Raw genomic sequence first — 115,343 nt, forward strand, 5'->3', positions numbered from 1 at the left:
CCGGTGGCGAACAGGTCGACGCCGAACGAGTCGCGCAAGAACCGCGTGACGAAGCCCTGGAAGCCGACCGTGGCCAGGAACGCGAACGCCAGCGGCACACCGCCGAACTGCGCGAGCACGCCCGCACCCGCCACCACCACGCGGCGCAGCGACCCCTCCTGCTTCCCGACCGCCACGGCCCACGACAGCAGGGCGCCGAACGCCGCGCCGAGCAGGGCGGTGATCGCGGACAGCTCCACGCTGCGCAGGAACGCCTGGAGGTACACGCCCCGGGTCAGGTCGACCAGGTTGTCCAGCGTGAACGCCCCGTCCGAGTCCTGGAACGACCCGGCGAGCACCAGCACCGTCGGGTACACCAGGAACGTGCCGACGTAGGCCAGGAACGGCACCACGACCAGCCAGGCGAGGAAGGACTTCGAGGACGGCCCGCGGTCGATCCCCCGCCGGCGCGGGGAGGCCCGCCGACCTCCCCCGGCCGCGGTCGTGACGGGTGCGACCACCGGTCAGCCCACCGCCCCTGCCCACGTGGTGGACAGCACCTGCTTGGCCTTGTCCGACTGCTCCTGGGTCAGGAACACCTGCTCGCCGGAGGTCTTGGGCAGCTTCGCCGCCGCGTCCGCGTCGACCGTGCCGGCCTTGGTCATCGCGTCCATCCGCACCGGCCGCGACAGGCCCTTGAGGAAGAGGTTCTGGCCCTTGTCGGAGTACAGGAACTCCTGCCACAGGCGGGCGGCGGCCGGGTGCGGCGCGTCCTTGTTGACCGCCTGGTTGTAGTACGCGCCGACCTGCGCGCCCGACGGGACGACGACCTTCCAGTCGGCCTTGCCCGCGAGCTTCGCGGTCTGCGCGGCGTTGGTGTAGTCCCAGTCGATCACGACCGGGGTCTGGCCGGACTCGATGGTCGCGGGCGACGGGTCGACCGGCAGGAAGTTGCCGGCGGCCTTCAGCTGCTTGAAGAACTCCACGCCGGGTGCGATGTCGTCGGCCGAGCCGCCGTTGCCCAGCGACGCCATGACCACGCCGGAGAACGCGGCGCCGGCCTGCGTCGGGTCGCCGTTGAGCGCCACCTTGCCCTGGTACTCGGGCTTGAGCAGGTCCTTGACCGAGGTCGGCGCGGGCACCTTGGCGGCGTCGTAGCCGATGGACATGAAGCCGCCGTAGTCGCCGTAGTAGAGCCCGGAAGGCTCCTTCAGCTCGTCGGGGATGTCCGCCCACGTCCGCACCTGGTAGGGCGCGAACACGTCGGTGTTCGCCAACGCCACGTTCAGGCCGAGGTCGAACACGTCGGGCGCGCGGTCGCCGCCCTTGAGCTGCTTGGCGGCGTTGATCTCGTCCTGGCTGGACGCGTCGGGCTGCGCGGAGTCGACCTCGATGCCGTACTCCGCCTCGAACGCCGAGATCATCTCGCCGTAGTTGGCCCAGTCGGGCGGCAGCGCGATGACGTTGAGCCTGCCCTCCTCCTTGGCGGCCTCGACGAGCTTGTCGAACCCGCCGAAGTCGGCGGCCGACTTCGCGGTGGCCGCGGGGGTGCCGCTCGCGGCGCCGTCCTTGGGCGGTGGCGTGCCGCAGGCGGCGACCAGTGCCAGCGCGGTGACGCCGACGCCTACCGACCGCAGGACTCGGGTGTGGTTCACGTCGAACCTTCCTCGGGTGATGAGGGGTTTATTCGCGGACGACCAAAACGTTCGGCCCAGCGGAGGATTCGGGACGCCGAGCGCGCTTGTCAAGCGCAGTGGAAGGACTGAGACCTGTTCGACCGGGTGGGCGAATTCCGGGTGGTCCGGGGGTGTCCGAAGGGTTAACGGTCACACCGGTCGGATCGGCCCGGATCAGCCCATGCGCTGGGCCGCCCGGCGGACGCGGCAACGTCAACAGTCACCGCTCGAATCGCCCCGGTGGGCCGTTGGAAGGACTCCCGCTCGGAAAGGGATGAATCGCCGGCCCGATTTCTGCCGAATTGTCTACTCACGTTCCCGGGGCCCGGTAACGCGTTCCGACGGGTCTTCGACACCCGGTTGTCACGTGACGGAAATGCCCGAACACCTGCGAACCCCCACCAAGAAGGGCAGATCCATGCGTCACCGAAGAAGGTCCTTGACGTCGGCAGCGGTCGGCGCCCTGCTGCTCCCCCTCCTCGTCGGCGTGCCGTCGGCCGTCGCCGCGCCCGTCCCCGGCGAGGACGTGCTCTACACGTTGGACGCGCACTTCGACCAGGGCGTGCTCCAGGACGTCAACCACGACGCCCCCAACAACGACCAGCTCCAGCTCAACCGCCAGACAGTGTTCTTCCCCTACGTCAACGTCGCCGCCTCCGCGCGCGGCACGATGGTCCGCATCGACGTGAACACCGGCGACATCGTCGGCGAGTGGCTGTCCGCGCCGGACGGCCAGGGCCGCAACCCGTCCCGCACCACCGTGGACAAGTTCGGCAACACGTGGCTGTCGAACCGGAACGAGGCGTCCGGCGGCCGGGGCTCGGTCACGCGCGTCGGCGTCATCCGCGGCGGCACCCGGTCGAACGCGGACGGCACGGCCAACCCGAACGGCGACTACCTGAAGGGCCCGTTCGGCTACAACACCTGCCTGGACCGCGACGGTGACGGCCTGATCGCCACCTCGCGCGGCCTGGGCGACATCCGACCGTGGAGCAACGCGGGCGGCGCCGACGCCAACGGCGGCGTCACCACCGCGGCCGACGAGTGCCTGATCACCTACAGCCGCGTCGCGGGCACCAACACCCGCACGGTCGCCGTGGACGCGAACAACAACCTGTGGACCGGCGGCTCCAACACCCAGCACCAGCTGATCTCCGGCGTGGACGGCTCGGTGCTGACGGCACCGTTCAGCCTGGGCTGCGGCGGCTACGGCGGCCTGGTGGACAAGGCGGGCACGCTGTGGTCCGCACGGTACGGCACCAATCTGCTGCGCTACGAGCCCGGCTCCGGCGCGGGCGCCTGCCTGGACACCTCGCACGGCGACTACGGCCTCGGCATGGACCCGGTGACCGGCGAGATCTGGCACACCCAGGTCAACTCCGGCAACACGGTCAAGATGGACCCGGCCGGCACCGTCCTCGGCACCTTCCCGCACGGCCACCCGCGCGCGCAGGGCGTCGCGGTCGACACCGAGGGCAACGTCTGGGTCGCCCACGCGCTCGACAACGGCACGAACACCGTCGGCCACCTGCGCACCGACGGCACGTTCGTCGGCAACGTGGTCCTGCCCGGCGGCAACGGCCCCACCGGTGTCGCGGTCGACACCAACGGCAAGGTGTGGGTCACCAACATCAACTCCAACAACGCCCAGCGCATCGACCCCGACGCGGGGCCGGTCGGCGGCGGCGGGTTCCCCGTCGGCGCGGTCGACCTGACCGTGGACCTCGGCGCCGGCGCCGGGCCGTACAACTACAGCGACATGACCGGGTCCGTGCTCGGCGAGATCACCGCGCCGGTCGGCACGTGGTCGGTGGTGCAGGACGGCGGCGTCGCCGGGCAGACCTGGGGCACGGTCACCTGGAACACCGAGGCGCAGGGCAGCGTCCCGCCGGGCACCTCGATCACAGTCGAGGCGCGCACGTCCGACACCGAGGCCGGTCTGGCCGGCGAGACGTTCACGCCGGTGTCCAACGGGGTGGAGTTCGCCCGGGTCGGCCGGTACGTCGAGGTGCGGGCGACGTTGACGGCGAGCCCGGCCGGCGACAGCCCGGTGCTGTCGGACCTGCGGATCAAGACCTCGGAGCGGACCGGCGTGTTCTCCTGCCAGGCGACCGCGCTGAACCTCGCCGGGATCATCGTGGCGCGGGCCAACCCGCCGGACGTGCCGTGCGTGGACGACTACGAGAACGTGGCCAACGTCAACCTGTCCGCGGGCATCCTGACCGTGCGGGCGAACGCGTTGACCGCGAGCACCGACCAGACGCCGGACGACCTGCTGGCGCTGCCGCCGGCACCCGGTGACGGCGCGGTGTCCTCCGCCCGGGTCGACTACACCCGCATCTCCAGCCTGCTGGTGACCATCGAGGTGGGCGTCATCCAGGCGAACGCCTCGGTGACCTGCGACGCGAACCTCAACCCGCAGTTCGCCGGCTCGTCGCAGATCGCGAGCCTGCGGATCAACGGGGTCTCGGTGGCCGTCGGCAGCGCGCCGCTGACCATCCCGCTGGTGATCGGCTCGTTGCAGCTCAACAGCACGACGACCACGGCGACCAGCGTGGTGCAGCGGGCGTTCGCGCTCGACACCCTGCTGACCGACGTGGTGCTGGGCGAGGCGCGGGCCAACCTGGAGGCGTTGCCGGGCGAGCCCGGCGGCAGTCCCTGCCGGGTCTGAGCCGGTAACCCACTAGTAGCCGTACTATACGTAGTGCGGCTACTAGTGGGGGTTGGTCATGGGCAGGAAGCTGCTGGTCTGGTTGCACGTCGTGTCGTCCACGGGCTGGATGTTCATGGCGTTGGCCCTGTTCGTGGTGGTGAGCTACGCGCTGTCCGCACCCGACCGCGTGGGTGCGTTCGACGTGGCGGTGCTGCTGGACGTGGAGGTGCTCCAGTTCATGGCCACCACGTCGGCCTTCACCGGGCTCATGCTGTCCGGCCTCACCGCGTGGGGGTACTTCCGGCACTGGTGGGTGCTGGCGAAGTTCGCGATCACGTTCACCCAGCTCTACGTGGGCATCTTCGTGCTCAGCCCCAACCTGCACCCGGACGGCTCGCCCCTGCTCATCCGGGTCGGCTCGCTGCTGATGGCCTCGGCGCTGGCCTGCCAGGTGTGGCTGTCGGTGGCCAAGCCGTTCAAGCGGACCCCGTGGGCCGCGCCGACCAAGCCCAGGACCGCGCCGCCGTGGGCCTTCGCCCTGTGCCTGGCCGTGCCCGCGTTCGACTACGCGTTCGGCGAGTTCGTGCTGGGGCGGTCGGTACCGGTGCTGTCGATGCTGATCGTGGTCGTGCACCCCGTGGTCCGTGCCGCGCGCCCGAAGACGCGCGGCACGGTCCGCGTCTAGAGCCGGGGGTCGACCGGTTCGGACTCCAGCGCGAGCACGGCGAACACGCACTCGTGCACGCGCCACAGCGGCTCCTCGCGGGCGACCCGCTCCAAGGCTTCCAGGCCCAGCGCGTACTCGCGGATCGCGAGCGACCGCTTCGCGCCCAGACCGCGTTTGCGCAGGCGTTCCAGGTTCTCCGGCTCGGTGTAGTCCGGGCCGTAGATGATCCGCAGGTACTCGCGCCCGCGCACCTTCACGCCCGGCTGCACCAGGCCGCGGTCGCCGCGCACCAGGTTGGCCAGCGGCTTGACGACCATGCCCTCGCCACCGGCCGCGGTCAGCTCCTCCCACCAGCGGATGCCCGCGGCGACCTGGTCCTCGTCGGTCGTGTCGACCACCAGGTGCCTGGTTCGGGTGAACACCTCGCCCCGGAGTCGGCCGAGCACGTCCAGGTGCCACAGGTGGTCCCGGTCGTGGAACGTCCTGCCGCGTGCGGCCAACAGCTGGAACGGCGCGATGGAGACACCCGCCAGCCCGTCGGTCGGCCGGACGTACCGCTGGTAGGCGTCGCGGTAGCCGATGGCGTTCTCGCGCCTGCTCCGGGTGCGCCGCAGCAGGTCGGAGACGTCGACACCCCGTTCGGCGGTCCGCGCGAGAACGTCCACCGCCGTGCCGAGCGCGCCCGTGGCCGCCGCGCCGACCGAGGCGTACTGCTCCTTGATCAGCCCGGCCGCCTTGGCGTTCCACGGCAGCAGCTCGGTGTCCAGCAGCAGCCAGTCGGTGTCGAACTCGTCCCACAGACCGGCCCTGGTCACCTCCTCGCGCACCCGTGCCAGCAGTTCGTCGCCCAACGGTGGGTCGAAGAACGCCCGGCCGGTCCGCGTGTGGATCACACCTCCGTCGTCCTTGCGCACCAGGACCACGGCGCGCGACCCCATGTGCTTCTCCTCGCAGACCACCTCGCGCACGCCCGCGGCGCGGTACTCGGCGAACGCGTCCTCCGGGTGCTCCAGCACGTCCGGCCGCCGCGAGGTCGCCGTCGGCGCCATCGTCGGCGGCAGGTACAGCAGCGCGTGCGGGTCGATCGCGAAGCGGCTCATCACCTCCAACGCCGACGCGGCCTGCTCCGGGCGCACGCCGATCCGGCCGCGGTGGGCGGTCTCGACGAACCGGCGACCGGTGACGTCGGACAGCGCGAGCACGTCCGGCTCCCGCTCCGCCTCGGGCACGACGAGCGGGCGCACCGGCTCGTACCAGACCTCGTGCGCGTCGACCGACACGACCTCGCGCTCGGGGTAGCGCAACGCGGTCAGCTTGCCGCCGAACACCACACCGGTGTCCAGGCACATGGTGTTGTTGACCCACTCCGCCTCCGGCGTCGGCGTGTGCCCGTAGAGCACGGTCGCCTTGCCCCGGTACTCCGCCGCCCACGGGTAGCGCACCGGCAGGCCGTACTCGTCGGTCTCGCCGGTGGTGTCGCCGTAGAGCGCGAAGCTGCGCACGCGGGACGACGCGCGGCCGTGGTAGCGCTCCGGCAGGCCCGCGTGCGCGATCACCAGGTCGCCGCCCGCGAGCACGTAGTGGGCGATCAGGCCGTCGCAGAACCGCACCACGCGCTCGCGGAACTCCTCCGGCTCGGCCGCGAGCTGCGCCAGCGACTCGGCGAGACCGTGCTTGACCTGCACGTTGCGCCCGCGCAGCGCCCGCACCAGCTTCTGCTCGTGGTTGCCGCACACGGCGAACGCGTGCCCGGCCTCGACCATGCCCATGACCAGCCGCAGCACACCGGGCGTGTCCGGGCCGCGGTCGACCAGGTCGCCGACGAACGCCGCCCGCCGACCCGCCGGCGGCACGGCGTCCACCGGTCGGCCCTCGTCGTCGCGCACCAGCGCGTAGCCGAGCTTGACGAGCAGGTCCTCCAGCTCCTCGCGGCAGCCGTGCACGTCACCGATCACGTCGAACGGCCCGTTCTCGTGGCGCAGGTCGTTGAGCAGCGGTTCCGGCACGACGACCGCTTCGTCCACCTCGGCCTGCGCGCGCAGCACGTGCACCCGCTTGAAGCCCTCCTTGCCCAGGAACTTCAGCGACTTGCGCAGCGCGGTCCGGTGCCGCCGCACGACGTGCGCGCCGAAGTCGCGGTCCGGGCGGGAGGCGTTGCGGGCGAGGCAGACCTCCTCCGGGGTGTCCAGCACGATCGCCACCGGCAGCACGTTGTGCTCGCGGGCCAGCTCGACGAGCTGCGCGCGGTCGGACCGCTGCACGTTCGTCGCGTCGATGACGGTCGTGCGGCCGGCGTCCAGGCGCTTGCCCGCCACGAAGTGCAGCACCTCGAACGCGGCGGCGGAGGCCGACTGGTCGTTCTCGTCGTCGGCGACCAGGCCGCGGAAGTAGTCGCTGGACAGCACCTGCGTGGGCCGGAAGTGCTTGCGCGCGAACGTGGACTTGCCCGAGCCGGACGCGCCGACCAGCACCACCAGGCACAGGTCCGGGATCTTGAGCTCCATCAGTTGTCGTCCCCCAGGGAGAAGGCCGCGAGCTGGGTCGGCGCGCCGCGCTCGGCGTCCACCGGTCCGATCGGCAGGTGGCGGACGGTGTAGCCGCGCCGATGCGCGACGCCGGCCGCCCACTGCTCGAACTCGGCCCGGGTCCACTCGAAGCGGTGGTCCGAGTGCCGGTGCCTGCCTTCCGGCAGGGTGTCGAACAGCGGGTTGTACTCGACGTTCGGCGTGGTGACCAGGACCGTGCGCGGGCGGGCGACGACGAACACCGAGTGCTCCAACGCGGGCAGGCGGTCCGGGTCGAGGTGTTCGACCACCTCCATCAGCACGGCCGCGTCGTAGCCCTTCAGCTCCGGGTCGGCGTAGGTCAGCGACGACTGGCGCAACGTCAGCCGGGCGCGCTGCCGGTCCGACATCTGGTCCACGTTGAGCTTGCGCGCGGCGGTGGCCAGGGCGCGCGCGGACACGTCGACCCCCTGAACGCGGGTGAACCCGGGGTTCTCCAGCAGCGCCCGCAACAACGCTCCGCCGCCGCAGCCCAGGTCGAGGACGCTGCGCGCGCCGGCCTGCCCGAGCTGGTCCAGGATCGCCTCGCGGCGCTGCGCGGCCAGCGACACCTTCGGCTCGGCCAGCGCGTTGTCCAGCTGCTCCGGCTCGACCTCCTCCACCTCGGCCAGGCGCGACAGCGCGGACTGCACCAGCGGGCGGCGGCGCATCAGGTAGCGGGTGGTGATCAGCTCGCGGTCCGGGTGCGCCCCGAGCCACCCCTCCCCCGCGCGCAGCAGCTTGTCCACCTCGTCCTCGGAGACCCAGTAGTGCTTGTCGCCGTCGAGGACGGGCAGCAGCACGTAGAGGTGCTTCAAGGCCTCGGCCAGGGTGAGGGTGCCGGTGAGCGTCACGTCGGCGTACCGCGAGTCGTCGCCGTCACCGAGCGGGAGGGGTGCGATGTGCGCGGTCCAGCCCAGTGGCGTGAAGAGCTGCTCCACCAGGCGGTGCGGCAGCACGGGGATGCGCACGGTGAGCGGGATCGGCGTGGCGGCCACGTCCGCGTGGCTCTTGCTACGGCCGTTCATGGCCGTGCGGAACACCGAGCCGAGCGCGACGGTGAGCAGCGAACCCGCGACGTAAGGGCGGTCGTTGACGTACTGGGTGAGCGTGCTCCCCGGCCCGCGCACCAGGGCGATCGGGTCGACCTCCAGCAGGAGCGCGACCGTGCACTCCTCTTCGTCCGCGCGCGGGTAGAACACGTGCGCGGTCCCCGAGGAGGTGGTGAACGACTGCGCCCGGTCGGGATGTTTGTGCAGCAGGTGGCTGAGGTCGGTGGCCGGGCGGTGGGTCGTGGTCAGGGTGAGCAGCACGCGGTCCAGTGTGGACGAGTGGTGCCACCGCCCGCCGCCGAATTACCGCGGACGTTCACAGTGAAAGCGGGGTCGGGTCGACGGTGCTAGCTTCGGGTCGGGCCGCCCAGTCCGGAAAGGCACAAGTGTGAAACGTCTGGTTCCCCTCGTCATCGGCGGGCTCGTCGCGGCCACCATGGCGCCGACGGCCTCCGCCGACACGTCGAACTCGACCGGGGTGGCGGTGACGGTGGCGCGGTTCGCCACGCCCGACACCGCGACCAAGGCCTACACCTACGACACGGCGTTGATCGCGCCCGGCGCGTCGGTGATGGTCGTGGCCACCCCCGTGCGGCACGGCACGAAAACCCTGCTCAGCGTGTACGGCTTGATCCCGAACCGAACCTACGGCGCCCACGCCCACCAGCGGCCGTGCGGCGCGGCGCCCACCGACGCCGGCGCGCACCACCAGCACGTGGTGGACCCGGCCCAGCCGTCGGTGGACCCGGCCTACGCCAACCCGGAGAACGAGATCTGGCTCGACTTCACCACCGACGACCGCGGCCGCGCCGTCGTCGGCACCGTCGTGCCGTGGCGGTTCGCCGACCGCCGGGCGGGATCGGTCGTGGTCCACGCCCAGCGCACGGCCACCGAGCCGGGCAAGGCGGGCACCGCCGGTCCCAGGGTCGGATGCGCGACGGTGAGGTTCTGACCCGCGGCGCTTGACGGGAGGCCGGCCCGGTGGGAGCCGGGGGCCGGCCTCCCGTTGTTGCGGAACCGGCAACAAGGTTTGCCGATCCGCGCCACGCCCCCGCATGGTGGGTCGTGGAGGTGGTCGTGATGACCTTTCAGCTGGATGACGGCTATGACGTGGTGGTGGTCGGCGGTGGCGCCGCCGGGTTGAACGGGGCGCTGATGCTGGCGCGGGCACGGCGGTCGGTCGTGGTGGTCGATGCGGGCACCCCGCGCAACGCGCCCGCCGACGGCGTGCACGGGCTGCTGGCCCGGGACGGGATGCCGCCGGCCGAGTTGCTCGCGCGCGGTCGGGCGGAGGTCCGCAGCTACGGCGGTCACGTGGTGACCGGCGAGGTCGACGCCGTGACGCGGTCGGACGACGGGTTCGTGGTCGGGCTGGCCGACGGCCGCACGGTCCGGGCCAGACGACTGCTGGTGACCACGGGCCTGGTCGACGAGCTGCCCGACGTGGCCGGCCTGCGGGACCGATGGGGCCGCGACGTGGTGCACTGCCCGTACTGCCACGGCTGGGAGGTCCGCGACCAGGCGATCGGCGTGCTGGCGAGCGGGCCGACGGCGGTGCACCAGGCGCTGCTGTTCCGGCAGCTGAGCGCCGACGTCACGTTCTTCTCCCACACCGCGCCGCCGACCGCCGAGCAGGCCGAGCAGCTGGCCGCACGCGGTGTCGACGTCGTGGAGGGCGAGGTCGCGGCACTGGAAATCGTCGACGACCGCATCGTCGGCGTCCGGCTCGCCGACGGACGCTCGGTGGCCCGCGAAGCGGTGGCCGTCGCGTCGCGCATGGTGGCGCGCGCCGGTTTCCTGGCCGCGCTGGGACTCCGGCCCGTCCCGCACCCGTCGGGGTTGGGCGAGCACATCCCGTCCGACCCGACGGGCCAGACCGACGTGCCGGGGGTCTGGGTCGCGGGCAACGTCACCGACCTGGCCGCGCAGGTCGGCGCCTCCGCCGCGGCGGGTGCGACCGCCGGGGCCCGGATCAACGCCGACCTGATCGCCGAGGAGACCCGCGAGGCGGTCGCCGCCCACCGCGGCCCGTTCTCCGCCGAGTCGGAGGCCCGGGTCGCCGAGCTGGTCGCGGGCGGGCGTCGCCACGGCCTGTGAACCGCCGGGAACACCCGTGCCCGCACCGGCCGCGATGCGCGGAGCCGGTGCGGGCACGGGGGCGACGGTCGGGGCGTCACGTCCCGCTCGGCGTCACCACCGGATCGGTCCGGGCCTGCACGCGGCGGGCCACCACGAAGCCGAAGATCATGGCGGTGATGAACATGACGAAGCCGTAGGTCACCGACGGCATCGCCATCTCGGTGTTGTCCAGCAGCGTCGGGCTCATCGCGATGGCGATCGACAGCGTCGCGTTGTGCAGGCCGATCTCGAACGCCGACGCGGTCGCCTCGCGCGGGCCGGCCTTGAACAGGCGCGGACCGAAGTACCCGATCGTCATGCTGATCAGGTTGAACAGCAGGACCACTACGATGATGTCGCCGAGGATGGCGAACACCTCCTCGCCGAGGCCGCTGATCACACCGGCGATCATCATGATCAGGACGACCACGGACAGGATCTTGACCGGGCGTTCCATCCGGACCGCGAACCGCGGGAACCGCGAGCGCAGGACCATGCCGATGGCGATCGGGACCAGGACCATCGCGAAGACCTGGACCACCTTGTCGAACTGGAGGCCGATCGAGCTGTCCGCGCCGAGGAAGCCCGCCACCGACAGGTTGACGATCAGCGGCAGGGTGAACATCGCCAGCACCGAGTTGACCGCGGTCAGCGAGATGTTGAGCGCCACGTCGCCCTTGAACAGGTGGCTGTACAGGCTGGCCGTGCTACCGCCCGGCGAGGCGGCGAGCAGCATCATGCCGATCGCCAGCTCCGGCGCCAGGCCGAACAGGACCACCAGGCCGAGGCAGATCGCGGGCAGCACCACCATCTGGCAGACCAGGCAGACCACCATCGCCCGCGGGTACCGCACCACCCGGCGGAAGTCCGCCGTGGTCAGCGTGAGACCCAGCCCGAGCATGATGACGGCCACGGTGATGGGAAAAAGGAGGAGGACCGTGGAGTTGTCCATGCCGCCCTGCCTTCCGCTCGGCGCCAGGTACGGGCAGTCTCACACCGGCGGTCGCCCCGCCTCTTCTCCACGGTTGCCGTTCCAGCACGTCACCACCGGGTCGCCCCGGGTAGTCAGGCCCGCCGCCACCCGGAGGGCGACCGGCGTCCGAAACCCCGTCACGCGAACGCGTGCGCCGCTCGGGGTGAGCGGCGCACGCGCGATCAGGGCCTCGGGACCGGTCAGTCGTTGCCCGCCTCCAGGGCGGCGTGGTCGAGCAGTTCGTCGTCGGCCACCTTGCCGCGCGAGGCGATGACCTCGGCGCCGCCCTCGGGCATCGCGCCGATCAGCTCGGTCGGGGTCACCCGGGCCGCGCCGATCAACGTCGACTGGCTGCCGACCATGCCGAGCCCGGCGTACTGCTCCAGCTTGGCGCGCGAGTCGGCGATGTCGAGGTTGCGCATGGTGAGCTGGCCGATGCGGTCGACCGGCCCGAACGCCGAGTCCTCGGTCCGCTCCATGGACAGCTTGTCCGGGTGGTAGCTGAACGCGGGACCGGTGGTGTCGAGGATCGAGTAGTCGTCACCGCGCCGCAGGCGCAGCGTCACCTCGCCGGTGATCGCCATGCCGACCCAGCGCTGCAACGACTCGCGCACCATCAGCGCCTGCGGGTCCAGCCAGCGGCCCTCGTACAGCAACCGGCCGAGCTTGCGGCCCTCGTTGTGGTAGGCGGCGAGGGTGTCCTCGTTGTGGATGGCGTTGACCAGCCGCTCGTAGGCCGAGTGCAGCAGCGCCATGCCGGGCGCCTCGTAGATGCCGCGGCTCTTGGCCTCGATGACCCGGTTCTCGATCTGGTCGGACATGCCCATGCCGTGCCGGCCGCCGATGGCGTTGGCCTCCAGCACCAGGTCGACCGCGGAGGAGAACTCCTTGCCGTTGATCGTCACCGGTCGGCCCTGGTCGAAGCCGATCGTGACGTCCTCGGTGGCGATCTCGACCTCGGGGTCCCAGAACCGCACGCCCATGATCGGGTCGACGACCTCGATGCCCGCGTCGAGGTGTTCGAGCGCCTTGGCCTCGTGCGTCGCGCCCCAGATGTTCGCGTCGGTGGAGTACGCCTTCTCCGTGCTCGCCCGGTACGGCAGGCCGCGGGCGAGCAGCCACTCGGACATCTCCGTGCGGCCACCGAGCTCGCTCACGAACGCGGCGTCCAACCAGGGCTTGTAGATCCGCAACGACGGGTTGGCGAGCAGGCCGTAGCGGTAGAACCGCTCGATGTCGTTGCCCTTGTAGGTGGAGCCGTCGCCCCAGATCTGGACGTCGTCGTCGAGCATGGCGCGCACCAGCATGGTGCCCGTCACGGCCCGGCCCAGCGGCGTGGTGTTGAAGTAGGCGCGACCGCCGGACCGGATGTGGAACGCGCCGCAGGCCAGCGCCGCGAGCCCTTCCTCGACCAGGGCCGCCCGGCAGTCGACCAGTCGGGCGATCTCGGCGCCGTAGGTCGCGGCGCGGCCCGGCACCGATGCGATGTCGGGCTCGTCGTACTGACCGATGTCCGCGGTGTACGTGCACGGCACCGCGCCCTTCTCCCGCATCCAGGCGACCGCCACGGACGTATCGAGACCACCGGAGAACGCGATGCCGACGTGTTCGCCGGCGGGGAGGTAAGTGAGCACCTTGGACACGATGAGAAGTATGCACGACGCTGCATGACCATGCATAGCCGGGGGTCGAACACGCTTCACCTGCGGCTTTGCCGATGTGGCGGTCGGCGCGAGGCCAAGACGCGGCTGGAGCGGGGCCGAGAGGGCTGGGTGGGGCCGAGGTGCGGCTGGGGCTGGGGGCGCGGCGCGGCGGGGCGGGCGGGGCGCGGCTGGGGCGGGGCCGACCGAAGCCGACCCCGCCGTGCCGACTACGGGCGGGTGACGCCGTACCGGACGACGCCCTCCTCGGGCTCGCCACCCGACCGCGTGAACCCGGCCTTCTCCAGCACGCGGACGGAGGCGGGGTTCGACAGCTCCACATCGGCGCGGACCGCGCGCACGTCCGGTGACGTGAAGGCGAAGTCGGTCAGCGCGCGCGTGGCCTCGGAGGCGTAACCACGCCCCCGCCGGGACGCCACGACGCCGTACCCGATCTCCAGGACGCCGTCGTGGGGCGGCCAGAACAGGCCGATCGAGCCGACCACCAGGCCGCCGTCGCGTTCGACGATCAGCCGGTGGCCGTAACCGCCCAGCCAGGCGGAGTGCTCGGCGAACAGGCCGGCGATGAACTGATCACCCTCCGCCGGGAAGTCCTCGGCCCAGTGCGGCAGCCGTGCGCCGGCCACGACGGCGGCGACCTCGGCCGCGGTCCACGGCCGCAGCACGAGCCGGTCAGTGGTCAGGTCGGACAACGATGAAGACACTCGGAACTCCTGGTCGACGATGAGGACCCGGCCGCGCCCCCGACGGGCGCGAACCGGATGAGGGCATGCTGAGGACAGCTGCCGGCAGCCATATTCATCAACCCCCTTCCATCCCGTCACGAGTGCCCGGACCAGCTTTACCACCAGGCCGGCGTCCGGACCGTCAATCGCCCTTCACGTTGACGATCTGCCGCAACGTGTGGCGCACCTCGACCAGGTCGCCCGCGTCCCGCATCACGACGTCGATGTCCTTGTACGCCGCCGGGATCTCGTCGATGAACGCGTCGGTGTCGCGGTACTCGATGCCGACCATCGCCTTGCGCAGGTCCTCCCGGCCGAACGCCCGGCGCGCCGCCGAGCGCGAGTACTCACGGCCCGCGCCGTGGGGCGAGGAGTTCAGCGCGACCCGGTTGCCCTTGCCGACCACCACGTACGAGGCGGTGCCCATCGAGCCGGGGATGAGCCCGGCCCGGCCCTCCTCGGCGTTGATGGCGCCCTTGCGGGACAACCACACCTTCTTGCCGAAGTGGGTCTCCTGCTCCGTATAATTATGGTGACAGTTGACCACTTCCCGCCGGTCCACCTCGCGGCCGAGCCAGTCGGCCACGCAGCCGACCACGCGGTCCATCATCTCCTCGCGGTTGAGCCAGGCGAACTCCTGCGCCCAGCGCATCTCGCGGATGTAGTGCCAGAACTCGTCCTCGCCCTCCACCAGGTAGGCGAGGTCGGGGTCGGGCAGGCCGATCCACCGCCGCGCGCACTGCTCGTGGGCGATCCGGATGTGCTTCTGGGCGATCTTGTTGCCCACGCCGCGCGACCCGGAGTGCAGGAACAGCCACACCCGCCCGGTCTCGTCCAGCGTGACCTCGATGAAGTGGTTGCCGCTGCCGAGGGTGCCGAGCTGCAACTGCCAGTTGGCCGCGTACGCGCCGGGGTCGAAGCCGGCCTTCTCCGCGCGGTCGGCGAGCGCGTCGACCCGCTCGCGCGCCGTGTCGGTCAGCCGGGTGTTGTACTTGCCCGCGGACAGCGGCACGGCGTGCTCGATCGCCTCGCGCAGGGGGGCGAGCGGGCGGCCCCGGAAGTCGTCCTCGGTGAACTGGGTGCGCACGGCGATCATGCCGCAACCGATGTCGACACCGACCGCGGCCGGGATGATCGCGCCCAGGGTGGGGATGACGCTGCCCACCGTGGCGCCCTTCCCGAGGTGCGCGTCGGGCATGAGCGCCAGGTGCGGGTAGATGAACGGCATCCGCGAGGCCTTCGCGGCCTGTTCGCGCGTGCCCGGGTCCAGGATGGACGCCCAGTTCATCAGTCGCTTGCTGATCTGCTCCACGGTTCTCCTCTGCTCGACGCAGAAGTTATGCCCGATCGGGCGGCGCCGCGACCGAGATTCGCCCCGCGGCAGGCCTCGGGACGGCGAATTGTCGGTGGTCACGGGTAACTTGTCGGCCGTGAACGCGCGCGAACGCATCCAGGAACTCGCCGACCAGATCGTGGTGCTGCGTGACGCCTACTACCAGGGCTCGCCCCTGGTGGCGGACGCGGAGTACGACGCGATCGAGGACGAGTTGCGAGGGCTGATCGAGGCCAACCCGGAGTGGGCCCCGGACCCGAACCCCCTGGAGCAGGTGGGTGCGCCCGCGGTGCTGCACGCGCCGGTCCGGCACTCGCGGCCGATGCTGTCGCTGGAGAAGGCGACCAAGCCGGAGCAGGTGGCGGCGTTCTTCGACCGCTTCCCCGGCCAGCCGGTGGTGGTGATGCCGAAGCTGGACGGGCTGTCGCTGGCCCTGGTCTACGAGCAGGGGCGGCTGGCGCGGGCGGTCACCCGGGGCGACGGGACGACGGGTGACGACGTGACCACGCTGGTGCGCGCGCTGGTCGACGGCGTGCCGGAGCGGGTCGACGCGCCGGGCCGGGTGGAGGTGCGCGGCGAGGCGGTGATGCTGCGCTCCACGTTCGCCGCCTACAACACCGCGCACCCGGACAAGCCGCTGATCAACCCGCGCAACGCCGCCGCGGGCACGCTGCGGGCGAAGGACCCGGCCACGGTCGCCGAGCGGCGGCTGACGTTCTTCGCCTTCGACCTCGACACGTCCGAGGGCGGTGCGGCGGCGGACCTGGAGCACGGGCTGCGGGCGTTGGGGTTCGCCGTGGCCGACATGCGGCACTGCGACGACGCGGCCGCGGCGCAGGACGTGATCTCCGGGATCGAGGCCCGGCGCAACGAGCTGGACTACGACCTGGACGGCGCGGTGCTGCGGCTGGCGAACCGGGACGCCTTCGCCGCCGCGGGCACTCGTTCGAACTCGCCGCGCGGCGCGTTGGCGTTCAAGTTCGCCGCCGAGGAGAAGACCACGGTGCTGGCCGACGTCGTGTGGGACGTCGGCAAGACCGGCAAGATCGCCCCGGTCGCCCGGTTGGAGCCGGTGTTCGTGGGTGGCACGACGGTGACCCGCGCGACGCTGGCCAACCAGGAGGTCATCCGGGCGAAGGGCATCAGGATCGGCGACACCGTGCTGATCCGCCGTGCCGGCGACGTGATCCCGTTCGTCGCGGGCGTGCTCGACGCGGCCAAGCGCACGGGGGCGGAGCGGGAGATCGTGCCGCCGTCCGAGTGCCCGTCGTGCGGTCAGCCGTTGACCGAGCAGGGCAACAGCCGCGAGCTGTTCTGCACCAACGTGGCCTGCCCGGCGCAGACCGTGCGGCGGTTGATCCACTGGGCGTCGCGGGCGGCCGCGGACATCGACGCGGTCGGCCCGGTGTGGATCGAACGGCTCGCCGAGGCGGGCCTGCTCGAACACCCGTCGGACTTCTACACCCTGACCAAGGAGCGGCTGCTGGAGTTCGACCGCATCGGCGAGGTCTCGGCCGCGCGGATGATCGAGTCGATCGCGGCGAGCAGCCGGGTCGGGTTGCGGCGGGCGTTGATCGGGCTGGCGATCCCGATGGCGTCGGAGGGCACCGCCGCCCGGCTGTGCCGCGCGGGCTTCGGCTCGCTGGAAGAGGTGGCCGACGCGGGCGAGGAGCGCCTGGTGGCCGTGGAGGACATCGGGCCGAAGGTCGCCGCCTCGCTGATCGAGCACCTCGCCCGGCTGCGGCCCGAGCTGGCCCGGCTGCGGGAGCACGGCGTCTCCCTGGACGTGCGGGAGGAGGACCTGCCGCCCGTCATCGCGTCCGACGCGCCGCTGGCGGGCAAGACGGTGGTCGTCACCGGTGCGATCAGCGACCCGCGTTCCGGCGAGAAGGTGCCGCGGCCCACCTTCCAGCGGCTGTGCGAGAAGGCGGGGGCCACCACGGCGTCGTCCGTCTCGGCGAACACCGACCTGCTCATCACCGGGGCCGACGTCGGCGCGGGCAAGCTGACCAAAGCGGAAAAGCTGGGCGTCGAGGTGGTCGACCAGGGCGAGATCTGGCAGCAGCTGATCGCCGCCGGCATCGCCTAGCGGGCGACCGGCCCGTGCTTCCACGTGGACCGTGCCCGGCGCTCGACCCCTTTCGTCCACATTGGACTACGGGCCGACGTTCGGCACCCCGCGTGAGAAGCGCGGGGATGTCGCGCGCCGCGCGACGTCCGCCGGGTGTTGCAGGACGAGGGCAGCACCGGACTCGCCGGGAACCCCTGGCCGTTGGCGGAGCAGCCGGGAACGAACTCTGTCCCGCCGGCGGGACAGAGTTCGGACGACACCCGCGGCGCTGTCGAATACCGCACGGCGGGTGACGTCACCACCGCCGCGCGGCGACGATGTCGAGCGGCGTCGTTCCCCATTTCGACTACGACCGTAACGCTGAGTGTCGATTCGCCACTTTCCGTCACGCCCCGCTGGTCAAGGCCGGGTGGTCGCGGACCGACGACACCCTGGAGGTGGCAGAGGCCTCAACGTCGTCTACCGTACGAGGCGTGGACAAGACCGACGGTCAGGACTACACCGACCGCCTCGCGCGCCTGCAGAACCTGCCCTGGAAGCGTGTGCTCAACGTCCAGGCCCCGTACCGCTGGAACGTGCGGCGCCTGTTCGGTGATCGCGAGGTGCTGGACATCGGGTGCGGCATCGGCCGCAACCTCGGTCACCTCGCGCCCAAGGGCGTCGGCGTGGACCACAACCCCCACTCGGTGCAGATCTGCCGCGACATGGGGCTGACGGCGTTCACCACCGACGAGTTCTACGACACCGAGTACGCCAAGCCCGGCCGCTTCGGCGGCATGCTGGCGGCGCACCTGGTCGAGCACATGCCGCGCCCGCAAGCCGTGGAGATCCTGCGCGGCTACATCGACTTCCTCGCGCCCGGCGGCCTGCTGGTGCTCATCTGCCCGCAGGAGCGCGGCTACGCGTCGGACCCCACGCACGTGGCGTTCACCGACCTCGACGGCCTCGCCGACGTGACCTCCCAACTCGGGTTGGTCGAGCGCAAGCGCATGTCGTTCCCGTTCCCGCGGTCGGCGGGCAAGCTGTTCACGTACAACGAATTCGTGCACATCTCGGCGAAGCCCGCGGGCTGAGAGTCCCGCCGCATACCGCTTCCGGCGGTCGTACCCCTGAGGTAGTGTCCCCTTCGATCGGTCGAGTCGGGGGGCTTGTTCCATCTGGGGGATCGCGCTTCACGCTGTTGTCTTCGCGTGTCTCTTTCACGGACTGGCTGATCGACCGACGCCTGTAACTCACAGTGCAGGCTGAACTCAGCCTGCAGTCAGGAAAGAGGATCAATGCGTCGTTCCACAGCGCTGCTCGTCGCCACGGCGGCGACCGCGGCCGTGGTGACCGGCGCGGCACCGGCCACCGCCGAGCCCGCGTCCGCCCGCAACGGGGAGCAGGTCGCCCGCACCGAGGTGTCGACCGGGATCAGCCGTCCCGGCCGGCCCTTCGGCACCAAGACCACCGGGGAGAGCACCGCCCAGGCCGCGGAGTACCAGGGCACGCGGTTCATCCCGTCCGCCCCGCGCCGCATCCTGGACACCCGCTCCGGCCTCGGCCGCGGCGGGGTCACCACGCCCGTCGCCGGCGGCAGCAAGATCGAGGTCGGCGTCGACAACCTCCCGCCGTACGCCCTCGCGGTCGTGCTGAACGTGACCGGCACCTCGCCCACCGCCAACACCTACGTGTCGGTGTGGGAGGGCGGCGACATCCCCAGACCGGGTGTGTCCACCCTGAACCTGGTGCCCGGCGAGACCCGCGCCAACTCGGTCACCACCTACGTGTCGCTCGACGACACGATCAACCTGTACAACAACGCGGGTAGCACCCACCTGATCGCCGACGTCGCGGGCTACTACGTCCACGACAACCCGGGCGCCGGGTTCACCACGCCCGGCCGGTACTTCGCCACCGGTCCGACCCGCGTGTACGACTCCCGCAACACCGGCGGCGCGTTCTACGCCGGCGAGTCCCGCAGCATCGACTTCGCGTCGTCGGGCGTGCCGTCCGGCGCGACGGCGGTGTCGCTGAACGTCACCGGTGTCGACGCGACCGCCAACACCTACGTGACCGCGTGGCCGTCGGGCTCCACCCGGCCGACCGCGTCGAGCCTCAACGTCGTGCCCGGTGGCGCCACGCCGAACGGTGTGACCGTCTCGCTGAGCGCGGACCGCAAGGTCAGCCTGTACAACAACGCCGGCTTCCTCCACCTGATCGTGGACATCACCGGGTACTACCTGCCCACCGAGAGCGGTGGCGCGGACTTCTACCCGGTGACCCCCGGTCGTGCGTTCGACACCCGTGACGACCTCACGCCGATCGCGCCCGCCGGCAAGCTGACCCTGCTCTACCTGGACCCCGAGCTGGCCGTGAACAACAGCCTGCTGCTGAACCTGACGGGCACGGAGCCGACGGCGAACACCTACGTCACCCCGTTCCCGGCGGGCACGAGCAGGCCCAACACCTCGGCGCTGAACCTGGTCCCCGGCCAGACCTCGCCGAACATGGCCACCGTGCGCCTGGGCAGCGCGTACGACGAGATGGACAACGTGTACCGCCCCGCGCACGAGTTCTACAACAACGCGGGCTACACGCACCTGGTGATCGACGTGTTCGGCATCTTCGCCTGATCGACGTCTTCGCCTGATCGAACACAGCGGTACGACGTGCGAGGTCCCGGTTTCCGGGGCCTCGCACTTCCATCTGCACGTCGAGAACGAGGCCGGAGCCCGCCGGCTCAGTGGTGGTAGGCGTGGACGACGGCGTGGCCGCGTCCCCGGCCGATGAGCCACCTGTTCACCGGCACGGTGACGACGAAGGCGACCGCGAATGAGAAGGCGAGCGCGCCCCAGAACAGCACGCTTGCCAGGCCCGCCTCCATCGCACCGGGCACCACGAGCATCACACCGTTGTCGACGACCTCCATGACGATGATCGACACGGTGTCCGCCGCCAGCGCCACCTTCAGCGCCCGACGGAAACCCACACCCGCCCTGAGCACACCGCGCATGGTCAACGCGTAACCGAACACGAAAGCCAGCGCGACCGCCAACGCGATCGTGGCGAGAGCACCCCACCCCAGCGCCGTACCGATCACCATCCCCAGCACCTCACCGATCGCACAGCCGGTCAAGCAGTGCAGCGTCGCCGACGCGGCCGTGCTCCAACTGACGCCTGCGGCGTGAGCCTGGTGGGCCTCGTGGTCGTGGTGCTCGTGTTGCATGTCCGACTCCCGGATTCACATACCTGGTAGGGGTATGTTCGTCACCGTAGCATACCCCCTGGGGGTACACAAACCCCGTCGACCAGGTGAACGACCCCAGGCCTGTTCCCTGCCCGCGTATCGTCGGCTCCGAGCACGCGACGGAAGGGAACGCGCCATGCCGGGTTACTCCGACAGCCGCGAAGGCCACCTCAAGCGGTTGCGCCGCATCGAGGGTCAGGTGCGCGGGTTGCAGCGCATGGTCGAGAACGACGAGTACTGCATCGACGTGCTCACCCAGATCGCGGCGGCCACGAAGGCCCTCCAAGCCGTTTCCCTCGGGCTGCTCGACGAGCACCTCAAGCACTGCGTGGCCGAAGCCGTTCAGCAGGGCGGTGAGGTGGCGGACGAGAAGATCGCCGAGGCGAGCGCGGCCATCGGCCGACTCGTGCGCTCCTGAAGCCGGCGATCACCCCCTCCGGGCACACGCCGCCGAGGACACCGACTTCGACCGACGTGGTGCTGGCTTCGACCGACGTGGTGCCGGGCCGCGGTCAACCGGTGGACGGCCCCTCGGCCGACCGGCCGCGCCGGAACAGCAGGAAGCCGACCACAGCGGGAAGACCGACCGCCGCGCCCGCCAGCAGCCACTGGCCGACCGTCATCGTGCTCAGCGAGGCGCCCGTGACCGTGTAGACCAACGTCGCGGGGACCACGCCGACGGCGGTGCCGAGCGCGAACGCGCCGACGTGCAGGCTGCTGAGCCCGGCGACGTAGTTGACCAGGCCGAACGGCACGACGGGCAGCAACCGCAGGGCGATGACCGCCGGGAAGCCGCGGCGTTCGAGCATCCGGTCGACCCGCGCCACCCGGCCCCGAGCGGTCCACGGGCGGACCACGTCGCGGCCCAGCCGACGGGCGATGACGAAGCCGGCCAACGCGCCGACCGTCACACCGGCCACCACCGCGCAGGTGCCGACCAGCGGCCCGAACAGCACCCCGCCCGCGACGCTCAGCAGCGGCTTGGGCACCAGCGCCACCGACCCCGCCGCGGACACCACCACGAACACGAACGGGGCCGCCGCACCCGTGGCCTCCACCCAGCCGCGCAACTCGGCGACGTCGGGTGTGACGCCCGTGAGCACGCCGACGGCAAGCGCCGCCACGATCAGCACCAGTGAGACAAGGCGGACGACACCCACCCGCACGTGGTCCGCCAAACCCGCTCCCACCTCGATGCGCACCTTCCCGACCACAGTACTGCCGCCTCCGGTGACAACGCTCCGGACGGGCCCGGCGCCGGCGCGGTCACATCCGCGGAGTTCCGCTCGTCATGCTCGTGGACCGCCGACAACGGAGCCGCCGGACTCGTCAACACCGTCGACGGCGCCCTGTTCTCGATCATGAGCTTCACCGCGGTCGACGGGAAGGTCGTCGCCCTTGACGTCCTCTCCGATCCCGACCGGTTGGCCCGGCTCGACCTGACCGGTCCGAATCAGGGTGACGACGTTTTCCCGCATTCCCCGGAACAATCGTCGGAATTCACTCGAACGTGCGAGCTTCAGCGTGCCCACCTGCGCATTCGCCTTGATTCACCGAGTGCGCGAGGACGCGGCCGATCAATTCTCCTTGACACCCGCACCGGGGGGCCGTCAACCTCGACCACGGCGACGACCTGGGGAGTCGTGGCCGACCTTCGACGTGGCCAGAACGTGCACCCCGCCGAGACCGAGGACCTCCTCATGAGACACCCGGCGTGCGCGAGGCGGCGGTGTGCTCGGCGCGGGGCGGGACCGGTGTCACGACGCTGCGCTCCTTCGTGGCGCTGGCGGACGACGCGTCGCCGGAGCAGGTGCGGGCCGAGCTGCTCGCCAGTGCACACGCCACGCTGAGCTGGTACAAGGTCCCGGAGGACGTGGTCTTCGTGGCCGAGTTGCCCCGAACGCCGACCGGGAAGCTGCGACGACGTGACATCCGCGCGATGGCGGGGGTTGAGCCGGTGCAGCGCAGCGATGTCGACGGGAAGGCCGCCGCGGCGGTCCTGGTGACCATGGTGCTGTGGGCGTCGGCGTTCGTCGGCATCCGGTACGCGGGCGAGCACTTCGAGCCGGGGTCGCTCGCGCTGGGCCGGTTGCTGGTCGGCGCTGTCGCGGGGTGGTGGCGCAGAAGCCCGCGCTGCGGCACACGCGCTCTCCCACATGACCACCGGGGCGCTCGCGCCACGACGTACCTGGTGCCGGTGATCGTCGTGCTGATGTCGTGGGCGTTGCTGGACGAGGTGCCCGGTCCGTGGCGCTGGCGGGTGGCGTGCTGTGCCTGGTCGGCGTCGCGGTGTCGCGCGGCAGGTCCGGACCGGCCGTGGCGGCGGCGACGGGCGCGCGACGGTGACGACCGCCACCCGGTCGGGCGGGGTGAACCGGCCCACAGGGCACCGCTCGACGTGCGGTTCCGTCGGTCCCGCTCGGACACTGGAGGGGTGAGCACCCAGCCGCTGATCTCGCCGACCCGCATCTACGTGGAGCCCGCCGCCGCGGACCTGCCGCGCGGGCGCGAGGTGCTCGACCGGTTCCCCGACGCGCAGCGCGTCGAGGTCGACAGCCACTGGCGCATCCCCGAGCTGCACGGCGACGAGGGCAATGCCCGCCGTTGGGTGCGCATCAAGCAGGAGGCGTTGGTGCTGGGGGTGAAGAAGTCGCTCAGCGCCCGGCCCAACGGGCGATCGGCGCACTTCATCGCACCGTCGACGGCCAACGGGTGCGCGATGGCTTGCGCGTACTGCTACGTGCCGCGGCGCAAGGGCTACTCCAACCCGATCACGGTGTTCGCGAACATCGAGCAGATCACCGGCTACCTGGCCCGGCACGTCGCGCGGCAGGGGCCGATGACCGAGCCCGGCCAGGTGGACGACGCGTCGTGGGTGTACGACATCGGGGAGAACTCGGACTGCTCGGTGGACGCGCTGGTCAGCGACAACGTGCGCGACCTGGTGGAGCTGTTCCGCGACCTGCCCACCGCCAAGGCGTCGTTCGCGACCAAGCACGTCAACCGCGACCTGCTCGACTGGGACCCGCGAGGCCGCACGCGGGTGCGGTTCTCCCTGATGCCCGAGCGCACCGCGAAGCTGCTCGACATCCGCACCAGCCCGATCGCCGAACGGCTCGCCGCCCTGGACGACTTCCACGCCGCCGGGTACGAGGTGCACGTCAACCTCAGCCCGGTCGTCGTGCACGACGGGTGGCTGGACGACTGGCGCGAGCTGTTGCCGGCGCTGGGCGACGCGGTCCGGCCCGCCACCCGCGACCAGCTGGCCGCGGAGATCATCATGCTCACCCACAACCAGGCGTTGCACGAGGTGAACCTGCGCTGGCATCCCCGCGCCGAGGACGTCCTGTGGCGGCCCGACCTGCAGGAGGTGAAGCGCAGCGAGGGCGGCGGCGTCAACGTCCGCTACCGGCGTGGCCTCAAGCGCGGCCTGCTGGACGAGCTGCTGGACCTGATCACCCGGCACGCCCCGTACCTGCGCGTCCGCTACGCGTTCTGACGTCGACCGGAGGACCCGGTGCGCGTCGAAGTCCCGGTCGTGTCGAAGTCCCAGTCGTAGCGCGGCCGGCCCGCCGCGGCACGGCTCACGAACAGCTTCACCGCGACCCCGTCGCCTCGCGATGACGGCCGGTCAGCGAACCGGCCCCGCGCCTTCGGGCCAGGGACCGGTGTTGCACGGGAAGGTCTCGTCGGCCGTGGTGGACCCGGTGGGGTCGGTTACCGTCGCACCGATGGTGACCACCTCGCCGAGCACGCACTGGCCGAAGACGAACCCCAGGCCGTCCCAGGCGGGCACGTGGACGCCGTTGCGGGTCCAGGTGACGGTCATCGGCGAACCGCCGCTGCGGGCGGTGAAGCACGAGAACCTGCTGCCGTAGGTCTGGCAGACGACGTCGAGGGTGGGTGCGGCCACCGCCGGCGTGGGAGCGGCGACCATGGCGACGGCACCCGCCGCCACGACGAGCATCCGTGCCTTCACCGGTACCTCCCGGAATCGGATGACCACACAGTAGCCGACCGGAAGCGGAAGGTGAACGTTTGCGGAGGTGTGGTGGCCCGGAGCTCGACCAGGCACCCCCGGTGCACGTCATGCGGCGGAACCGGATCCACAACGCCGCTGGGTGGCGTCGAGTTCGACCGGCTCCGCCGCACTGCCCGGGCTGCCCTCCCCCTTGGCATCCGGACGCTTCCGCCGTTGCCGAGTCTCGCGACCGACCGTGTCATTGACCGCGGCCGCCGGCAGGTTGACCGCCCGCGACGCTCCCGGTGGCACGCGCCCGGTAATCACCGGGCGGCGCCCCGTAGGCGGCGCGGAACGTGCGGTTGAACATCCCCTGGCTGAAACGCGCCGCACCACGCTCCACCACCATGACGTGCACGACTTCGAGATCGGCGCGCCGGATCACCTTCTCGGACCGGAGCGAATTCGATGGGTGTCGAGACGGTGCTCGGAACGACATCCGGGGATTGACGGCCGCCATCGCGGATCGGGCCGGTCCCACCCCCCGGCCGGGACCGGCCCGATCGCGATGGCGGTCGGCGACCGGAATCGACGACTGCCTCGGCCGTATCGCCCGGAACCGCTTTGGCTCGACCGGTCCGGTATTTCGGCTCACGACCAGTGTGGCGCCATCGTGCGGAGTTCCACTATTGGCTCTTCCGCCATGCAGGAACCGCCACATCGACCGGCGCTGCCCTGGGCGTGCCACTTGGCGAACGCGACCGCGGCACCGACCCGTGACGCGACGCCGAGTTTCAGGATGATCCTGCCCACGTGTGCGCGCACGGTGCGTTCGCCGATACCCAGGTACTGTGCGATTTCCCGGTCGGTTTTGTCGCGCGCGATCACTTCGAGCACTTCGAGTTCTCTTTCACTGAGGGCGGAGAAGGGCCCTGTCGACCATTCCGGGCGCATGGTCGCCCTCAGCCGAAGCGCGTTGGCTCGGAACGGTCGTTGTCCCGACCGGCCACGCCGATCACGGCCGGCACCCCGGTGACGTCCTCGATGACCAGGCCACCGCGCGGCGTCGGGTGAGGGCGATGGCACCTGGTCCCGGTCTGCTGGTTGGCGCTCACGCACCACGACACGCCGACCACCGTGAACAGCACCGCCATCATCACCACGGCGAGGAGCCGCGCCCCGGCGGGCAGGGCGCCGATGGAGAGCGCCACGCCCGCGGTGGTCCCCGTCGCCACCAGGACGCACGCCATGGCCAGCACCGGCCGGGCCAGCCCGATCAGCAGGGGGGCGACGATGTCCCGGACGCTCGGCGTGCCGTCCGCTTGATCGTCCCGCACCGCCGCCACCGGGGGATCGGGTTCGGCCTCTTCCCGGTGCTCGACCGGCTCGGCCGGCTCGACGGGCTCGACCGTCGCCGCCGGGTCGTCGACCGGCACGGTCCCACCCTGCAGCTCGCACCACAGGACCACGACCTTCTCCACCTGGGGTTCGGGCAGCCCGCACGCGACGACGAACGCCCGAACCTGGTCCATCTTCGTGGGGAGCGACGAGTTCTTCTGGTCGTTGACGAACCGGTAGGCGGTGCTGCGGGGGATGCCGCCGCGGACGGCGACCTCGGCCGGGGTCAACCCGGACCGCACCTGGACCCGGCGCAGCAGGGAGATGAACTCCGCCGGGGTGCGAGCCTCCAACTCGTCGTCCCCCAACGGCACGGCGCGCGGTCGCTGTTTGTGCGCATCGGGTACGTACTGCGATATCGGCACGACGTTCGCCGGCCTCGCCCCGCCGCGTTCCGACGCGTCCAGCCGCTGCCACGCGCGGTGGAGGTGCTCGACCGTGGACCTGTCGGCCGCGCAGGCGTTCAGCACCTTCCGGTAGAAGGGCCACTCGCGGATCCGCTGCTGCACCCCGACGCGCACGACCTCGGTGGAACGGCCGACGTCCTGGGCCAGGTCCGGGATCGACAGGCCGGCTCGCCTGATCTCGCCCCGGACAGCGCCGAGGAACGCCGCCGGGGACGTCCGGTGCTCGCGATCCTGGAGTTTCGGCGAAGTCATAACGCCCACCCGCCGTGGTCGGACCGCCGACGCCCGCCGCGGTCCCCGGCCGTCGGCCGGACCTCCCAGTGACAGCACAAACCCATGAGTCGCCCTCCGGTGTGAGGGCGTCGTCGCATGCTCGATGGTCACCCGGTACAGACGACGACGCCGTGCAGCCGATCGTTCGTGTGGGCCGGTGATCCGACTCCCGCCGGCAGTTGGCCCTGCCGCACGGGATCCGCACGGATCTCCGGACCCACAAGGCTTACCACCGCCACCTCGCCGTTTCCACGGAACACGACGGGATAGCTGGTGAAGGCGTTCCCGCCCACCCCGCGGCGGCATCCGACGACCTGTCCCACCACGTCCCACCGCGTCCAGGTCCGGGCTCCGCGCCCCTCCCCCGCGTCGGGACGCCCACACCGGCACGACCACCGGCACGACCCGCGTTTGCGCAGATGACAGCGATCCCACGGCGTCCAACGGCTTGGTCCCACACCGTCACCGGCGGGTATGTTCGACGAGCACCAGCGGTTCTGGACGCACGCCGTGCAGCCGAGCGTCAGAGCCAGTCGACCTCCTGTTGGCCCAGGAGGTCGACCACAGCCGCCGACGCCGGCACTCCGCACCGCGCGGAGTGCCTCGTGACCGGATGACCCCGAGCGGGCTCAGCCGAGGGTGTTGCAGCGCGCCTGACCGAACTCCAGGTAGCCGCGCTGCACGCCGGAGCTGTCGACGCTGCCGTCGCAGTTGATGGCCCGGAAACCGTTGAACTCGGTGTGCTCCGGGTCGGCGTACCACTGGTACAGGCACGCGTAGCCGCTCTTGCACACCGGGATGGCCTGGGCCGAGGCCGGCGCGAGGGCGACGACGCCGAGTGCCGCCACGACGGCGACCAGCAGACGACGGATCACGGTGGACCTCCTTGCTCCGGGACCGGGCCTCGCATGCGCGGGCTCCGTTCAGGATGACAGCACGACCCGAAACCACAGCACCACCGATCGGCAGACGCTTCGGGGCCACCGGGGACCTCGGCCACCGTCGTGGGTCCGACGTCCACCGGCGCGACCGGTCACTCGGTCGAAGGGGCGGGGTCGGCACGCCTCGCCCGCACCGCGTTCACCGCGGCGAGCAGAACACCCAAACCGACCAGGACCAGGCCGCGCACCCAGACCGAGCCGTCGATCTGGGTGAACAGCAACAGGCACGAAGCCAGACCCAGCCACGGGATGAACGTGAACACCCGGAAGTGCTCCCCCTCGCCCTCCTCGCGGCGCAGGACCAGCACGGCTGCGTTGACCGCCACGAACACCACCAACAGCAGCAGCACCAACGTCTCGGCCAACGCGGCGACCTCGCCGGTCAACGCAAGAACCAGGGACACCGCGGACGTGGCCAGGATCGCCACCCACGGCGTCCGCCGACCCGGCAGCACGCGGGCCAGCGCCGAGGGCAGCAGACCGTCACGGGCCATGCCGTAGGCCAGCCGGGAGGACATGATGCCGGTGAGCAGCGCACCGTTGGCCACCGCGACCAGCGCGACGAGGCCGAACAACCCCTCCGGCACACCACCGGCCAGGCGCACCACCTCCAGCAGCGGACCGCTCGACCCCGCCAGCTGATCGGTCGGCACGGTGGCGGCGGCCACCACGCCGATCAGCACGTACACGACGCCGGCGGTGAGCAGCGCGCCGAACAACGCACGCGGGTAGGACCGACGCGGCTCCCTGACCTCCTCGGCCAGGTTCACCGACGTCTCGAACCCGACGAACGAGTAGTAGGCCAGCACCGCACCCGCCAGCGTCGCGCCGACGATCCCCTGCCCGCCGGTCCCGACCTCGGTGAGCCAGCCGAGGTCCGCGTCACCGCGCAGGATCACCCAGGTGCCCAGGCCGATGATCAGCACCAGGCCGCCCACCTCGATGAGCGTGGCCACGACGTTCGCGCCGAGCGACTCCTTGATGCCGCGGATGTTGAGCAGTGCCAACGCGGCCAGGAACACCACCACGACGGCGGCGGTCGGCAACGAGACCAGCGCACGCAAGTAGTCCCCGGCGAACGCGCGCGCCAACGCGCCCACCGACACGACACCCGCGGCGAGCATGCAGAACCCGATCAACGAACCGATCGCGGGGCCGAACGCCTTGGTGGCGTAGTGGGCCGACCCTCCCGCCCTCGGGTACTTCGTGGCCAACTCCGCGTAGGAGCCGGCGGTCAGCGCGGCGAGCACGAGTGCGGTCAGCAGGGGCAGCCACACCGCACCGCCGGACTCGCCGGCGACCGATCCGACCAGCACGTACACCCCCGCGCCGAGGATGTCGCCCAGGATGAAGAAGTACAGCAGGGGCGTGCTCACGACCCGGTTGAGCGAGAAGACCATGCCACCCGGTACCCCGTGCGACGCCCCTCGAAGCCCGGGCGCGCCATCGACTCGGGGTCACGAAGGCGCGACCACCTCAGGCACGTCCAGGACCGACGCACCGGGGTCGTGAATCACGCTTCGGATCGCCGGTTTTCCGCAATGGGAAATATCCGAAATGTTTCGTGCAATTCCGGCGCCGACTGCCTTCCCGCAGCTGCTTGACCGTTCAACCACCCGCCAGTAGCGTCGAAATTCGTCGAGCGAGCCATTCGGAAGGGAACCATGCGCCTGAAGAGCACTGCCCTCGCCGCTGCCGCGGGCGTCGGAGGCCACCGGAGAGCAGTTCCTGAAGGGGAATGCGCGTGAGAAAGCCGAAGGCACTGGTGGTCCGCGGCGGGTGGGAGGGCCACCGGCCGGTCGAGGCGACCGCGTTGTTCATCCCGTTCCTGGAACGCGGTGGCTACGCCGTGCGGGTCGAGGACTCGACCGAGGTGTACGCCGACGACGCCGAGATGGCCGACACCGACCTCGTCGTGCAGTGCGTGACGATGTCGCAGATCACCGCCCAGGAGGTGGCCGGGCTGCGTGCGGCGGTCGAGGCGGGCACCGGTCTCACCGGCTGGCACGGTGGCATCGTGGACTCGTTCCGCGCCTCGTCGGACTACCTGCACCTGGTGGGCGGCCAGTTCGCGACGCACCCCGGCAAGGAGCCGGGCGAGCGCACGGGCGGGCAGGAGGACAACTACCTGCCGCACACCGTGAACATCACCGCGCTCGGCCGTGAACACCCGATCACCGCGGGCATCGAGGACTTCGAGCTGGTCACCGAGCAGTACTGGGTGCTGCACGACGACCTGGTCGACGTGCTGGCCACCACGACCCACCCGGCCCCGGAGTGGCACCCGTGGCGCCGACCGGTCACCTCCCCGGCCGTCTGGACCCGGCAGTGGGGCGCCGGGCGGATCGTCGTGACGACCCCCGGCCACAGCCTGGACGTGCTGGAGCACCCCGACGTCCGCACCGTCATCGAGAGGGGAATGCTGTGGGCGACCCGCACCGCGTCGGCGTCGTAGGCCTCGGGGTCATCTCCCGCGCGTACCTGAACACGCTCGGCGCCCACCCCGCGGTGCGCATCACCGCGGTCGCCGACCTCGACGCCGCCCGGTCGGCCGCGGTCGCCGCCGAGCTCCCGGACGCCGCCGCGGTGCGCGTCGAGGACCTGCTCGACGGTACGGACGTCGACACCGTGCTCAACCTCACCACTCCCGCGGCCCACGCCGGGATCGCGCTGCGCGCCGTCGACGCCGGCAAGAACGTGTTCGGCGAGAAGCCCCTCGCCGTGACGTTCGAGGAGGGCCGGGCGATCGTCCACCGGGCCGCCGAGGCCGGTGTCCGCGTCGGCTGCGCCCCCGACACCGTTCTCGGCACGGGCACGCAGACCGCGCGCGCCGCGATCGACCGCGGCCTCATCGGGCGTCCGCTGTCCGCGTCGGCCGTGATGGTCACGCCGGGGCACGAGCGCTGGCACCCCAACCCCGACTTCTACTACGCCGAGGGCGGCGGTCCCCTGATGGACATGGGGCCCTACTACATCGCCGCGCTGGTCCACCTGCTCGGCCCGGTGCGCGCGGTGATCGGCATGGCGAGCCGGCTGCGCGACGAGCGCGTCATCGGTTCCGGCCCCAGGACGGGGCAGCGGATAGCGGTCGAGGTCGCGAGCCACGTCTCGGGCGTGCTCGAACACGCCAACGGCGCGCTCTCCACCATCACGACGAGCTTCGACGGCGTCACCACCACCACCGCGCCGATCGAGGTGCACGGCGAGACCGGCACCCTCGCGGTCCCGGACCCCAACCACTTCGACGGCACCACCCGCCTCTTCCCGCTGGGCGGGACCGAGTGGCGGGAACTGCCCCCGAGCGCGGGCTACGCCGGAGCCGGCCGCGGCATCGGCCTCCTCGACCTGATCACGGCCCGCGGACAACACCCACCGCGCGCGGGCGGCGAACTCGCGTTGCACGTGCTCGAAACCATGACCGCCGTGCTCCGCGCCGCGGACGAAGGACGGAGGATCGCCCTGACGACCACGGTCGACCGACCGGCGCCGGTTCCGCTCACCCCGGCGGAGGAGTGGTCCACCAAGCGCTGACGACGTCCGGGACTCGAGGTCGACGTGGATCACCCGTCCGGAGCGACCGCGCCGGTGCGGTCCACAAGAGACGGTCGGTCCGACGAGGGTCTCAGTGAATTCTGAGATCCGGTCGCTAGCGTCGGCCGAAGCGTTTCACGCCAGTTCAGGAGGGATTCGATGAGAGTGGTGTTCCGGATCGCCCGATCGGTGCTCACGCTGGTCCCGGTGCTCCTGCTGTCCCTGGTCGGCTCATCGGTCGTCGCGTCGGCGCAGGCGGCCTCGCAAACCCAGACGTGGCACCTGCGGGACTTCGGTGCCCCACACCGGATGTGCGTCCAGTACGGCCCCGAGGGGAGGACCCACCAGTCCTACTTCATCTTCGCGGTGACCGGGAATTGGGCCACCGACCTCGACTTCGGGATGCGCGACCTGCCTCCCGGCTGGACCGCCACGGAGAGCCGCATCCCGCCGGGCTCCAACCACCCCGACCCCGAAGACGGTGCGGTCAGGATCAACGGGTTCACGCTCGTGCAGGGGTCCGCGACGGTGCCGTTGGCGACGTACCGCGCGCAGATCCGGGTGTCGGACGGGACCGTGACCGAAACCCACCCGGCCGACATCGTCGTCACCACCGCGTCCTGGGTCGACTGCATGCAAGCGCGGCCGTGAACCCCGGCCGCCGGGCCGGGTAGCCGGATGTTGCCTGCGGCGATGTGGACGGTCCTCGGAGTGCGGCTGGTTGGCGGTGTCGTGCCGAGCGTGGCCAACGCGATGGTTGTCCGGTGGGGGGCTTCTCGACTCCGCGGAACGGGCGGCCGTCCTGGCGCCGGGGCCCGCGCCCGGTGCCGCTGTGGCGGCCCCGCAGGTCGTCCGGGCTGCGCGACGGCCTGTCAGGACAGCGCACCAGCAGTTCGGCGTCGATCGCCGCAGGAACGACCCGGCAGCGCGGCGCTCGTCTCGCTGTCCCGCCGGTTGCAACGTCGCCCCGTCGGTGAGCGTCCGCTCGATCGGACGTGAAAGGAGTTGTCGTGGAAGAGAAAACGGCTTTATCGAGGCGCACGTTCCTCGGGATGAGCGCGCTGGGCGCGCTCGGTCTCGCCGGGTGCGGGGGCGACCCCGCCGTGCCGCAGGTCGACGTCCAGGTGCCCCAGGCGTTGCTCGACCAGGCGGCCGCGCTCCGCGGCGGGTCGGTGGGGATGCTCTCGCAGAAGCTCTACTCGGAGGCCGCCAACCAGGCGCTGGACCGGTCGCTCCAGGCGTTCGCGCAGGCCACCGGCACCACGGTCCGCAACGACCTGGTCTCCGGCGACGCCGGTGACATGGTGGCGAAGATGGACACCGAGGTGAAGGCGGGCACCAGCCGCGACCTGGCGTTCATGAGCGACCGGCGGTTCGTCGGCCAGCTCCACAACCTCGGCGCCCTCACCGACGTCACCGACGTGGTCGAGGAGATGCGGGCGCTCTACGGGGAACCCGCGACAGAGGCGGCCAACTTCTGCGTGTTCGGCGGGCGCTGGTACGCGATCCCCTACCACTTCATCGCGACCGCGATGTACCTGCGCAAGGACTGGTACGAGGAGAAGGGCCTCCCGCTCAAGCCCCACTACACGTGGGAGGAGTTGCGCGACAACGCGTTGGAGATCTCCGACCCGGCCAGGCGGCGCTACGGCTGGGGTCTGACGGTGAACCGCTCCGGCGACGCCAACGGCTTCATCACGAACGTCATCAACTGCTACGGCGGTGCGATCGCGGACAACACCGGCACGAAGGTGGTGTTCAACTCGCCGGAGACCGTCGCCGCCGTCACGTTCATCGGCGACATCTACACGAACCCGAAGTACGCGCCGATGCTGCCGCCCGGGATCGGGAGCTGGACCGACTCCAGCAACAACGAGAACTGGCTGGCCCAGATCCTGGGGCTCACGCTCAACCAGTTCAGCGTCTACGCCGACTCGAAGACCAAGAACAACCCGGTCTACGCCAACACGCACCCGTTCAACGGCGCCACCGGACCGGCGATCGACCAGCCACTCGCGTTCGGCGAGTCCAACTCGTTCGTCGTGTTCAAGGGGGCGAAGAACCCCGACCTCGCCAAGCTGGTGGCGAAGTTCATGGTCGGCGGTACCGCGCTGCTCGGTGTCGCGAAGGGAGCACCGTGCCTGGTCAACCCCGCGTGGGACAAGGTGTGGGACTCCGACCCGTACTACACCAGCGGTGACCCGGCCTTCCCCGCGCTGCGGGAGCAGACCCGCACGCCGCTCCCGCTGACCACCAGGACCGGTTTCGCCTTCCCCCAGGCCCCGAGCCCCGGCGAGCAGGCCGCCACCGCCGCCTACCTGCTGACCGACATGATGCAGGCGGTCATCCAGGGCACCCGGCCGGCCGAGGCCGTCGCCTCGACCCACGCCCGGATCGTCCAGGTCTTCGAGCAGCAGGGCTACAAGCAGTGACGGTCCTGCGTCCGAAGGCGACGCGGCCGGCGCCGGCCAGTCCGGCGCCGGGCGCGTCGTCCTCGCTCACCTCGTCGCAGCGGTTGCTCGGGCGCGACTGGCGCCTCGCCGCCGTGTTCATCGGGCCGACGCTGTTGCTGGTCGCAGGCCTCATCCTGTTCCCGATCGTCAGCTCGGTCTTCACCAGTACCACGGAGCGCCACGGCGCGGAGACGGTGTTCGTCGGGCTGGACAACTACACCGCCCTCATCGACGACACCGTGTTCCACAAGGGCGTGCTCAACTCGTTCGTCTTCACCGCGTACGCCGAGATCTTCAAGGTGACCCTCGGTCTCATCGCGGCGTTGATGCTGCACCACATGCGCCGCGGCCGGACGATCATCGCCGGGGTGATCCTGCTGCCGTGGGTGGTGCCGACGGTCGTCACGGCCTTCACCTGGCGGTCCTTGTTCGACCCGATCTTCGGCAGCGTCAACGTCGTGCTCACCGACTCCGGGATCGGGCCCTTCCTCGCCGCGATCGGGCTCGTCGACAAGTGGCCCGCGGAGTGGCTGTCCGACCCCGCGCTCGCGATGCCGGCCGTCATCCTGGTCAACGTCTGGAAGGGCATCCCGTTCTTCACGGTGACGTTCCTCGCCGGGCTCAAGGCCATCGACGGCGGTCTCTACGAGGCGGCGATGGTGGACGGCGCCTCGCCGTGGCAACGGTTCGTGCACATCACGCTGCCGGGGCTGCGCAACATCATGATCGTGACGGTGTTGCTGTCGTCGATCTGGACGTTCAACAACTTCGACCTGATCTGGCTGATGACCCAGGGCGGACCAGGGGACGCCACCGCACCGTACGTGATGGTGGCCTACTCCAAGGCCATCCAGCAGTTGCAGCTGGGCGCGGGCGCCGCGGTCACGCTGGTGATGCTGCCGATCATCGCCATCCTCGTGGTGATCCTCGTGCGGATGATGCGGCGCAGCGACCTGCCGGGCGCGGGCGACATGGGGCGCAGGCGGCTGACCCCCGCCCAGCGCCGGGCGCTGCCGTGGGTGGTCGTCGCGGGCTCGACGCTCGTGCTGGTCTGGGCGTCACCGCACATCGTGTGGAAGGCCGCGCTCGTGCTCGGCGTGTTCGTGGTGCTCGCGGCCGCCGTCGGACGGGTCGTCTCCGCGCTCGCCGCGCGCGGCAACGGGGCGGCCGCACGCCTGGTCGGCGGCGCCGGCTCGGGGATCGCGCTCGTCGGCCTGCTGGGCTTCGTGCTCATCCCGCTCTACTGGATGACGATCACGGCCTTCAAGTCCGACGACCAGATCGTCGCGCGCACCGACGACCTCTGGCCGACGCCGTGGAGCACCGAGCAGTTCACCAACCTGTTCACGGGCAGGGCGTTCGGCACCTGGTACGTCAACACGATCCTGGTGTCGGTGGCGTCCACCGTGATCGCCCTGGTCTGCGCGGCGCTGGCCGGCTACGCGCTGGCGCGGCTGAAGTTCCGGGGTTCGGAGAGCTTCACGGTCACGATCCTGCTCACCTACGTGATGCCGGGCGCGCTGCTGTTCATCCCGCTGTACCAGATGATGAGCGGGATCGGGCTCAACGACTCGTTGTGGTCGCTCGTGCTCGCCTACCCCACGTTCACGCTGCCGTTCGCGACGTGGCTGCTCGTCGGCTACTTCAAGTCGATCCCGGCCGACCTCGAGGAGGCTGCGCTGGTCGACGGCTGCACGCGGTTCGGTGCGTTCATCCGGATCGTGCTGCCGCTGGCCAAGCCGGGCCTGCTCGCGGTCGCGCTGTTCACGCTCACCAACGCGTGGAACGAGTTCCTGTTCGCCTTCGTGTTCATCACCAACGACGACTACAAGACGCTGCCCGTCGGCATGCAGTCGATGATCTTCGGTGACGTCGTGCCGCAGGGGCAGCTGGCCGCGGCCTCGCTGCTGATCAGCATCCCGGTCGCGGTCATGTACGGGTTCGGGCAGCGGTTCCTGACCGAGGGTCTCACCGCCGGGGCAGTGAAGGGGTGAGGGTGCGCGGCAGCCGGTGTGGGTCGAACGAGCCGGGACAGGGCGCGGACGGTGTTCTTCCGGCAGGGGTCGCGCTACAGTGCGATTGACAATCATTTCCGTTACGAGCACTCCCTGGGGGGATCTCCGTGGCGACATCACCGGACACGAACGCCACCGCGCGCCGCGCGGTGGTGGACCTGGTCTTCGGCTCCATGGCCTCGCAGGTCGTCGCCGCGTACGTCAAGCTCGGCATCCCGAACGTCATCGGCGGCCAGGACCTCTCCGCCGATGACGTGGCCGCCGCGTGCGGGACGCAGGCACGGGCCACCCGCCGGCTGCTGCGCGCGGCGACGGCCCTCGGCCTGCTGTCCGAGGACGACGGCAGGTTCAGCGCGACCCCCGCCGGCGCGCTGTTGCGGTCGGACGTCCCGGGATCCGTGGACGCGCTGGCCCGGGTGTTCACCGACCCCGTGATGCTGCGGTCCTGGCACCGGCTCGACGACAGCGTCCGCACCGGCCGCACGGCGTTCGACGAGGTGTTCGGAACCGCGTTCTTCGACCACCTCGCCTCGGAACCCGACCTGTCCGCGGCGTTCAACACCGCCATGAGCCAGGGCACGCACACGGTCGCGGGCCTGCTGCCCGACGCCTACGACTTCGGCCGGTTCGGGTCGGTCGTGGACGTCGGTGGTGGTGACGGCACCCTGCTCGCCGCGATCCTCCGCCGCCACACCGGGTTGCGCGGCGTGCTGCTCGACACCGCCGAGGGCTCCGGCGGCGCCGGCGTCGTGCTGCAGGACGCGGGCGTCTCGCAGCGTTGCACGGTCGCGGTCGGCGACTTCTTCACCGACGTCCCGGCCGGTTCCGACGCGGTGCTGCTCAAGAGCATCCTGCACGACTGGGACGACGAGCGCGCCACGACGATCCTCGGGCACTGCCGACGAGCGCTGCCGGACGACGGTTGCCTGCTGGTGGTCGAACCGGTCCTGCCCGACACCGCCGACGGCACCGTCCCGCCCCTGATGTACCTGAGCGACCTCAACATGATGGTCAACCTCGGCGGCCAGGAGCGCACCCGGGCCGAGTTCGCCACCGTGCTGCACGACAGCGGGTTCACCCTCACCGGCGTCACCCCGCTACCACCCTCGGGCTTCCGCCTCCTCGAAGCGCTCCCCCGCTGAGCGCGAGGACAGGAGATGGAGCCGCAGAACACCGCCGGTGACTTCACGGGGTTGAGGATGACGCCGCAACTCCACGCGGTGCTCCGGGTGTTGCGCGAACTGCCGGGCCCCGCGACGGCGCTCGTGATCCACGGACGCCTGCGGGCGGAAGGCGCGCGCGTCGGCCTGACGACGACCTACCGGCACCTCGCGTCGTTGGTGCGGGCCGGCGTCATGGGCATCACGCAGGACCGGACCGGACGACACCTGTACCACCTGAAGCGCGATGCCGACCACGACCATAACCTCACCTGCGTCCAGTGCGGCCGCGGTGTGCGCCTGGACGCCTCGACCGTGGTCGAGTGGGCCACGAGGACCGCGGCGGCGCACGGGTTCTCGACGGTCCAGGTGTCGGCCGGTCTCACCGGGTTGTGCCCTCGTTGCCAGGGAGGGTCGGGCACTCGGACACCGGAGCCGCTGGGCCGCCCGGGTGATCGGCCCGAGCGTCCGGGTGACGGCACTTCACCCGTCCCCGCGGAGCAGCGCACGGTGTCAGCGATGTCCTGAACCGTTTCCGCCACGGGAGGCAGACATGACCACCGAAACCACGCCCTCGCCCCAGCCGCACGCGGGCAGTTGCAGTTGCTGCGGCGGTTGCACCGCACCGGGCTGCGGGTGCTGCTCCAGCTGTTGACGATGACCGGTAGCGGTGTGCGGCCGGGAGTGTCCACTCCCGGCCGCACACCGCGCACGTGACGTCCACGCATCCGCAACCCAGGTCTTCCGGTGGCTGTTCGAGGTGCTCTCACAGCGCGGAAGGCCCGATCGTCCTCGTGCAGCGGCCACGTCGTGCCCGCCGGGACGACCTCGACTCCCCCATGGGCTAGTCTAACGGAAACGATTGTCGTTTCAATGTGGAGGCGGTCGGTGACCTCGCGACGCCGCGAGGTCACCGGCCGCGAACCCGACTTCGGCAAGCAGTGCAACCCGGAAAGAATCAGATGACCACCGATTCGCGCGTTCCCGTCACGGTGCTGTCCGGCTTCCTCGGCGCGGGCAAGACCACCCTGCTCAACCACGTGCTGGCCAACCGGGAAGGGCGCCGGGTGGCGGTGGTGGTCAACGACATGAGCGAGGTCAACATCGACGCCGCCCTGGTGTCCGGGCGCGGCGGCGAACGGCTGGTGGAGCTGACCAACGGGTGCATCTGCTGCACCCTGCGCGAAGACCTGCTGGAAAGCGTCGGCGCGCTGGCCCGTGAAGGCAGGTTCGACACCATCCTCATCGAGTCCACCGGCATCTCCGAGCCGATGCCCGTCGCCGCGACGTTCGAGTGGACGTTCGAGGACGGCACGAGCCTGTCCGACCACGCCCGCCTGGACACGATGGTCACCGTGGTCGACGCCGCGAACTTCCTGCCCGAACTCGAACGCGGCGACCGGCTCGACGACCGCGACCTCGCCGCCGCCGAGGACGACGAGCGCGGCATCTCCGACCTGCTGGTCGACCAGGTCGAGTTCGCCGACGTGCTGGTCCTCAACAAGACCGACCTGGCCACGCCGGAGCAGCTGGCGACCGCGGAAGGGCTGTTGCGCAAGCTCAACCCGAACGCCCGGCTGGTCCGGTCGCGCCGCGGCGCGGTCGACCTGGCCGAGGTGCTCGACACCGGCCGCTACGACCCGGTCACCGCGGCCACGTCACCGGGGTGGGCCGAGGAGTTGGCCGGCTCGCACACCCCCGAGACCGAGGAGTACGGCATCCGCTCGGTCACCTACCGCGCCGACCGCCCCTTCCACCCCGCACGACTGGCCGCCGCCCTGGAGGACTGGCAGGGCGTCGTGCGCAGCAAGGGCTTCTGCCACATCGCCAGCCGTCCGCACACGCTCGCCGTGTGGTCCCAGGCCGGACCGAACCTGACCATCGAACCCGGCGAACTGCTCGCCGGCCACACCGCCCGCCAGGAGTTGGTGTTCATCGGCGTCGACCTCGACCGCGACGAACCCCGCCGCAGGCTCGACCCCGCCCTGCTCACCGACTCCGAACTGGCGGCCGGCCCGACCGCGTGGCGGCGGTTCGACGACCCCCTGCCCGCGTGGGACGACCTGGAAGCCCACGCGCACGAGCACCCGTTCCCCGCTCAGCGACTGCCGGCGCAGCGGCCGTGACGAGGGGACGCGCCGGCGCACCCGATCATGACCGGCATCACTATTGATAACGGTTATCACGTGCGGTTACGCTCGCGCGGTCCCCTTCCCCCGGAGTGATCGGTTCCGCCATGGCTGTTCGTCCGCGGTCGTCCGCGTCGGTCGACCACGATCGACGGGCGTCCGCGCGCCGGTCGCGGACCGTGCAGCGGGTGGCGGTCGCGGCCCTCGGTCTCACGATCCTGGTGCTGGTCGTCCTCTCGGGCTCGGTCGGAACGGTCGAGGTCGGGCTCGTGGACGCGACGCGGATCGTGGTCGGGCACCTGCTGCCGGGCATGCCGTGGATGTCGGACGGCAGCCTCACCGTGCTGCAGGACCAGGCGGTGTGGCAGTTCCGGCTGCCCCGTGCGCTGCTGGCCGGGTTGGCGGGCGCCGGTCTGGCGATGGCGGGGGCGATCATGCAGGTGATCGTGCGCAACCCGCTGGCCGAGCCCTACCTGCTGGGTGTGTCGTCCGGCGCGGGGGTCGGCGCGGTGCTGGTCATCACCCTCGGCTCGGCGGCCGTCGGTGGCCTGTCGCTGGGGGTGGCGGCGTTCGCCGGGGCGTTGGTGGCCAGCGCGTGCGTCGCGCTCGTGGCCCGTCACCGGGGCGTGCTGTCACCGACCAGGATGATCCTGTCGGGGGTCGCCCTGGGTTCGCTGTTCAGCGCGGTGACGAGCTACCTGACGTTGACGACCGAGGCGCAGAACGTGTTCAGCGTCCTGTTCTTCCTGCTGGGCAGCGTGTCCGCCGCGTCCATGGGCTCGTTGGCGGTCCCCGCGGCGGCGTTCGTGGTGGCCTGCGTTGTCGTCGGGCTGCGGACGCGGGCGATGAACGCGCTGCTGACCGGTGACGAGTCCGCGACGGCGTTGGGCGTGGACGTGAACCGGCTGCGCGCCGTCCTGCTGGTGACGGCGGCGCTGCTGACCGGGTCGATCGTGTCGGTGAGCGGCGGGATCGGCTTCGTCGGTCTCGTGATCCCGCACGTGGCGCGCATCCTCGTGGGCGCGGACCACCGGCGGATGCTCCCGGTGGCGGTGCTCGGCGGCGCGGCGTTCCTGATGCTCGCGGACCTGTTGTCGCGCACGGTGGCGGCGCCCGCGGAGGTGCCGATCGGCATCCTCACCGCCGTGGTGGGCGCGCCGTTCTTCCTGTGGCTGATGCGCCGTGACACGGGCACGCGGGCGGGGATGGACCGATGAGGGTGCGCTTCGACCACGTCGGCGCCACCCTGGGTGGCCGCGACGTGCTCCACGACGTGGACCTGGAGGTCCGGCCGGGCCGGTTCCTCGGGTTGGTCGGCCCCAACGGCAGCGGCAAGTCGACGCTGCTGCGCACGCTGTACCGGGCCGTGCCGCCGTCGTCGGGCCGGGTGCTGCTGGACGAGCACGACGTGTGGCGCGTCGACCGGCGCACCGTCGCCCGGTCGGTGGCGGTCATGACCCAGGAGGCACCGACCGAGTTCGACCTGACGGTCCTGGACGCGGTGCTGCTGGCCAGGGTGCCGTTCCAGCGCGGCTTCGGCCGTGACACCGACGCCGACCTCGACCTGGCGTGGGCGGCGCTGGAGCGGGTGGGCGCCGCCGACGTCGCCGACCGGCTCGTCGGCCGGCTCTCCGGCGGCCAGCGGCAGCGGGTGATGCTGGCCCGCGCCCTCGCCGCCGACGCACCGGTCCTCGTGCTCGACGAACCGACCAACCACCTCGACATCGCCTTCCAGCTCGAACTCATGCGGATCGCGACCGACCTGGACCGCACGATCATCGCGGCGCTGCACGACCTCAACCTCGCCGCCACGCACTGCGACGACATCGCGGTGCTGGACGGGGGCCGGCTCGTCGCCGCGGGCGACCCGGCCGAGGCGCTCGCGCCGCACGTGGTCGAAGAGGTGTTCCGGGTCGGCGTCGACCAGCTCACGCACCCGCGCACCGGTCGTCCCGTCCTGGTCTTCGACCACCCGCGCCCGCCCGGTCCGGGTCCCACCGAACACAGAGATGAGATCCATGCGTAGCACCCCGTCCCTGGTCGCGTTGAGCGTCGGCATCGCGCTGATCACCGGCTGCGGCACCTCGGTCACCCCCACCACCCCGACGGGCGCCACCGGCGGGTCGGTGACGATCACCAACTGCGGTCGGGACGTCACCGTCGACGGCGTGCCGAGCGCGGCGGTCGGGTTGAGCCCGTCGCAGACCGAGCTGCTGCTGCGGTTGGGCCTCGCGGACTCGCTCGTCGGGCAGGCGCAGACCGCCACCGCGCCGCTGTCCGAGGACGTGGCCGGTCTCGCCGCCGACGTCCCGGTGTTGAGCGAGTCCGGACCGCCGAGCCGGGAGCAGCTGCTCAACGCGAAGCCGGACTTCGTGTTCTCCCCGACGATGTACGAGTTCAACGCCGAGCAGGGCTTCGCGAGCCTGGAGCAGCTGCGGCAGGCCGGGGTCGCGGCCTACGTCGCCACGGGCGGGTGCGCCGACCGGCGCATGAGCGGCACGGTCGAGGACGTCTTCACCGACTTGGACAACCTCGGCAAGGTCTTCGCCGCGTCGGAGAAGGCCGCGCCGCTGATCGAGAAGGGCAAGGCCGACCTGGCCGCGGTGGACACGGCACTCGCGGGTCGCGCGAAGCCGACCGTCGCCCAGGTGTACCTGGAGGGCACGACCGTGACGGCCATCGGGGCCGGGATCGAGTACGACATCATCCGCCGTGCGGGCGGCGACAACGTGTTCTCGCCGCAGGACCCGCAGTTCGCCAAGTTCTTCGCCGCGCAGATCACCCCGGAGTCGTTGGCCGCCGCGGACCCCGACGCGCTGGTGTTCGCGGTCAACTCGGCCGAGCACAGGCAGACCACCATCGACTTCCTGACCCGCACGTTCCCGGACATGACCGCGGTGCGCGAGCAGCGGCTGATCGCGATCGACGCCGCGGACACCTACCCGGGCACGCTCGGGAACGTGGCCGTGGTGCGGGAGATCGCGGAGCGGCTGCACCCGGACGCCTTCACGTCGTGATCCACCGCAGGCTGCTGCAACTGGCGGGTGTCGTCGTCGGACCGGTCGTGCTCCTGGCGCTGTCGTCGACGCTGGTGTCGGCCTCCCACATCGCCGCGGCCGTGCTGACGGCCGCCGTCCTCGCCGACCTCATCGGCGGGGACGGTGCGGCCGCAGCGCCGCTGATCGCGGCGCTGGTCGGCGTCGTCGCGGTGCGCGCGGCCCTGCTGTGGCTGCGGGAAGTCGCCGCGGCCAGGTTCGGCATCGCCATCCGCACCCGGTTGCGCGGTGAGCTGTTGCGCCGCATCGCCGCGCTGGGGCCGGCGTGGGTGCAGGGCGAGCGGTCCGGCGCGATCACCCACACGGTCGTGGACGGCGTGGAGGCCTTGGACGCCTACTACAGCCGCTACCTGCCGCAACTGCTGGTGACCTGTCTCGTGCCCGCCGCCGTGACCGGGTGGCTGTTCACCGTCTCCGCACCGGCCGCGACCGTTCTCGCCGCGGCGGTCCTGTGCGCCGTGGTCGTGCCCCGGTTCTGGGATGCCCGGCTGCTCAGGACGGGCCGGACCCGTTGGCGTGCCTACGAGAAGCTCGCGGCGGACTACCTGGAGGCGACCCAGGCGGTCGGCGTCCTGCGGGTGTTCGGTGCGGGCCGGCGGACCGGGGACGCGCTCGCCGAACGCGGCGAACACCTGCACCGCACCACGATGACCCAGCTGCGGGTCTCCCTCGTGGAGTCCGCCGTCAGCTCGCTCGCCCTGCACCTGGGCACCGCCGCCACCATCGTCGTCGCCTGCGCCGGGGTCCTCGGCGGCGCCGCACCCGCCTCGTCGGTGCTGCTGTTCCTGCTGTGCGCCAGGGAGTGCTTCCGCCCCGTGCTCGACCTGTCCGCGCACTGGCACCTCGGCTACCAGGGGCTCGGCGCGGTGGAGGGCATCGACGAGATCCTCACCGCCCGCCCGGCCGTCGCGGACACCGGCACGCGCACCGAACCAGCGCGTCCCGGGGCGGGGTTGCGGCTGCGACAGGTCGGTTACCGGTACCCGAACGGGGCGGGTGTCACCGATGTCGGCTTCGACTGCGCACCGGGTGCCACCACCGGGATCGTGGGCCCGTCGGGTGCGGGCAAGAGCACGCTCGCCCGGCTCATCGTCCGGCACGCCGACCCGCAGGAGGGGACGATCGAACTCGACGGGACGCCGATCGCCGACTACACCCTCGCCGCCCTGCGCGCGAGCGTCGGCGTCGTCGGCCAGCACACCTACCTCTTCCACGGCACCGTCGAGGAGAACCTGCGCCTCGCCCGCCCCGACGCCACGCCCGAGGAGGTCCGCGCCGCCGCCCACGTCGCCGACGCGCTGGACTTCGTCGAGGCGCTGCCCGAGGGCTTCGACACCGTGCTCACCGAGAACGGGTCCCGGCTCTCCGGCGGGCAGCGGCAACGGCTCGCCATCGCCAGGGCCGTGCTCGCCGCGACACCCGTGCTGCTGCTGGACGAGGCGACCTCCGCCTTGGACGTCGACACCGAGCACCGCGTCCTGACGCGGCTCGCCGAGCACTGCCCGGGCACCACCCGCATCGTGATCGCGCACCGCGAGAGCGCCCTGCGCGACGCGGGCACGATCGTCACGATCGAGGCCGGCCGCGTCGCCGACGTCGCCTCCCCGGCGGCGCACCGGTGAAGGGCTCACTGCGGCGACTGCTGCCCGTCATCGCCGAGCAGCGGTCCACCTTCGGCTGGACCATCGCGGCCAACGCCACCGCCCAGGTCGGCGCGTTGACCACGGCCGTGGTCGGCACGTGGCTCGCGGGCCGGACCGCCGCGACCGGCACCGCGCCACTGGTGCCCGCCGCCATCGTCCTGTGCGGCGTCGCGGTGCTCACCGCGGTGATGACCTGGCGCGAGTCGTGGGTCTCCCACGACCTGGCCTACCGGCTGATCGCCACCCTGCGCGCCCGCGTGTTCGACCGCCTCCGGGTCAGCCTGCCCGACCGCCGCACGCCGCGCCGCAGCGGAGACCTGGCCTCCGTCGCGTTCGCCGACGTCGACCGGCTCGAATGGCTCTACGCCCACACCGCGGCACAGGCGCTCACGTCCCTCCTGCTGGTCGCCGCGACCACGACGCTGTCCCTGCTCGTCACGCCCTGGCTGCTGCTGGTGTGGGCACCGTTCGTGGTGGTGACCGCGGCGCTGCCCTGGCTGTTCGGGCGGGTCGGCGGACGGCAGGGGGCCGAGCTGACCGAGGCCTCCGCCACGCTCAACGCCGAACTGGTCGACACCGTCCGCGGCCTCGACGAGCTCAGCGCCGCCGGTGCCCTGGACCGCCGCACCGCCGCGCTCGACCGGCACACCGGCGTGCTGACCGCGGTGCAGGCGCGGATCGGCTCCCGGACGGGCGTGGAACGCGCGGTCACCGACGCGGCGCTGTCCCTCAGCGCGATCGGCGCCCTGGCGGTCTGCGCGGTCAACCTCGACGCGGTCGGCCGCGCGCTCGCGCCGGTCGCGCTGATCCTGTCCACCGCGGCGCTCGGCCCCGTCTCGCAGATCTCCGACCTGCTGCGCAACCTCGGCACCCTGCGGGCGGCCGGCGCCCGCGTCGTCGACGTCCTCGACCGCACGCCGGCGGTCCGCGAGACCGCCGAGCCCCGGCGGCTCCCGCCGCGCGATCGGGCGACCGGCCTGGTGTTCGACCGCGTGACGTTCCGCTACGGCGACGGGCCGCCAGTGCTGCGTGAGGTGTCCTTCACCGTCCGCCCCGGTGAACGGGTCGCGCTCACGGGACCGTCCGGCGTCGGCAAGACCACCTGCGCGCTACTGGCCACCCGGATGTGGGACCCCGACGCCGGCCGCATCGCCCTCGACGGCGTCGACCTCACCGAGCTGGCCGACGACGACCTGCGCGGTGCGATCAGCTCCGTTCCGCAGGACCCCGGGCTGCTCGCCGGGACGATCGCCACCAACATCAGGCTCGGCCGCCCCGACGCGGACGATCACGCCGTCGAGCGTGCGGCACGCAGGGCCGGGATCCTCGACCCGCGCGCCGGGCTCCCCGCCGGGCTCGACACCGTCCTCGGCGAGGCCGGTGCGGGGCTCTCGGGTGGTCAGCGGGCGCGGGTGGCCGTCGCCCGTGCCCTGCTGGTCGATCCCCGGGTCCTCATCCTGGACGAGGCGACCGCCAACCTGGACGCCGACGCCGACGCGGCCATCACCGCCGCGCTCACCTCGGCGGACGACAACGTCGGTGTCCTGGTCATCGCCCACCGGCCCGCGACCCTCGCCCGCTGCGACCGGATCGTCGACCTGCGGGAGGCGGGCACACCCGGTGACCTGGCCGCCGGCCCGGCCGACCGGCGACGCGCCTAGTGCTCGTCGTAGTGCTCGCCGTGGACGGCGTGGCGGTGGCCGTCGTGCACGTAGTCCACGTGGTCGCCGTGCGGGACGGCCACGTGGCCACAGCCCTCACCGTGCGAGTGACCGTGGTCGTCGTGGGCGCCGTGGTCGGCAGGCTCGCACTCGTCGAAGTGCCCCTCGTGCTCCCGGTGCAGGTGGCCGTCGTGCGCGTAGTCCACGTGGTCGGCGTGCGGGACGGCCACGTGACCGCAGCCCTCGCCGTGCGCGTGGCCGTGGTCCGTGTGCTCCAGGTGTGCCGTGGTCATGGGCTACCGCCTTTCGATTGCCCGGGCCTGCTGTCACCCGGATGTCTCAACGCTCGTGACCGAGCGCAACACATATTAGGTCATGCGCATGTATGACGCAGACCGGCGTTCACCCACTCGGCGGAGTGACACCGACGAGCCTCCTTGAATTGACAATCATTGTCGTTTATCGTGTGGGCATGGAGACCTCCGTCGTCCTCGTGGCCGGGCTGGGTGAGCACGTCGTGGCCGAGGAGGTGTGGCGGACGCTGCCGGGCGCGGTGCTGGTGCGCCACGACCTGAGCCGCCTGACCGAGGGCGTGGTGCGGCGGTGGGTCGACGGAGTGCTGACCGAGCTGCGCCTGGAGCACGGCTGCGTGTCCTGCACGATGCGACTGGACCTGCTGCCGCTGCTGCGGCAGCTGCGCGGACCGGTCGTCCTGCACCTGGACCCCGCGCTGGAGCCCGAGGCGGTGTGCTTCGCGCTGGCGGACGAGCCGATCCGCGTCGAGGCCGTCATCGCGGTCCTGGACCGGGCCACCTGGCTGACCGACGCCACCGCCGGGGACCTGCTGGCGGACCGGGGCCTCGGCGCGGCACCCGGCGACGACCGCACCGTCGCGCAGTTGATCGTGGGCCAGGCGGAGTTCGCCGACGCGCTGGTCCTCACCGGACCGGAGGACGAGCGGGTGACCGCTGTCCTCGACCGGCTCAACCCCGCCGCCGTCCGGCAGGAACTGGCGCACCTGGACGTGCCGGCGCTGCTGGCCGCGATCCCCGCCGACGCGCGGCGCGGCGAGGTCGACGACACCTTCGGCCCGGTGCTGATCGGCCAACCCCCGACGGAACCCGCCCACGGCGTGCACCTCGTGCACTTCACCGCCCGACGCGCCTTCCACCCCGCACGCCTGCACCGCGTGCTCACCGCGCTCTGCCAAGGCGTCGTCCGCGTCCGGGGCCGCGTCTGGTTGGCCAGCCGCCACGACACGGTCATGTGGGTCGAGGCGGCGGGCCGGTCCCTGCGGATCGGCGAGGCGGGCCCGTGGCTCGCCGCCGTCGACGACTGGTCCGATGTGGACGAGCGCTGGCAGAGCACCGCGATGGCGACGTGGGACCTGCGGACCGGCGACCGCGCGCAGGAGCTGGTGGTGATCTCGCACCGCTCGTCGCCCGAGGTGATCAACTCGGCACTGCGGGAAGCGCTGCTCACCGACGAGGAGTCGGAACTGGCGACCGAACTGCGGTTCGCCGACCCGTTCCCCGGATCGCGGGAACAGCTCACCTGATGACAGCGGCGACCCGCTTCGGTGCGGCGTCCCGTCGCGGCTCAAGAGAGGACGAAGTGAACGGAAACCCCCCAGCGGGCCCCTTCGAGGTGCGGTTGGCGACCCACGCCGACCTGCCGGGTGCCCGCAGCGTCATGCTGGACACCTTCTACCGCGAGTTCGGCCACGGCTACCGCCCCCAGTGGCACGCCGACGTGGTGGACCTGGCAGGCACCTACCTCGAAACGCCCGGGCACGCGCTGTTCGTCGCCGTCGCGGACGACGAGGTCGTGGGCACCACGGCCGTGCGGGCACAGGGCCCGGCCAGCCCACCCCACCCGGCCTGGCTCGCCGAGCGCTACGACGGCGCCACGACCGCGCAGCTGTTCCGGGTCTACGTGCGACCGGAGCACCGGCGCCGGGGCTTGGCGCGGGCGCTGGTCGACGCCGCGGTCCGGTTCATCGCCGAGAACCCCCGCTACGAACGGATCTACCTGCACACCGACACCCGCGTGGCCGGCGCGGAGGCGTTCTGGCGCTCCGTCGCGGTCGAGGTGTGCGACGCCCGTGACGGCGACCCGGACCGCCACCAGACCGTGCACTTCGAAATCCCCGTCCCGGCCCTCACCGGCCCCACGGGGTCGAGATGACCTGATCCGGTCAGGCGACGCCGACGATGTCCCGCAGGGCGTCGGGCACGACGGTTCGCATGGCGGCCCCTGCCACGGCGAAGGACCGGTGCGGTCATGCCCACGTAGTCGCCGCACCGGTCGAGGTCCGCGATCAGGCGGGGACCGCCGTCGCGGACCCGTGGCCGAGACCTCGCGGGGAACCGATCCGTCCGCCGGCTCAGTGGTGGTAGGCGTGGACGACGGCGTGGCCGAGCCCGCGGCCGATGAGCCACCTGTTCACCGGGACCGTGACGACGAAGGCGACCGCGAACGCGAAGGCGAGCGCGCCCCAGAACAAGGGGCTTGCCAGGCCCGCCTCCATCGCGCCGGGCACCACGAGCATCACGCCGTTGTCGACGACCTCCATGACGATGATCGACACGGTGTCGGCCGCCAGCGCCACCTTGAGCGCCCGACGGAAACCGACACCCGCCTTAAGCACACCGCGCATGGTCAACGCGTAACCGAACACGAAAGCCAGCCCGACGGCCAGCGCGATCGTGGCGAGGGCGCTCCAGCCGAGCGCCGTGCCGATCACCATGCCCAGCACCTCACCGATGGCACAGCCGGTCAAGCAGTGCAGCGTCGCCGACGCGGCCGTGCTCCAACTGACGCCTGCGGCGTGAGCCTGGTGGTCATGGTGGTGCTCATGAGTGTTTTCGTGACCGTGCTCGTGTTGCATGTCGACTCCCCGTTCCTTATACCCCCAGGGGGTAGCTAGTCGAGGCTAGCGCGCTCGGCATGTTCATCGGCAACCAATCTACTATGATCATTAGTTCTCCACTGCACGGCGACCCACCGCAGTGCAGTTCCACCGGCTAGCGCGCTCACACGGGCCCCATCGCCGAGCACGAGATGGATCGCCCCACAGCGGCCCGACGTCACGAGCATTCCCGCTGGACACGCGGCGCGGTGTCGTTGCAGGAGAGCGGTCTCCTCGCGCCCGTCGTGGTGCGGCAGTCCTGTCAACTATCCGCCATAGGACATTTGTGTATCGTGGGGTCGTGCTCCACCACGTCCGCACCCGAGCCTCCCGATGGGCGCTGGTGTGGGCTGTCGCATTCGCCGTGGTCGGCATGCACCACCTCGGCACTCAGGAGCCGGCCGCACACGCGGTGACAGCTTCCGCGGCCGTCACCCCGGTCGACTGCTGCACCGACGACGCGTCCGAAGAGCACGCTCCGGCCCCTACCGGACAGCACGACCTGCTGCACCTGTGCCTGGCGATCTTGGGCGTCGCGCTGGGCCTGACGCTCGCCGTGTTCGCCGTACGCGGTCGAGTGGTCACCGGACACCCCGGTTCGCCGTCGACCCGAGCGGTACGGCCGCGACCCCCTCCTCCGAGACCGGGCGGCGCGCCGACGCTGCTGGCCCGACTCTGCGTCCTGCGGCTGTGACAGGCGGCGCGTGACGTCCTTCGAGGACGTCGACGCGACGCCACGCGACCGACTGGACATCACCACCGCAGAGGACATCATGACCAGGAAGAACCTGGTCGGGACGGCGCTTGCCGTCCTGACCACCGGACTCGTGCTCGCCGGGTGCTCCGACAACTCCGGCGCCGGCGGCCACGACATGGGCGGCATGACCGGGACGACCACCACCAGCGCCGCCGCGGCGCCGTCGGGTGAGCACAACGACGCCGACATCGCGTTCGCGCAGGGCATGATCCCCCACCACCAGGGCGCGATCGAGATGACCGGGCTCGTTCAGGGCCGGACGTCCAACGCCCGGGTGCTCGACCTCGCGTCACGCATCGAGAAGGCCCAGGACCCCGAGATCAAGACCATGACCGACTGGCTGAACAGCTGGGGTGCCGAGGTGCACCCCACGGGCATGCCCGGCATGGACCACGGCTCGGACATGTCCGGCATGAGCGACGCGGACGTCGACGTGTTGAAGCAGGCGAAGGACGCCGAGTTCGACAGGGTGTTCCTGGACATGATGATCGAGCACCACCAGGGCGCGATCGACATGTCGAAGACGGAACTCCAGCAGGGCGAGAACCCCGACGCCAAGAAGCTCGCGCAGCAGATCATCGACTCGCAGCAGGCCGAGATCACCGAGATGCAGGGACTGCTCGCGGCCGGCTGACCGTCGACGGAGTTCCACCCACCCCGCATCACGCGTGCCGCGCCGCACGGGAGGCGTGATGCGGGGACTCGGCGAAGTGGAAGCCGCGGTCCGCACTTCACCGACCGCCGTCCGGACCTGCGTCAGGACGGCGGTCGCAGACCCGCGATCGTGACGGTCACGAGCCTGCGGACAGCGGCGTCGGATCGCAGGCTCCCGGCCGCCGCGAGGGCGTGCACGCAGTAGGCGGCGAGTTCGTCGGGTGCGACGTCGTCCCGGAGGTCGCCGGTCGCCGCGACCTCGACCAGCAGGTCCTTGATCAGGTCCTGGACCTGCTGCCCGGCTTGGGCGAGTCGAGGACCCTGGTGCAGGACCGCGGCGAGTTCGCGGCCGGGGCGGTCGTGGGAAGAGCGTTCACGGGAGATGCGCGCGTAGGCGTGCAGAACGGCTTCGAGCCGCTCGACGGGGTCCGCGACCCGGCCTCGGATGTCGGCGAGCTGCTGGAGGTGGCTCTCGACCTGTCGTTGGTGCCAGGTGCTCAGGATCGCCTCGACGTCGGGGAAGTACTTGTAGAGGGTCGCCCTCCCGATACCCGTGTTCTCGGCGATCTTCGACATCGTCACCGACAGCAGACCGTGCGCGCGAACCAGTTCGGCGGTGGCATCGAGGATCGCCTCGTGCACCGCTTGGCGGTGCGCGTCGATGGTCTCGTTCCACAGGCGAGGCACGCTCGGAGTATACGGCGCGGCGGCACCGAGACACTGTGGTTAGACAGAGACACAGTGTCTCGATAAACTCGCGGAACGACCGAGGAGGCCCACCGTGAGCACACCGTCCCGCCCCTCCGGCGATGACACCGCCGCGACGTCCGACCGGGAACCGGACCCGGACACACCCCCCGGGGCGCCGCGCTGGGTGAAGGTGCTCGCGGTCATCGCCGGCGTTCTGGCCCTGCTGGCCTTGATCGTGGTGCTGACCGGCCTCGGGGGCGAGCACGGCCCCGGTCGTCACACCGGGGCCGGCGTGACGGTCGGTGTCACGACCGTGGGGACCGTCGGCGGCGGTGAGGTATGAGGTTCGCGCCCGGGATGCGCAAGGTCGTGCTGCTCACGCACGTCACGACCTCGGTGGGGTGGTTGGGCGCGGTCTTGGCCTACCTCGCGCTGGACATCACCGCCACCACCGGTCATGACGTGGAGACGGTGCGCGCCGCCTACGTCGCGATGGGGGTCATGACTTCCTACGTGATCGTCCCGCTGGCGCTGGCGTCGGTGCTCATCGGCGTCGTCAACGCGCTGGGCACCCCGTGGGGTCTGCTGCGGCACTACTGGGTCCTGATCAAGCTGCTGCTCACCGCGTTCGCCGCGACCGTGCTCCTGATCGAGGTGTCGACGGTGCGCCACCTGGCCGACGCGGCCGTTTCGGGTGCCGATCCCCGCGAGCTGCCCGGCACGCTCCTGCACTCGGTCGGCGGGTCGGTGGCCTTGCTGCTCGTCATGGTCCTGTCGGTGTACAAGCCACGCGGCGTGACGCGCTACGGGTGGCGCAGGCAGCAGGCGCAGCGGCGTGAGCAGCGGCCGGCACCGGTCCGATGACCGACACCCGGACCGTCAGCTCGCGGCGCTGTCGTCGGCCGGTCGGTCGATCAGGTGGGCGTTCAGGCCGTCCGGCATCTCCGCCCGGCCCGGGCCGCCCGCCTCGACCCAGGCGAGGATGTGGTCCACCGCCTCGTCGGTGAGCACGCCGCCGAACCACACCGGGCGGGCGCCCGTGCCCCGCGCCGGCCTGACCACGACGACGTTGGAGGACTCGCAGGAGCTCAGGCAGTTCGCGACGGTGACCGCGTGCGGTCCCACGCCTTCCCGCAACCTGCGCAGTTGCGTCACGTGGTCGACGTCCGGGTGCTTCTTCACGGTGCCGCAGCAACAGCCCCGACAGACGGTCAACCTGCTCGAATCGGACACCTGATCTCCATGCCGTCGCCGTTACGGCCGTCAACGTACTAGGACGGGTAGTGCTTCAGCCAGCGCCGACGACAGGGCACGGCGCGGACCTGCGAAAACCACTCCCCGCATACCCTCGGAAGGTATGCGGGGAGCGGGTCGGTGCGAGCTTGACACGCCACCGGACTACACCTCGGCCGCTGCCGGCTCGACGTGCTCGGTGACCCGGCCGCGCAGGGTGAAGGCGGCCAGCAGCGCGGCTGCCAGGGCGATCAGCGCGGCGCCGGTGAAGGCGGCCGAGTAGCCGTCGGTCAGGGCGACCGGGTCGCCCAGCCGGTCGGCGCCCTGTGACGTGGCCACCGCCGTCATCGCGGCCAGGCCGAGCGCCGATCCGACCTGGTAGGTGGTGTTGACGATGCCCGAGGCCAGTCCGCCCTGCTCAGGGGCGACTCCGCCGATGGCGGCCATGGTCGCGGGGATGAAGACCAGCGCCATGCCGATCGCCGAGATCAGCGAGCCGGGCAGGACGTCGGCGACGAAGCTGCCGCCCGGGTCGGCGGTGGCCAGCAGGCCCAGGCCGGCGGCGAGCACGGCGAGTCCGGCGACGACCAGCGGCTTGGTCCCGAAGCGGGCGATCAGGCGTCCGCTGACGGTGGTCATCAGCACGGTCATGAGCACGGTCATCGGCAACAGCGCGGCACCGCTGGCGAACGAGTCGAACCCGAGCACCTGCTGGACGTAGAGGTTGAGGAAGTACCACATCGGGATCCACGCCGCGCCCAGCAACGCCATCGCGACGTTCGCCGCCGCGAGGTCCGGCGTGCGCCACACCTCCAGGGGCATCAACGGGTTCCTCACCACGCGCTGCACCAGCAGGAACCCGACCAGCAGGGCCGCGGCCGCGCCCAGCTGCACGAGCGTGGCGGTCGACGCCCAGCCGCGTTCCGGTGCCTGCACGATGGCGTAGACGGCCAAGGCGAGCCCGCCGGTCACCGCGACCGCGCCGCCGACGTCCAGCCCACCGCTGCGTCCGGGTACGGCGGGCAGCAACTTCGGCGTGAGCGCGAGGGTCAGCACACCGATCGGGATGTAGATGATGAACACCCACGGCCAGCTCAACCACTCCGTGATCACGCCGCCGAGGAACACGCCCGCGGTGCCACCGGCCGGCGCCGCCGCGCCGTAGAACGCCATCGCCTTCGGCAGCTCGTTCGGCTGACCGGCGAACAGCACCATGAGCAGCGTCATCGCCGCCGGTGCGATCAGCGCCGCGCCGACACCCTGTACCGCACGCCCGAGGACCTCGGTGCCCGCGCCGGTCGCGGCGGCGGCGACGACGGAACCCGCGATGAGGGTGGTCCACCCCGCGGCGAACACGCGCCGTGCGCCCCAGAGGTCCGAAAGTCTGCCGCCGAGCAGCAGCAGGCCGCCCAGCGCGACCGCGTAGGCGTTGAACACCCACTGGAGCCCGCCGGGTGTGAAGCCGAGTTCGCGCTGCATGTCCGGCAGCGCCACGGCGATGATCGAAGTGTCCATGATGACCATGAACTGCGCCGCCGCGAGCACGACCAGTGCCCACCAGCGCCGGGGGTCGGGGTTCATGACGAGTCCTTTCAATCCTTCGTATTTATACCCCGTGGGGGTATCAAGCGAACGAAACGAAACATACCCCCAGGGGGTACCGCGATGTCAAGGTGGAGTGTCCACGGGCGCGGCACGAGCCCCGGAACCAGCAGAGGCGGTGTGGCCGGGGTTCGTCCTCCGCCGCGTAACATGTCGTGGTCGAAGGAGGCGTGATGCACGGGCTGGGCGACCTGGAAGCGGCAGTGATGGACGTGCTGTGGCGTGCGCCCGAGCCGATGAAGGTCCGTGACGTCCTCGACGAACTCGACACCGGCAGGCAACTCGCCTACACCACGGTCCTGACCGTGCTGGACAACCTCCACCGCAAGGGCTGGGTCCAGCGCGAACTCGTCGGCAAGGCCTACCACTACGAGCCGACGACGAGCCGTGCCGAAGCCGCGGCGAACGCCGTGCGGGAGCTGGTCAACGGCTCCGGCGACCCGGACGGCGTGCTGCTGCACTTCGCGCGTTCCGCGTCGGAGCACGAGACCGAACTGCTCCGCAAGGCGCTGCCGAGGAAGTCGCGCAAGAAATGACCGTGGCCGCCGCGTTGCTGGTCACGGCCGGGCTGATGGGCGTGCTCGCACCACGTCAGCTGGTGCGCCTGGCCGCGCGAGGCACCGACCCGCTCGTGCCGTTGCTGGCCTGGCTGGCGTCCGCCGTGAGCGTCGTGACCACCGCCGCGCTGGCCGTGACGCTGCTCCTGCTGCCCGACCACGGTTCGCACGCACTGGCCTTGGCGCACGAGTGCTGGTCGTCACTCGCCCACGGCATGGCCCCGCGCGTCGAGGCCACCGGCGGCGTCGTCGGCCTGGTGTTGCTGGCCGGGCTCGTGGGCAGGCTGGCGGTCGTCAGCGTGAGAGGCGCCCGCCGCCGGGCGAGCAGGCGACGGGACCACCTGGCGATGCTCAGGGTCGCCGCCCGTCGCGAACCGGGCTCACCGGCGACGCTCTGGCTCGACCACGACGAGCCGCTGGCCTTCAGCCTGGCCGGCACACCGGGCGTCGTCGTCGCCACCGAAGGACTCCACCGCCGACTCACCCGCGGACAGGTCGAGGCCGTGCTCGCGCACGAACGCGCCCACCTCCGCGGCAGGCACCACCTCCTCGTCGCCGCCGGTGACGCGCTGGCGACCGCGCTGCCGTTCCTCCCGCTCTTCCGCCACGCGCCGGCCGTCGTGCGGGAACTGGTCGAACTCGCCGCGGACGCCGCCGCGGTCCGCGCCTGCGGGGTCGACGACGTCCGGGCGGCACTGCTGGGCGTGTCGGGCAACGGCACGCCCGGCTCGGCACTCGCGATGGGCCGGGACTCGGTCGACGTGCGGCTCGAACTCCTGACCGGCCCACGCCGCCTGCCGGACTCGGCTCGCAGCGTGCTGGCCTACGGGGCGGCGTGCGCGACCGCCATGGTGGCGCCGCTGGTCACCGCGTTCACCGGACTGCTCGTCGTGGTCCTGGTCACCTGCCACTGATCGCGCCACGACATTCCGTCGCGCGTCGACCGCTCTGGCACAGGGCACACGCCGTTGAACACGACCTGGCGGCGGTCGCAACGACGCACACCACGAATCTCCCCTGCACGGCAACGCAATCGAGTCTACTATGCACGACAGTGGACGAGCGCCGTCTCCTTCCACCGATCCGCGACGAACCCGTCGGGACCGGACGGCGCCGGTCCCGACGGGGGAACACCTGGTCAGCCGTCGTAGTGGAAGATGTACAGGCCGAAGTCGCGGTCACTGGCCAGGACGTACTGCTCGCCCGTCTCGTCCTTCCAGACCTCGACGCCCCAGAAGTTGTTGCCTCCCTGGTCGATGAAGGCGCCGACCTCTCGGATGCCGTGGCGGCCGTACTCCACGACCCGCAGCCCCGCCGCGTAGTAGGACAGGTAGGCGAGCTTGTTGTTCTCCGGGTCCATCGCCACCTCGTGCACCGACAGGTCGCCGAACCCGCGCGCGTAGGCCGGGTCCTGCGCCTCGGGCACCGAATAGGTGTCGAGCTGTCGAATCGATCCGGTCGCACCCGGCCCGGTCGGGATGTCGGTGCCGAACAGGCGCACGTAACCCCACCCGTCGAAGACGGACTTGATCGTGGTCGACTCGCCGCCGGTGGCCGGCGTCGGCGTGGTGCACGCGTTCGCCTCCGTCACACCGGGCACGCCCAGCAGGCGCAGTCCCGCGTACCGGTTGACGAACACGTACGGGATGGACCCGGCCGCGGCCATCGTGGAACCGCCCTGGCAGTCCGACCGCACGTTCTGGAACACGATACCGGCGGTGTAGCCGGCGGCGATGATGTTGTCCAGCTTCACCTGGAACGTGCACACACCGCGTTCGACCAGCGCCGTGCCGGTACCCGGCGGTACCGCCGCACAGGCCTGGCCGACGTAGGTGGTGTCACCGCTGACCGTCGTGTTCTCGTCGATCGGCCTGGTGTCGGCCGCCGAGGTGGCGTTGTACTCCTGACCGGCGTAGGGGCCGGAGTCGATCTTCGCGGTGACGCGGTACGGGCTGAAGTCCTCGTCCGTGCCGATCATGAACTTCCGGTTCGGCGACAGCTCCGACTGGTGCGCGTTGCCCTCCGGCGCGATCTGCTGCCCCCGCGCCAACCGCTCCTCGTCCAAGGCGGCGTAGTCGGTCTCGGCGATCAGACCCACCTTGCCCGGACGCGGGTCGGTGACGTCGAGCAGCACGTACCCGCCGTCCCAGTAGTTCATGTTCATCACGTACCGGCGACCGATCTTGGTGATCATCATGTCGTGGCTGAACACCGACGTGAGGCTCGCCGGGTCCGGCTGGTCGACGCCGAACACCGCGCCCAGGTCGAGCTGGTCGTTCACCAGCGCCGGGTGGTACGGGTCGGTGATGTCCAGGATGTCGATGTCGGTGCCCTCTTCGTCGTCCACGAGCGCCACGTAGGTCCGCTTGTCGAAGACGTTGGTCCACATCCGCATGCTGTGCGTCTGGTTCGGGGACGCGTCCAGCCCGCCCGAGGCGTTGGTGAAGTCGCCGGTGTGCAGCGCGACCGGCTTCGGGCTGCGCGGGTCGGTGACGTCCCACAGCGAGATGCCGCCCGCGTCCGGCCCGGTCGGCGTCGCGCCGGGGCACGTCTCGTTCTGGTGGATCAACAGGTCACCGTGGAAGAACGCGTTGTCGACGTGCTCGACCTGGATGCCCTCACCCGCGTACGACCCCGCGCTGGTCGGGATGAACGCGCTGGTCACCTCCGCGGGGTTGGTCGGGTCGGAGATGTCGACGACGTGCACACCGGTGCGTTCGCACGTCGGCTCGCGGAACGCCGTCAGGTACGCGTAGTCGCCGAACGCGGTCACATCCGCGATGCGACCGGTGTTGCCCGCGCCGGACGGGTTGGTCACCTTCGCCTTGCCGATCACGGAGACGTTGCGCGACACCGGCGGCAGGTGCCCCTCGTCGCCGTCGTGCTGCTTGTACAGACCGTCCGCGATCCCCTCACCGGGGAAGTCCTCCCGCCCGCCACCACCGTGGTCGGGGTGGGCGCCGGACGACCCGGTCACCGCGGTACTGAGCGCGAGGGTCACCGCACCCAGCACCGCGAGTCTGCGAACCCGTTGTTGACGTTGTCGACGCATCGACTTCCTCCGATCACGGCGGTACCCCCGGCGCGCCGGACCCTACGTCCGCGGTCCGGAAACCGATAGGTGCCAAAGTGGTGACGCGCAGGGCTGTCACCACGCCACCCGTGCCCTGAGTCGAGCGATCCACCGAGGTGGCTGTGATGGTGACATCATCGCCCGAAATGTCCGCATTCACGCGAAGCAACCACCACCGGCGATGACTCTTCGAACGGCACAGGTCCCCCGACCACACCGCCCACCTGCCCGAACACGACGAGGCCACCCGTGCCGGGGTCGGTGCGTTTCCGACTACATCCTCCGCAGGTCGGGGAACGCGGGCTGCGGATTGCGTTATGTTGGCCTCCTGGAGGGTGTTGAGCAGTGCAGCATCCCGGTTCCCAGCTCCGCCCGGCCCCAGGTCGCGCGGAGCGCGGCCTGTCGAGGGGTGCAGCAATGACACGTGACCCGGACGCCTCCGTCCGAACACTGGCTTCCGAGTTGACCGAGATGGGCCGGCTGGTGGAGGACGAGGACCACGAAGCGGTCGGGCTCCGGTTCACCGATCTCCTGGTCCGCGCCGTCCCGGGCTGTGACCTGGCGTTCCTCGCGGTCGACCGCGCGGGCGAGGTCGACGTGACCGCGACCACCCACCACCCACCGCTGGACCTCGCCGTGGACGAGGGCGACCCGGTTCGCGAGGTGCTGCGCTACCGCGAGCCGCGCCGCCTGGGCGATACCGCGCAGGACCACCGCTGGCCGCTGTTCGCCGCACGCCTGGCCGTGCACGGCCACCGCAGCTGCCTCGTGCTGCCCCTGCCCACCCGCAACTCCCCCACCGCCGCGGTGGTGCTGCTGTCGAGGGAACCGCACCGGTTCAACGACCACTCCTACGACGTCGTCCTGCTGGTCGCCCTGCACGCCGGCGTCGCCCTGGACAACGTCCAGGTGCTGCACCACAGCAGGCAGCTGGTGGGGCACCTGACCGCGGCACTCGGCACCCGCCACACCATCGGCCTGGCCCAGGGCCTGCTGATGCGCCACTTCGACCACGACACCGACCAGAGCTTCACCCTGCTCCGGCAGGCCTCCCAACAGGCCAACCGCAAACTGCGCGACATCGCCCACGACCTGGTGGCCGCACACGAGCGCGGCGAGTTCGAGCAAGCACTGGCCCGGCACCGCATCCCCGGACCCGACGGCGTCCTGATGTGACCGGATCGCCGGAGGTGGCCGACGGTCGATCGCGCCGGCCGGAGGGACGCACTTACCGTCGGTATCGGCGCATCCTCACCGATCCGCCGCGGTGACTGGAGTGCCATCGCCATCGCGGCACGTGTCGCGGAGGTCGGTGTAGCGACCGGGATCTTCGGGTACGTCGAGGCCATGGGCGCGGTCGGGCGGGTTGGCTCCAGAGCACAGGACGACGGGTGTGGGAGTGCACAGGGTCGGCTCGTGCTGAGCGTGGACCTGTCGGCGTCGCGGATGTCGTCACCGGAACTGCGGCAGTGGGTGCGGACCGCGTTGTACCGGGAGGACGAGGCCTGCGCGGAGAAGGTCTGGTTGGTCCTCGCGGAGCTGGTCGCCGACGCCCACGACCACGGGCGGTCACCGGCCGGGATCAGGGTCTGGAGGTCGACGGCCTCGTCGGTGGTGCGGATCGAGGTCGAGGACGCGTGCCGCGAGGTGCCCGTCCCCGGCGTCTCCCGGTGCGGCGGAACGCGCGGCTTCGGCCTGGTCCTCGTCGACGGGTTGGCGCACCGGTGGGGTGTCGACGTCCACTCCGCGGGCAAGACCATGTGGGCCGAACTGGTCCACCGCAGGGCCTGAACCGGGACCGGTGCGGTGTGCTGACCCCCTGAGGTCGCCCCGGTGACGTGCTGGACCTGCCCTCGTCGGTCTCCACCGACGCGAAAGCTGTTGTGTCTTCCGCACGCATTTGACCGATCCCACGCGCAGATGACCACGAGGTGATTACCTGGTCAGGTGCGGAGGACGGTCTCCGCACGCAACGCGCGCTCTCGCCGATCAGCGGACGACGACAGACTCGTCTGCTATGGGCCGCCGCTGATCGAGCACAACGACCGAGCTCGCCAACGGGCGACCTGTGGCCTCCTGCGCGACCCGGCGAGCTGTACCAGTGAAGTTCGATGCCCGTACGCGCCTGTGGGGTGTGCTGCTGTGCGTTTTAGTGGCTGCGGGGTGCGCCTCGCTCGCCGAGCTGTCCAACCTCGCGTCCCGCCTCAAGGACAAGGACTACACCGGGGTCTCCGTCAACCACAACACCGCCAACGGCTTCGACACGCTGGTCGTCACCGCCTACAACCTCGACCAGCAGGGCGACGACGGTGAAACGATCTTCCGCCTGGTCTGGGACACCTATCCCGAGGACATCGACCGCGTCGTGGTCACCGTCAACGACAAGACCACGTCCGCCACCGCGGACGAACTGCACAAGGCGTACGGCGCCCGCAAAGTCCAACCCGCCGGCGAGTCCGGCTCGGGCGACGTCGTCGCGTGGATCCTCCTCGTCGCCTTCCTGGCCCTCGGCGGCCTGCTCACCGCGGTGATCGTCCGCCGCCGTCGGCGTCGCCCCGATCAGACGATGCCCCCCTACCCGGCGGGCCCCTAGTACAAGCCCTGGCGCCCACCGGGGCGTTGCCGCCGTCGGTGGAACGTTGTTCGAGCCGACTGGCGACTCGACCAGGTCGGGGTTCTCCGGGACGCCGGTCGTCAGCTTCCGGAGGGCCGATGACCGACTGTCGCGCCGCACTTGTGGGGGTGGGTTCGACGGGAAACGAGGTTGCGCCCGGAGATCGAGGTCGATGAAGCTCGCTGTCGTGCAGATGCATGCCGCCCAACTGGCCGTGGCGCCGGAGACGGTGCGCGCGTTGGTCGATGAGCAGTTTCCCCAGTGGCGAGACCTGCCCGTGAGGGGTGTCGCTTCGCAGGGGACGGTCAACGCCATCTTCCGCATCGGCGACCGGCTCGCCGCTCGTTTCCCCTTGCAGCCCGGCGAGGTCGAGTCGGTGCGGCGGTGGTTGGAGTCCGAGGCCGAAGCAGCGCGAGAGCTGGCGGGTCGCACGCGGTTCCCCACGCCTGAGCCGGTCGCGCTGGGTGAACCCGGAACGGGCTACCCGCTCCCGTGGTCGGTACAGACCTGGCTGCCCGGAGTCGTGGCCGCGGAGGAGGATCCCGGCGAGTCCGTCGCGTTCGCGCACGACCTCGCTGAATTCGTCCGGGGTGTGCGCGCCATCGACACTCGCGGTCGGACGTTCAGCGGGAAGGGCCGAGGAGGGGACCTGCGAACCCACGACGCGTGGATGGAGGTCTGCTTCGAGAACAGCGGACGACTCCTGGACGTCCCGAGGCTTCGCCGCGAGTGGAACGCCCTGCGTGACCTGCCGCGCGGTACCGCCGGCGACAGGATGACCCACGGCGACCTGATCCCCGGCAACGTGCTCGTGTCGGATGGCCGCCTGACCGGCGTCATCGATGTCGGCGGGCTGGGGCCCTCAGACCCCGCTCTGGACCTCGTGGGTGCTTGGCACCTGCTCGAACCCGTCCCGCGGCAGGCTTTCCGCGACGACCTCGGGTGCGACGACCTCGAGTGGCAGCGCGGCAAGGCGTGGGCGTTCGAACAGGCGATGGGAGCCGTCTGGTACTACGTCGAGAGCAATCCGGCCATGAGCGGGATGGGCCGACGCACCTTGGCACGCATCCTGGCGGACACGTCGACGTGAGTCCGGCACGGTCGGCCACATGTCGATCGAACCCGATGTCCTGCCACCACCCGAGCCCGGATCGACCGGCGTCGGCGACACCGCGGTCGTTCCGCGACGTCCGGCACTCGACCCGGCGAGGAGAACTCCGCCGGGTCGAGTGCTGCGAACGCTCTCTGCGCGGCGCCGGTCGCGGGGCGAGCCTTTGGAGGACAGCGCCGGCACTCGATCTCCGTCCCGGTGGTGCCGTCCGACCGCGCCGCTCACGCCTACAGCGTCAGGTGGCCTTGATCAGCCCCGAGGCTCGTCCTCGACGATCACGCCGACCTGCTCCGGGTCATCCGGAGCGGGCATGTGACGGATGCTGTCGCTGCCCTTGTAGTCATGGGCGCGGGTGTACTGGGAGTCCAACACCCTTCCCAACTTGTGCGCCGCCCCGGCGTACGCGTCGTCCACGGTGGTCGCGTGGTGGGTGACCGCGACCGGCTGCTTGCCCCCTGGCCGGGCCTCGATGACGCACTTCTTGTCTTCCGGCTTGCCGCCCCCGTCCTCGCTGAGGTGCACCTCCACCCGGGTCAACCACCCGCTGAACCGGGACAGGCTGCTCTCCAGGTCGGTGGTCACATAGGAGGCCAGTCCTTCGCCACCGTGGATGTTGTGGTCGGTGTTGACCTGGATCTGCATGAGCACCCTCCGAAGCGGAACGGCAATGGTCTTGATCGATACCACCGGAGCGTCCCGCTCAAACCCGGCGGCGTTCGTCGGCGACCACGGATGTGCGGTTGCCGGGGATCCACCACTACGAGGTCGCCGTAGCGCGCAGGTGTCCCCGAACGGGTGACGTGCCGGTGGTCGAGGGACATCCGCCGATCTCCGGCATACGCTGCCGACACCGACGACGGGAGGCGCGGACATGTCGATCGACGTGCAGCAGCCGAAGGCGTACGACCTGGTGGGCAACGACATCCTGATCGGCGGGACGGCCGGTGGGGCGTTCGAGGCGGGCTTCAACTACCGGGTCCACGAGGGCCACGACGAGGTGACCGGCTTCTTCATGGCCGGTGACGGCGTCGGCGGCCACAGCCAGTTCCAACTCAGCGTGGACGTGTCGGGCGCGAGCTTCACGCTGTCCCGGTTGTTCGTCGAGGTCTTCCACATCTCGCCGAAGGACGGCGAGGAACTGGACAAGGTGGTCGTGCCCGTGGTGCTCGGCCCGAAGATCGTCCCCGGCTACCGGACCTACCTGGAGCACGTGGTCGTGGTGGGCGAGACGCTGTGGGCGCTGTCCACCCGCTACTACGGCGCGGGCAACCTCCACCACCGCCTCGTGGCGGCGAACCCGGCGACCATCACCGATCCGGACGTCATCAACCCGGGCGACGTCATCCGCGTGCCGCAGGAGTGATGCCCGCCGTAAGGCGACCATGAGGGTCGGACCCACGAACGCCGGTCCCACCGACGCTCTCGCGCAGACGACAACCGTCCACAGCGCGCCGATGGATCGGCGTGCCCGTGGCATCGTGCGCTTCACCTCTGCCCGTCTCCTCGTGGCACTTCTCCGGTCTCAGCGTCTTGCCGCGGCCTGCTGCGCGTCCTCGCCCGTCCCTGCGACGGCCGCCGCCGTCGCGAGGGCGGCCGGGGAGCGCCCGCGAGCACCTCCAGCCGCGACAGCCGTCCGCAGTGCCCGAGGTCCCTGCCGACCGCGATCGGATCCCGACCGAACTGGGTCGAAGGTCTCTGTGCCGACGCACCGTGCGCGAGAACTCTGGAAGGCACAGAGGAGAGACGCCATGGCTACCGCGCTCGACACCATCACGACCGCCCTGAACCCCGTCGTAGACCGGTGTGACCGGTGCGGCGCACGTGCCTGGGTGCGCGTTGTGCTGCCGGACGGTCAGTTGACGTTCTGCGACCACCACGAACGCCGCCACCGGGCCGTGCTGGAGCGCGTCGCCGTGCGGATCGAGCACCACGTCGAACCCCGCAACCGCCGGCCGCGGACACCGGAGTGAAGGAAGACCCGGTGCGAGAGACCAAGCAGTAGCGCCACGGCGTCCGCGCTGTTCCCCCGACGCCGGCTGGTGTTGCTCGGTGATGTGCTGACGACGACCGCGACGCTGACCGTCGCGGTCGTCGCCGTGTCGATCGCCCCGTGGTCCGGCTCGTCAAGCTCCAGCACGCCCTCGTGGCGCCGGCCGTCGACCCGCGACGACCGACCCGCGAACGTGGTGCCGGACGTCCTCGTCGATCAGGGACCTTCGCCCGCGTCGCACGACCCCCGGCCGACGCGAAGCTCATGCCGAAGACGAGAGCAGAGGAGAAGCCATGACAGCGTTCAGCCACTCCACCGCTGCAGCAGGAACCGCGACCCGTGCGACCGCCACGACGGCGGTCCGCGCCGACGCCGGGGCCATCGCGCTCGCGGTCCTGCGGATCACGACCGGGTTCGTGTTCCTGTGGGCGTTCCTCGACAAGGTCTTCGGCCTCGGCTACGCCACCAAGGCGGCCAACGCGTGGATCGACGGCGGATCGCCCACCAAGGGGTTCCTCAGCCGGGTCGCGGTCGGCCCGTTCGAGTCGACCTTCCACGCCATGGCAGGCGCCTGGTGGGCCGACTGGCTGTTCATGCTCGGCCTGCTGGTCATCGGCGTCGCGGTCGTCGCGGGGGTCGGCCTCCGGCTCGCCGCGATCGCCGGCACGCTCATGATGCTGCTCATGTGGGCCGCCGAGTGGCCGCTCGCCCGGTTCACCTCGGCCGGTGAGCCCAGCACGTCCACCAACCCGATCATCGACTACCACGTGGTCTACGCCGTCGCGCTGATCGCCGTCGCCCTCGCCGGCGCGGGCGCCACCTGGGGCCTCGGCCGCTGGTGGGCAACGCTGCCGGCGGTCCGCGACCACGCCTGGTTGCGGTGACCGACACAGGAGCGGGTGGACCTCGTCCGCCCGCTCCGGCGCGTCCGCGTGACGCGATGTCGTGGTGGTGATCGGGCGCTGCCGCTGCCACTCCTTCAACTCGACGAACCCACCGAGGAGAGATCCGTGCTGTCCGCTGCTTCCGCCGAGGTGGTGCGCGCGACGTTGCCCGTCGTGCGCGACCACGCCGTCGAGATCACCGGCGTGTTCTACCCGTCGATGTTCGCCGCCCACCCCGAACTGCTCGACCTCTTCAACCAGGGCAACCAGGCCAGTGGGCGGCAACGCGTCGCGCTGGCCTCCGCCGTCGTGGCCTTCGCCGAGCACCTGCTCGACCCCGCCGCCGCGCCGTTCGGCCCGATCGCCGAGCGCATCGCGCACAAGCACGTGTCGCTGGGCATCCGCGCCGAGCAGTACCCGGTCGTCGGCCACCACCTCCTGGCCGCCGTCGGCACCGTGCTCGGCGACGCCGTCACCCCCGAAGTCGCCTCCGCCTGGAACGAGGTCTACTGGCTGCTCGCGTGCGAGCTGATCGCCGCCGAGGCGCGGCTGTACGAACGCGGCGGCGTCGACCCCGTGACGCCCTGGCGGCGCTGGCGGGTCGCCAAGCGCCAGGACGAGGCCGTCGACGCGGTGTCGTTCGCCCTCGTGCCCGACGACGGTGGTCCGGTGCCCGACTTCGCACCCGGCCAGTACGTCTCCGTCGCCGTCGACCTGCCCGACGGGCGTCGCCGGCCCCGGCAGTACTCCCTGTCGCAAGGTCCGGCGCTCTGACCGCCCACGTGTGCGGCCCGCTGCCGTTCATGCGCCACGTGCGGGACGGTCTGCTGCGCCGCGGCGTGCCGGCCGACCGCATCCGCTACGAGGTGTTCGGACCGGGCATGATCGACAGCACGAACGGCTCACCGGGATGACGCGGCCGGAAGTCCCCGCTCGACGGTTGCCTTCGACCCTGCCGCTCGCACGACGGGTCGAGCAGTCTCGGATGTGGAGGTGCCACCGATGACGAGCACGATGCACGCCGGTCCCGTCACCGCGGACGACATCGCCCGGCTGCCCGAGCCGGCGCAGCGCTACCTGAGGTTCACCCGCGTGCCGGGACACCCGGCCGTGGTGTCGTTCCACGCCACCGCGCACGGCCTCTTCCGGACCCGCCCGGACCGGCGCTGGACGGCCTGCACCAGTGAGCAGCACAACGACGCCACCGACCTGTCCCGCGACTTCCGGATGCGCCTCAGGCTCGCGCACCTCATCCCGGTGCGGGCGGAGGACGTCTACGAACACGGACACGGCCGGATGCACGCCACCGCCCTCGGCCTGTTCCCGGTGGCCGACGGCCGAGGCCGCGAGTTCGACCTCGGCGAGCTGGTGACGTTCCTGAACGACGCCGTCCTGTTGGAACCGTCGATGCTGCTGCGCCTCCCCGTCGAGTGGACCGCGATCGACGGGCACACCTTCGGCCTCACGCTGACCGACCGCGACAACGCGGTCACCGCACAGGTCACCGTGGACGACCGCGGCGCGCCACGCGAGTTCACCACCGACGACCGCTGGGCGGACCTACCCGGGGGCCTGGTCAAGACGCGTTGGACGACTCCGGTCGACGGCTGGTGCCTGGTCGCGGGCCGCATGCGCCCCTGCCCGACGGGCCGTTCGCCTACGCCCAGTTCGACTACACCAACGCCGACATCACCTACAGCACAGTGCCCGAGCGACACAGGTAAGCGGTGAACAAGCCGATGTGGATCCGCTTCGTCCTGGTCCCGGGCCTGACCGACGCGCTGGACGACGTGGAGGACAACGCCTCGTTCGTCGACGGCCTTCCGTCGGTCAAGCGCGTGGTCGAATGAGTACGGGAGCGGTTCCTGGCGCACGACCTGCCGGCGTGATCGCAGGGCCACCCCTGATCTCGTTCACGACGTCGTCCAGCATCTGTGCCATGCGGGGGTGCAGCACGTCCGGGTCGTCGCCCTCGACGTAGAAGGGGGTGGGTGTCGGTGTAGGAGCCCTCCAGCCAGGTGTTGGCCAGGAGCGCCGGACCACCGTGGCCCGGACCGGTCACGAACAGCTCCGGGAGTCCCTGCCGGCCGGGACCTTGGCCACTGTCGACGTGTTCGACGCAGGGAGGATGCTGGAGGCATGAGCCACGTGCACGAGATCGCCAACATCCAGGTCGACCTGGCCTCAGGTGTGCCGGGGGACGCCGCGGACTACGCCCGCGGCAAGGTCTCTGCCATCGCCAAGTACGCCCCGGCCGACATCGCCTACGCCAAGGTGCGGCTGAGCACCGACGGGCCGCGACTGCTGGTGGCGCACGCGTCGTTGGACGTCAACGGCACGCTCGTGAACGCCGAGGCGAGCGCGGGGACCTACCGCGAGGCGGTGGACCTGCTGCACGACAAGCTGCAACACCAGCTGGTGAACATCGGCCGCTGACCCGGGAACCCGAGCCGGTGGTCCGGGAGCGTTGGACAGCTCCCGGACCACTGGCTCACTCGCGTCGCAACCGCTTCTCCACTTCCACCACGGCGTAGGCGACCACGGCCAGCGCCACCACGACCGCCCAGTCGCGCCAGCCGATCGGCGCGGTGTCGAACAGGGCGTTCATCGCGGGCAGGTAGGTGAACAGCAGCTGCAACGCGATGGTGGCGGCGATGCCGGCCGGCAGCCAGGGGTTGGCGCGGAAGCCGACGTGCGGCCGCAGGTGTCGCAGCGAGCGGCAGTTGAACAGGTAGGCGATCTGGGCGGCCACGAAGACGTTCACCGCGACGGTCCGCGCCTGGTCCAGGGTGCCGCCGTGCAGGTCGAACGCGGCGAACGAGCCGACCAGCAGCACGGCCGAGACCAGCAGGATGCGCTGCACCAGGGCACCGGTCAGCAGTGGCAGTGACGGTGGCAGCGGTGGGCGGCGCATGACGTCGGGCTCGCGCGGCTCGAAGGCCAGGGTCAGGCCGAGGGCGACGGCGGTGGTCATGTTGATCCACAGGATCTGCACGGGCAGGATCGGCAGGGCGGTGCCGAGCAGGATCGCGGTGAGGATGACCAGGCCCTCCGCCATGTTGGTGGGCAGGGTCCAGATGATGAACTTGCGCAGGTTGTCGAAGACCGCCCGCCCTTCCTCGACGGCGGCGCGGATGGACGAGAAGTTGTCGTCGGTCAGCACCATGTCGGCGGCCTGCTTGGCCACCTCGGTGCCGCCGCGGCCCATAGCCACGCCGATGTCGGCCCGCCGCAGCGCCGGGGCGTCGTTCACGCCGTCGCCGGTCATCGCGACGACGTGCCCGTCCGCCTGGATCCGCTTGACCAGCCTCAGCTTCTCCTCGGGCGACACCCAGGCGTGCACGGCGTCGTCGGCGAGCGAGAAGTGGGCGGCGATGGCACGGGCGGTGCCGAGGTGGTCGCCGGTGATCATGCGGACCTCGATGCCCGCCTCCTGGCAGGCACGGACCGCCTCGATGGCCTCGGGCCGCGGCGGGTCGTGCATCGCCTGCAAACCCAGCAGCACGGCCCCGTGCAGGGCGTCCTCGGTCAACGGGGTGCCTTCGGGCACGTGCGCCCGGGCGAAAGCCAGCACGCGCAGGCCCTGGTGCGCGAGTTGGTCGGCCTCGGCGTGGTCGGTGGCGCCGGTGAACTCGGCGATCCGCTCGACCGCGCCCTTGAGGTGGACGACGCCGCCGGTGTGGCGGGTCGCCATGAACCGGCGCTGCGAGGTGAACGGCAGCTCGTCGACCCGTTCGGGCACGTCGTCGGGCGTCAGCCCGGCTTTGCGGGCGGACACGACCAGCGCGGCCTCCGTGGGGTCGCCGACGGCGGTCCACCGGCCGTCCTTGAGGACCACGTGGGCGTCGTTGCAGGCCAACCCGGCCAGCAGCACGTCGCGCACGGCCGGTGACGGTGGCGGGAACTCCCCCAGCGACGAGTAGCCGATGCCGTCGACCTCCCAGCGCTGCCCGTCGGCGACCACCTGCCGGACGGTCATGGCGTTGGCGGTGAGGGTGCCGGTCTTGTCGGTGCAGATGACAGTGGTGCTGCCCAGCGTCTCGACCGCGGGGAGGCGACGGATGACGGCGTTGCGGCGCGCCATGCGGGCCACGCCGATCGCCAGCGTCACCGTCACCGCGGCGGGCAGGCCCTCGGGGATCGCGCCGACGGCGAGCGCGACGGCGGCGGTCACCATGTCGGCGAACGGCTCGCCCCGCAGCACCCCGATCACCACGCTGACCACGGCCAAACCGAGGATGACGACGGTCAGCAGCCCGCTGAACCTGGCCAGCTTGCGGGTCAGCGGCGTCTGCACGGTCTTGGTGTCGCCGACCAGCCGGTGCACGTGCCCGATCTCGGTGTCCGCGCCCGTGGCGACCACCACGCCACGCCCGCCACCGGTGGTGACGAGCGTGCCGGAGTAGGCCATGTTCGTGCGGTCGGCCAACGCGGTGTCGTGCGGCACGGGCAGCGGGTCCTTGGCCGAGGGCTGGGACTCGCCGGTCAACGCCGACTCGTCCACGCGCAGCTCACGGGTGCGCACGATCCGCAGGTCCGCGGGTACCTGGTCGCCTTCCTCCAGCACCACGAGGTCACCGGGCACGAGCTCGTCGGACGTGATGCGCGCGGCGGTGCCGTCGCGGATCACCGTGGCCTCGGTGCGGACCATGGCCTCCAGGGCGTCGAGCGCCCGTTCGGCCCGCGCCTCCTGGAGGTAGCCGACGACGGCGTTGACCAGGACCACGCCCAGCACCACGGAGGCGTCCACGGTCTCGCCGAGGACGGCGGTCAGCGCCGCCGCACCGAGCAGCACGTAGATCAGCGGGCTGTGGAACTGGGCGAGCATCCGCCGCAGGCGTCCGGGGCCGCGCCGCTCGGGCAGCCGGTTCGGTCCGAGCGAGGCGAGCCGCTCGGCGGCGACGGCACCGGACAGCCCGGCGTCGGCGTCGGTCTCGGCCAGCAGCACGACCTCGTGGACCGGCATGCCGTGCGGCGTCGCCTCGCGTTCAGCCGTGGTCGACGGCATGACGGGTCTCCGGGAAGCGCACGTCCACCACACCGGCCACCGCGCCCGCGAGCACCGCGGCCACGTGCCGGTCGCACTCGTCGTCCAACGCGTCCACGATCGTGACGTGACCGTCCACCACGGACACCGTCCAGCGGTGGGGGTCGCCGTAGAGGCCCAGTCGGTGCCGGACCTCGGCGGCCAGGGCGTGGTCGTCACGGCTGATCGCCCGCAGCATGTCACGGCGGGTGACGATGCCGACCAGCCGCTTGCCGTCCACCACGCACGCGCTGCGCGCGCCCTGCTCCACCATCCGTCGCGCCAGCTCGGCGACGTCCGTGCCCGGCGACGCGCCGACCAGCGGCTCGCTCATCACGTCGGCGACCGTCCTGCGCGGGACGGCGCGCGCTCGTGACGGCTGCCCGTGCACGAGCGACCGGGGGTCGACGGGCAGCCGGTCGCGCAGCGCGTCGGTCTCGGTGACCACGCCGACCAGTGCCCCGGACTCGTCGACGACCGGCAGCGCGGTGAACCCCTTGGCCGCGAGCAGCGCCGCCGCGTCACGCGCGGTCGTCTCGGGCGACACGGTGACCACGTCGCGCGTCATCAGGTCGCGGACCCTCATCGCCCGACCTCCTGTTCCGCGCCGACCTCGGCCCTGTCGGGCTGCTCGTCGGCGGGCGGGAGGACGACCACCGGCACGGTCGCGTGCCGCACGCAGTGCGCGCTGGTGCTGCCCAGCAGCACCTGCCGCAGCCGGCTGCCGCTGTGCGTGGCCACCACGAGCATCGACGCACCGCGCGACAACCTTTCCAGCGCTTCGGCCGCCGGTCCCCGCACGCAGTGCCGGATGATCGGCGGGAACTCCGACCGTCCCACCGCCGCCGCACGCAGCGCGTCCTCGACCAGGGCCTCCGAACGAGCACGCGCGTTCTGTTCCGACGTCATGGTCCAGTCGGCCAGCGGCTCATGGGCGTAGGCGTTGACCACGTGCAGCGGGAGCTTGCGATGGGTCGCCTCGTCCATGGCCCACCGCAGCGCGCGCTCGCCCGCGGGGGTTCCGTCGACACCAACGACGATCGGACCTGCGTTCACGACTCCACCTCGTTCAGCTCGATGACGATCTCCGGCGCTCGCCGGAGCGTGTTGTGGCGCAGGCCGGCAGGGCGGTCACGCGCCGCGTGGAAGGCGGTGCGGGCGGCGTTCGACGCGGCCGGCCGCTCGACCGGGGCGGTGGCGGCGGTGGTCACGACGTCCTCCCCGGGTCGCGGAGCCCGCGCAGGAACGGGTCGACCGGTCCGGCGGGCGCGACGCGCACCCTGGCGTCGACGGCCAGCACGCGCTGCCCGGTCAGGACCAGCGGGTTGAGGTCGAGTTCGGCGATCTCCGGGACGAGCTCGGCCAGCCGGCCGACCCGCACCAGCACGTCCCGCACGGCCGCCTCGTCGTGGTCGGCGAACACCTTCGGCGCCGCGCGGAAGCCGTGCAGCAGGTCGTCCACGTCCGCCTCCGACAGCGGTGCGAGGGCGGCGGCGCGGTCGTCCACCAGGTCGGTGTCCACACCGCCCAAGCCGGTCACCACCAGCGGACCGAACTGGGGGTCGGTCACCACGCCGACGAGCAGCTCGCGTCCCCGCTCGGCCATCGGCTGCACGAACACACCGCTCAACCGCTCGCCGAACCGGTCGTGCAGCGACTCGAAGCCGCAGGTCACGGCGTCCTCGCCGACCAGGTCGAGCAGCACACCACCGCTCTGGCTCTTGTGCAGCAGTCCCCGTGCCACGGCCTTGAGCACGACGGGTCCGCCGAAGGACCGCTGCGCGGTCACCGCGGACTCGGCGTCCCGCACCAGCACACCGCCGAGAACCGGCAGCCCGAACGCGCCCAGCAGCCGAACCACCTGATCGGGGTCGAGCCAGCCGCCTCCGGGTTCGGTGGCCAGGTGGGTGGTGACAACCGCGCGGGCGGTCGTCAGGTCCATGCCCGACAGGTCGGCCGGCTCCGGCGCGGGGCGGCGCAACCACGACGCGCGCTCGACCAGCGCGGCGAGCACCGCAGCGGCGCGGGCAGGCTCGGCGTAGCAGGCGATGGCGTCCTCGCGCAGCGACACCGACCCGTCCTGGTCGGCGGTCACCGCCAGCACCGGCTTGGCCGTAGGGTGGATGCCACCGGCCGGGTCGCCCAACGCGGTGGGCACGGTGACCGCGATGACCGCGTCCACCGCCGGGTCGGCGACCAGCAGGTCCAGGCAGTGTCCGAACGTCGCGTCGTCCACGACGGCGGTCGTGTCGACCGGGTTGTGCGGGCTCGCGGTGCCCGGCAGCAGCGCCGTCAGCGCCTCGACCGTGCCCGGCCCCAGGTCGGCGATGGTCAACCCGTGGTGCACGCAGGCGTCCGCGGCGAGCACGCCCAGCCCGCCCGCGTTGCCCAGCACGGCCACCGAACGTCCGGCGGGCAACGGCGTGGCGTGCAGCGCGGCCAGCACGTCGACCATCTCGCCGACGCCGTCCACCGCGGTCACGCCCGCCTGCCGGAACAACGCGTCCCGCGTCACGGCCGGGGTGGCGGTCGAGGCGGTGTGCGACGCGGCCGCACGCTGGCCGGCCTCGCTGCTCGCCGCCCGGATGGCCAGCACCGGCTTGCGGCGCGACACCCGGCGGGCCAGGCGGGAGAACTTGCGCGGGTTGCCGAACGACTCCAGGTACAGCGCGACGGCCGCGGTCCGCTCGTCGCGCTCCCACCACAGCAGCAGGTCGTTGCCGGACACGTCGTACTTGTCCCCGGTGGAGACCAGCTGCGAGGTGCCCAACCCCAGCCTGCGCAGCTGCTCGGCCGCCGCGATGGCCACGCCACCGGACTGGGTGACCAGGCCGATCCCGCCCGGTCCGGTCCGGTCGCGGGTGAAGGTGGCGTCCAACCGCACGTCCGGTTCCGTGTTGGACACGCCGACGCAGTTCGGGCCGACCACGCGCATGCCGTGCCGGCGCACGACCTCCAGCAGGCTCTCCGGGTCGACCCCCGAGGTGATCACGACCAACGCCTTCACGCCGCGCCGGCCGCAGTCCTCGGCCACCCGCGGCACCGCCGGGGCGGGCACGCACACCACCGCCAGGTCGGGCGCCTCGGGCAGGTCGGTGACCGTCGGGTGGCACCTCACGCCCAGGATCTGCCGGGCGTGGGGGTTCACCGCGTACAACGCGCCGGTGAACCCGCCGTCGACCAGGTTGGCCAGCACCGCGTTGCCCACCGACGACGGCTTGCGGCTCGCGCCGACCACCACGACCGAGGCGGGCCTGAGCACCGCGCGCAGGCTGGCCACGTCGGCGGCCCGCTCACGGTCGGCCACGGCCTCCAGGTAGCGCTCACCGGGATCGAGACCGAGGTCGACGCGCACCTCACCGCTGTCCGCCGTGGACGTCCACACGAGACCGAGGTCGGCGAAGACGCGCAGCATCTTCGAGTTCACCGTGAGCACGTCGGCGCGGAACCGCCGCACGCCACGCCCGCGCGCCAACGACACCAGGTGCTCCAGCAACAGCGTGCCGACACCGTGGGACTGCCGGTCGTGCGCCACCACCAACGCCACCTCGGCGGTGTCGTCGTCGAGCAGGACGTAGCTCGCGGCGCCCACCAGAACCTCCGCGGCGAACGCGCCGATCACCACGTGCAACGGCTCCCCGGGCGAGGTCAACCGGGCGACGAACTCGTCCAGGTGCCGCGGCGCGGCGCTGAAGAACCTCAGGTAGCGGTCGTCCACCGGCAGGTCGCGGTGCAGGGTCAGCAGCGCGTCCGCGTCGGCCGGTCCCAGCTCGCGCAGCTCCACCACCGACCCGTCGGCCAGCAGCGCCCGGACCACGTTCAGCGAGGCGGTCACAGCAACGGTCCCGGGGTGATGACGGGCTTCGGCTCGACGTGCTCAGGCTTCGGCTCGCGCACGACGACCACGGGGCACGACGCGTGGTGCACGCAATAGGAGCTGACCGACCCCAGCAACACCTCGCGGATCGGACCTGCTCCCCTGCTGCCGACCACCAGCAGCGCCGCGTGCCCGGACGCCTTGGTCAGCACGTCACGGGCGTCGCCCTCGGCCAGCACGGCCCGGACCTCCGGGCCGACCTCGGCCGCCATGTCCTCCAGCACGCGCCGGTTGTCCTGGCGCACCTCGTCGCGGTCGACCCCGGCGGCGACCGTGGCCGACATCGGCCCGATCACCATGCCGTGGTCCACGTGCCAGGCCAGGACCGCCTCCACGGCGCAACCGCGCAGCTTCGCCTCCTCGACAGCCCAGCGCAGTGCGGTTCGGCTGATCGGTGAGCCGTCCACGCCCACCACGATCGTCTCGTCCATGTCCCCTCCTCGGGTGCTCGCCTCCAGCCTTCTGGCGGCGGAGGCCGGAGGTCAGTGGCCGCGGTCCTCTCGGTGGCGGGACCTTCGACCCTGAAGCGGCACGGGATGCGCATCGGCTCCGGGAGTCGGGACGTGCCCGGTGGTGGCCGTGGCGCCCGCCCGGACCTGGCGCACGCCGCAGGACGTGTCCGCGGTGGGCGAGGCGCGACGAATCGGGGGACCGGTCAGGTGACCGGTCCCCCGATTCGTCGACCCGATTGCTACTCCTCGGTGGCCGGTCGGACGACGGCGAGGGGGCAGGGGGCGTGGTGGACCAGCGCCTGGCTGGTGGAGCCGAGCAGCATGCCGGTGAAGCCGCCCATGCCGTGGCTGCCCACGACCAGCAGCCGGGCGTCCTCCGCCGCCTTGAGCAGGGCCCGGACGGGGCGGTCGTGGACGACGACGCGGTCCACGTGCACGTCCGGGTACTTCTCCTGCCAGCCCGCCAGCCGTTCGGCCAGCACGCGCAGATGCTCGTCCTCGACCTGGGACCAGTCGACGGCGAAGCGCGAGTGGTAGGCGCTGTCGACCAGGAAGTCGGTCCAGGCGATGACCGCGGTGAGCGGCGCGCCGAGCAGGGACGCCTCGGCGAACGCGAAGGCGACCGCCTCCTCGCTCGCGGGCGAGCCGTCCACGCCCACCACCACCGGACCGTCCCGGCGGACCCCGTCGCGGACGACGACCGCGGGGCTCTCGCCGTGCGCGGCCAGCGCGACGGCCACCGAGCCGACCAGCAGGCCGGAGAAGCCACCCAACCCCCGGGAGCCGAGCACGACCAGCCGTGCACCGCGCGAGGCGGCGATCAGCGCGGCCGCGGGCCGGTCGATCACGACCGACGCCTCGACCTCCACCCCGGGAGCGGTCTCGCCGGCGACGGCCGCCGCCTCGTCGAGCCACTGCCGTGCCTGCTGCTCGAACGCCTCCCGCACCTCGTGGCCGGTCAGCACGATCTCCGGGTAGCCGCGGGTGGGCAACAGGAAGGCGTGCACGAGCTTGAGCGGGACGCGGTGCCGTGCGGCTTCCTCGGCCGCCCACTTCACGGCCGTCAGCGCCGACGCCGAACCGTCCACACCGACCACGATCGGGGCAGTCATCACAGGTTCCCTTCGAATCCGCTGTCGGGATCGCAGGTGGACCCCGCGTGTCTCCGGTTCCGACGCTAAGCGGCCGACGCGTCGCGGGCAGCGGTCCTAGGTCCTCACCGCGCAGGGACCTACGGCCACCGCCGGGCACCGCCCACGACCCTGTGCCGCGGCCGTCGGGCGGACCACCGTGGAGCCATGACCGACCGGATTCCCGCGCCCGCCGTCGTGACGGGCGACCACTCCCCCAGGGGGACGTGTCCGACGACGACCTGGCCTGGCCGCTGCCGCCGCCTGCACCGCGCGGCGCTGCACCACGCCCCGTGCCCGGTCCTCGTGGCACACCGCTACCCGGTCGACGCGGTGCCCCAGCGTTCCGGTGGGCACGATCGGGCGGCCGGTGCCCTGCGCTGACACGATGGGAGGACCTTGAGCGTGCGGTGGGAGGGTCTTTGGACCCTGTGTCGGACGACTCCCGTCGGCAAGGGTCGGATCAGTCGGATGACGGAGGGGTGGAGCCGGTGGCCCGGGTGTTTCTGGTGGACGACCACGAGGTGGTCCGCGTCGGCGTGCGGGAGCTGCTGAACGGCGCGGACGACCTGGAGGTCGTGGGCGAGGCCGGGTCGGTGGCCGAAGCGCTGGCCAGGGTGCCCGCCAGCGGGGCGGACGTCGCCGTGCTCGACGTCCGGCTCCCGGACGGCAACGGCATCGAGCTGTGCCGCGAGCTGCGCTCCCGCCTGCCGGAGCTCAAGTGCCTGATGCTGACCTCGTTCACCGACGACGAGGCCCTGTTCGACGCCATCATGGCGGGCGCCTCCGGGTTCGTGCTCAAGCGCATCCTCGGCAACGACCTGCAGAACGCGGTCCGCAAGGTCGCCGCCGGCGAGTCCCTGCTCGACGCCCGCTCCACCGCCGCGCTGCTCAACCGCATCCGCCGCGAGCGCGACGAGGGCGACCCGGTGCGCACCCTCACCGAGCAGGAACGCACCGTGTTCGACCACATCGGCGAGGGCCTGACCAACCGCCAGATCGCCGAGAAGATGTTCCTCGCCGAGAAGACGGTCAAGAACTACGTCTCCCACCTGCTGGCCAAGCTCGGCCTCGAACGCCGCACCCAGGCCGCCGTCCTCGCCACCCGCCTGCGCAAGCCCGCGCCGCCGCCGGAGGGCTGAAGGCTAAGCCAGCGGGACCTGCCAGGTCAGGCGGGTGCCGCCGTCGGGTCCGCCGGTCACCGAGCACGTGCCGCCCAACGCGGTGGCCCGCTGCTCCAGGTTCCGCAGGCCGCTGCGGGCCACCTGAGGCGGCAAGCCCACACCGTCGTCCACGACCGTGATGGTCAGCTCGGCGCCCGCCTCCACCGTGAGGACGAGTTCCTTCGCCCGGGCGTGCCGGACCGCGTTGGTGACGGCCTCCCGCACCACGGCCTCGGCGTGCTCGCCGATGTCGTCGGGCACCGAGTTGTCCACCGTCCCGGTCATCCGCACGGTCGGCGTGACCGACGCGTCCTCGGTCAGCTCGGACACCAGGTCCAGCAGACGCCGACGCAACCCCGGCGTGTCGCCGTCCGCTTGCAGGTCGAAGATCGACGTGCGGATCTCCAGCACCGTCTCGTCCAGCTGGTGCACCGCCTTGCGCACCCGCTCCCGAACCTGGGGGTCGCGGATCGTGCCCAACGCACCCTGCAGGCTCATGCCGGTGGCGAACAACCGCTGGATCACGTGGTCGTGCAGGTCACGCGCGATCCGGTCGCGGTCCTCCAGCACGTCCACCAGCCGCCGGGCCCGCTGGTTCTCGGCGAACTCCAACGCCACCGCAGCCTGGTCCGCGAACGACGCCAGCAACGGCACCTGCTCCGCCCCGAACCGGGCACCGCCCTTCTCCCGCGCCACCAGCAGCACACCCATCACGGCCGAACCGACCCGCAACGGCACCGCGACCCCCGGACCCGCGTGGACCTCCGCGGCACCGAGCCGACCATCGAGGTCCTCGATCAGCATCGGCGTGCCGGAGGCGAGCACCTCCCCCACGACCGTCCCGGTGCCGGCCAACACGCCGCCCACCAGGCCCTCGACGTGCTCACCCACGCCGGCGGCCATCCGCAGCCGCTGCCCGTCCACGCCGTCGACCAGCACGATCAGCGACATCGACGCCGCCGACAGCTCCCGCGTCCGCTGCGCGATCAACCGCAGCGCGTCGTCGGCCGAAGCGCCGCCCAACAACTCGGTGTTGATCTCGGCGGTGGCCTCCAGCCAGCGCTCGCGCATCCGGGACCGCTCGAACAACCGGGCGTTCTCCACCGCGACGCCCGCCGCCGCGGCCAGCGCGGTCAGGACGACCTCGTCATCGGCGCTGAAGTCGGCGCCGTCGATCTTCCCGGTCATGTAGAGGTTGCCGAACACCTCGTCCCGCACCCTCACCGGAACGCCCAGGAAGCTGTGCATCGGCGGGTGGTTGGCCGGGAAGCCCACCGACGCCGGGTGCTCGGCCAGGTCGTGCAGCCGGATCGCCCGCGGATCCTTGATCAGCAGCCCGAGCAGGCCCTTGCCCTCCGGCAGGTGACCCATGTGCGACCGCGTCTCCGGGTCGATCCCGACGTAGACGAACTCCGACAGGTTCTCCTGGGTACCCAGCACGCCCAACGCGCCGTACCGCGCGCCGACCAGCTCCACCGCGGCCTGCACGATCCGCTGCAGCGTCGAATCCAGCTCCAACCCGGCGCCGACCGCGATGACGGCGTCCAGCAGACCTTGCATCTTGTCCCTGGTCGAGGCGATCTCGGTCAGCCGCTCCCGCACCTCGTCGAGCAACTCGTCCAACCGCAACCCGCCCAGCAGGCGGTGCGGCATCTCCTCATCGACAGGTTCGGACACGGGGCCAGCCTTCCACCACTGCCAAGTCCCGGCCAAGCCCGACAGACCCTGCCCGGAAGGGACCTTCGACCGTGGGGCCGCGCTCCCCGGGCGACGCACAGTGGAGGCACTGGCCCGATCCGGCGAAGCAGGCAGGGACGACATGGCGAACGTGACCGAGGTGCTGGGGCTCGCAGTGGACGAGGTGACCGACGTGCTGACCGCAGCGGCCCTCGCCCCATCGGTGCACAACACCCAACCGTGGCGGTTCCGACTCACACCCGACCGGATCGAACTGCACCCGGACCAGGCGCGCAGGCTGGCCGCCACCGACCCGGACGACCGGGAGCTGCGGCTGTCCTGCGGCGCGGCCCTGTTCAACCTCCGCCTCGCCCTGCGCGACCACGGCATCCGCCCCCTCGTCACCCTGATGCCCGGCGCCGAAGCTCCTGGAGCACTGGCCACGGTCCGCCGGGGAGGTCACCGCGACCTCGACGACGAGACCCGGCAGCTGATCAAGGCGATCCCGGCGCGGCGCTCCAACCGCAAGCCGTTCCGGGACGTGCCCGTGCCCCTCGAACACCGGCACGCACTCGTGCGGGCGGCCGAGCGCGAGCGGTCGTGGCTGCACGTCGTGACCGACCGCGACGAACGCGCCCGACTGCAGCGACTTGTGGCCAAGGCGCAACGAATCCAGGCCGACGCGCCGGACGTGCGCGCCGAGCTGACCGACTGGACCGGCCCGCGAACCGGTGACGGCATCCCACCCGCGTCCGCCGGTGTCCAGCCCGCACCCCAGGACGAGTGGGCACTGCGCGACTTCCACGCCGCCGAACGCCTACCGGGCAAGGACTACGAGTCCGACCCGCTCGTCGTCGTGCTGAGCTCGTTCTACGACGGGCCCCTCGCCGAACTCCAAGCCGGACAGGCACTGCAACGCGTCCTGCTCACCGCCACCACCCTCGGCCTGTCCGCCTCCTTCATGTCCCAGGCGATCGAAGTGCGCCCCGTCCGCGACGAACTCCGCCGTGCCCTCGGCGGATCCCTCGAACCGCAGACCGTCCTGCGCATCGGCTTCGGGTCACCGGTCCCCGCCACTCCCCGCCGCGCCGTTCGACACCTGCTGTTGGAACCAAGCCGTACGCCCTCGACCTCCAGCGGCTGAACGACCCCCCGATCGGAGGGCCGGAGGCGGTGACATGGACCGCTGCCCGGCGGGTATCCGCCGGACATGCTGATGCGCTCACTGGGACAGGGCCTGGTCGCCGGAGCGGCCGGGGTGGTGGTGATGACGGTCGTGGAGAAGGTCGAACAGCGGTTCACCGGCAGGCCCGACTCCCACGTGCCCCGTCAGGTGTTGGAGCGGCTGACCGGTCTGCCGGAGCGGCGCTCGCGGGCGCGCAACCTCTCCATGCACTTCGGCCAGGGCGCGTTGCTGGGTGTCGTCCGGGCGCTGATGGCCAACGCCGGGCTGCGGGGTCCGGTCGCCTCGGCGATGTTCGCGGTGGTGCGGTTGACCAACGACCAGATCCTGGAGAACGCCACCGGTGTCGGCGCGCCGCCGCAGACCTGGCCGCGCAAGGAGTTAGCCGTGGACCTGGCGCACAAGAGCGTGTACGCCTTCGCCACCGGAGCGGTCGCCGACGCGCTGGCCGCGCGCAACGGACCCGGACCCGGTCAACGGCACGCCGCGCGGCGCCCCGGTCGCCACTCCGATGTCGGACCGATCGCCCGGACCGACCGGTAGAACACCCGCAGAGCCGGGCCCTGCGACTGCTCGGCCCCGATCACCACGAGTCAGCGCAGGAAGTCGGGGTCGGTGAGCACGGTGAACGTCCCCGGTGGCGCAGGACCGTCATCGCGTTGCGGATCGGTCGTGATCCCGCCTCCACCGTCGGGTGTCGGCGTCACGCGGCCCGTGCGCCGCCTGCGCGAGCGTGACGACGGCACCATCCCCGCACAAGGGCAACCGCGTGGATGTCGGCACGCTGCTTGACCGACGAGAAGCTCCTCCCGAGGCCTCGTTCCGATGAACACGAGACCCGTCGAGGGACCACGGAGTACCACTCACGAGTGCGGACAAACCGAGTGTGACCGGGTCCTGCAACTCACCCCTCGATCGACCACGAGGCCTCGCACGCAGGGGTGACGATGCGGTGCGAACAGGCGGGGGCGTGGGTCTACCGAGGGTCGCGGGCGGTGAAGGCGTCGACGCCGGCGCGGACGCGGAAGGGTTCGAGGTCGGCGCGTTGACGTGCGGCCCGGTCGATCAGGTGGTCGAAGTCGACGTCGGGCAGGCGTTCCCTTAGCCCCGCGAGGTCGCGGAGGGTCGTCCAGAGCTGCTTCTTGCCGTCGATGCCCATCGCGAGGAACTCCAACTCCTCGAACCGGCTCAACGGCGAGTACGACGTCAGCCGGCCGTTGCGCTTGAGGCGACCGAGTCGTTCGGCGCCCAACGCCAACCCGGTCTTGACTGGGTCGGTGCGCACCCCGAGCCGCCGCATGATCGTCCGGAACGTCTCGACATCCTCCGCGATGGCCGTCGCGACACCTCCCACCGCGGCGCCGAGCTCGGTGCCGCGGTTGTTGCGCTGCGCACGCCGCGCCAGTTCCCGCCACAGCACGCCCATCGCGAGCTGATCCTTGAGGTAGATGCTCAGGAAGTGGTCCACGGGCACGAGGTACCCCACCAGCCGTCCACCGGAACTCCTTCCCGCACAGGTGAACTGCTCAACTCTGCGGAGAAACCCCGGCGCCTGCTCGGCGAAGGCCGGCCACCGGATTGTCGACGGCGGGCGGTGTCACGCTCACCATGTCCGGGGCTTGCGCCCGAGCCCCGGCAGTGAAGGCGCGTGACCGGCTCAAGTGGACGCCGGCCGCACCGCCGTGACCGCGGCCCGCACCGTCGGGTGCAGAGGCAGCGCAGTGTCGACCTGGCTCATCCGCAGTGACCGCAGCACGCCGTGGTTGTCCGCGACGACGGCGAAGGGGATGCCCAGCCGTGCGGCCCGGTGCCGGGCGTTGATGAGCGAAGCGACACCGGACGACCCCAGGAAGTCGACCTCCCCCAGGTCCAGGACGATCGCGTCGGGATCCGTGTCGAAGACGGCGTCCAACGCGGCCGCGAAGGGCCGCTGCGATGCCACGTCCAGTGATCCCGACACCCGGACCGAGGAGATGCCCCCGTCCACGTCGATCCTGGTCGAAAGATGGGTGGCGCGCTGTGTCATCCGGGCCTCTCCTGGCGATCACGGGCTTGCGGGTCGGCCGTCACCGGTCGGTGACGGCCAGGCCGTGCCGGGCGGCGGCAGGCGGTGGGTGCACTCCGGCCAGCAGTTCCCGCAACGGGCCCCACAGGGCGGGTGCGGCGGCCAGTACGTCGCCGCTGCCGGGCCACGTCTGCGGTGACGTGCCGACGAGGTCGCCGACCGTGCCACCGGCCTCCTGGACGAGCAGCACACCCGCGGCGCAGTCCCACGGCTTCAGGTCCGGCGCCCACAGCGCGTCCGCCCGACCGGTGGCGACGCGGGCCAGCGCCCCGGCGGTGCTGCCACCGCGCCGGACCTCGCCCACGCGTGCCACGAGCGCCTCGACCGTGCGGCCGGGTGACCTGTCGTGCCCGTCGGGCGCGACCTCGACCAGGGCACGGGTCAGGTCGCGCTCGCCCGGCAGGGGCGCGGGATCGTCGTTGGTCACGGTGCCGCCGCCCAACCGGGCCTCGGTCAGCACGCCCACCGCCGGCTCCGACACCACCCCGGCCAGCAGCGTGCCACCGGGCGCGGCGGCGGCCACGCTGACCGCCCAGTCCGGCCGTTCGTAGAGGTAGTCGACGGCCCCGCCGATCGGGTCGACGATCCACCGCACATCGGTGTAGCCCGCGGTACTCCGCTCCCGGCCGAGGACGCCGTCGTTGGGCCGCTGCCTGTGCAGGACCGCCCGGATGGCCTGATCGGCTTCGTGACGGGCTTCCTCGATGAGGACGTCCGGCGCGATGTCGTCCTCCAGGAACAAGCGGTGCGCGCGGTGGCGCCAGAAGGCGGCGGTGCGACCTCCCGCCCGTGCGGCGGCGCGGGCGACGGCCAGCAGCTCGTCGAGGTCGACAACGCCTTGGCGTGAGGTCGGTGATGTCCCGGTCATGTGGGGTCCTGAGGTGGTCGGCCCGCTGCCTGGCGGCGGGGTGACCGGCCGCCGCGGGCGCGCCCAGCCACCGGAGTGGTGGGGGCCGGCGCCTGCTCGACCGACCTACCGAGGAACCGGTCGGACGACGCGATCACCGCGCCATCCGATCGAACCAGGGGTACCCCGCCCGCCATCAGCAAACCTCGCCCGAGAGCCGAGCAGCGCCACCCACGCCCTGGTCGGGGTGCGGTGCACGGGTCGCGGGATCGTCGTCCGGCCGGAGAGCGCACACGCCCGGGTCGACCACGACCAGGCCGGAGATCCACAGGTCGGCGCCCACGCCGGGGCTGTGGATCGCGCTGGACAATGGTGTGTACGCGGTCCAGCCGAAGTCCGGCGAGCCGTTTGGAATGGGACGACCGGTCCCGCAGCGCCGTGGCTTCCGGTGGTGTCGACCGAGGTGGTCCCCTGCGAGCTCGCCGCCGGCGCGCCGGGTGCATCCGACTCGCCGGGGCTTCCCCGGTCGCCGGCACGGGAACCGCGTCGGTGGTCGGGCCGGGCACCTCGGTGGTCGGCGTCGAACGGCGCATCACGCGGTCCGGGACAGCGCAGTCAGCGGCGCGGCCGCGTACGGCACCAGTCGACGGGCCAGGTCGGCGTGCCCCTGGCCGGTCGACCCGTACCCGGCGTCGGGATGCCGGTCGCCTCCGAGCAGCGCCTCGACCCAGCGGGCCACCGCCCGCGGCGCGGGCAGGAGGTCCGTGCCGAACCACGCCTGCACGATCAGGTCCTCGCCGCTGTGCGTCTCCACCGCCGCCGCCCAGCCGCTGCGCTGGTCCCACAGCAGTGCCGCCTCGCGGTCCGGGAACGCCGGGAGCCTGCTGTCGAGTTCCAGGAACACGCTCGCCGGCCCCTCGGCCTGCACGTACGAGCGCTCAGGGGGGAGCCCCAACTCGTGGGTTACCGACCGCGCGTAGCCGCGCAGCGCCCTGATCAGGAAGTCGTTGAACTGCGATGTCATCCTGCGTCGCCGCCTTCGTCCAACCTTCGGGTGAACGCGCCGGCTTCTTGACGCACTGACTCAGTACCCCGCACCCGGTGGCGAAACCCTTCCGGGTGACTTTCGTCCGGACGTCGTCGCCCCTCCCCGTCGGCGCCGCTCGGCGGCGGGGACGGCGAGGGTGCTCGTCCGGCGGGCAGCGGCAGCACCGCCGCAGGTTCGTCCCGGCAGGTGTGACGACGGTGTGCGCAGGGCAAAAGTGGTACACGCAGCGGGCCGGCGGTGCCCGGTGCGGCGGAGGAGGCCGGGGAGATGGGCGGACAGCGGGATGGAGCCGGTGACCAGGTCACGAACGGGTTGGCTCGTCGGATCGACGAGGTCACAGGCGCGTTGGCGGAGCCGGCCGCGGTCCTGGACCAGGAGGAGCAGCTGCCGGTCGTCCTGGACCGGGTCTGCCGACAGGTGGCCCAAGCCGTCCCGGGAGCGGATGTCGTCAGCGTGACCACGCTGGGCGAGGACGGTCCGCAGACCGCGGCGGCGACCGGGCGAGCGGCGCTGGACGTGGATTCCGCGCAGTACCGCACCGGGGACGGGCCCTGCCTGGAGGCCGGCCGGACGGGCCGGATCCTGCAGGCGATGGTGACCGAGACCAGGGACCGGTGGCCGGGGTTCTCGGAGGTGGCCGAGGAGTCGGGCATCACCGCCTACCTGTCGGCCCCCTGCACGTCGACGAGGCGCGGTCCGGTTCGCTCAACCTCTACGGCACCGGGGAGCGCGGGTTCGGAGAACTCGACGCGGCGATCCTGGAGCTGTGCACGACCGCCGCCGAGGCGGCGTTGCTCAACGCCCGCCGCTACCTGCGTGCCCGCCGGCAGGCGGCCGAGCTGGGCCAGGCGTTGACCACCCGGGCGGTCATCGACCAGGCCAAGGGGACCCTCATGGCGGTGCACGAGATCACCGCGGACGAGGCGTTCGCGATGCCGGCCGAGCGCTCCCAGCGCGAGAACGTCAAGCTCCGCGACCTGGCCCAGCGCTTCGTCACCGACATCATCGGCAGCGGCAGTCGAGCCGACCAGGGCAGGTGAGGCGCCGGCACCGTTGCGACGACCCCGCCGGCCATCCCGTCGACGGGCCTGCCGGCCGCGTGCACCACCTCAGCCTCCTCCCCACCCCGCGCGAACGCCACCTCTGGGCAACGTGCCACCGTCCCGACCGGACGGTGAGCGACCACCCCGCAACCCGGCGGTCCACGGGCACGAGCGGTCAGGCGGACCCCGGCTCGCCCCGCACCCCGTGTCCCGCGACCACCTCGACGATGTTCGCGATGGCCAGCACGAGAGTGCTGCGATCGGGCCGGAGCACCGGCACCCAGGCGCGTTCGGTGAAGGGGTCGACGAGAACCGGTCCGACGACGACACCGCGACCGAAGGCGGACGGGGCGGACACGTCGGGATCGAGGAAGGTGACGACCGCACCGCGGTCGAGGAGGTGGATGTGAGCCATGACGTCACCCTTCGGACGCTGGAGGTGCGCCGACTGCTTGACGTCCCGGTCGAGTACCCACCGCACGATCGTGCCAACCGTGCACTCGCCGGGCAGGTCTCCGGCACCCGTGGAGGACGTTGACGGTTCCGTTCACCACGGTTCGGGCTCCACCACGACCGTCTCCGCGAACGCCGTCACCGCCTGCGGCCCGCCGGGGTCCGGACGTTCCCCGTGGCGGCGGTCGGGGCCGGCCTGATCGTCGGGTCCAGTGCAGCCTCTACGCCGTGATCACCGGTCGCTCGCCGGCGGAGGTCGCGCTGTTCGGGCGGGGCGTGCTCCCGACGCCGGCCGTCCAGCCCGGTCAGTGGTCGACGGGTGCGCTCGTGACGTTGTCGACGGGCAAAGGCCTCGCCTAACCGGCGTGTCGGATCGGAACACCGGTTGTGGAACAGTGCTCCCTTTCGAGCAGCACGGGGTGGTGGGGCTGCCCGGCGGGGTGAACCGTGGCGCGGGCAGTGGCGCGGTGGGCGGCAGCGGCGGTAGGCACAGACGGTGTGGCGGGAACACGGCCACCGTTGACCTGTTGCCCACGTGAGGATGGACGATGTCCGCACCGACGCTGAACCACCTGGCCTCCGGGTACGACGCCCGCCAGGCGTACTGCATGGCGAAGGCCGCCGAACTGTCCTACGGGGACCGGGATGAGATCGAGGCCACCGCCCGTGAGTGGGGGTTCGACCGCGTGCGTCACCACCACTCGACGTTCAAGCCGCCGTTCGCGCTCAGCCACACCCAGGCGTACACGATGGCGAGCCCCACGATGATCGTGACCGCGTTCCGCGGCACCGAGCCACTGCAGCTGCGCGATTGGTTCTCCGACGTCACCGTTCCGCCTTGGCCCGGGCCGGCGAAGACGGGCCTGGTCCACTACGGATTCGCCGAGGCGTTGCGGGCGGTGATCCCGTCCGTGGTCGCGGCCGTCCAGGAGCTGCGTGACGGCGAGCAGACGGTGTGGTTCACCGGGCACAGCCTCGGCGGCGCACTGGCGATGCTGGCCGCGGCGTGGCTGCACTTCGAGGAGCCACAGCTGTCGGCGCACGGCGTCTACACCTTCGGGCAGCCTCGCACGTGCAACAGCGCCCTGGTCAAAGCCTACGACCAGGCACTGGCCGGACGCACGTTCCGGGTGGTCAACAACAACGACATCGTCGCGCAGATCCCGCCCGGGCCGGTGTTCCGCCACGTCGCGGCACTGCGCTACATCGACTCCTCCGGCAAGGTCCGCGACTCCATGCCCCGGCTGTCCAAGCTGCTGGACCGCGCCAAGGGCAGGACCGCCGACCTGCTCGCCCCCGCTGCCGACGGGATGCGCGACCACCTCATGAAGGCGTACGTGGCCGCCCTGGAGAAGAACCTCACCTGAGGACGGCACATCGGGCACCGTCGAACACGATCGGTGACGGGCGGAAGCAGGTGCCCCGCAGTGGCACCGGCTCCCGTTCCAGGTCAAGGCGATGGCCGGTCGAGGCGGCGGGTGAGGATCGAACCTCCGGTGGACGATCGGTTCGCCGTTCCGCGGTGTCGCCTGTTCGAGACGCGACCGCGGTGGCCGCCGCGTTCGAGCAGGCGGGTTGCATCGCCCCACTTTCAGGGCAAGACACCCGGCAGGTGTGACTTGCTCGCGCGGACTCGGCCGGTCGAACGACGCCGGCCGCCGCCACGGCCGCTGCCCGTCACATCGGCTGACACGATCTAGTCGACCTCGTCGCGGACCCGGCCGGCACCGCCCGATCTGACTTAGATTCGAGGCGTCGCGGTGACGAGATCATGGAGGACCTGATGTTGAACCTGTTGCCCAAGATCGGTGTCGAGATCCCGTGCAGTTGCCTGGCCCTCAACACCCCGATGACCATCGGCACGAGCCTGTTCACCCTCGACTTCAAGGGCGGCATCAAGATCCGGGTCGAGGTCAACCCACAAGAACCGCTCAACTCGGTACGACTGCGGGTGGTCGGCCACAAGATCAGTGCCGAACTGCCCGCCGACGACAGCGGCGCCGACTCGACCCAGCCGGAGCCCGCCGCGACCCAGCCGAGGTCCGCCACGGTCCAGCCGAAGGCCACCACGGTCACGATCGAGCAGGACGACGTCGACATCGACACGAAGAGCGTGCTGCGACTGCTCTCGACGTTCCCGCCGAAGTTCGAGCAACTCATGGTCCTGAGCTTCACCATGACGATCGACAACCCCGAGGCGGTGCTGCGGAAGGCGGGGATCCGGACGACCGTTCCCTCCGAGCCGCTCGTGCTGTCCACGAAGAACCCGGTGCAGTTGACCAGCAAGCTCACGAAGTTCCCACCGAAGGGTGACATCTACAAGCTGACGAACCCGATGGAGCTGGTGCTGCCGGACAACCCGGACACCACCATCGTGAAGATCGACTCGTTCCCGATCAAGGTCGGCGGTCTCTGACCCGTCCGGCGGCTCGGACCTGGTTCGGCCGGGGTCCGCCTACCGCAGCAGCCTCACCGAGATGCTCCGCCGCGCACCAGCGCACGCTCGAACAACGCCGTGACCAGCAGGGGCTTCGCCTCACGCTGGAAGTCGACCTCCGGGTAGAACTCGCGCACGGTGCCCTCCAGGACCAGCAACGACAGGATCGGGAACACGAACTGCGGGTCGGCGTAGAAACCGTGCCGCCGCTGCACGTCGAACAGCGTGGTGGCGAACGAGATGAGGTCGAACTCCTCCGCGCGCCGCCCGGCGCCGGCCTCCACCAAGGCCACCAACTCGGTGCGGAAGCCGTCCGGGTCCGCACCTGGCACCTTCGTGGCCGTCGAGGCCACGATGTCCGCGCACGCCGGCCCGTCGCCGCGACCCATGCAGTAGAAGAACGCCGCGAACTTCTCCCGAGCCGAATCCGACAGCCGGACGGTGAACCCCGCATCCAGGATCACGATCGAGCCGTCCTCCCGGAAGTACAGGTTCCCGGGGTGCAGGTCGCAGTGGACCACACCGTCGAGGAACAACATCCGGTACACCGCACGCAGCGCGGTCACCACCGCACGTCGCCGTTCCGCCACCGGAAGTTCATCGGGCCGGAAGCGAACCAGGTCACCGACGAAGTCCATCACCAGCATGTCCTCTGTGGACAGCTCGCGATCGACCGCCGGCACGGTCACCCCCGGGACGTCGGCCATGGTCCGCCGGAATCCGTCGAGCAGCTCGGCCTCGCGGGTGAGGTCGAGCTGCGCCCGGATGCCTCCGGTGAGCTGCCGGGCGATGTCGACGACCGGTGCACCGCGCAGGACGGGCAGCCTGGCCAGCACCCCGGCGACGCGCTCCAGCACGGCCAGGTCCACGGGCAGCGACCGCTCCACACCCGGTCGACGCACCTTGACGGCGACGTCCCGGCCGTCGGCGACCCGAACCCGGTAGACGCAGGCGATGCTGCCCGACCCGACCAGCATCGCCGCCGAACCGACCAACCCCCGCAGTGCCGCGAACGAGGGCGCAGGTTCCGGACGCACCTGGTCATGGAGCCGGGACAGGGCACGGCAGACCTTCGGCGGCAGCAGGTCCGCCCGCGTGCTCAGCAACTGCGCCACCTTCACGAACGCGGCACCGAGCTCGACCACCGTGCCCGCCAGCCACGACTCCAGCACGGTCCCACCCCGGTGCCCGCGCAGCCGGCCGGTCGCCGCCAACCAGGCCAACAACAACGAGCGTCTACCGAGAACCACCAGAACCCGTGCGAGCCGAAGAACCACCGCGCCCCGACCGACACTCCCGACGACCATCCGCACGAGCACCTCCGAATCACGCGGGCACGGCATCGCGTCGAGACGGTTCCAGCGACCGACCACACCGAACCGGAAATTTCTCCGACCACGGAACGCACACACCACACGCGACCAAACTCGGATCCGCTCCACGGAGGATCGAACGACGGTCGCGTCAGCCGACGACCCTGGCGTACTGGTAGCGGGTACCGCCGTTCTCGTCGCCCACGTGCGTGCGGCCGACCATCACCTCGTACTCCGCCGCCTTCGAGTAGCTGTTGCTCTCCATGGTGCTGTCGGTCCACCAGTAGTCGGCCAGCTCCACGACCCGCCCACCGACGGACATCGAGGCATGCGCGTACCTCGTGGTGCCCTCCCGGTCACCCACGTGATGACGGCCGACCAGGACCCTGTTACCGGAGACCGCGATGTACGAACTGCTTTCCCACTGCGAACCACTCCAACTCGGCGCGCTCACGCCGACGACCTCGACTCTGGGAGCGCTCGCCTCGGCCGCGGCCGTACCGCCGACGATGGACAGGACGCCGACACCGACAAGAGCAACGGCCCGGTTGACGGTTCGCGACAGGTATCCATGACATTCCTCTCAGCGACGAAGTGTGCGGCTCCAGACTGCGGCAAGGCGAAACCTGAAGCGGTCCCCCGACGGCGGGCAGAGTCGTCACGTCCGAGTGGTCACGCAGCGTGCACCAACCGGGCCAAGGCTCCGGGGAACAGGGTCACCACGGAAACAGGACACAATTCCGCCCGCCACATGGGTTCCTCGCCAACGGACCTGACCACATCACCGGTAAAACCGATGCCGCGTATGACAGGCAGCCGGTGCTGCGCGACACCGACGTGACCGTGGTCGCCCCCGGACAGATCGCCGTCGCGCTCGACCAGCACTGGTCCTACCTGATCCCGCGGTCACCGGCCACCCCGCCCCCGAGCGCCTCGGGCGTGCCGACCGCTCCGCTGTCGGCACGCCCGGTTCGTTCAGCGCAGCGGTCGCACCACGTACGGCATGACCCCGCTCTCCCCGGTGCTGAACGAGCGCTGGTGGACGTCCGGCCGGTCGGGGTCCGGAGTGGCCTCCACGATCTGGCCGCTGCCCACGTAGAGGGCCACGTGGTGGATCGCGTCGGGCGAGTGGCTGCTGTTGGACCAGAACACGAGGTCGCCCGCCTGGAGCTGGGCCAACGGAACCTTGTGGCCGTTGGCGTACTGCAGGCCCGAGTTCGAGCCGATGTCCACGCCGGCGCCCTTGTAGAACGCGTACTGCGTGAGCCCGGAGCAGTCGAAGCCGTACACGTTCGTGCCGTCACGACCGCTGGGGCTGCAGCACACGCCGTAGCTCGGCCCGCTCTTGCCGCCGCCACCCCACGAGTACGGGTAGCGGTTGATCATGCTCTGCGCGGCGGCGATGGTGGCGGTCACCTTGTTCGGGTGGGTGAAGCCCCGGCAGGTGCTGTACCCGTTGCCGTTGGGGTGCTGGCTGATCCGGCTGGAGTGCAGCCAGTAGCCCCGGGTGAAGAACCACGCGTTGCTGCCCTCGTGCGCCTGACCCGCCGCGGTGCACAGGATCCTGATGGCGTCACCGCTGGCGAACAGCCCGTCGGCCGGCGTGGAGGAGAACGACGGCGTGCTCCAGCCGTTGGCGGCCAACGGCACGCTCTGCGACACGCCGCACGCCGGCTTGTCCAGCGAGCCCGCGAACGCGTACGACGGGTAGTAAAGCCCTTCCACGCGGTACCAGTACCAGGAGCCGCCGATCGGCTCCCGACCCTGGGTCTGGCACTCGACCGGGACTTCTCGCCCGGCCGGCAGCGCCGAGCCCACGACGTACGGGCTCGCGAGGTACGGCAGGTCGTGCGCGGTGATCTGCGACTCGACCCGGGTCGACACCGCTGCGCTCGCCGCGGGTGCGGTGAGCACCGCCGCGAGGCTTGGCGCCGCGACGAACGCGCCCAACGCCATCAACAGGGACAGAACACGTTTCACGGGGTCTCCTCGGCAGTGGCGGACTGGTCGGACGTCTACTGGTACGCGTGGCGGTAGACCAGCACCGGGTAGTCGGCCGTGCGAGGTCCCCAGTAGTCGTAGTCCCAACCGGCGTGGTAGCCCATCAACGCGATCTGGTAGCGGTCCGACCAGTTGATCGCGTTGATCTGGGCGTCGCTCACGTCGGACCGGGCGGCCATCTTGGCGCGGATACCGGGGATGTCCGCGGTCCGGCTGATGGCCTCGGCCCGTTGCAGGCGCATGAACAGCGCCATCGCCGGGATGGCGCAGGCCGGCTCGAACGCGTCCCTGGAGCACTTGTCCCGGTAGGTGTTCCAGGACCCGTTCCACGTTCCGTCGAGGAACTGGGCGATGCCCTTGGCACCGGCCGGGGACACCGCGTCGGCGCGGAAGTCCGACTCCTGCTTGAGCTGCCCGGCGAGCAGCTTCGGGTTGATCGCGAACACGACGCTCGCGCCCAGGATCTCGTCCCAGTACTGGCTGGGCACCCAACTGGGCTTCGGGGTCGAGTTGCCGCGACAGACCGGCACGCCGGCACCGCCGGGCAGACCGGCCAGCCTGCTGGAGTGGATCCAGTAGCCGCGAGCGAAGAACCACGCGTTGTTGCCTTCCACGGTGTCGCCCCAGACCCGGCAGATCACCATGGCGGTGTCACCGGTGGAGAACAGCGCGTCGCGCGGCGTGGTGTGGAACGACGGGCCCATCCAGCCGCTCGCGGCGTTCGGCACGGTGTACGCGGTCCCGCACGCCGGGTGGTTGACCGGACCGGTGAACGCGTACGACGGGTAGTAGTAGCTGGTGCCGGTGACCCGGTACCAGGTGTAGGAACCGGCGATGGCTTCGCGACCCGCGACCTGGCAGTCGATCGACGCGGGGTCGCCGGCGGCGAGCGTGCTGCCGGTGACGTACGGGCTGTCGAGGAACGGCAGGTCGTGCGCGGTGATCTGCGACTCCACCCTCACCATGGTGGCCGCTTGGGCGGGCGGGCCGAGGGCGGTCACCAGGACGGCCAGGACGGCGAGGCCGAGGATCGCCGAGAGGGATCTTCTCATCATTGTCGAGTCACTCCTGGGGGAAGTGGATGTAGACGAAGTTGCCGGCCGCGACCCGGCGGGTGCCGTAGGCGTGCACGCCGCCGTAGTTGTATTCCTCGATCGTCACGGTCCCGTCGGAGTTGACCGCAACCACCCAGGCGACGTGCCCGTAGGTCCCCGCGTCGGTCTGCGCGACCGTGCGCACGGCGGGTGTGGAACTGACCGTGAGACCGACCGACCGGGCCGCGTTGTCCCAGTTCTCCGCGTTGCCCCACCGCACGCCCTTGTAGCTGTTGGTGAAGCCGATCTCGTTGCGCAGCCGGATCCGCCAAGCGGCGAAGGAGGTGCACTCGCGGTAGTAGAAGTTCCAGGGATCGACCTGGTTGGGCGAGGCGCCGGAGTACGGGTAGTCGTTGCCGAGGAACCCGGCGCAGGCCGCCATGCCGCTGTGCGCGGCTCCACCGGACAGACGGGTGGAGTGGAGCCAGTACCCGCGGGCGAAGAACCAGATGTTGCTGCCCTCGACGTTCTGGCCGAAAGCCCAGCACAACGCGAACACGTGATCACCGGTGACGAACAGACCGGTCTTGGCGGTGCTCTCGAACGTGGGTAGGGACCAGCCGTTGGCCGCCAGGGGCACGGTGCGCGCCACGCCGCACGACGGGTGGTTGGGCTGACCGGAGAACGCGTAGGAGGGGTAGTACTTCCAGCCGATCCGGTACCACGTCATCGACCCGGCGATGGGTTCGCGGCCTGCCACCTGGCAATCGATGTCGACCCAGTCGCCCGCCGTCAGGGTGGAGCCCACGATGTAGGCGCTGCCCAGGTAGGGCAGGTTGTGGGCGGTGATCTGCGACTCGACCTGGACCTGCGACGCGGCCTCGACCTGCGACGCGGCCCCGGCTGTCGCCGGGATCATGGCCGCGATCCCGGTCGACATCAGCATTATCGCGGTGAGCGAGGTCAACGCTCTCCTGATGGAAGTTCTCACACCCGTCCTCACTTCAACTCCTGGATTGGATCGTTGTGCGGTCACGCCCTGATCGGAGGACGACCTGACTCGTGGCCGACCCGCACCGATTCCTCACCCGGCCGCCAGGAAACGTGCAGCCCAGTCGTGGGAGTTGAGTGCAGGGTCTGCGCACAGCGCTGTTCACGGCGCCATGTCTGTCCTACAAAGCAAAGCGGCGGATCACGGCGTGCACGTCGGCAGCGCCGGCAGTCGGCGCGAGCCGCGCGGTGCCGGCGGATCGGCTGGTCGGACGCCCGGGGAGCCGACGTGGCACCGCGGACGACGCCGCACGGCTACACCGCGCACCGCGGTGATTCCGCTGCTTCCCATGAAGTCCCCCCGTGGCCGTGGAGCCGTGGCTCCTGCACAGGGTGAGATGGCCGCCGCGGCGACTTCGTCAGTAACGGAACGATCACATCACCGGCGGCGGGGGTTCTGCCCCACGCCGAAGCAGTCCGAGGTGTCGTCGACCGCGCCGCGGCAAACCTTGGCCGAGGTCACGAACGTCTTGATGGTGTCGACGCCGTCCACCTTCGGGCTCCAGCACCGCACGCCTCCCGGCCTGATGTGCCCACTGGCGCCGTGCGCGGTCGCCTTGCAGGTGAACAGGGCGTTGTAGGTGCCGTCGGTCCAGCGTTCGAGGTGGGCGTTGGCCCACGAACCTTCGGGCAGCGGGTCGTACAGCACGAGGTACGCCCAGTACCGCTGTGCGCCGTCCTTGCAGGTCTGGATGACGCCGATCGCGGTCGTGCCGGACCGGTCGGTCACGTGCTCGGTGGCGACGTACGACCCGTTCCCCTGGTCGTGCAGGCAGTTCGGTCCACCGGACTTCGGTTTCGAGGTCGGCTGCGGCGGGACAGGGGCGGTCGCGGTGCTCGTCGGCGGTGAGTGGTCCGGCGTGGTGGTGTCGGTGGGGATGTCCTGGCCCACCGGGGGGATCACCGGGGCATCGAGGTACGGCGAAGGTGACGTCAGCGAGCTGGACATCTCGGCGGAAGCGGCCGTGGGAACACTGCCGGTGGTGGTGCGCTGCGCGATGACGGTGCGCTGCGCGCCGGGCGAGTGCGGCGGTGGTAACCACTCGAACGCCGTGAAAGCGGCCAGCACCAGCACCGCGGCCAGGGCGGCGACCAGCACGGCCGGGAAGCGGCGGCGAGCGGCCGACGTGGTGAGGAGACCGTCGAGGGCCGCGGCGAACGCGGCGGCAGTGGGCCAGCGGTCGGCCGGGTCGGTCGAGAGCGCGCGCAGCAGCACGGCGTCGGTGGCGGCGGGCAGGCCGGGGCGCAGGGTGCTGGGTGCCGCGGCGGGCGAACGTGGCGGCCGACCGGTGAGGGCGTGGTAGATCGTGGCGGCGGCGCCGTGGACGTCGGCGCGTTCATCGAGGACGTGGTCGGGGTCCTGCTGTTCGGGAGCCATGTAGCCGGCCGTGCCGACGGGCAGGGTGAAGCGGGAACCCAGAGCCAGCTCGCGGGACAGGCCGAGGTCGGCGATGAGCAGCCGGGCACCGCCGGGGTCGGTGCGGAACAGCACGTTCGAGGGCTTGATGTCGCGGTGCAACACGCCGGCGAGGTGCAGGTCCTCGACACCCAGCGCGAGCTCGACACCGTGGCGCAGGGCCTGTTCGACCGGCAGCGGGCCGTCGGCGAGCAGGTCGGCGAGGCTGCCGCCGTCGGCGTAGGTCATCACGAAGTACGGACGGCCGTCGGGCAGCTCGTCGACGTCGAACACCTCGACGACGCGGTGCGAGCGGGTGCGGCGCAGCACCCGTGCCTCCTGTTCGAAGCGCTGCCGCACGTCGAGGCGCTCGGCCCAGTTCTCGGCGAGGACCTTGATCGCCACCCGGTCGTGCAGCCGTTCGTCCTCGGCGAGCCAGACGACGGCGAACGCACCCGTGCCGAGCAGGGACTGGACGGGATAGCGACCGATCTTCGAGGGCCTCTGCACGGACCTATGATGGCGCAGAGGTGTTGATGCGAACGGGGGCTTCAATGATCCCGATCGAGGTGGATGCCCTCGCCGCGCGTGCGTCGGACGGCGATGGACAGGCGCTCGACGACCTGTTGCGGCAGATCCAGCCGTCAGTGCTGCGCCGTTGCGGAGCGATGCTGGCGTTCCGCTCGGACGCGGAAGAAGCGTGTCAGGACGCGTTGCTGCAGGTCGCGCGCTCGATCCACCTGTTCCAGGGACGAGCGGCGTTCACCACGTGGTTGCACGTCGTCGTCACCAACTGCGTGCGCGAGACGTACCGGTCGCTGCGCAGGCGAGCAACCGAGGCCACGCCCGTCGAGACGCTCGCGGAACGGCCGGATCCGCGCACCACGAGCGTGATCGCCGGGGCGCGCATCGACGTGTTGGACGCGGTCGAACGGTTGGAGCGGCACAACCACGAGCTGGCGGCCGCGTTCGTGCTGCGTGACTTCGCGGACCTCGAATACGCCGACATCGCCGAACGTCTGGACATCTCGGTGAGCACGGCCAGGTTCCGCATCCACGAGGCGCGCAAGTTCGTGCGCGCCCGCCTGTCCGACAGCTCGACCCGCTGACGGACGGGAGACCGCCGCCGCCGCGACGGCGGTGCGGAGGGTTCAGCGGTCGCCCGGGTCGGTCATCGTGCCCTGGTCGGCGGGTTCGGGGGCGGAGAAGCGGCGCAGTGTCGGGTTGAGGGTCGCGAACAGGCTGAGGAGCGCGATCCCCGCCGCGCACGTGAGGATCGCCTGGTTGCCGGGGAGCACTTCGACGAGCAGGCCGCCCAACGCCGGTCCGGCGATGGCGGCCGTGCCGAGGGCCACGCCCATGACGCTGCTCAACCTGCCGCGCAGCTCGTCGGGGGTCAGCAGCAGCTGGTAGGTGGTGATGGTGGTGTTCGCGGTCGGCGCGACGAACGCCATGGCGGCGAACAAGGCGCCCATCAGGTAGCCGTTGTCGGCGAAGATCGCCAGCGGGATCAGGCAGGTGATCACCCAGAAGACCCCGACCACGGACACGTACGGCCTGACCATCCGGTGCAGCCCCGGCGCGGCGAGGGCGCCGAGGATCCCTCCCGCGCCGAACATCGCGGCCATGACGCCGATCTGCCCCGTCGGGACGCCCCGCTGCTGCGCCAGCGCGATGATGAGCAGGTAGAACGCCTGGAAGAACAGGTTGAGGCCGATGGCGCACACCGCGATCACCCGGATCAGGGGTTGTCCCCCGATCCAGCGCAGGCCGTCCAGCACCTCGCGGTGGAAGTTGCCCTTCGGCGCGGGCTCGCGCTCCCTCGCCGGCAGTCGGACGAAGAACAGCGCGATGAACGCCGCCACGTGCGCCGCGGCCTCCGCCGCGAACGGCAGCCAGCGGCGTGCCGCGAACAGGAAGCCGCCGAGCGCGGTGCCCAGCAGCTGTCCCAGGTAGCCGCGGGCCGAGTTCATCGCCACCGCGGCGGCCAACTGGTCGGCGGGCACGATCGCGGGCAGGCTCGCCTCCTCGGCGGGTTCGCACAGCGATCGGCAGACGCCGAGGACGACCACGACGGCGATGATGTACGGCACGCTCGCGAAGCCCCACCACAGGGCCGGGACGACACTGCCCACCGCGAAGGCCTGCACCGCCTCGCAGACCAGCATCACCTTCCTGCGGTCCCACCGGTCGACCAGGGCTCCCGCGGGCAGCCCGGCGAGCAGTTGCGCCGCGGCGCCGGCGGACAGCACGAGCCCGGACAGCACCGGAGATCCGGTCAGCACCAGCACCAGCAGCGGGAACGCGATGACGGAGGCGCTGGAGCCCGCCTCCGACAGGGCCTGGCCGATCCACACGAGCCGGTAGTCGCGGTTGCGCGACAGCGGGACGGTCGACGCGGTCACGACGAGTCCCGGCAGTCCTGCGCGATGCGCTGGAGGGCGTCGAGGAAGTCGCCCACGACCCGCTCCACCGTGGACCGCTCGTGCCGGTCCGGGTGGTAGTCCCAGGAGAAGCGGAGTTGCCCGGCGGCGACACCCCCCGTGACTTCGAGCAGGTGCGTGCCCCGGTCCGCGGGATCACCCTCCTGCCCGATGGAATCGTGCGCGGCCCGGTACAGGCCGCCCTCGGCCTGCCCGGTGGCGCTGTCCCACTGCCCGAGGTAGTTGAACACGACCTCCGGGCGGCCGCGCTCGGCGTCCAGCCGCGCCCGCGTCCGCGGTGGGCCGAGGTAGCGCAGCGCGCCGAACCCGAGGCCGTTGCCGGGGATCGTGCGCGACTGCCTGCGCACCGCCTTCACCAGATCGCGCCACGAGGGCTCGCCGTCGGGCACGGTGAGCGCGACGGGGTACATGGTGGTGAACCAGCCGACCGTGCGGGACAGGTCGACGCCGAGGATCTCCTCCCGGCCGTGGCCCTCCATGTCCAGTGACACCGTCCGCTGTCCGGTGAACCGGGACAACGCCCAGGCCAGCGCGGCCAGCAGGACGTCGTTGACCCCGGTGCGGTAGGCGGTGGGAGCGTCGTGCAGCAACGCGTCGGTGTCCTCCGGGCTCAGCACGACCTGCAACGTCCGCGGCGCGTTCCCCGGTCGCGGTTCGTCGTGGTCCACCGGCAGCGCGGCCCCTTCCAGCGCGGCGGTCCAGTGCTCCAGCTCGTGGTCGAGCCCGCCGTCGGCGACGTACCGGCTCAGGCGCCCGGCCCAGTCCTGGAACGAGGTGGTCTTCGCGCCCAGGTCGACGGCCTCGCCGCGCACCGCCTGGCGGTAGGCGCTGTCCAGGTCGTCCAGCAGGATGCGCCACGACACGCCGTCGATCACCAGGTGGTGGGCGGCGAGGAACAGCAGCGGAGGCGCCCCGTCGCCGCACCGGAACAGCACCGCCCTGAGCAGCAGGCCGCTGTCGAGGTCGAAGCCGGCCTGCACGTCGTCGGCGACCTCCTCCATCTTCGACCGCCGGTCCCGCTCGTCCACCCGGGACAGGTCGTGCCGCTCGATCTCGACGGTCCGGCCGACCGGCGCGTTGTCCTGGTGCCACCGGCCGTCGACCCGGCGGAACCGCATCCGCAGCGCGTCGTGGTGCACCGGCAGCGCGCCCAGCGCCCGTGCCAGCGCGGCCTCGTCCAGGTCCTCGGTCAGCTCCAACAGCATGGACTGGTTGAAGTGGTGGGGCTTGGAGGTGTGCGTCTCGAAGAACCACTGCTGGATGGGCGTGAGCGGCACCGGGCCGACGACCGCGCCCGGGTCGACCGGTCCGACGTCCACCGTCGTGACGACCGGGGCGAGGGTCTCGATCGTCTGGTGCAGGAAGATGTCCTTGGTGGTCAGGCCGATACCGGCCTTCCTGGCCCGGGAGACGACCTGGATGACGAGGATGGAGTCGCCACCCAGCTCGAAGAAGTTGTCCCGAACGCCGATCCCGCCGACACCGATCACGTCCGCCCAGATCCCGGCGAGCGCGATCTCCACCGGCGTGCGCGGCGGCACGTGGCGGGGCCGGTCGTCCTGGACGACCTCCGGGTCGGGCAGCGCCTCGCGGTCGAGCTTGCCGTTCGCGGTGGTCGGCAGGGCCGGCACGGCCACGAAGGCCGACGGCACCAGGTAGGCGGGCAGCACCCCGGCCAACGACTCCCGCAGGGACTCGGCGCTCGGCGTGGCGCCGGGAGCCGGGACGAAGTAGCCGACCAGCCGCGTCCGCCCCTGCCCTCCGCCCTTGGCCACGACCGCGGCCTCGGCCACGTCCGGGTGGTCGAGCAGCGCGGACTCCGCCTCACCGGGTTCGACGCGGAAACCGCGGATCTTCACCTGGTCGTCGGCACGGCCCACGAACTCCAGGACCCCGTCGACCCGCCACCGCGCCACGTCCCCGGTGCGGTACATCCGCTCGCCCGATCCGGTGAACGGGTCGGGTATGAACCGCTGCGCGGTCTGGCCCGGTCGGTTCAGGTAGCCGCGGGCGACCCCGGCGCCGGCGATGAACAACTCGCCGGCGACGCCGATCGGCACCGGTCGGAGGTCGCCGTCCAGCACGTAGACCCGCATGCCGTCCAACGGCCGCCCGATCGGCACCACGTCCGGCACCGCCGCCGCGTCCGACATCGCGATCGACGTCGCGAACGTCGTGGTCTCCGTGGGTCCGTAGCCGTCCACCACGGTCAGGCCCGGCGACGCCTCCAGGACCCGCCGGATCGGCGCGGCCGGGACGACGTCGCCGCCGGCCCACACCTCGCGCAGGCCGGCCATGCAGCCGGGGTCCTCCTGGACGATCACCCGGAACAACCCCGCCGTCAGCAACACCGCCGTCACGCCGTGCTCGGCGATCACGCGGCGCAGCACCTCGGCGTCCACATCGCCCGGTGGGGCGATGACCACCCGATCGCCGTTGAGGAGCGGCATCCACAGCTCGTAGGTCGAGACGTCGAACGCCTGCGGCGAGTGCAGCAGCACCCGGTCGTGGGCGCCGCCGCGGAAACGCCCGTCCGCGACCAACGCGACCACGTCCCGGTGGCACACCCCCACCCCCTTGGGCATCCCGGTCGACCCCGACGTGTACATGACGTACGCGAGGTTGTCCGGGTGGATGGCCACCTCGGGGCGGGTGTCCGGCTCGTCGGACGACCCGGCGGCGTCCACCACGACCACGTGCCCGTCGTGGACGTCCGCGGCGGTGGCCTGCCACACCCGGTCGGTCAGCACGATCCGTGCCCCGGTGTCCGCCAGCAGCAGCCGCAACCGCTCGGCGGGCGCCCTGGTGTCCAGCGGCACGTACGCGCCACCGGCCTTGAGCACGGCCAGCTCGGCGACCGCCAGGTCGACCGAACGCTCCACCAGCAGCACCACCAGGTCCTCGACCCGCGAACCGAGCCGGATCAGCCGGTGCGCGAGCCGGTTGGCCCTGGCGTCGAGCTCGGCGTAGGTCAGCGCCACGCCGCCGGCCACCACCGCCGTCTCCCCCGGTGCCCGGTCCGCCCACCCGGCGAACACGTCCGGGACGGTGGCCGTCCGCGTCTCGCCGCCGGTGTCGTTCCACTCCTCCAGCACCATCCGGCGCTCGGCCGGTCCCAGCAGCGGCAACTCGCCCAGCTGCCGGTCCGGTCCCGCCACGGCCGCCTCCAGCAACACCCGCAGGTGTCCCGCCATCCGCTCCGCCGTCGCCGCGTCGAACAGGTCGGCGTTGTACTCGACCGCGCCGTGCAGGGCGTCGTCGGCTTCGCGGAAGTACAGGGTGAGGTCGAAGTTGGCGGTCGTGGTCGGCAGCTCCAGGCCCTCGACCCGCAGGCCGGGCAGGTCCGCCTCCCGGTCGAGGTTGTTCTGCAGCACCACCATCGCCTGGAACAGCGGTGTGCGGCTGGTGTCCCGGACGGGCCGCAGCTCGTCCACCACGCGTTCGAACGGCACGTCCTGGTGCGCGAACGCGTCGAGCACGGTGTTGCGCACCTCGCCCAGGAAGCCGCGGAACGTGCGCGTGCGGTCCACAGTGGAGCGGAGCACCAGGGTGTTCACGAAGAACCCGACCAGCGATTCCAGCTCGGGCCGGTCGCGGCCGGAGGTGACGGTGCCCACCGCGATGTCCCGCTCCCCCGACCAGCGGGAGAGCAGCAGCTGGCAGGTGGCGACGAGGGCGGTGAACAACGTGCCGTCCTGCTGCCGGGCGAGTGCCTTCAGCCGGTCGACCACGTCCACCGGCACCGTGAAGGCGTGCACCGCGCCGCGGTTCGTGCGGATCGCGGGCCTCGGCCGGTCGGTGGGCAGCTCCAGCGGCCGCACCCCGTCGAGCCGCCCGCGCCAGTACCCGAGTTGGTCCTCCAGCACGGGTCCGGTCATGCGGTCCCGCTGCCAGACGGCGAAGTCGGCGTACTGCACCGGCAGCTCCGGCAGGGCGGCGTCCGCACCGGTCAGCGCCGCCCGGTAGCAGGCGCTCAGGTCGCCGGTGAGCACGCCGTTGGACCAGCCGTCGGTGATGATGTGGTGCATCATCAGCAGCAGCACGTGGTCGTCGTCGGCGAGCCGCAGCAGGCTCGGGCGCAGCAACGGCCCCCGACCGAGGTCGAACGGCCGCCCGCTCTCCCGCGCCAGGACCTCGGCCAACCCCGACTCACCACCCGGCACGTCCTGCAACGGCACGTGCACGTCGTACGGCGGGTGCACCACCTGCACGCCGTGCCCTTCGACGGTCTCGAAGGTGGTGCGCAGCGACTCGTGCCGCGCGACCAGCGCGGTCAGCGCCGCGTCGAGCGCCGCTGTGTCCAGCTCACCGCGCAGCCTGAGGATCGACGGCGACAGGTAGTCGGTGCTGTCGGGCTCGAACTCGTCCAGGAACCACAACCGCTGCTGGGCGAACGACAGCGGCAGCGCACCGGTCCGCGGCACCACCGGGATGCCGGGTTCCTCCTCGCCGGTCCGCGCCGAGACGACCCGCGCCAGGCGTTCGACCGTCGGCTCGCTGAACACCGCCCGCGGTGAGACGGCCACGCCGAACTCGGCGCGCAGCCGGGACACGACCCGGATGCTCAGGATCGAGTCGCCGCCGAGTTCGAAGAAGTTGTCGTCGACGCCCACCCGCGGCACGCCCAGCACCTCGGCCCAGATCCGGCAGACCTGCTCCTCCGCCGGCGTGCGCGGTGCCCGGTGGACCGAGCGCGGTCGCGCCTCCGGCGCCGGCAGCGCGCGCCGGTCGACCTTGCCGTTGACGGTCGTGGGCAGCACGTCCAGCGCCACGAACGCCGAGGGGACCATGTAGTCGGGCAGCCGGTCGGTCAGCCACGACCGCAGCTCGGCGGGGCTCGGCCCGCTCGGGGTCACATAGGCGACCAGCCGGTCGTGGTCGTCGTCGCGCCGTGCGACCACGACCGCCTCGGTGACCAGGGGGTGCCGCACCAGGGCGGCCTCGACCTCGCCCGGTTCGATCCGGAAACCGCGGATCTTCACCTGGTCGTCGGTGCGGCCCAGGTACTCCAGCCCGCCGTCGGCCCGCCTGCGGACCCGGTCGCCGGTGCGGTACATCCGCGACCCCGCCGGAGCGCCGGACGCGGCGGTGAACGGGTCGGCGACGAACCGCTCGGCGGTCAGGCCAGGGCGGCCCAGGTAGCCGCGCGCGACCTGGGCGCCGGCCAGGTGCAGCTCGCCGGGCACGCCCACCGGCACCGGCTCCAGGTCGTCGTCCAGCACGTAGGCGCGGACGTTGTGCAACGGCCGGCCCACCGCCGGGTTCCCAGCCTCGACGCGGCACGACAGCGCGTCGACCGTGCACTCGGTCGGGCCGTAGAAGTTGTAGGTGGCGGTGTCCGGGGCGGCGGCCAGCGCGTCCCAGAGCGACCCGGTCAGCGCCTCGCCGCCGAGCATGAGCACGCGCGGGCGGTGCCGGTCGTCGGCGAGCAGGCCCGCCGGCAGGAGTTGCCGCACGTAGGCCGGCGTGACGTCGAGGAAGTCGATCCCGCGCCCGGCCACGTACTCCACCAGGGCCTCCGGGTCGAGGCGCGTGTCGTCGTCCAGCACGTGCAGCTCGTGGCCGGCGGCCATCAGCACCGGTCCCTCCAGCGACGTGTCGAAGGAGAACACCGCGCTCAACGCGACCCGCATCCGCTCGCCGCCCGCGAACCCCTCGCGGTGGCTGTGCAGCAGGTTGACCAGGTTGCGGTGCTCGACCAGCACCCCCTTGGGTCGCCCGGTCGACCCGGACGTGTAGATCAGGTAGGCCGGGTTGTCCGGCCGCAGCGGCGTCGTCCGCTCGGCGTCGGTCAGGTCGCCGCCGCCGTGGTGGGCCACGTCCGGGAGCTCGGTGAGCACCACCGCCGGCGCCGCGTCACCCATCAGGAACGCGACCCGTTCCGGTGGCAGCGCCAAGTCGAGCGGCAGGTACACCGCACCGGCCTTGAACACCGCCAGCATGGCCACGACCGCGTCCGCCGACCTCGGCAGGGCGAGCGCCACGACCCGCTCCGGGCCGGCGCCGAGCGACACCAGGTGCCGGGCCAGCCTGTTCGCCCGCGCGTTCACCTCGGCATAGCTGAGGGCCTCGTCGCGGAACACCAGGGCGGTCGCGTCCGGCGTGCGCCGCACCTGCGCCTCGAACACCTCCGGGAACGTCACGTCGGGCACGTCCAGGGCGGTCCGGTTCCACTCCACCAGTTCGTGGCGGGCGTCGTCCTCGGTCAGCAGCGGCAGCTCGCGCCCGTCGGCCACGCCCTCCAGCAGGGCGACCAGGTAAGCCGCCATGCGCTCGACCGTCGCCGCGTCGAACAGCTTCCGGTCGTAGTCCAGCTCCAGCCGCAGCCGATCGCCGGTGTGCGCGCTCAGGGTCAGCGGGAAGTTCGTGCTGTCCAGGCCCTGCACGTCGAGGACGCGGACCTGCTGCGCGGCGTTCGCCAGCTCGTCGACCGGGTAGTTCTCGAACACCACGGCGCTGTCGAACAGGTTCGCGCCGGGCGGCAGGTCGCTCCACGCCTGGACCTCGGCCAGCGACACGAAGTCGAACGAACGCGATCCGCTCTGCGCCTCCTGGAGGTCCCGCAGCCAGGACAGCACGTCCCGGCCGCGGTCGACGCGGACCCTGGTGGGCACGGTGTTGATGAACATGCCGACCATCGACTCCACACCGGGCAGGTCCGCGGGCCGGCCGGACACCGTGGTGCCGAACACCACGTCCGGCTCACCGCTGTAGCGCGACAGCAGCCTCGCCCACATGCCCTGCACGATCGTGCTGACGGTGAGACCGGCACGCCGGGCGACCCGGTTCAGCCGCGCCGACCGGTCGGCCGACAGCTCGACCGGGACGGACTCGCTCGACTCCGTCCGGTGCGCCTCGACGGGAGCGCGGTCGTAAGGCAGCGGTGTCGGCGCCTCCACACCGGCGAGCACTTCGCGCCAGTGCCGTTCGGCACCCGTCCGGTCCCGTTCGCCCAACCACCGCAGGTAGTCGCGGAAGGGGCGGCGGGACACCGGTTCCGGCCGTCGTCCACCGACCTCGGCCGCGTACTGCTCGCACACCTCGGCGAGCACCTGGGCCAGGCTCCACCCGTCCAGCAGCACGTGGTGCGCGGTCCAGACGACCAGCACCTCGTCGGCTGCGGTCCGGGCGACGACCAGCCGCAGCAGCGGCGGGCGGGTCAGGTCCAGGCCGGCCGCCAAGTCGTCGGCGAGCACCCGGTCCAGCGCGTCCGCGCGTTCCCGCTCGGACAGCCGTCGCCAGTCGAGGTGCCGCACGGGCAGCTCGACCCGGTGGTGCACCACCTGCACCGCCTCGTCGACGCCCTCCCACACCACGCTGCTGCGGAGCACCGGGGTGCGGTCGACCACGCGTTGGCACGCCGCGCCGAACGCGTGCGCGTCCGCCACGCCGGACAGCCGGAACCGCAGCTGGTCGAAGTACGCCGTGGAGTCGCGGTCGACCAGGCTGTGGAACAACATCCCGGCCTGCAACGGCGTCAACGGGTAGACGTCCTGCACCGATCGGCCGTCGCCGGCGATCCGGTCCACGGCCGCTTGGTCGAGGCGGGCCAGCGGGAAGTCCGACGGCGTGCGTCCGCCGGCGTCGGGCCGCGCGCAGTGCGCGACGATCTCGCGCAGCGCGCGGACCATGCCCTCGGCGAGGTCGCGCACCGTCGCCTCGTCGTGGACTTCGCCGGAGTACTCCCAGGACAGGTGCAGCTCGCCGTCCTCCACCGCGCCGACGACGTCGATCAGGTAGGGGCGGGTGCTCTCCGGGGGCGCGTCCTGGCCGAGGGCGGGTCCGCGGCCCCGGATCAACCCCTCGTCATCGGCACCCATATCCCACTGACCGTGGTAGTTGAAGCTGATCGGCGGCAACGCGGTGTCGCTCAACGCGTCGGTCGTGCCCAGGTAGCGCAGCGCCTCGTAACCGAGACCGCGGCGCGGCACGGCGCGCAGTTGCTCCTTGACCGACTTGAGCAGGTCACCCCAGCCAGCGTCGGCCGGAACGTCCAGGGCGACGGGGAACTGCGAGGTGAACCAGCCGACCGTGCGGGACAGGTCGACGCCGCCCAGGACGTCCTCCCGGCCGTGGCCCTCCATCGTGACGGAGGCGCGTCCACGTCCGGTCCACCGCGTCAGCACGCGGCCCAGCGCGGCCAGCAGCACGTCGTTGGCCTGGGTGCGGTACACGTCCGGCACCCGGTGCAGCAGCGCGTCGGTGTCGTCCCGGCCGAGCCGGACCGTGACGGACCGGGTGGAGCCGACCGTGTTGGGGCCGTGGCGGTCCACCGGCAGGTCGAGGTCTTGGCCGTCGGCAAGAGCGGTCCAGAACGGGAGGTCGTCGTCCAGTCCTCCGTCGCGCACGTGCTCGGTCAGCAGGTGGGCCCACTGCGTGAACGCCGTGCCGACCGGCTCGGGGTCCTCACCGCGGTACGCCGCCTCCAGGTCGCCGAGCAGGATCCGCCAGGACACCCCGTCCACCACCAGGTGGTGCGCGGTGATGAACAGCCGCGGCGGGTCGGTTGCCGCGCCGGTGAACAGCACGGCTCGCACCAGCGGGCCGTCGGTGATGTCCAGCGAGCCCCGCGCTTCGGTCGCCACCCGCTCCATCTCGCGGTGCCGCTCGTCGGCGCCCCTGGCGGACAGGTGGTGGGTGCTGAAGATGTCGTGCGGATCGGTCGGCGCCACTTCCTGGTGACCGTCGCGGAACCGCAGGCGGAGGCTGTCGTGGTGCGCCACCACCGCGTCGACGGCTCGGGCCAGTGCCACGACGTCGACGTCCTCGGCCAGCTCCAGGAGCACCGACATGGTGAGGTGGTCCGGGTCGTCCGGGCGGGTCGCGAAGAACCACCGCTGGATCGGCGTGAGCGGTGCGGGCCCGCTGATCACCGGGCGCGTCGACGCGGCCGGCGCCCGCGTGCCCACGACGGTGGCCAGCTCGGCGACGGTCTGGTGGGTGAACACGTCCTTCGCGGAGATGTCGAGGCCGGCCTGCCGGCACCGGGACACCACCTGGATGCTCACGATGGAGTCGCCGCCGAGGCCGAAGAAGTTGTCGTGCACCCCGACGCGCTCGACCCGCAGCACCTGCGACCAGACGCGGGCCAGCTCGCGTTCGACGGGGGTGCGCGGCGGCACGTACGCGGCCTCCGGTCGCGCGTCCGGTGCGGGCAGGGCGGCGCGGTGCACCTTCCCGTTGGCGCTCAACGGCAGCGCGTCGAGCGCCACGAACGCGGCGGGCACCATGTGCGCGGGCAGGACGCGGCCGAGCGACTCGCGCAGCTCCTCGGTACTCGGCTCCTCCTCCACCGGGACGAGGTAGGCCACCAGCACGGCGTGGCCGCGGCCGTCGTCCCGGGCCACCACGACGGCTTCGGCGACGTCCGGGTGTCGGAGCAACGCCGACTCGACCTCGCCCGGTTCGACGCGGAACCCCCGGACCTTCACCTGCTCGTCGATGCGGCCCAGGTATTCCATCGTGCCGTCCCCGCGCCACCGGACCAGGTCGCCCGTGCGGTACATCCGCTCGCCCGGCTCGCCGAACGGGCAGGCCACGAAGCTCGACGCGGTCAGACCGGGCCGGTTCAGGTATCCCCTGGCCAGGCCCTCACCGGCGACGCACAGCTCACCGGCGACGCCGATGGGCACCAGCCGCAACCCGCGGTCGACCACGTGCAGGCGGGTGTTCCAGGCCGCACGGCCGATGGGCACCGGGCCCGGCGCCACGTGTTCGCCCGGCTCGATCCGGTGCTCCATGCACCCGACGGTCGCCTCGGTCGGCCCGTACTCGTTGACCACGGTCGCGGTCGGGTTGGCCTGTCGCCACTCGTCGACCACCTCGCCCAGCAGCTGCTCACCGCCGACGACCAGGTCACCGGTGGGCGACATGTCGGCGGGCACGGTCCCCAGCAACGGCAGGTGGCTGGGCGTGGCCTTGAGGAACGTGGCCTGCTCCCCCACCGCGGCGTCCTCGGCCAACTCGCTCACCCGGATGCGGCCACCGGCCAGCAGCGGCCCGAACAGCGTGGTCACCGTCAGGTCGAACGTCACCGGCGAGTGCAGCACCGCCACCCCGCCCAGGCCGGGGTAGACCGCGGTCGCCCACGACAAGTAGTTCACCGCCGACCGGTGCCCGACCACCACGCCCTTCGGCCGGCCGGTCGAGCCCGAGGTGTAGATGACGTAGGCCGGGTTGTCCGGCGAGAGGGGCGCCACCCGGTCCACATCGGACGGATTCGTGCCCGGGCAATCCTCGTTGCCGCGCAAAGAGTCCAGGCCGTCGAGCACCACCACCGGTGCGGCGTCCTCCAACACCGCCGCCACCCGAGCCGCCGGGTAGGCCGGATCGACCGGCAGGTATGCCGCACCCGTCTTCAGCACGGCCAGGACCGCCACGACCAGCTCGACCGACCGCGGCAGCACCAGCGCCACCAACCGCTCCGGCCCCGCGCCCCGCTCGATCAACCGGTGCGCCAGCCGGTTGGCCCGCGCGTTCAGCTCCGCGTAGTCCCACTCCACGACGCCGTCCGTGATCGCCACCCGCTCGGGGGTCCGGGCGACCTGCGCCTCGAACAACCCGGACAGGGTGGCCGCCGGCACGTCGACCACCGGTCCGTTCCAGTCCACCAACAGCTGCTGCCGCTCCTGCTCCGACACCCACGGCAGCCGGGACAACGGCCCGTCGGGGTCCGCCACGATGCCTTCCAGCAGCACGTGCAGCCATCCGACCACGCGGTCGATGGTGGCGGCGTCGAACAGGTCGCTGTTGTAGGTCACCACGCCGGGCAGGCCGCCGTCGTGCTCCTGGAACTGGATCAGCACGTCCACGCCGGCCGTCACCACCGGCGGCGTCAGCTCCTCCACCGCGAGGCCGGGCAGGTCCACCGCCGGCTCCGGGTTGTTCTGCAGGATCACCATGGCCTGGAACAACGGGGTGCGGCTCGTGTCGCGGACGGGCTGGAGCTCGTCGACGACCCGCTCGAACGGCACGTCCTGGTGGGCGAGCGCGGACAGGACGGTGTCCTTCACCTCCGCCAGCAGGTCGGTGAACCCGCGCTCCTGGTCCACTGTGGAGCGCAGGACCAGCGTGTTGACGAAGAAACCGACCAGCCCTTCGAGCTCGGCGCGCTCACGGCCGGAGGCGACCGTGCCCACGGCGATGTCGTCCTGCCCGGACCAGCGGGCGAACAGCACCTGGCACGCGGCCACCAGAGCCGTGAACAGGGTGCTGTCGTGCCGCCGGGACAACGCCTTGAGCCGCGCGGTCACCTCGTCCGACACGCGGAACTCCACCAGGGCACCGTTGCTCGTGCGCACCGCGGGCCGAGGGCGGTCGGTGGGCAGCTCCAGCACGGGGACGCCGTCGAGCCGGCGGCGCCAGTAGTCCAACCGCTCGTCCAGGCCGGCGAGGTTGTCGCGCTGCCACACGGCGAAGTCGGCGTACTGCAACGACAGGGGCGGCAGTGGGTCGCCGCGGTAGAGCGCGCTCAGCTCCTCGGTGAGCACGCCGGTCGACCAGCCGTCGGTGACGATGTGGTGCAGCACCAGCACGAGCACGTGGTCCCGGTCGGCCGGCCGCAGCAGCCGCACCCTCATCAGCGGGCCCTCGCGCAGGTCGAACGGGCGCCGGCCCTCCTGCGCCAGGACCTCGGCCAGCTCGGCCTCGGGCACGTCCTCGGCCCGCACCCGCACCTCGCCCGGCGGGTGCACGACCTGCACGCCGCGGCCGTCCACCGTGTCGAACGTCGTGCGCAACGCCTCGTGACGGGCCACCAAACCGGTGAGCGCGGCGTTCAACGCCGCCACGTCCAGCTCACCGCGCAGCCGCAGGATCAGCGGGGACAGGTACTCGGTGCTGTCCGGGTCGAACTCGTGCAGGAACCACAACCGCTGCTGCGACAGCGACAGCGGCAGGCCGCCCTCCCTCGCCGCCACCGGGATGGGCGACCATCCCGGCTCCGCACCCGTCGAACCCGGCCCCGTCGAACCCGGCCCCGTCGAGACCAGCCCGGTCAGGCCGGCCACGGTCGGCGCGGTGAACAGGGCGCGCGGCGACAGCTCCACGCCGAACGCGGCCCGCAGCCGGGACACCACCCGGATGCTCAGGATCGAGTCGCCGCCGAGCTCGAAGAAGTTGTCCTCGACGCCGATCCCGGGAACGCCCAGCACCTCGGTCCAGATGTCCGCCACCTGCCGCTCCCGGTCGGTGCGGGGCGCGACGTGGTCGGTGCGGGACGCGGCCAGGTCGGGGGCGGGCAGCGCGCGTCGGTCGACCTTGCCGTTGGGTGTCTTCGGCAGCGCGTCCAGCGCGACGAACGCGGCGGGCACCATGTAGTCGGGCAACGTCCCGGCCAGCCACGACCGCAGGTCCGCCGCGGTGGGCGCGGCCGTCCCGGTCGGCACGAGGTAGGCCACCAGCCGCTTCGCCTCGTTCGCGCCGTCCTGCCGCGCGACCACGACGGCCTGGTCCACCCCGGCGTGGCGCACGAGCGCGGCCTCGACCTCGCCGGGCTCGATCCGGAACCCCCGGATCTTCACCTGGTCGTCGGTGCGCCCCAGGTACTCGACCCGGCCGTCCGCCCGCCACCGCGCCCGGTCCCCGGTCCGGTACATCCGCGAGCCCGGTGCGCCGAACGGGTCGGCCACGAACCGCTGAGCGGTCAGGCCGGGCCGGCTCAGGTACCCGCGCGCCACCTGCGCGCCGGCCAGGTACAGCTCCCCCGCCACCCCGACCGGCACCGGCCGCAGCGACCCGTCCAGCACGTACGCCCGCACGCCGCGCAGCGGCCGGCCGACCGCCGGGCGACCGCCTTCCACCCGGCAGGACAGCGCGTCGACCGTGCTCTCGGTCGGGCCGTAGAAGTTGTAGCTCACCGTGCCCGACGCGTCGGCCAGCCGCCGCCACAGCGACTCCGCGATCGCCTCGCCGCCCAGCATCAGCACGCGCGGCGCGCGTTCGCCGGTCAGCAGTCCGGCGTCCACGAGCTGGTGCGCGTAGGACGGCGTGAGGTCGAGGAAGTCGATGCCGTGCCCGACCACGTAGTCGACGAACGCGGTCGGGTCGAGCCGCACGTCGTCGTCGATCAGGTGCAGTTCGTGCCCGTCCGCCATCAGCACGGGCCCCTCCAACGACGTGTCGAAGGAGAACACGGCCGACAGCCCGACCCGCAGCCGACCGCCCCCGGCGTCGGCCACGAAGCCCTCGCGGTGGTTGAGCAGCAGGTTGACCAGGCTCCGGTGCTCCACCACGACGCCCTTGGGGCGGCCCGTGGAGCCGGAGGTGTAGATCACGTACGCGGCGTGGTCCGGCCGCAGCGGGGAGAGCCGGTCCGCGTCGGTCAGGTCACCCGCGTCCTGGCGGGCCACGGCGGCGCGCGTCTCCGGCGCGTCCAGCACCGATTCGGTGACCACCAGCACCGGGGCCGCGTCGGCCAGCACGAACTCCAGCCGGTCTGCGGGCGAGTCCGGGTCGACCGGCAGGTACACCGCACCCGCCTTCCACACGGCCACCATCGCCACCACCGCGTCCACCGACCGGGGCAGCGCCAGGGCGACGACGCGCTCCGGCCCCGCGCCGGACGCCACCAGGTGCCGGGCCAGCCTGTTGGCGCGCGCGTTCAGCTCGGCGAAGGTCAGGCGTTCGTCCCGGAACACCAGCGCCGTCGCGTCCGGCGTCCGCCGCACCTGCGCCTCCAGCAGCTCCGCGAACGTTTCGCCGGGCGTGGTCGCGGCCGTGTCGTTCCACTCCACGACCACCCGCCGCCGCTCGTCGTCGGTCAGCCAGGGCAGTTCGGCCAACGGCCGGTCGGCGTCGGTGGCGATCGCGTCCAGGAGCAGCCGGAGGCGGTCGACCATCCCCTGGGCGGTGTCCCGGTCGAACAGGTCCGGGTCGTAGGCCAGGTCGAGGTGCAGCCGGTCGTCCAGGTTGGCGCTCAGGGTGAGCGGGAGGTTCGTGCTGTCGCGCGCCGTCACCTCCGCCACCCGGACGCCGCCGACCTCGACGACGTCGTTGAGCGGGAAGTTCTCGAACACGACCACGCTGTCGAACAGGCTCGCGCCGGCGGGCAGGTCGCTGCACGACCGCACGGCGGCCAGCGACACGAAGTCGAACCGCCGCGACTCGGTCTGGCCGGCCTGAAGGCCGTGCAGCCACGCGAGTGCGTTCTCGTCGTCGCGCACCCGCGCCCTGGTCGGCACCGTGTTGATGAACATGCCGACCATCGACTCGACTCCCGCCAACTCGGCGGGGCGCCCGGAGACGGTGGTGCCGAAGACGACGTCCTGCTCGCCGCTGTAGCGGGACAGCAGCAACGCCCAGGCCCCTTGCAGGACCGTGTTGACCGTCAGGCCGTTGCCGCGGGCGGTTCGCAGCAGCCGTCGCGATTCGTCGACCGACAGCTCCAGCCGCACCGCGTCCGACGACTCGGTGGCGTGGGACTCGGTGGGTTGCCGGTCGTAGGGCAGCGCGGTCGGCGCGGAGAAGCCCGCCAGCACCTCCCGCCAGTGCCGCTCGGCCTCCTGCCCGTCCTGGGCGTCCAACCAGCGCAGGTAGTCGCGGAACGGCCGTCGGGACACCGGTTCGGGCGGTGTGCCGCCGACGATCGCCGCGTACCGCTCGCAGACCTCGGCGAACACCTGGCTCAGGCTCCAGCCGTCCATCAGCACGTGGTGGAAGGTCCAGCAGAACAGCACTTCGTCGGCGGAGATCCGGGCGATGGCGACCCGCATGAGCGGTGCCTCGGTCAGGTCGAGGGTCGCGGAGGCGATCAGCTCCGCCTCCCGGTCCCGCTCCTCGGCGGACAGCGCGCGCCAGTCGTGCAGGGTCACCGGCAGGGTGACGTCGCCGTGGACGACCTGCAACGGCTGCTCCACGCCGTCCCACACCAGGGCGCCGCGCAGCACCGGCGTGCGGTCCAGGACCTGTTGGCAGGCCGCGGCGAGGGCCTGCTCGTCGCGGACCCCGGACAACCGCAGCCGGACGTGGTCGAGGTAGGCCGTGGAGGCGGTGTCGGCCAGGCTGTGGAACAGCATGCCCGCCTGCATCGGCGTGAGCGGGTGGATGTCCTCGACCGACCGGTCGGTGCCGACGAGGCGGTCCACCGTCGCCTGGTCCAGGCGGGCCAGGGGGAAGTCCGACGGGGTGCGGCCACCGGCGTCGGGGCGGGCGCAGTGCTCGACGATCTCCCGCAGGGCCGCGAGCACGTCCTCCGCCAGCCGCCGCACGACCGCCTCGTCGTGCACCTGCTCGGAGTACAACCAGGTCAGCTCCAGTTCACCGGCCGCCACCACGCCGACGACGTCCAAGAGGTGGGCACGCGCGTTGCCGGGCGCGGACTCCCGGCCCACCGGGGCGCACCTGGCCCGGTACAGCCCCGTGTCGTCCGCGTCCGACGCCACGTCCCACCGGCCGTGGTAGTTGAAGCTGACGCGCGGCCACGGGTCCTCGCGCAGCGCGGCGGCGGGCGAGCCGGGCGCGCTCAGGTAGCGCAGCGCCCCGTAACCGGCACCGCGCCGCGGGATCGCGCGCACCTGCTCCTTCACCGACTTCAGCACCGCACCCCACTCCTCGGCGGGCACGTGCAGCGCGAACGGGAACTGGCTGGTGAACCAGCCGACGGTGCGGGACACGTCGAGGTCGTCGGGGACGTCCTCGCGGCCGTGCCCCTCCAGGGTGATCAGCACGCGGTCACGGCCGGTCCACGTGGCGAGCGCGCGGCCCAGCGCGCTCAGCAGCACGTCGTTGACCTGCGTGCGGTAGACCCCCGGCACCTGGTGCAGCAACGCGTCGGTCTCCCGGCGCGGCAACCGGACGGTCACCTCGCGGACCGACTCGGCCGCGTTGGCACCGTCGTGGTCGACCGGCAGCTCGGCCGGCGCCGACCGGGCGACCTCCTGCCAGTAGTCCAGGTCCTCGTCCAACTCGCCGGCGTGGACGCGCTCGACCAGCCGGTGCGCCCAGCGGGTGAACCCGGTGTCGACCGGGTCGAGCGCGACCGGTTCACCCGCCAGCACCTGGTGGTAGGCCACGTCGAGGTCGCCGAGCAGGATGCGCCAGGAGACGCCGTCGGTCACGAGGTGGTGGATGGTGATGAACAGGCGTGGGCGCCGGTCGTCGCCCAGGTGGAACAGCAGGGCGCGGACCAGCGGTCCCCGCTCGACGTGCAGTTCCGACTGGGCGGCCGACGCCGCTGCCTCCATCGCCTCCCGCTGCGCGGGAGCGTCCGAAGTGGACAGGTCGACGACTCGCAGCACGTCTTCGGGCGGCGTGGACAGCACTTCCTGCACCCACCGGTCCTCGACGGTCGAGAACCGCGTGCGCAGCGCCTCGTGGTGCGCCACGACCGCGTCGAGGGCCGCGACCAGTGCCCGCTCGTCGAGGTCCGGCGTCAACTCCACGAACGTGGACTGGGTGAAGTGGTGCGGATCGGCCGGGCGGGTGTCGAAGAACCACTCCTGGACGGGGGTCAACGGCGCGGGGCCGGTGAGCGGCGCGTCCACCGCGGCTTCGCGGATGGGTCGCACGTCGGAGGCCAGCTCGGCGATCGTGGGGTGGAGGAAGACGTCCTTGGACGTCAGCCGCAGGCCGGCCTGGCGCGCCCGGGCGACCACCTGGATGCTGAGGATCGAGTCGCCGCCGAGCTCGAAGAAGTTGTCCTCGACGCCGACCCGTTCCACGCCCAGCACCCCGGCCCACACGCGGGCCAGCTCCTGTTCCACCGGCGTGCCGGGCGCGACGTGGCGGGACGCGTCCGGCCGGGTCCGCGGCGCGGGCAGCGCACGGCGGTCGACCTTGCCGTTGGGGGTCAGCGGCACCTCGTCCAGCGCGACGAAGAGGGCGGGCACCATGTACTCCGGGAGGTCGCGCTTGAGGAAGGCCCGCAGGTCGGCGTCGTCCGGCGCGGCGGCACCCGACGGCACCACGTAGGAGATCAGGCGGTTGCGGCCGGCGTCGTCGGGCCGTGCGACGGTGACCGCCTCGGCGACCCCCTCGTGCCGCATCAGGACGGCGTCGATCTCGCCTGTCTCGATCCGGAACCCGCGGACCTTCACCTGGTGGTCGGCCCGGCCCACGTACTCCAGCCGCCCGTCGGCCCGGCGGCGGACCAGGTCACCGGTGCGGTACATGCGGGTGCCGGGCGGAAGACCGGACGCGGCGGCGAACGGGTCGGCCACGAACCGGGACGCGGTCAGGCCGGGGCGGTTCAGGTACCCGCGCGCCAACCCGGCGCCCGCCACGTACAGCTCGCCGGTGACCCTCGGCGGCACCAGGTCCAGCGCGCCGTCGAGCACGTAGGTCCGCAGGTCCGGGATGGGCACCCCGATCGCGCTGCCGGTGGCCGCCGCGGCGCTCTCGCGGTCGAGCGGGTGGTGGGTGACGTGCACCGTGGTCTCGGTGATCCCGTACATGTTGACCAGCGCGGTGTCGTCGTGCCGGGAGTACCAGTCGGCGAGCCGGGCGGCGTCGAGCGCCTCACCGCCGAAGATGACGAACCGGAGGTCGGGCAGCTCCGTCGGGCGTTCCCGGTCGGCGGCGGCGAGCTGGTGGAACGCCGACGGCGTCTGGTTGAGCACGGTGACGCGCTGCTCGGCGAGCAGGGCCAGGAAGTCCTCGGGCGACCGGGACACGTCGTGCGGCACCACGACCAGCCGGCCGCCGTGCAGCAGCGCGCCCCACATCTCCCACACCGAGAAGTCGAACGCGTAGGAGTGGAAGACCGTCCACACGTCCCGCTCGTCGAAGCCGAACCACTGCCGGGTCGCCGAGCACAGGCGCACCACGTTGGCGTGCGGGATCACCACGCCCTTGGGCCTGCCGGTCGACCCGGAGGTGTAGATGACGTACGCGGGGTTGTCCGGCGACAGCCCGGCCGTGCGGTCCGCATCGGACGGGTTCGTGTCGGGGCAGCCCTCGGTTCCGCCCAGCGACTCCACGCCGTCGAGCACCACGACCGGTGCGGCGTCCTCCAGCATCGCGGCCACCCGCGCGGGCGGGTACGCCGGATCGACCGGCAGGTACCCCGCGCCGGTCTTCAGCACCGCCAGGACCGCCACCACCATGTCGATCGAACGGGGCAGCACCAGCGCCACCAACCGCTCCGGCCCCGCGCCCTGCGCGATCAGCCGGTGCGCGAGCCGGTTGGAGCGCGCGTTCAGCTCCGCGTAGTCCAACTCCACCCCGTCGCACGTCACGGCGATCCGTTCGGGCACCCGGTCCACCTGTGCCTCGAACAGCTCGGGCAGGGTGGCCACCGGCAGGCCGGTGGTGGAGCCGTTCCAGTCGGTCAGCAGCCGTCGCCGCTCCTCCTCCGACACCCACGGCAGCCGGGACAACGGCCGGTCCGGGTCGGCGGCGATCCCGGAGAGCAGCAGCACCAGGTGCGCGGTGAAGCTCTCGATCGTCGCGGCGTCGAAGAGGTCGGTGTTGTACTCCAGCGATCCGGTCAACGCGCCGTCACGCTCCTCGAACTCGACGGTGATGTCGAAGTTCGCCGACCGCCGGGACAGCCCCATCCGCTCGACGCGGAGCCCGGTGAACTCCGGCGCATCGCCCTGAGCGGTCTGGAGCAGCACCATGACGTCGAACAACGGGTTACGGCTGACGTCGCGTCCCGTGCGGATCACGTCGACCAAGCGCTCCAACGGCGCCTCGTCGTGGGCGAAGGCCTCCTGCACCGTCCGCTTCGCCTCGTCGAGGAAGTCGCCGAACGTCCGTTCCAGGTCCACAGAGGACCGGAGCACGACGGTGTTGACGAAGAAGCCCACCAGCCGGTCCAGCTCCGGTCTGCTCCGGCCGGTGGTGACCGTGCCGACGGCGACGTCCTCCTGACCCGAGTAGCGGGCCAGCAGCACCTGGCAGGCCGCAACCAGCACGGTGAGCAGGATCGTGCCGTGCGCGTGGGCGAGGTCGCGCAAGTCGGCGGCGACCTCCGCGGGGAGCTCGAACGCGTGCACCGCGCCGGAGGACGTGCGCACCGGCGGGCGCGGGCGGTCGGTCGGCAGTTCGAGCGGTGCGACGCCGGCCAGCCGCTGCTTCCAGTAGTCCAGGTGCGCGCCCAGCGCGTCGTCGGACAGCCGGTCGCGCTGCCAGGCGGCGAAGTCCGCGTACTGCAGCGGGAGCGGCGGCAACGACGCTTCTCCGCCGACCAGCGCCGCGCGGTACAGCACGGCCAGTTCCTCGGTCAGCACGCCCATGGACCAGCCGTCGGTGACGATGTGGTGCGCGGTGAGCAGCAGCACGTGCCCGTCGTCGGCGACCCGCACCACCAACGCCCGCAGCAGCGGTCCCCGCCGCAGGTCGAAGGGCCGCGCATACTCCTCGGCCAGCACCGCGTCCAGGTCGCCCCCGGGCGCCAGGTCGAGCACCGGCACGGGCAGGTCGAACGCGGGGTGCACGACCTGCACGCCGCTGCCGTCGACCTCGTCGAACGTGGTGCGCAGCGACTCGTGGCGGGCGACCAGCCCGCGCAGCGCGGCGGTCAGCGCCGGCACGTCGAGGCGTCCGGTCAGGCGCAGCGCCAGGGCGCTGTTGTACCCCGACCCGCCGGGCTGGAACTCGTCGAGGAACCACAGGCGCTGCTGCGGGAACGACAGCGGCAGCGGCCGGTCGCGGCCGACGGCGCCGATGGTGTCGACCTGCCGCGCCTGGCCCGCCAGCCGGCGGCGCATCAGCTCCCTCAGGTGCGGCGGCAGTGCGGAGATGCGCTCTTCCATCGATGACGACATGGTCTTCTCCCTCACAGGTGCTTGCCGGCGTCGTCACCGAAGGCGACTCGTTCCAGTTCGATCAGGACTTTCTCCTCGACCACCCGCGCGAGCGCGGAGACCGTGCGGCTGGTCAGCACGTCGTGCGGGGTCAGCGGCACGTCGAACGCCGCCCGGCCGCGCGAGGTGACCAGCAGGCTGCGCATGGAGTCGCCGCCCAGGGCGAAGAAGTCGTCCTCGACGCCCACCCGGTCCGCTCCGAGCGCTTCCACCCAGATCGCGGCGAGCACCCGCTCGGTGTCGGTCCGGGGCGCCACGTACGCCGTCGCGGGCAGCGCGTCCACCGGCGCGGGCAGCGCCCTGCGGTCCACCTTCCCGTTGGACTTCAACGGCAACCGGTCCAGCACCACGATCGCCGACGGCACCATGTAGTCGGGCAGGGACCGCGCCGCGAAGGCGGCCATCTCCTCGGCGTCGGGTGCCCGCGCCCCGCCGGCGGGCACGACGTAGGCCACGAGCCGCTTCGAGCCGGGGACGTCCTCCCGCGCCGCCACCACCAGCCCGCCGACGTCGGGGTGGCGGCCCAGCACCGCTTCGACCTCGCCGAGCTCGATCCGGAAGCCGCGCAGCTTGAC

Annotated in this window: 97 protein-coding genes and 2 pseudogenes (2 of these 99 running past the window's edge); 51 read left to right on the top strand and 48 right to left on the bottom strand. The window is 71.7% G+C overall.

Annotation, left to right across the window (positions count from 1 at the left end):
• Nucleotides 1-500, bottom strand: the 5' portion of a protein-coding gene (locus AB0K14_RS22955) for an ABC transporter permease (protein WP_360456854.1). It extends 430 nt beyond the left edge of the window; only the first 500 of its 930 coding nucleotides appear in the window; it begins with the start codon at nt 498-500; its stop codon lies off the left edge, out of view.
• A 3-nt stretch (nt 501-503) separates the two neighbouring features.
• On the bottom strand, nt 504-1,634 hold the full coding sequence (locus AB0K14_RS22960) for an extracellular solute-binding protein (RefSeq protein WP_360456851.1): 1,131 nt from the start codon (nt 1,632-1,634) through the stop codon (nt 504-506).
• Between the two features lie 460 nt (nt 1,635-2,094).
• Between AB0K14_RS22960 and AB0K14_RS22965 the strand changes: the two genes are divergently transcribed.
• Together AB0K14_RS22965 and AB0K14_RS22970 are read left to right on the top strand one after the other, a co-directional pair.
• Complete coding sequence (locus tag AB0K14_RS22965; protein ID WP_360456848.1) at nt 2,095-4,326, top strand: hypothetical protein; 2,232 nt, start codon at nt 2,095-2,097, stop codon at nt 4,324-4,326.
• A 58-nt stretch (nt 4,327-4,384) separates the two neighbouring features.
• Nucleotides 4,385-4,993, top strand: a complete 609-nt coding sequence (locus AB0K14_RS22970; RefSeq protein WP_360456845.1) for a hypothetical protein — start codon at nt 4,385-4,387, stop codon at nt 4,991-4,993.
• Here AB0K14_RS22970 and AB0K14_RS22975 read toward each other — a convergent pair.
• Both AB0K14_RS22975 and AB0K14_RS22980 read right to left on the bottom strand, forming a co-directional pair.
• Nucleotides 4,990-7,479, bottom strand: coding sequence for a polynucleotide kinase-phosphatase (locus AB0K14_RS22975; protein ID WP_360456842.1), 2,490 nt, complete (start codon nt 7,477-7,479; stop codon nt 4,990-4,992). The two genes, AB0K14_RS22970 and AB0K14_RS22975, sit on opposite strands and share 4 nt — an antisense overlap.
• Nucleotides 7,479-8,831, bottom strand: coding sequence for a 3' terminal RNA ribose 2'-O-methyltransferase Hen1 (locus AB0K14_RS22980; protein WP_360456839.1), 1,353 nt, complete (start codon nt 8,829-8,831; stop codon nt 7,479-7,481). Before AB0K14_RS22980 ends, AB0K14_RS22975 begins: the two co-directional genes overlap by 1 nt.
• A gap of 127 nt (nt 8,832-8,958) precedes the next feature.
• Here AB0K14_RS22980 and AB0K14_RS22985 point away from each other — a divergent pair, with 127 nt between their 5' ends.
• Nucleotides 8,959-9,522 carry a superoxide dismutase gene (locus tag AB0K14_RS22985; RefSeq protein ID WP_360456836.1) on the top strand — a complete coding sequence of 188 codons (564 nt, stop codon included), beginning with the start codon at nt 8,959-8,961 and terminating at the stop codon, nt 9,520-9,522.
• Nucleotides 9,523-9,650: 128 nt separating this feature from the next.
• A complete protein-coding gene (locus tag AB0K14_RS22990; protein ID WP_360456833.1) occupies nt 9,651-10,667 on the top strand; it encodes an NAD(P)/FAD-dependent oxidoreductase in 1,017 nt (338 codons plus the stop codon).
• Between the two features lie 76 nt (nt 10,668-10,743).
• On the opposite strand, the gene AB0K14_RS22995 is transcribed toward AB0K14_RS22990, so the two are convergent.
• From AB0K14_RS22995 to AB0K14_RS23010, 4 genes are all read right to left on the bottom strand, one after another.
• A complete protein-coding gene (locus tag AB0K14_RS22995; protein WP_364338635.1) occupies nt 10,744-11,640 on the bottom strand; it encodes a bile acid:sodium symporter family protein in 897 nt (298 codons plus the stop codon).
• Nucleotides 11,641-11,861: 221 nt separating this feature from the next.
• Entirely contained in the window at nt 11,862-13,304 is a 1,443-nt protein-coding gene (argG, locus tag AB0K14_RS23000; protein WP_360465147.1) for an argininosuccinate synthase, read from the bottom strand.
• 227 nt (nt 13,305-13,531) lie between these two features.
• Nucleotides 13,532-14,026: a GNAT family N-acetyltransferase gene (locus AB0K14_RS23005; RefSeq protein WP_360465144.1), complete on the bottom strand. Its 495-nt coding sequence runs from the start codon at nt 14,024-14,026 to the stop codon at nt 13,532-13,534.
• Nucleotides 14,027-14,189: 163 nt separating this feature from the next.
• Complete coding sequence (locus AB0K14_RS23010; RefSeq protein ID WP_360465141.1) at nt 14,190-15,359, bottom strand: RtcB family protein; 1,170 nt, start codon at nt 15,357-15,359, stop codon at nt 14,190-14,192.
• Between the two features lie 118 nt (nt 15,360-15,477).
• Here AB0K14_RS23010 and ligA point away from each other — a divergent pair, with 118 nt between their 5' ends.
• The 3 genes from ligA (at nt 15,478) to AB0K14_RS23025 (ending at nt 20,066) form a co-directional block, all read left to right on the top strand.
• On the top strand, nt 15,478-17,469 hold the full coding sequence (ligA, locus tag AB0K14_RS23015) for an NAD-dependent DNA ligase LigA (protein ID WP_360465139.1): 1,992 nt from the start codon (nt 15,478-15,480) through the stop codon (nt 17,467-17,469).
• A gap of 455 nt (nt 17,470-17,924) precedes the next feature.
• On the top strand, nt 17,925-18,524 hold the full coding sequence (locus AB0K14_RS23020) for a class I SAM-dependent methyltransferase (protein WP_360465136.1): 600 nt from the start codon (nt 17,925-17,927) through the stop codon (nt 18,522-18,524).
• Nucleotides 18,525-18,728: 204 nt separating this feature from the next.
• On the top strand, nt 18,729-20,066 hold the full coding sequence (locus tag AB0K14_RS23025) for a hypothetical protein (protein ID WP_360465133.1): 1,338 nt from the start codon (nt 18,729-18,731) through the stop codon (nt 20,064-20,066).
• 107 nt (nt 20,067-20,173) lie between these two features.
• Here AB0K14_RS23025 and AB0K14_RS23030 read toward each other — a convergent pair whose 3' ends face one another.
• Complete coding sequence (locus AB0K14_RS23030; RefSeq protein WP_360465130.1) at nt 20,174-20,659, bottom strand: DUF4396 domain-containing protein; 486 nt, start codon at nt 20,657-20,659, stop codon at nt 20,174-20,176.
• A gap of 157 nt (nt 20,660-20,816) precedes the next feature.
• Between AB0K14_RS23030 and AB0K14_RS23035 the strand changes: the two genes are divergently transcribed.
• Nucleotides 20,817-21,098, top strand: a complete 282-nt coding sequence (locus AB0K14_RS23035) for a metal-sensitive transcriptional regulator (protein ID WP_360465128.1) — start codon at nt 20,817-20,819, stop codon at nt 21,096-21,098.
• 94 nt (nt 21,099-21,192) lie between these two features.
• On the opposite strand, the gene AB0K14_RS23040 is transcribed toward AB0K14_RS23035, so the two are convergent.
• On the bottom strand, nt 21,193-21,882 hold the full coding sequence (locus tag AB0K14_RS23040; RefSeq protein ID WP_360465125.1) for a TVP38/TMEM64 family protein: 690 nt from the start codon (nt 21,880-21,882) through the stop codon (nt 21,193-21,195).
• A gap of 87 nt (nt 21,883-21,969) precedes the next feature.
• The gene (locus tag AB0K14_RS23045; RefSeq protein ID WP_360465122.1) at nt 21,970-22,212 is read right to left on the bottom strand and encodes a hypothetical protein; all 243 of its coding nucleotides are present in this window, start codon (nt 22,210-22,212) and stop codon (nt 21,970-21,972) included.
• Between the two features lie 197 nt (nt 22,213-22,409).
• On the opposite strand from AB0K14_RS23045, the pseudogene AB0K14_RS23050 reads away from it, so the two are divergent.
• Both AB0K14_RS23050 and AB0K14_RS23055 read left to right on the top strand, forming a co-directional pair.
• Nucleotides 22,410-22,535, top strand: a pseudogene (locus tag AB0K14_RS23050) (hypothetical protein); the annotation flags it as partial.
• Nucleotides 22,536-22,892: 357 nt separating this feature from the next.
• A complete protein-coding gene (locus tag AB0K14_RS23055; protein WP_360465153.1) occupies nt 22,893-24,179 on the top strand; it encodes a spore photoproduct lyase family protein in 1,287 nt (428 codons plus the stop codon).
• A gap of 132 nt (nt 24,180-24,311) precedes the next feature.
• On the opposite strand, the gene AB0K14_RS23060 is transcribed toward AB0K14_RS23055, so the two are convergent.
• The 6 genes from AB0K14_RS23060 to AB0K14_RS23085 form a co-directional block, all read right to left on the bottom strand.
• Complete coding sequence (locus tag AB0K14_RS23060) at nt 24,312-24,659, bottom strand: hypothetical protein (RefSeq protein ID WP_360465119.1); 348 nt, start codon at nt 24,657-24,659, stop codon at nt 24,312-24,314.
• 241 nt (nt 24,660-24,900) lie between these two features.
• Nucleotides 24,901-25,086 carry a hypothetical protein gene (locus AB0K14_RS23065; protein ID WP_360465117.1) on the bottom strand — a complete coding sequence of 62 codons (186 nt, stop codon included), beginning with the start codon at nt 25,084-25,086 and terminating at the stop codon, nt 24,901-24,903.
• Nucleotides 25,087-25,292: 206 nt separating this feature from the next.
• The gene (locus AB0K14_RS23070; RefSeq protein WP_360465114.1) at nt 25,293-25,595 is read right to left on the bottom strand and encodes a helix-turn-helix transcriptional regulator; all 303 of its coding nucleotides are present in this window, start codon (nt 25,593-25,595) and stop codon (nt 25,293-25,295) included.
• Nucleotides 25,596-25,603: 8 nt separating this feature from the next.
• Entirely contained in the window at nt 25,604-26,698 is a 1,095-nt protein-coding gene (locus tag AB0K14_RS23075; protein WP_360465112.1) for a hypothetical protein, read from the bottom strand.
• 650 nt (nt 26,699-27,348) lie between these two features.
• Nucleotides 27,349-27,594: a hypothetical protein gene (locus AB0K14_RS23080; protein WP_360465110.1), complete on the bottom strand. Its 246-nt coding sequence runs from the start codon at nt 27,592-27,594 to the stop codon at nt 27,349-27,351.
• Nucleotides 27,595-27,752: 158 nt separating this feature from the next.
• The gene (locus AB0K14_RS23085; protein WP_360465107.1) at nt 27,753-29,060 is read right to left on the bottom strand and encodes an APC family permease; all 1,308 of its coding nucleotides are present in this window, start codon (nt 29,058-29,060) and stop codon (nt 27,753-27,755) included.
• A gap of 338 nt (nt 29,061-29,398) precedes the next feature.
• Between AB0K14_RS23085 and AB0K14_RS23090 the strand changes: the two genes are divergently transcribed.
• From AB0K14_RS23090 to AB0K14_RS23150, 13 genes are all read left to right on the top strand, one after another.
• Nucleotides 29,399-30,115, top strand: coding sequence for a ThuA domain-containing protein (locus AB0K14_RS23090; protein WP_364338642.1), 717 nt, complete (start codon nt 29,399-29,401; stop codon nt 30,113-30,115).
• Nucleotides 30,085-31,191, top strand: a complete 1,107-nt coding sequence (locus tag AB0K14_RS23095; RefSeq protein WP_360465102.1) for a Gfo/Idh/MocA family oxidoreductase — start codon at nt 30,085-30,087, stop codon at nt 31,189-31,191. The genes AB0K14_RS23090 and AB0K14_RS23095 overlap by 31 nt, the downstream gene beginning before the upstream one ends.
• Before the next feature lie 159 nt (nt 31,192-31,350).
• Nucleotides 31,351-31,842 carry a DUF5980 family protein gene (locus tag AB0K14_RS23100; RefSeq protein WP_360465100.1) on the top strand — a complete coding sequence of 164 codons (492 nt, stop codon included), beginning with the start codon at nt 31,351-31,353 and terminating at the stop codon, nt 31,840-31,842.
• Between the two features lie 401 nt (nt 31,843-32,243).
• Entirely contained in the window at nt 32,244-33,623 is a 1,380-nt protein-coding gene (locus AB0K14_RS23105; RefSeq protein WP_360465097.1) for an extracellular solute-binding protein, read from the top strand.
• Nucleotides 33,620-35,638 carry an ABC transporter permease subunit gene (locus AB0K14_RS23110; RefSeq protein WP_360465095.1) on the top strand — a complete coding sequence of 673 codons (2,019 nt, stop codon included), beginning with the start codon at nt 33,620-33,622 and terminating at the stop codon, nt 35,636-35,638. The genes AB0K14_RS23105 and AB0K14_RS23110 overlap by 4 nt, the downstream gene beginning before the upstream one ends.
• 128 nt (nt 35,639-35,766) lie before the next feature.
• Nucleotides 35,767-36,801 (top strand): methyltransferase, encoded by a 1,035-nt coding sequence (locus tag AB0K14_RS23115; RefSeq protein WP_360465092.1) that lies wholly within the window; start codon nt 35,767-35,769, stop codon nt 36,799-36,801.
• Between the two features lie 15 nt (nt 36,802-36,816).
• Entirely contained in the window at nt 36,817-37,347 is a 531-nt protein-coding gene (locus AB0K14_RS23120) for a Fur family transcriptional regulator (RefSeq protein ID WP_360465089.1), read from the top strand.
• 434 nt (nt 37,348-37,781) lie between these two features.
• Complete coding sequence (locus AB0K14_RS23125; protein ID WP_360455190.1) at nt 37,782-38,945, top strand: GTP-binding protein; 1,164 nt, start codon at nt 37,782-37,784, stop codon at nt 38,943-38,945.
• Between the two features lie 110 nt (nt 38,946-39,055).
• Entirely contained in the window at nt 39,056-40,165 is a 1,110-nt protein-coding gene (locus AB0K14_RS23130; RefSeq protein ID WP_360455187.1) for an iron ABC transporter permease, read from the top strand.
• Nucleotides 40,162-40,974: an ABC transporter ATP-binding protein gene (locus AB0K14_RS23135; protein ID WP_360455184.1), complete on the top strand. Its 813-nt coding sequence runs from the start codon at nt 40,162-40,164 to the stop codon at nt 40,972-40,974. Before AB0K14_RS23130 ends, AB0K14_RS23135 begins: the two co-directional genes overlap by 4 nt.
• A complete protein-coding gene (locus AB0K14_RS23140) occupies nt 40,967-41,965 on the top strand; it encodes an ABC transporter substrate-binding protein (protein ID WP_360455181.1) in 999 nt (332 codons plus the stop codon). Before AB0K14_RS23135 ends, AB0K14_RS23140 begins: the two co-directional genes overlap by 8 nt.
• A complete protein-coding gene (locus AB0K14_RS23145) occupies nt 41,962-43,626 on the top strand; it encodes an ATP-binding cassette domain-containing protein (RefSeq protein ID WP_360455179.1) in 1,665 nt (554 codons plus the stop codon). The genes AB0K14_RS23140 and AB0K14_RS23145 overlap by 4 nt, the downstream gene beginning before the upstream one ends.
• Nucleotides 43,623-45,308, top strand: a complete 1,686-nt coding sequence (locus AB0K14_RS23150) for an ABC transporter ATP-binding protein (RefSeq protein WP_360455176.1) — start codon at nt 43,623-43,625, stop codon at nt 45,306-45,308. The genes AB0K14_RS23145 and AB0K14_RS23150 overlap by 4 nt, the downstream gene beginning before the upstream one ends.
• Here AB0K14_RS23150 and AB0K14_RS23155 read toward each other — a convergent pair.
• Entirely contained in the window at nt 45,305-45,601 is a 297-nt protein-coding gene (locus AB0K14_RS23155; protein WP_360455173.1) for a hypothetical protein, read from the bottom strand. The two genes, AB0K14_RS23150 and AB0K14_RS23155, sit on opposite strands and share 4 nt — an antisense overlap.
• 179 nt (nt 45,602-45,780) lie before the next feature.
• On the opposite strand from AB0K14_RS23155, the gene AB0K14_RS23160 reads away from it, so the two are divergent.
• Both AB0K14_RS23160 and AB0K14_RS23165 read left to right on the top strand, forming a co-directional pair.
• Nucleotides 45,781-46,866 carry a GTP-binding protein gene (locus AB0K14_RS23160; RefSeq protein WP_360455170.1) on the top strand — a complete coding sequence of 362 codons (1,086 nt, stop codon included), beginning with the start codon at nt 45,781-45,783 and terminating at the stop codon, nt 46,864-46,866.
• A 56-nt stretch (nt 46,867-46,922) separates the two neighbouring features.
• Nucleotides 46,923-47,495, top strand: coding sequence for a GNAT family N-acetyltransferase (locus AB0K14_RS23165; RefSeq protein ID WP_360455167.1), 573 nt, complete (start codon nt 46,923-46,925; stop codon nt 47,493-47,495).
• A 199-nt stretch (nt 47,496-47,694) separates the two neighbouring features.
• On the opposite strand, the gene AB0K14_RS23170 is transcribed toward AB0K14_RS23165, so the two are convergent.
• Complete coding sequence (locus AB0K14_RS23170; protein WP_360455164.1) at nt 47,695-48,198, bottom strand: DUF4396 domain-containing protein; 504 nt, start codon at nt 48,196-48,198, stop codon at nt 47,695-47,697.
• A gap of 322 nt (nt 48,199-48,520) precedes the next feature.
• On the opposite strand from AB0K14_RS23170, the gene AB0K14_RS23175 reads away from it, so the two are divergent.
• Nucleotides 48,521-48,913: a hypothetical protein gene (locus AB0K14_RS23175; protein WP_360455161.1), complete on the top strand. Its 393-nt coding sequence runs from the start codon at nt 48,521-48,523 to the stop codon at nt 48,911-48,913.
• 10 nt (nt 48,914-48,923) lie between these two features.
• Entirely contained in the window at nt 48,924-49,610 is a 687-nt protein-coding gene (locus tag AB0K14_RS23180) for a DUF305 domain-containing protein (RefSeq protein ID WP_360455159.1), read from the top strand.
• A 122-nt stretch (nt 49,611-49,732) separates the two neighbouring features.
• On the opposite strand, the gene AB0K14_RS23185 is transcribed toward AB0K14_RS23180, so the two are convergent.
• Nucleotides 49,733-50,317: a TetR/AcrR family transcriptional regulator gene (locus AB0K14_RS23185; RefSeq protein WP_360455156.1), complete on the bottom strand. Its 585-nt coding sequence runs from the start codon at nt 50,315-50,317 to the stop codon at nt 49,733-49,735.
• Nucleotides 50,318-50,411: 94 nt separating this feature from the next.
• Between AB0K14_RS23185 and AB0K14_RS23190 the strand changes: the two genes are divergently transcribed.
• On the top strand, nt 50,412-50,663 hold the full coding sequence (locus AB0K14_RS23190; RefSeq protein WP_360455153.1) for a hypothetical protein: 252 nt from the start codon (nt 50,412-50,414) through the stop codon (nt 50,661-50,663).
• Nucleotides 50,660-51,184: a DUF2269 domain-containing protein gene (locus tag AB0K14_RS23195; protein ID WP_360455150.1), complete on the top strand. Its 525-nt coding sequence runs from the start codon at nt 50,660-50,662 to the stop codon at nt 51,182-51,184. The genes AB0K14_RS23190 and AB0K14_RS23195 overlap by 4 nt, the downstream gene beginning before the upstream one ends.
• A gap of 15 nt (nt 51,185-51,199) precedes the next feature.
• Here the strand turns inward: AB0K14_RS23195 and AB0K14_RS23200 are convergent, their stop codons facing one another.
• The gene (locus AB0K14_RS23200; RefSeq protein ID WP_360455147.1) at nt 51,200-51,502 is read right to left on the bottom strand and encodes a (2Fe-2S) ferredoxin domain-containing protein; all 303 of its coding nucleotides are present in this window, start codon (nt 51,500-51,502) and stop codon (nt 51,200-51,202) included.
• A gap of 216 nt (nt 51,503-51,718) precedes the next feature.
• On the bottom strand, nt 51,719-53,134 hold the full coding sequence (locus AB0K14_RS23205) for an MFS transporter (RefSeq protein WP_360455144.1): 1,416 nt from the start codon (nt 53,132-53,134) through the stop codon (nt 51,719-51,721).
• A gap of 194 nt (nt 53,135-53,328) precedes the next feature.
• On the opposite strand from AB0K14_RS23205, the gene AB0K14_RS23210 reads away from it, so the two are divergent.
• On the top strand, nt 53,329-53,691 hold the full coding sequence (locus tag AB0K14_RS23210) for a BlaI/MecI/CopY family transcriptional regulator (protein ID WP_360455142.1): 363 nt from the start codon (nt 53,329-53,331) through the stop codon (nt 53,689-53,691).
• Nucleotides 53,688-54,626, top strand: a complete 939-nt coding sequence (locus tag AB0K14_RS23215; protein WP_360455139.1) for a M56 family metallopeptidase — start codon at nt 53,688-53,690, stop codon at nt 54,624-54,626. The genes AB0K14_RS23210 and AB0K14_RS23215 overlap by 4 nt, the downstream gene beginning before the upstream one ends.
• Nucleotides 54,627-54,850: 224 nt before the next feature.
• Here AB0K14_RS23215 and AB0K14_RS23220 read toward each other — a convergent pair whose 3' ends face one another.
• A complete protein-coding gene (locus AB0K14_RS23220) occupies nt 54,851-56,764 on the bottom strand; it encodes a PA domain-containing protein (RefSeq protein WP_360455137.1) in 1,914 nt (637 codons plus the stop codon).
• 438 nt (nt 56,765-57,202) lie between these two features.
• On the opposite strand from AB0K14_RS23220, the gene AB0K14_RS23225 reads away from it, so the two are divergent.
• From AB0K14_RS23225 to AB0K14_RS23240, 4 genes are all read left to right on the top strand, one after another.
• On the top strand, nt 57,203-57,961 hold the full coding sequence (locus tag AB0K14_RS23225) for a GAF and ANTAR domain-containing protein (RefSeq protein ID WP_360455134.1): 759 nt from the start codon (nt 57,203-57,205) through the stop codon (nt 57,959-57,961).
• Nucleotides 57,962-58,201: 240 nt separating this feature from the next.
• Entirely contained in the window at nt 58,202-58,576 is a 375-nt protein-coding gene (locus AB0K14_RS23230; protein ID WP_360455131.1) for an ATP-binding protein, read from the top strand.
• Nucleotides 58,577-58,886: 310 nt separating this feature from the next.
• Nucleotides 58,887-59,378: a hypothetical protein gene (locus tag AB0K14_RS23235; protein ID WP_360455128.1), complete on the top strand. Its 492-nt coding sequence runs from the start codon at nt 58,887-58,889 to the stop codon at nt 59,376-59,378.
• 193 nt (nt 59,379-59,571) lie between these two features.
• The gene (locus AB0K14_RS23240) at nt 59,572-60,489 is read left to right on the top strand and encodes an aminoglycoside phosphotransferase family protein (RefSeq protein ID WP_360455126.1); all 918 of its coding nucleotides are present in this window, start codon (nt 59,572-59,574) and stop codon (nt 60,487-60,489) included.
• Nucleotides 60,490-60,759: 270 nt separating this feature from the next.
• Here AB0K14_RS23240 and AB0K14_RS23245 read toward each other — a convergent pair whose 3' ends face one another.
• Nucleotides 60,760-61,152, bottom strand: a complete 393-nt coding sequence (locus AB0K14_RS23245; protein WP_360455207.1) for an HPF/RaiA family ribosome-associated protein — start codon at nt 61,150-61,152, stop codon at nt 60,760-60,762.
• Between the two features lie 229 nt (nt 61,153-61,381).
• Between AB0K14_RS23245 and AB0K14_RS23250 the strand changes: the two genes are divergently transcribed.
• The 6 genes from AB0K14_RS23250 to AB0K14_RS23275 all read left to right on the top strand — a co-directional run bounded on the left by AB0K14_RS23250 (nt 61,382) and on the right by AB0K14_RS23275 (nt 65,234).
• Nucleotides 61,382-61,873 carry a Gmad2 immunoglobulin-like domain-containing protein gene (locus AB0K14_RS23250; RefSeq protein WP_360455123.1) on the top strand — a complete coding sequence of 164 codons (492 nt, stop codon included), beginning with the start codon at nt 61,382-61,384 and terminating at the stop codon, nt 61,871-61,873.
• A 385-nt stretch (nt 61,874-62,258) separates the two neighbouring features.
• The gene (locus AB0K14_RS23255; RefSeq protein ID WP_360455120.1) at nt 62,259-62,480 is read left to right on the top strand and encodes a hypothetical protein; all 222 of its coding nucleotides are present in this window, start codon (nt 62,259-62,261) and stop codon (nt 62,478-62,480) included.
• A 313-nt stretch (nt 62,481-62,793) separates the two neighbouring features.
• Entirely contained in the window at nt 62,794-63,384 is a 591-nt protein-coding gene (locus tag AB0K14_RS23260; RefSeq protein WP_360455117.1) for a hypothetical protein, read from the top strand.
• Nucleotides 63,385-63,510: 126 nt separating this feature from the next.
• Nucleotides 63,511-64,158, top strand: a complete 648-nt coding sequence (locus tag AB0K14_RS23265; RefSeq protein WP_360455114.1) for a globin domain-containing protein — start codon at nt 63,511-63,513, stop codon at nt 64,156-64,158.
• 228 nt (nt 64,159-64,386) lie between these two features.
• Nucleotides 64,387-65,115: a DUF6544 family protein gene (locus tag AB0K14_RS23270; protein WP_360455111.1), complete on the top strand. Its 729-nt coding sequence runs from the start codon at nt 64,387-64,389 to the stop codon at nt 65,113-65,115.
• The gene (locus AB0K14_RS23275; protein WP_360455210.1) at nt 65,112-65,234 is read left to right on the top strand and encodes a hypothetical protein; all 123 of its coding nucleotides are present in this window, start codon (nt 65,112-65,114) and stop codon (nt 65,232-65,234) included. The genes AB0K14_RS23270 and AB0K14_RS23275 overlap by 4 nt, the downstream gene beginning before the upstream one ends.
• 140 nt (nt 65,235-65,374) lie before the next feature.
• On the opposite strand, the pseudogene AB0K14_RS23280 reads toward AB0K14_RS23275, so the two are convergent.
• Nucleotides 65,375-65,446 (bottom strand): annotated as a pseudogene (locus tag AB0K14_RS23280) (hypothetical protein); the annotation flags it as partial.
• Between the two features lie 77 nt (nt 65,447-65,523).
• On the opposite strand from AB0K14_RS23280, the gene AB0K14_RS23285 reads away from it, so the two are divergent.
• Nucleotides 65,524-65,820: an HPF/RaiA family ribosome-associated protein gene (locus tag AB0K14_RS23285; RefSeq protein ID WP_360455108.1), complete on the top strand. Its 297-nt coding sequence runs from the start codon at nt 65,524-65,526 to the stop codon at nt 65,818-65,820.
• Nucleotides 65,821-65,875: 55 nt separating this feature from the next.
• Here the strand turns inward: AB0K14_RS23285 and AB0K14_RS23290 are convergent, their stop codons facing one another.
• The 7 genes from AB0K14_RS23290 to AB0K14_RS23320 all read right to left on the bottom strand — a co-directional run bounded on the left by AB0K14_RS23290 (nt 65,876) and on the right by AB0K14_RS23320 (nt 73,851).
• Nucleotides 65,876-68,392, bottom strand: a complete 2,517-nt coding sequence (locus AB0K14_RS23290; protein WP_360455106.1) for an HAD-IC family P-type ATPase — start codon at nt 68,390-68,392, stop codon at nt 65,876-65,878.
• The gene (locus tag AB0K14_RS23295; protein WP_360455103.1) at nt 68,373-68,996 is read right to left on the bottom strand and encodes a CBS domain-containing protein; all 624 of its coding nucleotides are present in this window, start codon (nt 68,994-68,996) and stop codon (nt 68,373-68,375) included. Before AB0K14_RS23295 ends, AB0K14_RS23290 begins: the two co-directional genes overlap by 20 nt.
• The gene (locus AB0K14_RS23300; protein WP_360455100.1) at nt 68,993-69,466 is read right to left on the bottom strand and encodes a universal stress protein; all 474 of its coding nucleotides are present in this window, start codon (nt 69,464-69,466) and stop codon (nt 68,993-68,995) included. The genes AB0K14_RS23295 and AB0K14_RS23300 overlap by 4 nt, the downstream gene beginning before the upstream one ends.
• Complete coding sequence (locus AB0K14_RS23305) at nt 69,463-69,621, bottom strand: hypothetical protein (RefSeq protein ID WP_360455097.1); 159 nt, start codon at nt 69,619-69,621, stop codon at nt 69,463-69,465. The genes AB0K14_RS23300 and AB0K14_RS23305 overlap by 4 nt, the downstream gene beginning before the upstream one ends.
• Nucleotides 69,618-72,245 (bottom strand): GNAT family N-acetyltransferase, encoded by a 2,628-nt coding sequence (locus tag AB0K14_RS23310; RefSeq protein ID WP_360455094.1) that lies wholly within the window; start codon nt 72,243-72,245, stop codon nt 69,618-69,620. The genes AB0K14_RS23305 and AB0K14_RS23310 overlap by 4 nt, the downstream gene beginning before the upstream one ends.
• The gene (locus tag AB0K14_RS23315; RefSeq protein WP_360455091.1) at nt 72,242-72,718 is read right to left on the bottom strand and encodes a universal stress protein; all 477 of its coding nucleotides are present in this window, start codon (nt 72,716-72,718) and stop codon (nt 72,242-72,244) included. Before AB0K14_RS23315 ends, AB0K14_RS23310 begins: the two co-directional genes overlap by 4 nt.
• Nucleotides 72,719-72,978: 260 nt before the next feature.
• Entirely contained in the window at nt 72,979-73,851 is an 873-nt protein-coding gene (locus AB0K14_RS23320; RefSeq protein WP_360455088.1) for a universal stress protein, read from the bottom strand.
• A 186-nt stretch (nt 73,852-74,037) separates the two neighbouring features.
• Here AB0K14_RS23320 and AB0K14_RS23325 point away from each other — a divergent pair, with 186 nt between their 5' ends.
• Nucleotides 74,038-74,253 (top strand): hypothetical protein, encoded by a 216-nt coding sequence (locus AB0K14_RS23325; protein WP_360455085.1) that lies wholly within the window; start codon nt 74,038-74,040, stop codon nt 74,251-74,253.
• 107 nt (nt 74,254-74,360) lie between these two features.
• Complete coding sequence (locus AB0K14_RS23330) at nt 74,361-75,011, top strand: response regulator transcription factor (RefSeq protein ID WP_360455082.1); 651 nt, start codon at nt 74,361-74,363, stop codon at nt 75,009-75,011.
• A 3-nt stretch (nt 75,012-75,014) separates the two neighbouring features.
• On the opposite strand, the gene AB0K14_RS23335 is transcribed toward AB0K14_RS23330, so the two are convergent.
• Nucleotides 75,015-76,685: a GAF domain-containing sensor histidine kinase gene (locus AB0K14_RS23335; protein ID WP_360455204.1), complete on the bottom strand. Its 1,671-nt coding sequence runs from the start codon at nt 76,683-76,685 to the stop codon at nt 75,015-75,017.
• Nucleotides 76,686-76,851: 166 nt separating this feature from the next.
• Here AB0K14_RS23335 and AB0K14_RS23340 point away from each other — a divergent pair, with 166 nt between their 5' ends.
• Nucleotides 76,852-77,853: a nitroreductase family protein gene (locus AB0K14_RS23340; protein WP_360455079.1), complete on the top strand. Its 1,002-nt coding sequence runs from the start codon at nt 76,852-76,854 to the stop codon at nt 77,851-77,853.
• Nucleotides 77,854-77,919: 66 nt separating this feature from the next.
• On the top strand, nt 77,920-78,435 hold the full coding sequence (locus AB0K14_RS23345; RefSeq protein WP_360455076.1) for a hypothetical protein: 516 nt from the start codon (nt 77,920-77,922) through the stop codon (nt 78,433-78,435).
• 433 nt (nt 78,436-78,868) lie between these two features.
• Here the strand turns inward: AB0K14_RS23345 and AB0K14_RS23350 are convergent, their stop codons facing one another.
• The 4 genes from AB0K14_RS23350 to AB0K14_RS23365 all read right to left on the bottom strand — a co-directional run bounded on the left by AB0K14_RS23350 (nt 78,869) and on the right by AB0K14_RS23365 (nt 81,828).
• Nucleotides 78,869-79,378 (bottom strand): hypothetical protein, encoded by a 510-nt coding sequence (locus AB0K14_RS23350; protein ID WP_360455073.1) that lies wholly within the window; start codon nt 79,376-79,378, stop codon nt 78,869-78,871.
• A 171-nt stretch (nt 79,379-79,549) separates the two neighbouring features.
• Nucleotides 79,550-79,918: an STAS domain-containing protein gene (locus AB0K14_RS23355; protein WP_360455070.1), complete on the bottom strand. Its 369-nt coding sequence runs from the start codon at nt 79,916-79,918 to the stop codon at nt 79,550-79,552.
• A 40-nt stretch (nt 79,919-79,958) separates the two neighbouring features.
• On the bottom strand, nt 79,959-80,825 hold the full coding sequence (locus tag AB0K14_RS23360; protein WP_360455067.1) for an inositol monophosphatase family protein: 867 nt from the start codon (nt 80,823-80,825) through the stop codon (nt 79,959-79,961).
• Nucleotides 80,826-81,396: 571 nt separating this feature from the next.
• Entirely contained in the window at nt 81,397-81,828 is a 432-nt protein-coding gene (locus AB0K14_RS23365; RefSeq protein ID WP_360455064.1) for a DUF6292 family protein, read from the bottom strand.
• A gap of 638 nt (nt 81,829-82,466) precedes the next feature.
• On the opposite strand from AB0K14_RS23365, the gene AB0K14_RS23370 reads away from it, so the two are divergent.
• The gene (locus tag AB0K14_RS23370) at nt 82,467-82,892 is read left to right on the top strand and encodes an ANTAR domain-containing protein (RefSeq protein ID WP_360455061.1); all 426 of its coding nucleotides are present in this window, start codon (nt 82,467-82,469) and stop codon (nt 82,890-82,892) included.
• 178 nt (nt 82,893-83,070) lie between these two features.
• Here the strand turns inward: AB0K14_RS23370 and AB0K14_RS23375 are convergent, their stop codons facing one another.
• On the bottom strand, nt 83,071-83,310 hold the full coding sequence (locus tag AB0K14_RS23375; RefSeq protein WP_360455058.1) for a hypothetical protein: 240 nt from the start codon (nt 83,308-83,310) through the stop codon (nt 83,071-83,073).
• Nucleotides 83,311-83,576: 266 nt separating this feature from the next.
• Between AB0K14_RS23375 and AB0K14_RS23380 the strand changes: the two genes are divergently transcribed.
• From AB0K14_RS23380 to AB0K14_RS23390, 3 genes are all read left to right on the top strand, one after another.
• Nucleotides 83,577-83,708, top strand: coding sequence for a hypothetical protein (locus tag AB0K14_RS23380; RefSeq protein WP_360455055.1), 132 nt, complete (start codon nt 83,577-83,579; stop codon nt 83,706-83,708).
• Between the two features lie 188 nt (nt 83,709-83,896).
• Nucleotides 83,897-84,715: a lipase family protein gene (locus AB0K14_RS23385; RefSeq protein ID WP_360455053.1), complete on the top strand. Its 819-nt coding sequence runs from the start codon at nt 83,897-83,899 to the stop codon at nt 84,713-84,715.
• Nucleotides 84,716-85,131: 416 nt separating this feature from the next.
• Nucleotides 85,132-85,764, top strand: coding sequence for a hypothetical protein (locus tag AB0K14_RS23390; protein ID WP_360455050.1), 633 nt, complete (start codon nt 85,132-85,134; stop codon nt 85,762-85,764).
• 53 nt (nt 85,765-85,817) lie between these two features.
• On the opposite strand, the gene AB0K14_RS23395 is transcribed toward AB0K14_RS23390, so the two are convergent.
• From AB0K14_RS23395 to AB0K14_RS23425, 7 genes are all read right to left on the bottom strand, one after another.
• Nucleotides 85,818-87,008 (bottom strand): AarF/UbiB family protein, encoded by a 1,191-nt coding sequence (locus AB0K14_RS23395; RefSeq protein WP_360455047.1) that lies wholly within the window; start codon nt 87,006-87,008, stop codon nt 85,818-85,820.
• A 241-nt stretch (nt 87,009-87,249) separates the two neighbouring features.
• Nucleotides 87,250-87,420, bottom strand: coding sequence for a hypothetical protein (locus AB0K14_RS23400; RefSeq protein WP_360455044.1), 171 nt, complete (start codon nt 87,418-87,420; stop codon nt 87,250-87,252).
• 350 nt (nt 87,421-87,770) lie between these two features.
• Nucleotides 87,771-87,983, bottom strand: a complete 213-nt coding sequence (locus tag AB0K14_RS23405; protein ID WP_360455041.1) for a hypothetical protein — start codon at nt 87,981-87,983, stop codon at nt 87,771-87,773.
• Between the two features lie 90 nt (nt 87,984-88,073).
• On the bottom strand, nt 88,074-89,078 hold the full coding sequence (locus AB0K14_RS23410; protein WP_360455038.1) for an NlpC/P60 family protein: 1,005 nt from the start codon (nt 89,076-89,078) through the stop codon (nt 88,074-88,076).
• Nucleotides 89,079-89,113: 35 nt separating this feature from the next.
• The gene (locus AB0K14_RS23415; RefSeq protein ID WP_360455035.1) at nt 89,114-90,154 is read right to left on the bottom strand and encodes a transglycosylase SLT domain-containing protein; all 1,041 of its coding nucleotides are present in this window, start codon (nt 90,152-90,154) and stop codon (nt 89,114-89,116) included.
• A 7-nt stretch (nt 90,155-90,161) separates the two neighbouring features.
• A complete protein-coding gene (locus AB0K14_RS23420) occupies nt 90,162-91,124 on the bottom strand; it encodes a CHAP domain-containing protein (protein WP_360455032.1) in 963 nt (320 codons plus the stop codon).
• 438 nt (nt 91,125-91,562) lie between these two features.
• Entirely contained in the window at nt 91,563-93,089 is a 1,527-nt protein-coding gene (locus tag AB0K14_RS23425) for a protein kinase (protein ID WP_360455029.1), read from the bottom strand.
• A 44-nt stretch (nt 93,090-93,133) separates the two neighbouring features.
• Here AB0K14_RS23425 and AB0K14_RS23430 point away from each other — a divergent pair, with 44 nt between their 5' ends.
• Complete coding sequence (locus tag AB0K14_RS23430; protein ID WP_360455026.1) at nt 93,134-93,688, top strand: RNA polymerase sigma factor; 555 nt, start codon at nt 93,134-93,136, stop codon at nt 93,686-93,688.
• 42 nt (nt 93,689-93,730) lie between these two features.
• Here AB0K14_RS23430 and AB0K14_RS23435 read toward each other — a convergent pair whose 3' ends face one another.
• The 3 genes in view from AB0K14_RS23435 to AB0K14_RS23445 are tightly spaced (at most 11 nt apart) and all read right to left on the bottom strand, a layout consistent with a single transcriptional unit that may run on beyond the window.
• Nucleotides 93,731-94,984, bottom strand: a complete 1,254-nt coding sequence (locus tag AB0K14_RS23435; protein ID WP_360455023.1) for an MFS transporter — start codon at nt 94,982-94,984, stop codon at nt 93,731-93,733.
• A complete protein-coding gene (locus AB0K14_RS23440) occupies nt 94,981-114,729 on the bottom strand; it encodes a non-ribosomal peptide synthase/polyketide synthase (RefSeq protein ID WP_360455020.1) in 19,749 nt (6,582 codons plus the stop codon). The genes AB0K14_RS23435 and AB0K14_RS23440 overlap by 4 nt, the downstream gene beginning before the upstream one ends.
• A gap of 11 nt (nt 114,730-114,740) precedes the next feature.
• On the bottom strand, nt 114,741-115,343 hold the final stretch of the coding sequence (locus tag AB0K14_RS23445; RefSeq protein WP_360455018.1) for a non-ribosomal peptide synthase/polyketide synthase. Its footprint extends 13,365 nt past the window's final position; 603 of the gene's 13,968 nt are visible here — the last part of the coding sequence; its start codon lies off the right edge, out of view; it ends in the stop codon at nt 114,741-114,743.

It is taken from the genome of Actinosynnema sp. NPDC050801 (genome assembly GCF_040673975.1).
GTDB lineage: Bacteria > Actinomycetota > Actinomycetes > Mycobacteriales > Pseudonocardiaceae > Actinosynnema.

Bases quoted from the DNA above. Each gene is read 5' to 3' on its own strand.
- AB0K14_RS22970 (WP_360456845.1), top strand. From the start codon at position 4,385: ATGGGCAGGAAGCTGCTGGTCTGGTTGCACGTCGTGTCGTCCACGGGC.
- AB0K14_RS22975 (WP_360456842.1), bottom strand. From the start codon at position 7,479: ATGGAGCTCAAGATCCCGGACCTGTGCCTGGTGGTGCTGGTCGGCGCG.
- AB0K14_RS22990 (WP_360456833.1), top strand. From the start codon at position 9,651: ATGACCTTTCAGCTGGATGACGGCTATGACGTGGTGGTGGTCGGCGGT.
- AB0K14_RS22995 (WP_364338635.1), bottom strand. From the start codon at position 11,640: ATGGACAACTCCACGGTCCTCCTCCTTTTTCCCATCACCGTGGCCGTC.
- AB0K14_RS23025 (WP_360465133.1), top strand. From the start codon at position 18,729: ATGCGTCGTTCCACAGCGCTGCTCGTCGCCACGGCGGCGACCGCGGCC.
- AB0K14_RS23030 (WP_360465130.1), bottom strand. From the start codon at position 20,659: ATGCAACACGAGCACCACGACCACGAGGCCCACCAGGCTCACGCCGCA.
- AB0K14_RS23035 (WP_360465128.1), top strand. From the start codon at position 20,817: ATGCCGGGTTACTCCGACAGCCGCGAAGGCCACCTCAAGCGGTTGCGC.
- AB0K14_RS23055 (WP_360465153.1), top strand. From the start codon at position 22,893: ATGTCGTGGGCGTTGCTGGACGAGGTGCCCGGTCCGTGGCGCTGGCGG.
- AB0K14_RS23070 (WP_360465114.1), bottom strand. From the start codon at position 25,595: ATGCGCCCGGAATGGTCGACAGGGCCCTTCTCCGCCCTCAGTGAAAGA.
- AB0K14_RS23075 (WP_360465112.1), bottom strand. From the start codon at position 26,698: ATGACTTCGCCGAAACTCCAGGATCGCGAGCACCGGACGTCCCCGGCG.
- AB0K14_RS23085 (WP_360465107.1), bottom strand. From the start codon at position 29,060: ATGGTCTTCTCGCTCAACCGGGTCGTGAGCACGCCCCTGCTGTACTTC.
- AB0K14_RS23090 (WP_364338642.1), top strand. From the start codon at position 29,399: ATGCGCGTGAGAAAGCCGAAGGCACTGGTGGTCCGCGGCGGGTGGGAG.
- AB0K14_RS23100 (WP_360465100.1), top strand. From the start codon at position 31,351: ATGAGAGTGGTGTTCCGGATCGCCCGATCGGTGCTCACGCTGGTCCCG.
- AB0K14_RS23105 (WP_360465097.1), top strand. From the start codon at position 32,244: ATGAGCGCGCTGGGCGCGCTCGGTCTCGCCGGGTGCGGGGGCGACCCC.
- AB0K14_RS23120 (WP_360465089.1), top strand. From the start codon at position 36,817: ATGGAGCCGCAGAACACCGCCGGTGACTTCACGGGGTTGAGGATGACG.
- AB0K14_RS23125 (WP_360455190.1), top strand. From the start codon at position 37,782: ATGACCACCGATTCGCGCGTTCCCGTCACGGTGCTGTCCGGCTTCCTC.
- AB0K14_RS23130 (WP_360455187.1), top strand. From the start codon at position 39,056: ATGGCTGTTCGTCCGCGGTCGTCCGCGTCGGTCGACCACGATCGACGG.
- AB0K14_RS23135 (WP_360455184.1), top strand. From the start codon at position 40,162: ATGAGGGTGCGCTTCGACCACGTCGGCGCCACCCTGGGTGGCCGCGAC.
- AB0K14_RS23140 (WP_360455181.1), top strand. From the start codon at position 40,967: ATGCGTAGCACCCCGTCCCTGGTCGCGTTGAGCGTCGGCATCGCGCTG.
- AB0K14_RS23155 (WP_360455173.1), bottom strand. From the start codon at position 45,601: ATGACCACGGCACACCTGGAGCACACGGACCACGGCCACGCGCACGGC.
- AB0K14_RS23160 (WP_360455170.1), top strand. From the start codon at position 45,781: ATGGAGACCTCCGTCGTCCTCGTGGCCGGGCTGGGTGAGCACGTCGTG.
- AB0K14_RS23170 (WP_360455164.1), bottom strand. From the start codon at position 48,198: ATGCAACACGAGCACGGTCACGAAAACACTCATGAGCACCACCATGAC.
- AB0K14_RS23195 (WP_360455150.1), top strand. From the start codon at position 50,660: ATGAGGTTCGCGCCCGGGATGCGCAAGGTCGTGCTGCTCACGCACGTC.
- AB0K14_RS23205 (WP_360455144.1), bottom strand. From the start codon at position 53,134: ATGAACCCCGACCCCCGGCGCTGGTGGGCACTGGTCGTGCTCGCGGCG.
- AB0K14_RS23210 (WP_360455142.1), top strand. From the start codon at position 53,329: ATGCACGGGCTGGGCGACCTGGAAGCGGCAGTGATGGACGTGCTGTGG.
- AB0K14_RS23215 (WP_360455139.1), top strand. From the start codon at position 53,688: ATGACCGTGGCCGCCGCGTTGCTGGTCACGGCCGGGCTGATGGGCGTG.
- AB0K14_RS23220 (WP_360455137.1), bottom strand. From the start codon at position 56,764: ATGCGTCGACAACGTCAACAACGGGTTCGCAGACTCGCGGTGCTGGGT.
- AB0K14_RS23225 (WP_360455134.1), top strand. From the start codon at position 57,203: ATGACACGTGACCCGGACGCCTCCGTCCGAACACTGGCTTCCGAGTTG.
- AB0K14_RS23240 (WP_360455126.1), top strand. From the start codon at position 59,572: ATGAAGCTCGCTGTCGTGCAGATGCATGCCGCCCAACTGGCCGTGGCG.
- AB0K14_RS23245 (WP_360455207.1), bottom strand. From the start codon at position 61,152: ATGCAGATCCAGGTCAACACCGACCACAACATCCACGGTGGCGAAGGA.
- AB0K14_RS23250 (WP_360455123.1), top strand. From the start codon at position 61,382: ATGTCGATCGACGTGCAGCAGCCGAAGGCGTACGACCTGGTGGGCAAC.
- AB0K14_RS23255 (WP_360455120.1), top strand. From the start codon at position 62,259: ATGGCTACCGCGCTCGACACCATCACGACCGCCCTGAACCCCGTCGTA.
- AB0K14_RS23260 (WP_360455117.1), top strand. From the start codon at position 62,794: ATGACAGCGTTCAGCCACTCCACCGCTGCAGCAGGAACCGCGACCCGT.
- AB0K14_RS23270 (WP_360455111.1), top strand. From the start codon at position 64,387: ATGACGAGCACGATGCACGCCGGTCCCGTCACCGCGGACGACATCGCC.
- AB0K14_RS23285 (WP_360455108.1), top strand. From the start codon at position 65,524: ATGAGCCACGTGCACGAGATCGCCAACATCCAGGTCGACCTGGCCTCA.
- AB0K14_RS23290 (WP_360455106.1), bottom strand. From the start codon at position 68,392: ATGCCGTCGACCACGGCTGAACGCGAGGCGACGCCGCACGGCATGCCG.
- AB0K14_RS23295 (WP_360455103.1), bottom strand. From the start codon at position 68,996: ATGAGGGTCCGCGACCTGATGACGCGCGACGTGGTCACCGTGTCGCCC.
- AB0K14_RS23315 (WP_360455091.1), bottom strand. From the start codon at position 72,718: ATGGACGAGACGATCGTGGTGGGCGTGGACGGCTCACCGATCAGCCGA.
- AB0K14_RS23320 (WP_360455088.1), bottom strand. From the start codon at position 73,851: ATGACTGCCCCGATCGTGGTCGGTGTGGACGGTTCGGCGTCGGCGCTG.
- AB0K14_RS23325 (WP_360455085.1), top strand. From the start codon at position 74,038: ATGACCGACCGGATTCCCGCGCCCGCCGTCGTGACGGGCGACCACTCC.
- AB0K14_RS23335 (WP_360455204.1), bottom strand. From the start codon at position 76,685: ATGCCGCACCGCCTGCTGGGCGGGTTGCGGTTGGACGAGTTGCTCGAC.
- AB0K14_RS23340 (WP_360455079.1), top strand. From the start codon at position 76,852: ATGGCGAACGTGACCGAGGTGCTGGGGCTCGCAGTGGACGAGGTGACC.
- AB0K14_RS23345 (WP_360455076.1), top strand. From the start codon at position 77,920: ATGCTGATGCGCTCACTGGGACAGGGCCTGGTCGCCGGAGCGGCCGGG.
- AB0K14_RS23355 (WP_360455070.1), bottom strand. From the start codon at position 79,918: ATGACACAGCGCGCCACCCATCTTTCGACCAGGATCGACGTGGACGGG.
- AB0K14_RS23360 (WP_360455067.1), bottom strand. From the start codon at position 80,825: ATGACCGGGACATCACCGACCTCACGCCAAGGCGTTGTCGACCTCGAC.
- AB0K14_RS23365 (WP_360455064.1), bottom strand. From the start codon at position 81,828: ATGACATCGCAGTTCAACGACTTCCTGATCAGGGCGCTGCGCGGCTAC.
- AB0K14_RS23375 (WP_360455058.1), bottom strand. From the start codon at position 83,310: ATGGCTCACATCCACCTCCTCGACCGCGGTGCGGTCGTCACCTTCCTC.
- AB0K14_RS23385 (WP_360455053.1), top strand. From the start codon at position 83,897: ATGTCCGCACCGACGCTGAACCACCTGGCCTCCGGGTACGACGCCCGC.
- AB0K14_RS23390 (WP_360455050.1), top strand. From the start codon at position 85,132: ATGTTGAACCTGTTGCCCAAGATCGGTGTCGAGATCCCGTGCAGTTGC.
- AB0K14_RS23400 (WP_360455044.1), bottom strand. From the start codon at position 87,420: ATGTCCGTCGGTGGGCGGGTCGTGGAGCTGGCCGACTACTGGTGGACC.
- AB0K14_RS23415 (WP_360455035.1), bottom strand. From the start codon at position 90,154: ATGATGAGAAGATCCCTCTCGGCGATCCTCGGCCTCGCCGTCCTGGCC.
- AB0K14_RS23430 (WP_360455026.1), top strand. From the start codon at position 93,134: ATGATCCCGATCGAGGTGGATGCCCTCGCCGCGCGTGCGTCGGACGGC.
- AB0K14_RS23440 (WP_360455020.1), bottom strand. From the start codon at position 114,729: ATGTCGTCATCGATGGAAGAGCGCATCTCCGCACTGCCGCCGCACCTG.